The sequence below is a fragment of the Stenotrophomonas sp. TWI819 genome, from assembly GCF_039673075.1.
Classification (GTDB): Bacteria; Pseudomonadota; Gammaproteobacteria; order Xanthomonadales; family Xanthomonadaceae; genus Stenotrophomonas; species Stenotrophomonas rhizophila_B.
Window position 1 is genome coordinate 1 of record NZ_JBDJKY010000005.1, and the last position, 108,827, is coordinate 108,827.

General features: G+C 65.0%; 129 protein-coding genes and 5 tRNA genes (1 of these 134 running past the window's edge). 95 read left to right on the forward strand and 39 right to left on the reverse strand.

What is annotated here, in order from left to right; translation table 11 throughout:
* Positions 1-240: 240 nt before the first annotated feature.
* From tpiA to pnp, 26 genes are all read left to right on the forward strand, one after another.
* A complete protein-coding gene (gene tpiA, locus ABE463_RS08140) occupies positions 241-996 on the forward strand; it encodes a triose-phosphate isomerase (protein ID WP_346467811.1) in 756 nt (251 codons plus the stop codon).
* Positions 997-1,051: 55 nt separating this feature from the next.
* On the forward strand, positions 1,052-1,492 hold the full coding sequence (gene secG / locus ABE463_RS08145) for a preprotein translocase subunit SecG (RefSeq protein ID WP_026069698.1): 441 nt from the start codon (positions 1,052-1,054) through the stop codon (positions 1,490-1,492).
* A 49-nt stretch (positions 1,493-1,541) separates the two neighbouring features.
* Positions 1,542-1,626 (forward strand) — tRNA-Leu (locus tag ABE463_RS08150).
* Between the two features lie 112 nt (positions 1,627-1,738).
* Entirely contained in the window at positions 1,739-2,095 is a 357-nt protein-coding gene (locus tag ABE463_RS08155) for an NADH-quinone oxidoreductase subunit A (protein ID WP_026069699.1), read from the forward strand.
* Positions 2,086-2,640, forward strand: a complete 555-nt coding sequence (locus tag ABE463_RS08160; protein WP_019182677.1) for an NADH-quinone oxidoreductase subunit B — start codon at positions 2,086-2,088, stop codon at positions 2,638-2,640. Before ABE463_RS08155 ends, ABE463_RS08160 begins: the two co-directional genes overlap by 10 nt.
* A gap of 32 nt (positions 2,641-2,672) precedes the next feature.
* Positions 2,673-3,425, forward strand: coding sequence for an NADH-quinone oxidoreductase subunit C (locus ABE463_RS08165; protein WP_121038427.1), 753 nt, complete (start codon positions 2,673-2,675; stop codon positions 3,423-3,425).
* Positions 3,422-4,729, forward strand: a complete 1,308-nt coding sequence (locus ABE463_RS08170) for an NADH-quinone oxidoreductase subunit D (protein WP_121038424.1) — start codon at positions 3,422-3,424, stop codon at positions 4,727-4,729. The genes ABE463_RS08165 and ABE463_RS08170 overlap by 4 nt, the downstream gene beginning before the upstream one ends.
* A 94-nt stretch (positions 4,730-4,823) precedes the next feature.
* Positions 4,824-5,351: an NADH-quinone oxidoreductase subunit NuoE gene (nuoE, locus tag ABE463_RS08175; protein WP_121038421.1), complete on the forward strand. Its 528-nt coding sequence runs from the start codon at positions 4,824-4,826 to the stop codon at positions 5,349-5,351.
* Between the two features lie 3 nt (positions 5,352-5,354).
* Positions 5,355-6,695 carry an NADH-quinone oxidoreductase subunit NuoF gene (nuoF, locus tag ABE463_RS08180; protein WP_123730636.1) on the forward strand — a complete coding sequence of 447 codons (1,341 nt, stop codon included), beginning with the start codon at positions 5,355-5,357 and terminating at the stop codon, positions 6,693-6,695.
* The gene (gene nuoG, locus ABE463_RS08185; RefSeq protein WP_346467812.1) at positions 6,692-8,941 is read left to right on the forward strand and encodes an NADH-quinone oxidoreductase subunit NuoG; all 2,250 of its coding nucleotides are present in this window, start codon (positions 6,692-6,694) and stop codon (positions 8,939-8,941) included. The genes nuoF and nuoG overlap by 4 nt, the downstream gene beginning before the upstream one ends.
* Positions 8,938-10,029, forward strand: coding sequence for an NADH-quinone oxidoreductase subunit NuoH (gene nuoH, locus ABE463_RS08190; protein ID WP_102788058.1), 1,092 nt, complete (start codon positions 8,938-8,940; stop codon positions 10,027-10,029). Before nuoG ends, nuoH begins: the two co-directional genes overlap by 4 nt.
* Before the next feature lie 3 nt (positions 10,030-10,032).
* On the forward strand, positions 10,033-10,521 hold the full coding sequence (gene nuoI / locus ABE463_RS08195) for an NADH-quinone oxidoreductase subunit NuoI (RefSeq protein ID WP_121038409.1): 489 nt from the start codon (positions 10,033-10,035) through the stop codon (positions 10,519-10,521).
* Between the two features lie 9 nt (positions 10,522-10,530).
* Positions 10,531-11,187 carry an NADH-quinone oxidoreductase subunit J gene (locus ABE463_RS08200; RefSeq protein WP_121041162.1) on the forward strand — a complete coding sequence of 219 codons (657 nt, stop codon included), beginning with the start codon at positions 10,531-10,533 and terminating at the stop codon, positions 11,185-11,187.
* A complete protein-coding gene (nuoK, locus tag ABE463_RS08205; RefSeq protein WP_019182685.1) occupies positions 11,184-11,489 on the forward strand; it encodes an NADH-quinone oxidoreductase subunit NuoK in 306 nt (101 codons plus the stop codon). Before ABE463_RS08200 ends, nuoK begins: the two co-directional genes overlap by 4 nt.
* 7 nt (positions 11,490-11,496) lie before the next feature.
* On the forward strand, positions 11,497-13,695 hold the full coding sequence (nuoL, locus tag ABE463_RS08210) for an NADH-quinone oxidoreductase subunit L (RefSeq protein ID WP_346467813.1): 2,199 nt from the start codon (positions 11,497-11,499) through the stop codon (positions 13,693-13,695).
* A gap of 23 nt (positions 13,696-13,718) precedes the next feature.
* Positions 13,719-15,227: an NADH-quinone oxidoreductase subunit M gene (locus ABE463_RS08215; RefSeq protein ID WP_346467814.1), complete on the forward strand. Its 1,509-nt coding sequence runs from the start codon at positions 13,719-13,721 to the stop codon at positions 15,225-15,227.
* Positions 15,228-15,263: 36 nt separating this feature from the next.
* Positions 15,264-16,724 carry an NADH-quinone oxidoreductase subunit NuoN gene (gene nuoN / locus ABE463_RS08220; protein WP_259261441.1) on the forward strand — a complete coding sequence of 487 codons (1,461 nt, stop codon included), beginning with the start codon at positions 15,264-15,266 and terminating at the stop codon, positions 16,722-16,724.
* 121 nt (positions 16,725-16,845) lie between these two features.
* A tRNA-Met gene (locus tag ABE463_RS08225) sits at positions 16,846-16,922 on the forward strand.
* A gap of 153 nt (positions 16,923-17,075) precedes the next feature.
* Positions 17,076-17,152 (forward strand) — tRNA-Met (locus ABE463_RS08230).
* Positions 17,153-17,769: 617 nt separating this feature from the next.
* Positions 17,770-18,360, forward strand: coding sequence for a ribosome maturation factor RimP (gene rimP, locus ABE463_RS08235; protein ID WP_123730641.1), 591 nt, complete (start codon positions 17,770-17,772; stop codon positions 18,358-18,360).
* A 4-nt stretch (positions 18,361-18,364) separates the two neighbouring features.
* Positions 18,365-19,876 carry a transcription termination factor NusA gene (nusA, locus tag ABE463_RS08240; RefSeq protein WP_019182690.1) on the forward strand — a complete coding sequence of 504 codons (1,512 nt, stop codon included), beginning with the start codon at positions 18,365-18,367 and terminating at the stop codon, positions 19,874-19,876.
* Between the two features lie 95 nt (positions 19,877-19,971).
* Positions 19,972-22,614 (forward strand): translation initiation factor IF-2, encoded by a 2,643-nt coding sequence (gene infB / locus ABE463_RS08245; RefSeq protein WP_121038391.1) that lies wholly within the window; start codon positions 19,972-19,974, stop codon positions 22,612-22,614.
* 75 nt (positions 22,615-22,689) lie between these two features.
* The gene (gene rbfA, locus ABE463_RS08250; RefSeq protein ID WP_121038388.1) at positions 22,690-23,121 is read left to right on the forward strand and encodes a 30S ribosome-binding factor RbfA; all 432 of its coding nucleotides are present in this window, start codon (positions 22,690-22,692) and stop codon (positions 23,119-23,121) included.
* Between the two features lie 118 nt (positions 23,122-23,239).
* Positions 23,240-24,151 (forward strand): tRNA pseudouridine(55) synthase TruB, encoded by a 912-nt coding sequence (gene truB / locus ABE463_RS08255; protein ID WP_346467815.1) that lies wholly within the window; start codon positions 23,240-23,242, stop codon positions 24,149-24,151.
* A 172-nt stretch (positions 24,152-24,323) separates the two neighbouring features.
* Complete coding sequence (gene rpsO, locus ABE463_RS08260; RefSeq protein ID WP_038687260.1) at positions 24,324-24,584, forward strand: 30S ribosomal protein S15; 261 nt, start codon at positions 24,324-24,326, stop codon at positions 24,582-24,584.
* Between the two features lie 147 nt (positions 24,585-24,731).
* Positions 24,732-26,843 (forward strand): polyribonucleotide nucleotidyltransferase, encoded by a 2,112-nt coding sequence (gene pnp / locus ABE463_RS08265; RefSeq protein WP_121038382.1) that lies wholly within the window; start codon positions 24,732-24,734, stop codon positions 26,841-26,843.
* Positions 26,844-27,010: 167 nt separating this feature from the next.
* Here pnp and ABE463_RS08270 read toward each other — a convergent pair whose 3' ends face one another.
* Entirely contained in the window at positions 27,011-27,394 is a 384-nt protein-coding gene (locus tag ABE463_RS08270) for a VOC family protein (RefSeq protein WP_184997311.1), read from the reverse strand.
* Between the two features lie 148 nt (positions 27,395-27,542).
* Between ABE463_RS08270 and ABE463_RS08275 the strand changes: the two genes are divergently transcribed.
* On the forward strand, positions 27,543-29,141 hold the full coding sequence (locus ABE463_RS08275) for a winged helix-turn-helix domain-containing protein (protein ID WP_346467816.1): 1,599 nt from the start codon (positions 27,543-27,545) through the stop codon (positions 29,139-29,141).
* On the opposite strand, the gene ABE463_RS08280 is transcribed toward ABE463_RS08275, so the two are convergent.
* The 4 genes from ABE463_RS08280 to ABE463_RS08295 form a co-directional block, all read right to left on the reverse strand.
* Positions 29,110-30,186 (reverse strand): serine hydrolase, encoded by a 1,077-nt coding sequence (locus ABE463_RS08280; protein WP_346467817.1) that lies wholly within the window; start codon positions 30,184-30,186, stop codon positions 29,110-29,112. The genes ABE463_RS08275 and ABE463_RS08280 overlap by 32 nt on opposite strands.
* A 108-nt stretch (positions 30,187-30,294) precedes the next feature.
* On the reverse strand, positions 30,295-31,860 hold the full coding sequence (locus tag ABE463_RS08285) for a PepSY-associated TM helix domain-containing protein (protein ID WP_346467818.1): 1,566 nt from the start codon (positions 31,858-31,860) through the stop codon (positions 30,295-30,297).
* A gap of 10 nt (positions 31,861-31,870) precedes the next feature.
* Positions 31,871-32,134 (reverse strand): hypothetical protein, encoded by a 264-nt coding sequence (locus tag ABE463_RS08290; protein ID WP_346467819.1) that lies wholly within the window; start codon positions 32,132-32,134, stop codon positions 31,871-31,873.
* Positions 32,134-32,430 (reverse strand): hypothetical protein, encoded by a 297-nt coding sequence (locus ABE463_RS08295; RefSeq protein ID WP_123730650.1) that lies wholly within the window; start codon positions 32,428-32,430, stop codon positions 32,134-32,136. Before ABE463_RS08295 ends, ABE463_RS08290 begins: the two co-directional genes overlap by 1 nt.
* Before the next feature lie 344 nt (positions 32,431-32,774).
* On the opposite strand from ABE463_RS08295, the gene thrS reads away from it, so the two are divergent.
* The 9 genes from thrS to ABE463_RS08340 all read left to right on the forward strand — a co-directional run bounded on the left by thrS (position 32,775) and on the right by ABE463_RS08340 (position 40,741).
* Complete coding sequence (gene thrS / locus ABE463_RS08300; protein WP_346467820.1) at positions 32,775-34,679, forward strand: threonine--tRNA ligase; 1,905 nt, start codon at positions 32,775-32,777, stop codon at positions 34,677-34,679.
* Between the two features lie 48 nt (positions 34,680-34,727).
* Complete coding sequence (infC, locus tag ABE463_RS08305) at positions 34,728-35,267, forward strand: translation initiation factor IF-3 (RefSeq protein ID WP_172838068.1); 540 nt, start codon at positions 34,728-34,730, stop codon at positions 35,265-35,267.
* Positions 35,268-35,703: 436 nt separating this feature from the next.
* Positions 35,704-35,901, forward strand: a complete 198-nt coding sequence (gene rpmI, locus ABE463_RS08310) for a 50S ribosomal protein L35 (protein WP_017355265.1) — start codon at positions 35,704-35,706, stop codon at positions 35,899-35,901.
* A 10-nt stretch (positions 35,902-35,911) separates the two neighbouring features.
* Positions 35,912-36,271, forward strand: coding sequence for a 50S ribosomal protein L20 (rplT, locus tag ABE463_RS08315; RefSeq protein WP_017355264.1), 360 nt, complete (start codon positions 35,912-35,914; stop codon positions 36,269-36,271).
* Between the two features lie 195 nt (positions 36,272-36,466).
* The gene (locus ABE463_RS08320) at positions 36,467-37,462 is read left to right on the forward strand and encodes a phenylalanine--tRNA ligase subunit alpha (protein WP_070470901.1); all 996 of its coding nucleotides are present in this window, start codon (positions 36,467-36,469) and stop codon (positions 37,460-37,462) included.
* Between the two features lie 90 nt (positions 37,463-37,552).
* Entirely contained in the window at positions 37,553-39,934 is a 2,382-nt protein-coding gene (pheT, locus tag ABE463_RS08325; RefSeq protein WP_346467821.1) for a phenylalanine--tRNA ligase subunit beta, read from the forward strand.
* Positions 39,935-39,960: 26 nt separating this feature from the next.
* Entirely contained in the window at positions 39,961-40,260 is a 300-nt protein-coding gene (locus tag ABE463_RS08330) for an integration host factor subunit alpha (RefSeq protein WP_005410432.1), read from the forward strand.
* On the forward strand, positions 40,241-40,597 hold the full coding sequence (locus tag ABE463_RS08335) for a MerR family transcriptional regulator (RefSeq protein ID WP_019182707.1): 357 nt from the start codon (positions 40,241-40,243) through the stop codon (positions 40,595-40,597). The genes ABE463_RS08330 and ABE463_RS08335 overlap by 20 nt, the downstream gene beginning before the upstream one ends.
* 67 nt (positions 40,598-40,664) lie before the next feature.
* A tRNA-Pro gene (locus ABE463_RS08340) sits at positions 40,665-40,741 on the forward strand.
* A 187-nt stretch (positions 40,742-40,928) separates the two neighbouring features.
* Here ABE463_RS08340 and ABE463_RS08345 read toward each other — a convergent pair.
* Complete coding sequence (locus ABE463_RS08345) at positions 40,929-41,390, reverse strand: Lrp/AsnC family transcriptional regulator (RefSeq protein WP_346467822.1); 462 nt, start codon at positions 41,388-41,390, stop codon at positions 40,929-40,931.
* Between the two features lie 195 nt (positions 41,391-41,585).
* Between ABE463_RS08345 and ABE463_RS08350 the strand changes: the two genes are divergently transcribed.
* The 9 genes from ABE463_RS08350 (at position 41,586) to ABE463_RS08390 (ending at position 51,299) form a co-directional block, all read left to right on the forward strand.
* Positions 41,586-42,119 carry a LysE family transporter gene (locus ABE463_RS08350; RefSeq protein WP_346467823.1) on the forward strand — a complete coding sequence of 178 codons (534 nt, stop codon included), beginning with the start codon at positions 41,586-41,588 and terminating at the stop codon, positions 42,117-42,119.
* A gap of 31 nt (positions 42,120-42,150) precedes the next feature.
* The gene (gene panB, locus ABE463_RS08355; protein WP_346467824.1) at positions 42,151-42,996 is read left to right on the forward strand and encodes a 3-methyl-2-oxobutanoate hydroxymethyltransferase; all 846 of its coding nucleotides are present in this window, start codon (positions 42,151-42,153) and stop codon (positions 42,994-42,996) included.
* Between the two features lie 125 nt (positions 42,997-43,121).
* Positions 43,122-43,646, forward strand: a complete 525-nt coding sequence (locus ABE463_RS08360) for a sigma-70 family RNA polymerase sigma factor (protein WP_184997243.1) — start codon at positions 43,122-43,124, stop codon at positions 43,644-43,646.
* 5 nt (positions 43,647-43,651) lie between these two features.
* The gene (locus tag ABE463_RS08365) at positions 43,652-44,698 is read left to right on the forward strand and encodes a FecR domain-containing protein (RefSeq protein WP_346467825.1); all 1,047 of its coding nucleotides are present in this window, start codon (positions 43,652-43,654) and stop codon (positions 44,696-44,698) included.
* 160 nt (positions 44,699-44,858) lie between these two features.
* A complete protein-coding gene (locus ABE463_RS08370) occupies positions 44,859-47,906 on the forward strand; it encodes a TonB-dependent receptor (protein ID WP_346467826.1) in 3,048 nt (1,015 codons plus the stop codon).
* A gap of 73 nt (positions 47,907-47,979) precedes the next feature.
* Positions 47,980-49,362 carry a hypothetical protein gene (locus ABE463_RS08375; protein ID WP_346467827.1) on the forward strand — a complete coding sequence of 461 codons (1,383 nt, stop codon included), beginning with the start codon at positions 47,980-47,982 and terminating at the stop codon, positions 49,360-49,362.
* A 144-nt stretch (positions 49,363-49,506) separates the two neighbouring features.
* Positions 49,507-49,944, forward strand: a complete 438-nt coding sequence (locus tag ABE463_RS08380) for a GNAT family N-acetyltransferase (protein WP_346467828.1) — start codon at positions 49,507-49,509, stop codon at positions 49,942-49,944.
* Positions 49,945-50,004: 60 nt separating this feature from the next.
* Positions 50,005-50,178 (forward strand): DUF1328 family protein, encoded by a 174-nt coding sequence (locus tag ABE463_RS08385; protein WP_346467829.1) that lies wholly within the window; start codon positions 50,005-50,007, stop codon positions 50,176-50,178.
* Positions 50,179-50,294: 116 nt separating this feature from the next.
* The gene (locus tag ABE463_RS08390) at positions 50,295-51,299 is read left to right on the forward strand and encodes a hypothetical protein (RefSeq protein ID WP_346467830.1); all 1,005 of its coding nucleotides are present in this window, start codon (positions 50,295-50,297) and stop codon (positions 51,297-51,299) included.
* 27 nt (positions 51,300-51,326) lie between these two features.
* On the opposite strand, the gene ABE463_RS08395 is transcribed toward ABE463_RS08390, so the two are convergent.
* The 4 genes from ABE463_RS08395 to ABE463_RS08410 all read right to left on the reverse strand — a co-directional run bounded on the left by ABE463_RS08395 (position 51,327) and on the right by ABE463_RS08410 (position 53,631).
* Positions 51,327-52,097 (reverse strand): transporter, encoded by a 771-nt coding sequence (locus ABE463_RS08395; RefSeq protein WP_346467831.1) that lies wholly within the window; start codon positions 52,095-52,097, stop codon positions 51,327-51,329.
* Between the two features lie 140 nt (positions 52,098-52,237).
* A complete protein-coding gene (locus ABE463_RS08400; RefSeq protein ID WP_346467832.1) occupies positions 52,238-52,654 on the reverse strand; it encodes a hypothetical protein in 417 nt (138 codons plus the stop codon).
* Positions 52,655-52,693: 39 nt separating this feature from the next.
* Entirely contained in the window at positions 52,694-52,906 is a 213-nt protein-coding gene (locus ABE463_RS08405) for a hypothetical protein (RefSeq protein ID WP_123730673.1), read from the reverse strand.
* Between the two features lie 2 nt (positions 52,907-52,908).
* On the reverse strand, positions 52,909-53,631 hold the full coding sequence (locus tag ABE463_RS08410; protein WP_346467833.1) for a MipA/OmpV family protein: 723 nt from the start codon (positions 53,629-53,631) through the stop codon (positions 52,909-52,911).
* 179 nt (positions 53,632-53,810) lie between these two features.
* On the opposite strand from ABE463_RS08410, the gene ABE463_RS08415 reads away from it, so the two are divergent.
* Both ABE463_RS08415 and ABE463_RS08420 read left to right on the forward strand, forming a co-directional pair.
* Complete coding sequence (locus tag ABE463_RS08415) at positions 53,811-54,485, forward strand: response regulator transcription factor (protein WP_123730675.1); 675 nt, start codon at positions 53,811-53,813, stop codon at positions 54,483-54,485.
* The gene (locus ABE463_RS08420) at positions 54,482-55,846 is read left to right on the forward strand and encodes a HAMP domain-containing sensor histidine kinase (protein ID WP_346467834.1); all 1,365 of its coding nucleotides are present in this window, start codon (positions 54,482-54,484) and stop codon (positions 55,844-55,846) included. Before ABE463_RS08415 ends, ABE463_RS08420 begins: the two co-directional genes overlap by 4 nt.
* A gap of 14 nt (positions 55,847-55,860) precedes the next feature.
* Here ABE463_RS08420 and ABE463_RS08425 read toward each other — a convergent pair whose 3' ends face one another.
* Positions 55,861-56,145 (reverse strand): peptidase, encoded by a 285-nt coding sequence (locus ABE463_RS08425; protein WP_346467835.1) that lies wholly within the window; start codon positions 56,143-56,145, stop codon positions 55,861-55,863.
* A 220-nt stretch (positions 56,146-56,365) separates the two neighbouring features.
* Between ABE463_RS08425 and ABE463_RS08430 the strand changes: the two genes are divergently transcribed.
* The 4 genes from ABE463_RS08430 (at position 56,366) to ABE463_RS08445 (ending at position 58,909) form a co-directional block, all read left to right on the forward strand.
* Positions 56,366-56,725, forward strand: a complete 360-nt coding sequence (locus ABE463_RS08430) for a hypothetical protein (protein WP_346467836.1) — start codon at positions 56,366-56,368, stop codon at positions 56,723-56,725.
* Positions 56,726-56,748: 23 nt separating this feature from the next.
* Complete coding sequence (locus tag ABE463_RS08435; RefSeq protein WP_346467837.1) at positions 56,749-57,807, forward strand: linear amide C-N hydrolase; 1,059 nt, start codon at positions 56,749-56,751, stop codon at positions 57,805-57,807.
* Between the two features lie 166 nt (positions 57,808-57,973).
* Positions 57,974-58,177, forward strand: a complete 204-nt coding sequence (locus tag ABE463_RS08440; RefSeq protein ID WP_123730680.1) for a hypothetical protein — start codon at positions 57,974-57,976, stop codon at positions 58,175-58,177.
* A gap of 168 nt (positions 58,178-58,345) precedes the next feature.
* The gene (locus tag ABE463_RS08445) at positions 58,346-58,909 is read left to right on the forward strand and encodes a DUF3011 domain-containing protein (protein ID WP_346467838.1); all 564 of its coding nucleotides are present in this window, start codon (positions 58,346-58,348) and stop codon (positions 58,907-58,909) included.
* A 115-nt stretch (positions 58,910-59,024) separates the two neighbouring features.
* Here the strand turns inward: ABE463_RS08445 and dxs are convergent, their stop codons facing one another.
* The 9 genes from dxs to ABE463_RS08490 all read right to left on the reverse strand — a co-directional run bounded on the left by dxs (position 59,025) and on the right by ABE463_RS08490 (position 68,006).
* On the reverse strand, positions 59,025-60,935 hold the full coding sequence (dxs, locus tag ABE463_RS08450) for a 1-deoxy-D-xylulose-5-phosphate synthase (protein WP_346467839.1): 1,911 nt from the start codon (positions 60,933-60,935) through the stop codon (positions 59,025-59,027).
* Between the two features lie 116 nt (positions 60,936-61,051).
* The gene (locus ABE463_RS08455) at positions 61,052-61,711 is read right to left on the reverse strand and encodes an HNH endonuclease (protein WP_123730683.1); all 660 of its coding nucleotides are present in this window, start codon (positions 61,709-61,711) and stop codon (positions 61,052-61,054) included.
* Between the two features lie 230 nt (positions 61,712-61,941).
* The gene (locus tag ABE463_RS08460; protein ID WP_346467840.1) at positions 61,942-63,735 is read right to left on the reverse strand and encodes an acyl-CoA dehydrogenase C-terminal domain-containing protein; all 1,794 of its coding nucleotides are present in this window, start codon (positions 63,733-63,735) and stop codon (positions 61,942-61,944) included.
* Between the two features lie 47 nt (positions 63,736-63,782).
* Positions 63,783-64,268 carry an LEA type 2 family protein gene (locus ABE463_RS08465; protein ID WP_123730685.1) on the reverse strand — a complete coding sequence of 162 codons (486 nt, stop codon included), beginning with the start codon at positions 64,266-64,268 and terminating at the stop codon, positions 63,783-63,785.
* A gap of 167 nt (positions 64,269-64,435) precedes the next feature.
* Positions 64,436-64,975, reverse strand: coding sequence for a lipocalin family protein (locus ABE463_RS08470; protein WP_313208997.1), 540 nt, complete (start codon positions 64,973-64,975; stop codon positions 64,436-64,438).
* A gap of 123 nt (positions 64,976-65,098) precedes the next feature.
* Complete coding sequence (locus ABE463_RS08475; RefSeq protein WP_346467841.1) at positions 65,099-65,815, reverse strand: hypothetical protein; 717 nt, start codon at positions 65,813-65,815, stop codon at positions 65,099-65,101.
* 317 nt (positions 65,816-66,132) lie between these two features.
* Positions 66,133-66,208, reverse strand: a tRNA-Phe gene (locus ABE463_RS08480).
* 203 nt (positions 66,209-66,411) lie between these two features.
* On the reverse strand, positions 66,412-67,599 hold the full coding sequence (locus ABE463_RS08485) for a YbfB/YjiJ family MFS transporter (protein ID WP_346467842.1): 1,188 nt from the start codon (positions 67,597-67,599) through the stop codon (positions 66,412-66,414).
* Positions 67,600-67,616: 17 nt separating this feature from the next.
* On the reverse strand, positions 67,617-68,006 hold the full coding sequence (locus tag ABE463_RS08490; protein ID WP_346467843.1) for a hypothetical protein: 390 nt from the start codon (positions 68,004-68,006) through the stop codon (positions 67,617-67,619).
* Between the two features lie 222 nt (positions 68,007-68,228).
* Between ABE463_RS08490 and ABE463_RS08495 the strand changes: the two genes are divergently transcribed.
* Both ABE463_RS08495 and ABE463_RS08500 read left to right on the forward strand, forming a co-directional pair.
* Entirely contained in the window at positions 68,229-69,251 is a 1,023-nt protein-coding gene (locus ABE463_RS08495) for an NADP-dependent oxidoreductase (RefSeq protein WP_346467844.1), read from the forward strand.
* Positions 69,252-69,375: 124 nt separating this feature from the next.
* On the forward strand, positions 69,376-69,540 hold the full coding sequence (locus tag ABE463_RS08500; protein ID WP_259261475.1) for a hypothetical protein: 165 nt from the start codon (positions 69,376-69,378) through the stop codon (positions 69,538-69,540).
* Between the two features lie 101 nt (positions 69,541-69,641).
* Here ABE463_RS08500 and ABE463_RS08505 read toward each other — a convergent pair whose 3' ends face one another.
* The 9 genes from ABE463_RS08505 to ABE463_RS08545 all read right to left on the reverse strand — a co-directional run bounded on the left by ABE463_RS08505 (position 69,642) and on the right by ABE463_RS08545 (position 74,995).
* Complete coding sequence (locus ABE463_RS08505; RefSeq protein WP_346467845.1) at positions 69,642-71,204, reverse strand: hypothetical protein; 1,563 nt, start codon at positions 71,202-71,204, stop codon at positions 69,642-69,644.
* Positions 71,204-71,914: a hypothetical protein gene (locus ABE463_RS08510; protein WP_346467846.1), complete on the reverse strand. Its 711-nt coding sequence runs from the start codon at positions 71,912-71,914 to the stop codon at positions 71,204-71,206. The genes ABE463_RS08505 and ABE463_RS08510 overlap by 1 nt, the downstream gene beginning before the upstream one ends.
* A 278-nt stretch (positions 71,915-72,192) precedes the next feature.
* Entirely contained in the window at positions 72,193-72,483 is a 291-nt protein-coding gene (locus ABE463_RS08515) for an AlpA family transcriptional regulator (RefSeq protein WP_346467847.1), read from the reverse strand.
* The gene (locus tag ABE463_RS08520; RefSeq protein ID WP_346467848.1) at positions 72,480-72,761 is read right to left on the reverse strand and encodes a hypothetical protein; all 282 of its coding nucleotides are present in this window, start codon (positions 72,759-72,761) and stop codon (positions 72,480-72,482) included. Before ABE463_RS08520 ends, ABE463_RS08515 begins: the two co-directional genes overlap by 4 nt.
* Positions 72,758-73,003, reverse strand: coding sequence for a hypothetical protein (locus ABE463_RS08525; protein ID WP_346467849.1), 246 nt, complete (start codon positions 73,001-73,003; stop codon positions 72,758-72,760). Before ABE463_RS08525 ends, ABE463_RS08520 begins: the two co-directional genes overlap by 4 nt.
* Positions 73,000-73,455, reverse strand: a complete 456-nt coding sequence (locus ABE463_RS08530; RefSeq protein ID WP_346467850.1) for a hypothetical protein — start codon at positions 73,453-73,455, stop codon at positions 73,000-73,002. Before ABE463_RS08530 ends, ABE463_RS08525 begins: the two co-directional genes overlap by 4 nt.
* 53 nt (positions 73,456-73,508) lie before the next feature.
* Positions 73,509-73,763, reverse strand: a complete 255-nt coding sequence (locus tag ABE463_RS08535) for a hypothetical protein (protein WP_019184948.1) — start codon at positions 73,761-73,763, stop codon at positions 73,509-73,511.
* The gene (locus tag ABE463_RS08540; RefSeq protein WP_346467851.1) at positions 73,744-74,469 is read right to left on the reverse strand and encodes an HNH endonuclease signature motif containing protein; all 726 of its coding nucleotides are present in this window, start codon (positions 74,467-74,469) and stop codon (positions 73,744-73,746) included. Before ABE463_RS08540 ends, ABE463_RS08535 begins: the two co-directional genes overlap by 20 nt.
* Positions 74,462-74,995: a hypothetical protein gene (locus ABE463_RS08545; protein WP_346467852.1), complete on the reverse strand. Its 534-nt coding sequence runs from the start codon at positions 74,993-74,995 to the stop codon at positions 74,462-74,464. The genes ABE463_RS08540 and ABE463_RS08545 overlap by 8 nt, the downstream gene beginning before the upstream one ends.
* 125 nt (positions 74,996-75,120) lie before the next feature.
* On the opposite strand from ABE463_RS08545, the gene ABE463_RS08550 reads away from it, so the two are divergent.
* Positions 75,121-75,885: a hypothetical protein gene (locus tag ABE463_RS08550; protein WP_346467853.1), complete on the forward strand. Its 765-nt coding sequence runs from the start codon at positions 75,121-75,123 to the stop codon at positions 75,883-75,885.
* Positions 75,886-75,907: 22 nt separating this feature from the next.
* Here the strand turns inward: ABE463_RS08550 and ABE463_RS08555 are convergent, their stop codons facing one another.
* The 8 genes from ABE463_RS08555 to ABE463_RS08590 are packed head-to-tail and all read right to left on the reverse strand — an operon-like array spanning position 75,908 to position 78,229.
* Positions 75,908-76,363, reverse strand: a complete 456-nt coding sequence (locus tag ABE463_RS08555) for a hypothetical protein (protein WP_346467855.1) — start codon at positions 76,361-76,363, stop codon at positions 75,908-75,910.
* A complete protein-coding gene (locus ABE463_RS08560) occupies positions 76,356-76,592 on the reverse strand; it encodes a hypothetical protein (protein WP_346467856.1) in 237 nt (78 codons plus the stop codon). Before ABE463_RS08560 ends, ABE463_RS08555 begins: the two co-directional genes overlap by 8 nt.
* A gap of 2 nt (positions 76,593-76,594) precedes the next feature.
* Entirely contained in the window at positions 76,595-76,927 is a 333-nt protein-coding gene (locus tag ABE463_RS08565; protein WP_346467857.1) for a hypothetical protein, read from the reverse strand.
* Positions 76,924-77,463 (reverse strand): hypothetical protein, encoded by a 540-nt coding sequence (locus ABE463_RS08570; RefSeq protein ID WP_346467858.1) that lies wholly within the window; start codon positions 77,461-77,463, stop codon positions 76,924-76,926. Before ABE463_RS08570 ends, ABE463_RS08565 begins: the two co-directional genes overlap by 4 nt.
* Positions 77,456-77,638 (reverse strand): hypothetical protein, encoded by a 183-nt coding sequence (locus ABE463_RS08575; RefSeq protein WP_346467859.1) that lies wholly within the window; start codon positions 77,636-77,638, stop codon positions 77,456-77,458. The genes ABE463_RS08570 and ABE463_RS08575 overlap by 8 nt, the downstream gene beginning before the upstream one ends.
* Positions 77,626-77,760, reverse strand: coding sequence for a hypothetical protein (locus tag ABE463_RS08580; RefSeq protein WP_346467860.1), 135 nt, complete (start codon positions 77,758-77,760; stop codon positions 77,626-77,628). The genes ABE463_RS08575 and ABE463_RS08580 overlap by 13 nt, the downstream gene beginning before the upstream one ends.
* Positions 77,757-77,993, reverse strand: a complete 237-nt coding sequence (locus ABE463_RS08585; RefSeq protein WP_346467861.1) for a hypothetical protein — start codon at positions 77,991-77,993, stop codon at positions 77,757-77,759. Before ABE463_RS08585 ends, ABE463_RS08580 begins: the two co-directional genes overlap by 4 nt.
* On the reverse strand, positions 77,990-78,229 hold the full coding sequence (locus ABE463_RS08590) for a hypothetical protein (RefSeq protein WP_346467862.1): 240 nt from the start codon (positions 78,227-78,229) through the stop codon (positions 77,990-77,992). Before ABE463_RS08590 ends, ABE463_RS08585 begins: the two co-directional genes overlap by 4 nt.
* A gap of 219 nt (positions 78,230-78,448) precedes the next feature.
* Between ABE463_RS08590 and yecR the strand changes: the two genes are divergently transcribed.
* On the forward strand, positions 78,449-78,838 hold the full coding sequence (gene yecR, locus ABE463_RS08595) for a YecR family lipoprotein (protein WP_346467863.1): 390 nt from the start codon (positions 78,449-78,451) through the stop codon (positions 78,836-78,838).
* 50 nt (positions 78,839-78,888) lie between these two features.
* Here yecR and ABE463_RS08600 read toward each other — a convergent pair whose 3' ends face one another.
* Both ABE463_RS08600 and ABE463_RS08605 read right to left on the reverse strand, forming a co-directional pair.
* Complete coding sequence (locus ABE463_RS08600; protein WP_346467864.1) at positions 78,889-79,641, reverse strand: DUF1828 domain-containing protein; 753 nt, start codon at positions 79,639-79,641, stop codon at positions 78,889-78,891.
* Positions 79,642-80,165: 524 nt separating this feature from the next.
* A complete protein-coding gene (locus ABE463_RS08605; RefSeq protein WP_346467865.1) occupies positions 80,166-80,915 on the reverse strand; it encodes an XRE family transcriptional regulator in 750 nt (249 codons plus the stop codon).
* 56 nt (positions 80,916-80,971) lie between these two features.
* On the opposite strand from ABE463_RS08605, the gene ABE463_RS08610 reads away from it, so the two are divergent.
* The 40 genes from ABE463_RS08610 to ABE463_RS08805 all read left to right on the forward strand — a co-directional run.
* Positions 80,972-81,466 carry a YdaS family helix-turn-helix protein gene (locus tag ABE463_RS08610; RefSeq protein ID WP_346467866.1) on the forward strand — a complete coding sequence of 165 codons (495 nt, stop codon included), beginning with the start codon at positions 80,972-80,974 and terminating at the stop codon, positions 81,464-81,466.
* Between the two features lie 96 nt (positions 81,467-81,562).
* A complete protein-coding gene (locus ABE463_RS08615; RefSeq protein WP_346467867.1) occupies positions 81,563-82,006 on the forward strand; it encodes a phage regulatory CII family protein in 444 nt (147 codons plus the stop codon).
* A complete protein-coding gene (locus tag ABE463_RS08620; RefSeq protein ID WP_346467868.1) occupies positions 82,003-82,326 on the forward strand; it encodes a winged helix-turn-helix domain-containing protein in 324 nt (107 codons plus the stop codon). Before ABE463_RS08615 ends, ABE463_RS08620 begins: the two co-directional genes overlap by 4 nt.
* A gap of 3 nt (positions 82,327-82,329) precedes the next feature.
* Entirely contained in the window at positions 82,330-83,193 is an 864-nt protein-coding gene (locus tag ABE463_RS08625) for a helix-turn-helix domain-containing protein (protein WP_346467869.1), read from the forward strand.
* Complete coding sequence (locus tag ABE463_RS08630; protein WP_346467870.1) at positions 83,186-83,737, forward strand: hypothetical protein; 552 nt, start codon at positions 83,186-83,188, stop codon at positions 83,735-83,737. The genes ABE463_RS08625 and ABE463_RS08630 overlap by 8 nt, the downstream gene beginning before the upstream one ends.
* Positions 83,737-83,979, forward strand: a complete 243-nt coding sequence (locus tag ABE463_RS08635; RefSeq protein ID WP_346467871.1) for a hypothetical protein — start codon at positions 83,737-83,739, stop codon at positions 83,977-83,979. Before ABE463_RS08630 ends, ABE463_RS08635 begins: the two co-directional genes overlap by 1 nt.
* Positions 83,976-84,905: a DHHA1 domain-containing protein gene (locus ABE463_RS08640; RefSeq protein ID WP_346467872.1), complete on the forward strand. Its 930-nt coding sequence runs from the start codon at positions 83,976-83,978 to the stop codon at positions 84,903-84,905. Before ABE463_RS08635 ends, ABE463_RS08640 begins: the two co-directional genes overlap by 4 nt.
* The gene (locus tag ABE463_RS08645) at positions 84,902-85,138 is read left to right on the forward strand and encodes a hypothetical protein (RefSeq protein WP_346467873.1); all 237 of its coding nucleotides are present in this window, start codon (positions 84,902-84,904) and stop codon (positions 85,136-85,138) included. The genes ABE463_RS08640 and ABE463_RS08645 overlap by 4 nt, the downstream gene beginning before the upstream one ends.
* The gene (locus ABE463_RS08650) at positions 85,138-85,506 is read left to right on the forward strand and encodes a Ref family recombination enhancement nuclease (RefSeq protein WP_346467874.1); all 369 of its coding nucleotides are present in this window, start codon (positions 85,138-85,140) and stop codon (positions 85,504-85,506) included. The genes ABE463_RS08645 and ABE463_RS08650 overlap by 1 nt, the downstream gene beginning before the upstream one ends.
* Positions 85,503-85,991: a hypothetical protein gene (locus tag ABE463_RS08655; RefSeq protein WP_346467875.1), complete on the forward strand. Its 489-nt coding sequence runs from the start codon at positions 85,503-85,505 to the stop codon at positions 85,989-85,991. Before ABE463_RS08650 ends, ABE463_RS08655 begins: the two co-directional genes overlap by 4 nt.
* Positions 85,988-86,419 (forward strand): phosphohydrolase, encoded by a 432-nt coding sequence (locus ABE463_RS08660; RefSeq protein ID WP_346467876.1) that lies wholly within the window; start codon positions 85,988-85,990, stop codon positions 86,417-86,419. Before ABE463_RS08655 ends, ABE463_RS08660 begins: the two co-directional genes overlap by 4 nt.
* A complete protein-coding gene (locus ABE463_RS08665; protein WP_346467877.1) occupies positions 86,416-86,820 on the forward strand; it encodes a hypothetical protein in 405 nt (134 codons plus the stop codon). Before ABE463_RS08660 ends, ABE463_RS08665 begins: the two co-directional genes overlap by 4 nt.
* A complete protein-coding gene (locus ABE463_RS08670; protein ID WP_346467878.1) occupies positions 86,804-87,511 on the forward strand; it encodes a hypothetical protein in 708 nt (235 codons plus the stop codon). Before ABE463_RS08665 ends, ABE463_RS08670 begins: the two co-directional genes overlap by 17 nt.
* Positions 87,512-87,596: 85 nt before the next feature.
* Positions 87,597-88,349 (forward strand): hypothetical protein, encoded by a 753-nt coding sequence (locus ABE463_RS08675; protein WP_346467879.1) that lies wholly within the window; start codon positions 87,597-87,599, stop codon positions 88,347-88,349.
* 163 nt (positions 88,350-88,512) lie between these two features.
* Complete coding sequence (locus tag ABE463_RS08680; RefSeq protein WP_346467880.1) at positions 88,513-88,995, forward strand: glycosyl hydrolase 108 family protein; 483 nt, start codon at positions 88,513-88,515, stop codon at positions 88,993-88,995.
* A complete protein-coding gene (locus ABE463_RS08685) occupies positions 88,995-89,321 on the forward strand; it encodes a hypothetical protein (protein ID WP_346467881.1) in 327 nt (108 codons plus the stop codon). The genes ABE463_RS08680 and ABE463_RS08685 overlap by 1 nt, the downstream gene beginning before the upstream one ends.
* Positions 89,318-89,533 (forward strand): hypothetical protein, encoded by a 216-nt coding sequence (locus ABE463_RS08690; RefSeq protein ID WP_121042010.1) that lies wholly within the window; start codon positions 89,318-89,320, stop codon positions 89,531-89,533. The genes ABE463_RS08685 and ABE463_RS08690 overlap by 4 nt, the downstream gene beginning before the upstream one ends.
* A gap of 52 nt (positions 89,534-89,585) precedes the next feature.
* Complete coding sequence (locus ABE463_RS08695) at positions 89,586-89,996, forward strand: lysis system i-spanin subunit Rz (protein ID WP_346468015.1); 411 nt, start codon at positions 89,586-89,588, stop codon at positions 89,994-89,996.
* Between the two features lie 47 nt (positions 89,997-90,043).
* Positions 90,044-90,340 carry an HNH endonuclease signature motif containing protein gene (locus ABE463_RS08700; RefSeq protein ID WP_346467882.1) on the forward strand — a complete coding sequence of 99 codons (297 nt, stop codon included), beginning with the start codon at positions 90,044-90,046 and terminating at the stop codon, positions 90,338-90,340.
* 171 nt (positions 90,341-90,511) lie between these two features.
* Positions 90,512-90,940 carry a hypothetical protein gene (locus ABE463_RS08705; protein ID WP_070427050.1) on the forward strand — a complete coding sequence of 143 codons (429 nt, stop codon included), beginning with the start codon at positions 90,512-90,514 and terminating at the stop codon, positions 90,938-90,940.
* Entirely contained in the window at positions 90,933-92,624 is a 1,692-nt protein-coding gene (locus tag ABE463_RS08710) for a terminase TerL endonuclease subunit (protein ID WP_346467883.1), read from the forward strand. The genes ABE463_RS08705 and ABE463_RS08710 overlap by 8 nt, the downstream gene beginning before the upstream one ends.
* Positions 92,621-93,913, forward strand: coding sequence for a phage portal protein (locus tag ABE463_RS08715; RefSeq protein ID WP_346467884.1), 1,293 nt, complete (start codon positions 92,621-92,623; stop codon positions 93,911-93,913). Before ABE463_RS08710 ends, ABE463_RS08715 begins: the two co-directional genes overlap by 4 nt.
* Positions 93,914-93,916: 3 nt before the next feature.
* Positions 93,917-94,783: a head maturation protease, ClpP-related gene (locus ABE463_RS08720; protein ID WP_346467885.1), complete on the forward strand. Its 867-nt coding sequence runs from the start codon at positions 93,917-93,919 to the stop codon at positions 94,781-94,783.
* 11 nt (positions 94,784-94,794) lie between these two features.
* On the forward strand, positions 94,795-96,006 hold the full coding sequence (locus ABE463_RS08725; protein WP_346467886.1) for a phage major capsid protein: 1,212 nt from the start codon (positions 94,795-94,797) through the stop codon (positions 96,004-96,006).
* Positions 96,007-96,060: 54 nt separating this feature from the next.
* Positions 96,061-96,420 carry a hypothetical protein gene (locus ABE463_RS08730; protein ID WP_346467887.1) on the forward strand — a complete coding sequence of 120 codons (360 nt, stop codon included), beginning with the start codon at positions 96,061-96,063 and terminating at the stop codon, positions 96,418-96,420.
* A 3-nt stretch (positions 96,421-96,423) separates the two neighbouring features.
* Entirely contained in the window at positions 96,424-96,765 is a 342-nt protein-coding gene (locus ABE463_RS08735; RefSeq protein WP_346467888.1) for a head-tail connector protein, read from the forward strand.
* Between the two features lies 1 nt (position 96,766).
* Positions 96,767-97,105, forward strand: coding sequence for a head-tail adaptor protein (locus ABE463_RS08740; protein WP_346467889.1), 339 nt, complete (start codon positions 96,767-96,769; stop codon positions 97,103-97,105).
* Between the two features lie 4 nt (positions 97,106-97,109).
* Complete coding sequence (locus ABE463_RS08745; protein WP_346467890.1) at positions 97,110-97,532, forward strand: HK97-gp10 family putative phage morphogenesis protein; 423 nt, start codon at positions 97,110-97,112, stop codon at positions 97,530-97,532.
* Positions 97,529-97,888, forward strand: a complete 360-nt coding sequence (locus tag ABE463_RS08750; RefSeq protein WP_346467891.1) for a DUF3168 domain-containing protein — start codon at positions 97,529-97,531, stop codon at positions 97,886-97,888. Before ABE463_RS08745 ends, ABE463_RS08750 begins: the two co-directional genes overlap by 4 nt.
* Before the next feature lie 9 nt (positions 97,889-97,897).
* Entirely contained in the window at positions 97,898-98,362 is a 465-nt protein-coding gene (locus ABE463_RS08755; RefSeq protein ID WP_346467892.1) for a hypothetical protein, read from the forward strand.
* A 9-nt stretch (positions 98,363-98,371) separates the two neighbouring features.
* The gene (locus ABE463_RS08760; protein WP_346467893.1) at positions 98,372-98,776 is read left to right on the forward strand and encodes a phage tail assembly chaperone; all 405 of its coding nucleotides are present in this window, start codon (positions 98,372-98,374) and stop codon (positions 98,774-98,776) included.
* 23 nt (positions 98,777-98,799) lie between these two features.
* Positions 98,800-99,048, forward strand: a complete 249-nt coding sequence (locus ABE463_RS08765) for a DUF4035 domain-containing protein (RefSeq protein WP_346467894.1) — start codon at positions 98,800-98,802, stop codon at positions 99,046-99,048.
* Between the two features lie 36 nt (positions 99,049-99,084).
* Positions 99,085-102,219: a tape measure protein gene (locus ABE463_RS08770; RefSeq protein ID WP_346467895.1), complete on the forward strand. Its 3,135-nt coding sequence runs from the start codon at positions 99,085-99,087 to the stop codon at positions 102,217-102,219.
* 13 nt (positions 102,220-102,232) lie between these two features.
* The gene (locus tag ABE463_RS08775; protein WP_346467896.1) at positions 102,233-102,568 is read left to right on the forward strand and encodes a phage tail protein; all 336 of its coding nucleotides are present in this window, start codon (positions 102,233-102,235) and stop codon (positions 102,566-102,568) included.
* A gap of 9 nt (positions 102,569-102,577) precedes the next feature.
* Positions 102,578-103,405, forward strand: coding sequence for a hypothetical protein (locus ABE463_RS08780; protein WP_346467897.1), 828 nt, complete (start codon positions 102,578-102,580; stop codon positions 103,403-103,405).
* Positions 103,406-103,407: 2 nt separating this feature from the next.
* Entirely contained in the window at positions 103,408-103,878 is a 471-nt protein-coding gene (locus ABE463_RS08785) for a hypothetical protein (protein WP_346467898.1), read from the forward strand.
* The gene (locus tag ABE463_RS08790; RefSeq protein ID WP_346467899.1) at positions 103,875-104,570 is read left to right on the forward strand and encodes a phage minor tail protein L; all 696 of its coding nucleotides are present in this window, start codon (positions 103,875-103,877) and stop codon (positions 104,568-104,570) included. The genes ABE463_RS08785 and ABE463_RS08790 overlap by 4 nt, the downstream gene beginning before the upstream one ends.
* Positions 104,571-104,639: 69 nt before the next feature.
* Complete coding sequence (locus tag ABE463_RS08795; protein ID WP_346467900.1) at positions 104,640-105,401, forward strand: C40 family peptidase; 762 nt, start codon at positions 104,640-104,642, stop codon at positions 105,399-105,401.
* Positions 105,394-105,996, forward strand: a complete 603-nt coding sequence (locus tag ABE463_RS08800; RefSeq protein ID WP_346467901.1) for a tail assembly protein — start codon at positions 105,394-105,396, stop codon at positions 105,994-105,996. The genes ABE463_RS08795 and ABE463_RS08800 overlap by 8 nt, the downstream gene beginning before the upstream one ends.
* A protein-coding gene (locus ABE463_RS08805) for a DUF1983 domain-containing protein (RefSeq protein ID WP_346467902.1) crosses the window boundary here: on the forward strand, positions 105,993-108,827 show its 5' portion. The gene runs 678 nt beyond the window's last position; 2,835 of the gene's 3,513 nt are visible here — the first part of the coding sequence; the start codon lies at positions 105,993-105,995; the stop codon falls past the right edge of the window. The genes ABE463_RS08800 and ABE463_RS08805 overlap by 4 nt, the downstream gene beginning before the upstream one ends.

Below are 108,827 nucleotides of genomic sequence, written 5' to 3' on the forward strand. Positions count from 1 at the left end.
GGGACCGTTATGCGCCATGGATGGCGCATATCGAGCCCCCATGGACGGGTTTACGGCGTGTGCCGCCAACCCACCCACGCCCGCCCAGTCCGGGCACGTCCACCGGCCCCGTCGCCTTTGCTTTTGACTTGGGGCCGCAACGAAAAATAAATATCCAATTGAAATGTAAGCGTTTTCCCGCCAACGCCATTTCGTTGCATCCGTTATCATGGCCGGCTGATACCCAAAGGAGCCCCCGCCATGCGCCGCAAGATCGTCGCCGGTAACTGGAAGCTGCACGGCAGCCGCCAATTCGCCACCGACCTGGTCAGTGACCTGGTTGCCGACCTCCCACTGCAGGGCGTCGAAGTCGTGGTCCTGCCGCCGCTCCCGTACCTGGGCGAACTGGTCGAAGCCTTCGAAGGCCGCGCCGTCACCTTCGGCTCCCAGGATGTCAGCAGCAACGAAAAGGGCGCCTACACCGGCGAAGTCTCGGCCACCATGCTGGCTGAAGTCGGTGCCCGCTATGGCCTGGTCGGCCACTCCGAACGCCGCCAGTACCACGCCGAAAGCAGCGAACTGGTCGCCCGCAAGTTCGCCGCCGCCCTGCATGCCGGCCTGACCCCGATCCTGTGCGTGGGCGAAACCCTCGAGCAGCGTGAGGCCGATCAGACCGAGGCGGTCATCGCCGCCCAGCTCGCCCCGGTGCTGGAGCTGGTCGGCGCCGCCGGCTTCGCCCAGGCCGTGGTCGCCTATGAGCCGGTCTGGGCCATCGGTACCGGCCGGACTGCCTCCAAGGAGCAGGCCCAGCAGGTCCACGCGTTCATCCGTGGCGAAGTGGCCAAGCTCGATGCTAGAATTGCGGATTCACTGTCGATCCTCTATGGCGGCAGCGTGAAGCCCGACAACGCCGCGGAACTGTTCGCACAGCCCGATGTCGATGGCGGGCTGGTGGGCGGCGCCTCCCTGGTGGCCGCGGACTTCCTTGCCATCGCTGCCGCGGCGGCGGGGCGCTAATTAGTTACGTTGTCGGCCCAACCGCCGGCACGACATGTCCGAGGACGGATTCGAAATGCTGATGTTGATCCTCAATGTGGTCTACGTGCTGGTCGCAGTGGCCATGATCGCGCTCATCCTGATGCAGCGTGGTTCCGGCGCGGCCGCAGGGTCGGGTTTCGGTGCCGGCGCCTCGGGCACTGTGTTCGGCGCGCGTGGCGCGTCCAACTTCCTGTCCAAGTCGACCAAGTGGCTGGCCGTGGTGTTCTTCGGCATCAGCCTCTTCATGGCCTGGTACGCCAGCCATGGCTCGCGCCCGGCGGCGCAGCAGGATCTGGGTCTGATGTCGGCGCCGGCCGCCACTGCGCCGGCCGCACCGGCAGGCGAGCTTCCGGCCGTGCCGAAGGCCCCGGAAACCCCGGCGCAGCAGCCTGTTCCGTCGGCCACTGTGCCGGCTCAGGCGGAAACGCCGAAATCTGGTGAAGAAAAGCCTTCGGAAGGCACCCAGACTCGCTGAAGACGGTTACAATATGCGGCGCACTGGAGAACAACCGGTGCGATCGTAAGCCCAGGTGGCGGAATTGGTAGACGCACTACCTTGAGGTGGTAGCGACGAGAGTCGTAGGGGTTCGAGTCCCCTCTTGGGCACCATTTGTTTGTAAGCGGGTTCGTCTGGCGCGCAAAGCGCCAGGTAGCGGTATCCGTCCACTCCCCCATGCCAAAGCGCCTGCAGGCGCAGCGGCAGAGGCAAGAGAGAATCGCTGTGCTGGCCGAATATTTGCCGTCTCTGCTGTTTCTGATCGTTGCCACCGGTATCGGCGTTGCGCTGATGCTGGTTGGCCGATTCCTCGGTCCCCGACGTCCTGATCTTAAAAAGCTCTCGCCGTACGAATGCGGCTTCGAGGCTTTCGAGGACGCGCGCATGAAGTTCGATGTGCGCTACTACCTGATCGCGATTCAGTTCATCGTATTTGATCTGGAAATCATCTTCATCGTGCCGTGGACCCAGGTCTTCATGGAACTGGGCGCACGTTCGCTGGTCACGATGGGCCTCTTCGTAGGCATGCTTTTCCTCGGTTTCATTTACGTCTGGAAGAAGGGAGCGCTGGAATGGGAGTAATTCAGACGCTCGACGGCCTGATGAACAACCCGGTCCCGGAAGGGCGGGTCGATGACATCCTGCGCCCCGAAGGCGACAACCCCCTGCTCGAAAAGGGTTACGTGACCACCAGCGTCGATGCGCTGTTGAATTGGGCGCGTACCGGTTCGATGTGGCCGATGACCTTTGGTCTGGCCTGCTGCGCAGTGGAAATGATGCACGCCGGTGCGGCGCGTCTGGATCTTGACCGTTACGGTGTGGTGTTCCGCCCGTCGCCGCGTCAGTCCGACGTGATGATCGTGGCCGGCACCCTGGTCAACAAGATGGCTCCGGCCCTGCGCAAGGTCTATGACCAGATGCCGGACCCGAAGTGGGTCATCTCGATGGGCAGCTGCGCCAACGGTGGCGGCTACTACCACTACTCGTATGCAGTAGTGCGTGGCTGTGACCGCGTGGTGCCGGTGGACATCTATGTCCCCGGCTGCCCACCTACCGCCGAAGCGCTGGTGTACGGGATCCTGCAGTTGCAGAAGAAGATCTGGCGTACGCAGACCATCGCCCGCTGACATCCCTCCTGACAAGAGCACGCCAAGCCCCCATGGCAGAGCAAGCACATTCCTTCATCGACCGACTTTCCGCACGTTTCGCAGGTGCGCAGGTCTTCGTGGTCGAACCCCGCGGCGAAGTGACGCTGGAAGTGCCCGCCGCTGACTGGCATGCCACCGCTCTGGCGCTGCGCGACGAATTCGGTTTCGAGCAGGCGGTTGACCTGTGCGGCCTGGACTACCTCGGCTATGGCAGCGACGAATGGGATACGGCCGATGTGTCGTCCCAGGGCTTCAGCCGTGGCGTGGAGGGCAAGTCCGTCGGTCGTTTCGCCTGGGGTGAATTCCCCACCCGCGAAACCAGCGATGGCGCCCAGCCGCAGCCGATCCCGCTGCAGCGTTTTGCCGTGGTTACCCAGCTGCGTTCCTACCAGCACAACCTCACGATGCGCATCCGTTGCTTTGCGCCGAACGAGGAGCTGCCGGTGGTCGCGTCGCTGACCAACATCTGGCCGGGCCTGAACTGGTTCGAGCGCGAAGCGTTCGATCTGTTCGGCGTGATCTTCGAAGGTCACCCGGACCTGCGCCGGATCCTGACCGACTACGGTTTCGTCGGGCACCCGTTCCGCAAGGATTTCCCGCTGATCGGCAACGTCGAAGTGCGCTACGACGAAGAGAAGCAGCGCGTGATCTACGAGCCGGTGACCTCGGTCGAGCCGCGCGTCGGCGTGCCGCGTGTCATCCGTGACGACGCCCGTTTCCAGACCGCTGCCGGCGAAAGCGCGCAGACGGAGGCAAGCAAGTGAGTGAATTCCACCAGGCCAGCCAGGCCTTTGCGAGCAATCCGGCCGAACTCCGGCAGGAGATCCGCAACTACACGATGAACTTCGGTCCGCAGCATCCGGCCGCGCACGGTGTGCTGCGCCTGATCCTGGAAATGGACGGCGAAACCATCATGCGCGCGGACCCCCACGTGGGCCTGCTGCACCGTGGTACCGAAAAGCTGGCCGAGTCCAAGCCGTTCAACCAGTCGATCGGCTACATGGATCGCCTGGATTACGTGTCGATGATGTGCAACGAGCACGCCTACGTGCGCGCGATCGAGACCCTGATGGGAATCGAGGCGCCCGAGCGTGCCCAGTACATCCGCACCATGTTCGACGAAATCACCCGCATCCTGAATCACCTGATGTGGCTGGGTTCCAACGCGCTCGATCTGGGCGCGATGGCGGTCATGCTGTACGCCTTCCGCGAACGTGAAGAGCTGATGGACTGCTATGAAGCGGTCTCCGGCGCGCGCATGCACGCGGCGTACTACCGTCCGGGCGGCGTCTACCGCGACCTGCCGGACCACATGCCCAAGTACAAGGAATCGCGCTGGCACAAGGGCAAGGCCCTGAAGAACCTCAACGCCTCGCGCGAAGGTTCGCTGCTGGATTTCCTGGAGAACTTCACCGTTGAGTTCCCCAAGCGCGTCGACGAATACGAAACCCTGCTGACCGACAACCGTATCTGGAAGCAGCGTACGGTCGGCATCGGCGTGGTCACCCCGGAACTGGCCCACGCCTGGGGCATGACCGGCGTGATGCTGCGCGGCTCGGGCATTGCCTGGGATCTGCGCAAGAAGCAGCCGTATGCCAAGTACGACGCGGTCGAGTTCGACATCCCGCTCGGCAAGGAAGGTGACTGCTACGACCGTTACCTGTGCCGCGTGGCCGAGATGCGCGAATCCAACCGCATCATCAAGCAGTGCGTGACCTGGCTGAAGGCCAACCCGGGTCCGGTCATGGTCAAGAACTTCAAGGTCGCGCCGCCCAGCCGCGAAGACATGAAGGACGACATGGAAGCGCTGATCCATCACTTCAAGCTGTTCAGTGAAGGCTACTGCGTCCCCGCCGGCGAAACCTACGCCGCCGTCGAAGCGCCCAAGGGCGAGTTCGGCTGCTACCTGATGTCCGATGGTGCCAACAAGCCGTTCCGCGTGCATCTGCGCGCGCCGGGCTTCGCCCATCTGTCCTCGATCGACTCGATCGTGCGCGGGCACATGCTCGCCGACGTGGTGGCCATGATCGGCACCTATGATCTGGTGTTCGGTGAGGTGGACCGGTGATCGCATCCGCTTGCACGACGCCTGACACCCGCCGGCTGCTGCCGGCGCTGCAGGTTCTGGTTTTTAACGATTTCGTATTCGCTGAGGTCGGCCGATGAAGGCGACAGGTAATTTCGAGGCGGCGCGCGACGTCGACCCGATGGTGGTCTTGAATGACAAGACCCGTGCGCACATCGATCACTGGCTGGCCAAGTTCCCGCCGGATCGCAAGCGCTCGGCTGTCCTGCAGGGCCTGCACGCCGCACAGGAACAGAATGCGGGCTGGCTGACCGACGAACTGATCGCCGGCGTCGCCAAGTACCTGGATCTGCCGCCGGTGTGGGCCTACGAGGTCGCCAGCTTCTACTCGATGTTCGAACTGGAGAAGGTCGGCCGCCACAACGTCGCCTTCTGCACCAACATCAGCTGCTGGTTGAACGGTGCCGAAGACCTGGTCGCGCACGCCGAGAAGAAGCTCGGCTGCAAGACCGGTCAGTCCACCGCCGATGGCCGCATCTACCTCAAGCGCGAAGAAGAATGCCTGGCTGGTTGCGCCGGTGCGCCGATGATGGTCATCAATGGCCATTACCACGAGCGCCTGACCGTCGAGAAAGTCGACGAGCTGCTGGACGGGTTGGAGTAAGACATGGCACATCATCACGCACCCAGTGGTCCGGTCGGTCCCGCACCGTTGCCGCACCAGGTGGTCTATACCACCCTGCATTACGACACCCCGTGGTCGTATGAAAGCTACCTCAAGACCGGTGGCTACGCCGCCCTGCGCAAGATCCTCGAAGAGAAGATCTCGCCGGAGCAGGTCATCGAGATGGTCAAGCAGTCCAACCTGCGCGGCCGTGGCGGCGCGGGTTTCCCGACCGGCCTGAAGTGGTCCTTCATGCCCAAGGGCACCATGCAGAAGTACATCCTGTGCAACTCGGATGAATCCGAGCCGGGGACCTGCAAGGACCGCGACATCCTGCGTTACAACCCGCATTCGGTCGTGGAAGGCATGGCGATCGCCTGCTACGCCACCGGCTCGACCGTGGGCTACAACTACCTGCGTGGTGAGTTCCACCACGAGCCGTTCGAGAACTTCGAGCAGGCCCTGGCCGACGCATACGCGAACGGCTGGCTGGGCAAGGACATCCTCGGCAGCGGCGTGGACATCGACATCTACGGTGCGCTGGGTGCCGGCGCCTACATCTGCGGCGAAGAAACCGCGCTGATGGAATCGCTGGAAGGCAAGAAGGGCCAGCCGCGCTACAAGCCACCGTTCCCGGCCAACTTCGGCCTGTACGGCAAGCCGTCGACGATCAATAACACCGAGACCTATGCCTCGGTGCCGGCGATCATCCGCAACGGCCCGGAATGGTTCGCAGGCCTGAGCCTGACCAAGAACGGCGGTCCGAAGATCTTCTCGGTTTCCGGTTGCGTGCAGAAGGGCGGCAACTTCGAAGTGCCGCTGGGCACCACCTTCGACGACCTGCTGGAAATGGCCGGTGGTCTGAAGCCGGGCCGCACGCTCAAGGGCGCGGTCCCGGGCGGCGTCTCGATGCCGGTGCTGAAGGCTGAAGAGCTCAAGGGCCTGCAGATGGACTACGACACCCTGCGTGCCCTGGGCACCGGTCTGGGGTCGGGCGCAATCGTGGTGCTGGACGACAGCGTCTGCTGCGTCAAGTTCGCCTGCCGTATCTCGCAGTTCTTCCACAAGGAATCCTGTGGGCAGTGCACCCCGTGCCGTGAAGGCACCGGCTGGATGCACCGCGTGCTGGAGCGCATCGTCGCCGGCAAGGCCACGATGGAAGACCTGCATCAGTTGAAGACGGTGGCCGGCCAGATTGAAGGTCACACCATCTGCGCGTTCGGTGAAGCGGCGGCATGGCCCATCCAGGGCTTCCTGCGCCAGTTCTGGGACGAATTCGAGTACTACATCGTCAACGGTCATTCGATGGTTGACGGCAAGAAGGTGGAGGCAGCCGCCGCATGAGCGCGCAACCCAACAACCCGGGCGTGACGCCGGCCGTGGTGCCCGAGGGACATGTCACCGTCGAAATCGACGGCCAGTCCCTGGTCGTGCCCAAGGGCTCGATGATCATCCAGGCCGCCGACAAGGCGGGCATTCCGATCCCGCGCTTCTGCTACCACGAGAAGCTGCCGATCGCCGCCAACTGCCGCATGTGCCTGGTCGACGTGGAAAAGTCGCCCAAGCCGGCACCGGCCTGCGCGACGCCTGTCATGGATGGCATGAAGGTCGCCACCCGCAGTGAAAAGGCGCTGAAGTTCCAGCGCTCGGTGATGGAATTCCTGCTGATCAACCATCCGCTGGACTGCCCGATCTGCGATCAGGGCGGCGAGTGCGAACTGCAGGACGTATCGCTGGGCTATGGCCGTTCGGTCAGCCGCTTCAACGAGCGCAAGCGCGTGGTGCCCGACGAGGACATCGGTCCGCTGGTCGCCACCGAAATGACCCGCTGCATCCAGTGCACCCGCTGCGTCCGCTTCACCGCCGACGTTGCCGGTACCTATGAACTGGGTGGCATGTACCGCGGTGAAAGCCTGCAGATCGGCACCTACGACGGCAAGCCGCTGACCACCGAGCTGTCCGGCAACGTCGTCGACGTCTGCCCGGTCGGTGCGCTGACCAACAAGGTGTTCCAGTTCCGCGCCCGTCCGTGGGAACTGACCGCGCGCGAGTCGCTGGGTTACCACGATGCGATGGGCTCGAACCTGTTCCTGCACGTGCGCCGCGGCGAAGTGCTGCGCGCCGTGCCGCGCGACAACGAGTCGGTCAACGAATGCTGGCTGTCCGATCGTGACCGCTATTCGCACCAGGGCCTGTACAGCGATGACCGTGCGGTCAAGCCGCTGCGCAAGCTCAATGGCGAGTGGAAGGAAGTGAGCTGGGCTGAAGGCCTGGCCGCTGCCAAGGAAATTTTCGCCGCCAACCAGGGCGACGACCTCGGCGTGCTGGTGCACCCGTCGGCCTCGAACGAGGAGGGCGCACTGCTGGCCCGTCTCGCCGCCGGCCTGGGCACCACGAACATCGATCACCGCATCAACAACCGCGACTTCTCCGACGCCGCCACCGCCGAAGTGTTCGGCCTGCCGCTGGCCGAGATCGAAGGCGCGGACAGCATCGTCGTGCTCGGCAGCAACATCCGCCACGAGCTGCCGCTGCTGCATGCCCGCCTGCGCAAGGCGCAGACCACGCGCAACGCGAAGATCCACGCCGTCAATCCGGTGGACTTCGATTTCGCGTTCAAGCTGGCCAGCAAGCAGATCGTCGCCCCGTCGGCCTTCATCGACGCACTGGGCAATGCCGAGCTGCGGGATGCCGTCAAGGGCGCCAGCAACGCCGTGCTGATCGTCGGTGGCATCGCCGAAAACCACCCGCAGGCTGCCGCGATCCGCGCCGCCGCGCGTGATTTCGCCGCTGCAACCGGTGCCAAGCTGTGCCGTATCCCGCAGGGCGCCAATGCCGTGGGTCTGACCCGCGCCGGCGTGCTGCCGGCCGGCAAGGACGTCAACGCCATGCTGGCCCAGCCGCGCAAGGCCTATGCGATCTACGGCATCGAGCCGGGCCTGGACTTCGCCGACGCCGCCGCTGCCCGCAAGGCACTGGCCGGTGCCCAGGTGGTGGCTTTCAGCCAGTTCGCCTGTGCCTCGACCCGCGATGTCGCCGACGTGATCCTGCCGATCGGTGCACTGCCGGAAGTGGATGCCACCCTGACCAACCTCGATGGTCGCGAGCAGTCGGCCCGTGCCGGCGGCAAGCTGCCGGGCGAGGCGCGTGAAGGCTGGCGCGTGCTGCGTGCACTGGGCGGCGAACTGTCGCTGGCCGGTTTCGAGTTCACCGATCTGGCCGGCCTGCGCGCCAGCCTGGCACCGGTCAGCGTCACCGTCTCTTCCTCGGCGGCAACGCCGGTGGCAGGCGAGGGCCTGGAAGTGACCTCGACCGCCGCGATCTACCGCACCGATGCGGTGGTCCGTCGCGCCCAGGCACTGCAGTCGCATCCGCTCAACACCGCGCCGCGCATCGTGCTCAACACCGCCGATGCCGCCCGCCTGCAGTTGGTCGAAGGGCAGATGGCCAAGGTCGGCACCGATGCCGGTCGCGCCACCCTGCCGGTGGTGGTGGACGCCCGCGTCGCCGCGGGTTCGGTCTGGATTGAATCGGGCCACGGTGCAACCGCACCGCTGGGTGCCGCACGCGTAACGGTGGTGGCTGCATGAACGAATTGCTGTTGAACGCGGTCGACCCGCTGCACCAGTGGCTGCTGTCACTGGGCGACATCGGCGCGCTGCTCTGGATCATCCTGAAGATCCTGGTGATCGCCATGCCGGTGATCATTTCGGTGGCCTTCTACGTGGTCTGGGAGCGCAAGCTGATCGGCTGGATGCACGTGCGTCATGGCCCGATGTATGTCGGCATGGGCATCTTCCAGGCCTTCGCCGACGTCTTCAAACTGCTGTTCAAGGAAATCATCCAGCCGAGCAGCTCGCACAAGGCGATGTTCATCCTTGCGCCGCTGATCACGCTGGGCCCGGCCTTCGCAGCCTGGTCGGTGATTCCCTTCGACGCACAGATCGTGCTGTCCAACGCCAACGCCGGCCTGCTGTATCTGCTGGCGATGACCTCGCTGGGCGTGTACGGCATCATCCTGGCCGGTTGGGCGTCCAACTCGAAGTACGCGTTCCTGGGTGCCATGCGCGCCTCGGCGCAGATGATCAGCTACGAAATCGCGATGGGCTTCGCCCTGGTCGGCGTGATGATCGCCTCGGGCAGCCTCAACCTGAGCAACATCGTGATGGCGCAGGCGGGCAACTCCGGTCTGTTCGACTGGTTCCTGCTGCCGCTGTTCCCGTTGTTCATCGTGTACTGGGTGTCCGGCGTCGCCGAAACCAACCGCGCGCCGTTCGACGTCGTGGAAGGTGAATCGGAAATCGTGGCCGGCCACATGGTCGAATACTCCGGTGGTGCGTTCGCGCTGTTCTTCCTGGCCGAATACGCCAACATGATCCTGATCAGCTTCCTGATCTCGATCTTCTTCCTCGGTGGTTGGCTGAGCCCGCTCCAGGGGTGGATCACGGCAGACATCTCGCCGTGGATCGACTGGATCTGGAAGGGCGGCTGGCCGTGGCTGCTGCTGAAGGTCTTCTTCTTCGCCAGCTCCTACATCTGGTTCCGTGCCAGCTTCCCGCGCTTCCGTTACGACCAGATCATGCGTCTGGGCTGGAAGGTCTTCATCCCGCTCACCATCTTCTGGATTGCAGTGACGGCGTTGATGGTGTTTTACGGCGTGATCCAGAAGGGCGTCTAAGCGATGAACCGAATTACCCATTACTTCAAAAGCCTGCTGCTCCTTGAGCTGCTCGGTGGTCTGTGGCTGACCCTGAAGTACGCCTTCAAGCCGAAGTACACGATGATGTACCCGATGGAGAAGTTCCCGCAGTCGCCGCGTTTCCGCGGTCTGCATGCACTTCGCCGCTACCCCAACGGTGAGGAACGCTGCATCGCATGCAAATTGTGCGAAGCGGTGTGCCCGGCGCTGGCGATCACCATCGATTCGGCCAAGCGCGAGGACGGCACCCGCCGTACCACCCGTTACGACATCGATCTGTTCAAGTGCATCTTCTGCGGCTTCTGTGAAGAAAGCTGCCCGGTGGACTCGATCGTCGAGACCCACATTCTCGAGTACCACTTCGAGAACCGTGGCGAGAACATCGTTACCAAGCCGCAGCTGCTGGCCATCGGTGATCGGCTTGAAGCCGAGATCGCCGAGCGTCGCGCCGCCGATGCCGCTTTCCGCTGAGGTCGAATGATGGATTGGGTAAATATCAGTTTCTGGGTCTTCTCCATCGTGGCGGGCATTTCCGCTGCGGCGGTGATCAGCGTGCGCAATCCGGTCTACGCCGTGTTGTGCCTGATCCTGACCTTCTTCTCCGTGGCCTGCATCTGGATCCTGGTCGGGGCCGAGTTCCTCGGTGTCGCGCTGGTGCTGGTCTACGTCGGCGCGGTCATGGTGCTGTTCCTGTTCGTGGTGATGATGCTGGACATCGATCCCTCCAACCTGCGTGAGGGCTGGGTACGTTACCTGCCGCTCGGCCTGGTGGTGGCGGTGACGATGCTCGTGCAGATGCTGGTGCTGATCGGCGTGAAGGGCAGGGCGGTCAATCCGTTCCCCGCCGACAACGCTGCCGCGCTGGCGGCTGACACCTCCAACATCACCTGGCTGGCGCGCAGCCTGTTCACCGAGTACCTGCTGCCGTTCGAGTTCGCCGCCGTCATCCTGACCGTGGCCGTGGTTGCCGCCGTGATGCTGACCCTGCGTCGCCGCACAGGCCTGAAGACCCAGAACCCGTCCGAGCAGACCATGGTCAAGGGCAGCGATCGCCTGCGCATCGTCAAGATGGATGTGGAGAAGCCGGTCGTGCACACCAACATCAAGCCGTCCAGCAACGAGGAGGCGCAGCCATGATCACGCTTGGCCACATTCTGGCGCTGGGTGCGGTGCTGTTCTGCATCAGCCTTGCCGGCATCTTCCTCAACCGCAAGAACATCATCGTGCTGTTGATGTCCATCGAGTTGATGCTGCTGTCGGTCAACATCAATTTCGTCGGGTTCTCGCGTGAGATGGGTGATACGGCCGGACAGCTGTTCGTCTTCTTCATCCTGACCGTGGCCGCGGCCGAGGCCGCCATCGGCCTCGCGATCCTGGTAACCCTGTTCCGTACTCGCCGCACCATCAATGTCGGCGAAGTCGATTCGCTGAAGGGCTGATCCGTAGATGGAAATCACTCTCTCCAAGAGTCTGTTGATCGCAGTGGTGCTCGCACCGCTGTTCGGCAGCATCATCGCCGGCCTGTTCGGTCGTCAGGTCGGTCGCGCTGGCGCGCAGGCGGTCACCATCCTCGGCGTGGCGGTCAGCTGCGTGCTGTCCAGCTATGTGCTGTACATGCTGCTGTGGGGCGGCGCCCAGCCGTTCAACCAGAACCTCTATACGTTCTTCGATGTTGGCCAGTACTCGGCGCACGTCGGCTTCATGGTCGACAAACTCACCGCGATGATGATGGTCGTGGTGACCTTCGTGTCCTTCCTGGTGCACGTGTACACCATCGGCTACATGCAGGATGACCCGGGTTACCAGCGGTTCTTCAGCTACATCTCGCTGTTCACCTTCTCGATGCTCACCCTGGTGATGAGCAACAACTTCCTGCAGCTGTTCTTCGGCTGGGAAGCGGTGGGCCTCGTTTCGTACCTGCTGATCGGCTTCTGGTTCAAGCGCCCGACCGCCATCTTCGCCAACATGAAGGCCTTCCTGGTCAACCGTGTCGGTGACTTCGGCTTCATCCTCGGCATCGCCGGTGTGCTGTGGGTGTTCGGCTCGCTGGATTACGCCACCGTGTTCGCCAATGCCCAGGTGCTGGGCCATCCGGATGCGCTGATCCAGATCTGGTCGGGCACGATCAACCTGTTCGGCACCTCCATCCCGGTGATGAGCGAGCCGGTGATCTGGTCGGTCGCCACCGTGATCTGCATCTGCCTGTTCATCGGTGCGATGGGCAAGTCGGCCCAGGTGCCGCTGCATGTCTGGCTGCCGGACTCGATGGAAGGCCCGACCCCGATCTCGGCCCTGATCCACGCCGCGACCATGGTCACCGCGGGTATCTTCATGGTCACCCGCATGTCGCCGCTGTTCGAGCTGTCGCAGACCGCGCTGAACTTCGTGCTGTTCATCGGTGCCACCACCGCGTTCTTCACCGGCCTGATCGGCATCGTGCAGAACGACATCAAGCGCGTCGTCGCGTACTCCACGCTGTCCCAGCTGGGTTACATGACCGTCGCCCTGGGTGTGTCGGCCTACTCGGCGGCCGTGTTCCACCTGATGACCCACGCCTTCTTCAAGGCGCTGCTGTTCCTCGGCGCGGGCTCGGTGATCATCGCCATGCACCACGAGCAGGACATGCGCAAGATGGGCGGCCTGCGCAAGTACATGCCGATCACCTTTGTCACCATGTGGATCGGTACGCTGGCCCTGGTCGGTACCCCGTTCTTCTCCGGCTTCTACTCCAAGGACACCATCATCGAGGCCGCGCAGCACCACGCGCATGTGTCCTCGAGCTGGGTGGCGACCTACGGGTACTGGGCGGTGCTGGGTGGCGTGGTCGTCACCAGCTTCTACAGCTTCCGCCTGCTGTTCCTGACCTTCCATGGCAAGGAGCGCTTCCGCGATGCGCATGACGATCATGGCCATGGTCACGGCCATGACGATCACCACGCCGCTGACGCGCATGCCGCCGATGCCCACCATGGCGACGCGCATCATGACGATCATGGCCACGGCCATGGCGCGCATGAGCCGCACGAAACCCCGTGGGTGGTGACGCTGCCGCTGATCCTGCTGGCGATTCCCTCGATGGTCATCGGTTTCTTCAGCATCGGTCCGATGCTGTATGGCACCGACTGGGCCGGCCACCACGCCGAGACCGCCATCCCGGGCCAGACGCATTCGTTCTTCACCGGCATCGTTGATTTCTACGACCCGGCGCGCAACACCATCGGTGCGCTGGCCGAAGAGTTCCACGGCCCGGTGGCCTTCGCGATCCACGGCATGATGGCCCCGGCCTTCATCCTGACGGTGGTCGGCTTCCTGCTGGCGGCGCTGTTCTACCTGTGGAAGCCGGAACTGGCCGGCAAGGCCCGCAAGACCTTCGCGCCGATCGTGTCGGTGCTGGAGAACAAGTACGGCTTCGACAAGCTCTGGATCGGCGGTTTCGCCGGCGGCGGTATCAAGCTCAGCAAGGTTTCGCGCGCGATCGACACGAATGTGGTCGATGGTGTGGTGGTCAACGGTTCGGCGCGCCTGATCGATCTGGCGGCCAACCTGCTGCGTCGCACCCAATCCGGTTTCCTCTATCACTACGCCTTCGCGATGATCATCGGCCTGATTGCCCTTCTGGGCGTCCTGATGCATTACCTGCGTTGATGACCTGTACGGAATAAGAAGACGTGTCGAACTGGCCCCTACTTAGTGTTCTCATCTGGCTGCCGATCATCGGCGGTGCCTTGATCCTTGCCATCCGTGATGCCCAAACCGCCCGGTGGGCGTCCCTGGGCGTCGCGGTGCTGACCTTCGTGGCCAGCCTGTCGCTGCTCAGCGGCTACGACGTGGGGAACGACGCGCTGCAGTTCGTCGAGACCCGCGCCTGGATTCCCGCCTACGACATCGGCTACAACCTGGGCGTCGACGGCATCGCGATCGCGCTGATCCTGCTGACCACGCTGGTCTCGGTGCTGGCCCTGATCGGTGCCTGGAGCGCGATCGACAAGCGCGTGAACCAGTACGTGGCCGCCTTCCTGATCCTGGAAGGCGTCACGGTCGGCATCTTTGCTGCGACGGACGCGATGCTGTTCTACGTGTTCTTCGAAGCGATGCTGATCCCGATGTTCCTGATCATCGGTGTCTGGGGTGGCCCGCGCCGCATCTACGCCGCGCTGAAGTTCTTCCTGTACACCTTCCTCGGCTCGGTGCTGATGCTGGTGGCCTTGATCTACCTGTACCTGAAGGGCGGCAGCTTCCAGCTGGCCGACCTGTACCAGCTGCAGCTGTCGGGCAAGGAACAGACCTGGATATTCTTCGCGTTCCTGATCGCGTTTGCGGTCAAGGTGCCGATGTTCCCGGTCCACACCTGGCTGCCGGACGCCCACGTCGAAGCGCCCACCGCCGGTTCGGTGATCCTGGCCGCGATCGCGCTGAAGATCGGTGGCTACGGCTTCCTGCGCTTCAACCTGCCGATCGTCCCGGACGCCTCGCAGGAATGGGCATGGCTGGTGATCACGCTGTCGCTGATCGCGGTGATCTACGTCGGCCTGGTCGCCCTGGTGCAGGACGACATGAAGAAGCTGATCGCCTATTCGTCGATCGCGCACATGGGCTTCGTGACCCTGGGTACCTTCATCGCCCTGTGGCTGGTGCGTGACGCCGGCAATCCGGATGCGGCCCGCCTGGGCCTGCAGGGTGCAATGGTGCAGATGGTCTCGCACGGCTTCGTGTCCGGCGCGATGTTCTCCTGCGTCGGCGTGCTGTACGACCGCATGCACAGCCGCCGCATCGCCGATTACGGCGGCGTGGTCAACGTCATGCCCTGGTTCGCCACCTTCGCCATGCTCTTCTTCATGGCCAATGCCGGTCTGCCGGGTACCAGCGGTTTCGTCGGTGAATTCATGATCATCATGGCCAGCTTCCAGCGCAATCCGTGGCTGGCACTCGGCGCGGCGAGCACCTTGGTGATCACCGCGGCGTATACGCTGTGGCTGTACAAGCGCGTGTTCTTCGGTGAGGTGGCCAACGCCCATGTCGCCGAACTGAAGGACATCAACGGTCGCGAGTGGCTGGTGTTGGGTGTATTCGCCGTGGGCACCCTTGCCCTGGGCCTGTACCCCAAGCCGCTGACCGACCTGATGGAGCCCTCGATCGCGAAGCTGGCGATGCAGATCGCATCCAGCAAGCTGCTGTAATCGGGCCGTCGAGAGTATTGATTCCAGGATTTGATGATGACCACCTCGCCGCTGTTGCCACTGACCGCCGCTGACCTCCCGCCGCTCGCTCCCGAGCTGGTGCTGGTCGGCAGTGCGTTCGCCCTGTTGATGCTTGATCTTTTCATCAGTGAAAAGAACAAGATCTGGACCCACCTGTTCTCGGTCGCCGCGCTGGCGGTCGTGTTCTTCATGCTCGCCACCGGAGTGGGCGGGCAGGGCGAGGTCTTCCACGGCATGTTCGTCCGCGACACCGCGGCCGACGTGATGAAGACCGTGATCGTGCTGTGCAGCGGCCTGACCCTGATCTACGGCTGGAGCTACCTGCGCGAGCGCAAGCTCTACCAGGGCGAAATCCCGGTGCTGATTCTGTTCGCCACCGCGGGCATGATGATCCTGGTCTCGGCCGGCAGCCTGCTGATGGTCTATCTCGGCCTGGAACTGCTGGCGCTGTGCTCCTACGCGCTGGTCGCCAGCAACCGTGAAAACGGCCTGGCTTCGGAAGCGGCGATGAAGTACATCGTGCTCGGCTCGCTCGCCTCGGGCCTGCTGCTGTACGGCATGTCGCTGATCTACGGCGCCACCGGCTCGCTGCACCTGGACGCCATCAACGCGGCCATTCCGCATACCGAAGAGAAGATGCTGCTGCTGACCGGCGCGGTGTTCATGATCGCCGGCGTGGCCTTCAAGCTGGGTGCGGCACCGTTCCACATGTGGCTGCCCGACGTGTACCAGGGTGCCCCGGCACCGGTCGCGCTGTTCATCAGCTCGGCCCCGAAGCTGGCGGCGTTCGGCATGGCCTACCGCCTGCTGGAAATGGGCGTGGGTCCGCTGGCCGACGAGTGGAAGTACCTGATCGGTGGCCTGGCCGCACTGTCGCTGGTGATCGGCAACCTGATGGCGATCGCGCAGACCAACCTCAAGCGCATGCTCGCGTTCTCGACCGTCTCGCACATCGGCTTCCTGCTGATGGGCATGGCCGGTGGTGGCGAGCGGGGTTACTCGGCGGCGCTGTTCTACGCCCTGAGCTACGCGATCATGTCCACTGCCGCGTTCGGCGCGATCATCGCCTTGTCGCGCAATGGCTTTGAAGCCGAGAAGATCGAAGACTTCAAGGGTCTGAATGCCCGCAACCCGTGGATGGCCGGCCTGGTGCTGTGCATCATGGCGTCGCTGGCAGGCATCCCGCCGTTCCTGGGCTTCTGGACCAAACTGGCCGTGCTCGGTGCCGCGATCCAGGGCGACATGCTGTGGCTGGCCATGGTCGGCGTGATCTGCGCCGTGATCGGCTGCTTCTACTACCTGCGCGTGATCAAGGTCATGTACTTCGATGAGCCGGTGGGTGAGCCGCTGCCGGCCAACAACGACCGCGTGCTGGGCGTGGTGCTGGGCGTGAATGCCCTGGCGCTGCTGGCCCTGGGTGTGGCGTGGAACCCGATCATGGTGTGGTGCCAGCAGGCATTTGCACATATTTCGTAAAAAACGATACAAACGTGCGCAACTCGTGTAATATTCATCTCCTGAGTTGTTGATGCAGCGGTTTCGCCAGAACATCGTTGCTAGGAAGTCCCTCGGGTCTTCCGCACTCATCCGCTTCTGCTGCGGGGTGGAGCAGTCTGGCAGCTCGTCGGGCTCATAACCCGAAGGTCGCAGGTTCAAATCCTGCCCCCGCTACCATATAGCTCCGGTGCAAACCGGAGGCAGTGGACGAATCAAGCGATACCGGAAACGGTGTCGCTTTTTTCGTTCCAGGGTCTGGCTCGCTTTGCACAGCCGATGTTTCAAAGGGGTTGCACGGGAACTCAAACTCCCTTACAATTCCGCTTCTGCTGCGGGGTGGAGCAGTCTGGCAGCTCGTCGGGCTCATAACCCGAAGGTCGCAGGTTCAAATCCTGCCCCCGCTACCACAGAAAATCTGCAGTGCAGATGCAGTAGACGAAAAGGCGATCTCGGCAACGAGGTCGCTTTTTTCGTTATGGCATCGCCTTCGCTGTTGCTTTGCCTTTGCACGTGACCTCGATGACTGACCTGCCATGTGTGCAGGCAGCGGTGGGGGCAGGTTGGCGGGACCATTGGGGCGACATGGATGTCGCCCATGAGCCCCCATGGACGGGTTCACGGCGCGTCCCGCGGACCTGCCTGCACCAATGCCCTGGACGAAAGCCCAAACAGCCCGCTTCGGCCGTTCAGCTTTCCGAATACAGGCACCACAAACCACCCCAGCCATTGCACCAGCGCGGTGCAACGGCTATCATCAGTGGCTTAGCGGACTGTCTACTCATCTCCTCTCAACGGATATGAACAGGCCCCGCAACCGGCTTCCAGGAACGGCAACCTGTACCCAGGCCGCCGTGACCCCCCGGAACGCTGGGCTCGCAGGAACGCACCACGTGCGCATCTGCACCGGAATCCAGCATGACCGGAGTTGTACCGGACAGGGGCCCAACGGGCCCTTTGTTGTTTCCGGAAGGTGGTCCATGCAACGGACCAGACCCGTATCTCTTTCAACGAATCAAGGCCGACTGTGAGCGACAAGGCAACCGAAATCGCGAATCTGCTCGCCCCCACCGTTCAGTCGCTGGGTCTCGAGCTGCTGGGCGTGGAATATCTGACCGCCCCGGGTGGCGCCACGCTGCGTTTGTACATCGACGTGCCGCTGGCCGAACAGCCCGAGCGCATCGTCAACATCGACGACTGCGAACGCGTCAGCCGCGAAGTGTCCGCCCAGCTGGACGTCGAAGACCCGATCACGGCGAACTACACGCTGGAAGTGTCTTCGCCGGGCGTGGACCGCCCGCTGTTCACCGGCGACCAGTTCGAGCGCGCCATCGGCGAATCCGCCAAGGTGACGCTGAGCCTGCCGCAGGACGGTCGCCGCCGTCTGCAGGGCGAGATCCTCGCCGTGGATATCGAACAAGGCACGGTCACCTTCAAGGTCGACAATGCCCCGTTTACCGCCGACATCGACAACATCGACAAGGCACGCATCATGCCGGACTGGGCCGCCCTCGGCCTGGCTCCGACCAAACCGACTGGCCCGGCACCCAAACAGGGTGGCAAGGCGAACAAGAAACCATCCAACGAGCAGGCGGCCAAAAAGCCGCGGGCGGAGTGAGCCAATGAGCAAGGAACTTTTGCTGGTAGTGGATGCGGTCGCCAACGAAAAAGGCGTCCCGCGCGAAGTCATCTTCGATGCCATCGAGGCAGCGTTGGCTTCGGCTGCCAAAAAGCGTTACCCGGAAGAAGAAGTGCTGGCCCGTGTGTCGATCGACCACAAGGACGGCAACTACGAAACCTTCCGCCGCTGGGAAGTGGTGGCCGATGACGTGGTCATGGAGTCCCCGGACCGCCAGATCCGTCTGATGGACGCCATCGATGAAGCCGACGGCGTGGAAGTCGGCGATTTCATCGAAGAGCAGATCGAAAACCCGGACTTCGGCCGTATCGCCGCACAGGCCGCCAAGCAGGTGATCGTCCAGCGCGTGCGCGAGGCCGAGCGTCAGCAGGTGGTCGATGCGTGGAAGGATCGCGTCGGCGAACTGGTCACCGGTGTGGTCAAGCGCGCCGAGCGCGGCAACATCTATGTGGACCTGGGCGGCAACGCCGAGGCCTTCATTCCGAAGGACAAGGGCATTCCGCGCGACGTGCTGCGCGCTGGCGACCGCGTGCGCGGTTACCTGGCCGAAGTCCGTTCGGAACCGCGTGGCCCGCAGCTGTTCATCAGCCGCGCCGCCCCGGAATTCATGATCGAACTGTTCAAGCTCGAAGTGCCGGAAGTCGGCCAGGGCCTGGTCGAGATCAAGGCCTGTGCACGTGATCCGGGCGACCGCGCCAAGATCGCCGTGCTGGCCCACGATTCGCGTACCGATCCGATCGGTGCCTGCATCGGCATGCGCGGTTCGCGCGTGCAGGCCGTGTCCAACGAGCTCAATGGCGAGCGCGTGGACATCGTGCTGTGGAACGAGAACCCCGCCAACTTCGTCATCAACGCGATGGCGCCGGCGGAAGTGCAGTCGATCATCGTCGATGAAGAAAAGCACTCGATGGACCTGGCCGTGGCGGAAGAGCGCCTGGCCCAGGCGATCGGCAAGGGCGGCCAGAACGTCCGCCTTGCCAGCCGCCTGACCGGTTGGCAGCTCAATGTGATGACCCAGGACCAGGTGACCGCCAAGTCCGAGGCAGAGCAGGGCGTTGCCCGTCAGCTGTTCATGGACAAGCTGGAAGTGGATGAAGAAATCGCCGCCATCCTGGTGACCGAGGGCTTCAACACCGTGGAAGAAATCGCCTACGTCCCGGTCGGCGAACTGCTGGCCGTGGAAGGCTTCGACGAAGACATCGTCGAAGAGCTGCGTGCCCGTGCCCGCGATGCGCTGCTCAACGAAGCGCTCGCGGTGGAAGAAGGTCTGGAAGACGGCTCGCCGTCGGAAGACCTGCTCGCCCTGGAAGGCATGGACGAGGCAACTGCCTACGCCCTGGCCGGTCACGGCGTGCGTACCAGTGAGGACCTGTCGGACCTGGCCGCCGACGAGATCCTCGAGTTCGGCATCGAGGACATGGACCAGGAGCGCGCCGCCGCCCTGATCCTTGCCGCCCGAGCCGAGGAGATCGCCCGCCTGGAGCGCGGCGAATGAGCCAGCGATGAACAGTGCCCTGACCCGCTCAGGGCTTAGACTCCGCGCTGCCTTCGCACGTTTCGAGGGAGCGCCAACCAGATCATAGGATCCGAATGTCGCAGCAAACCACCATCCGCAAGCTTGCCGAACTGGTCAACACCCCGGTCGATAAACTGCTCGTACAACTTGCCGAAGCCGGCATGAAGTTCAGCGGTCCCGACCAGGTCGTGACCAGTACCGAAAAGGTGAAGCTCCTGGGCTTCCTTCGTCGCTCGCACGGCAAGACCGAGCAGCCCGTCGAGAGCACCGACGAAGCCGCCAAGAAGATCACCCTGAACCGTCGCAAGTTGCAGGAAGTGACCGTCAGCGCCGGCCGCAGCAAGACCACCGTCAACGTGGAAGTGCGCCAGAAGCGTACCTACATGAAGGACGCCAGCGGCAAGCCGATGACCGCGGATGAGGAGCGCGCCGACATCCTGCGCAAGCTGGAGGAATCCCGCCAGCGCAATCTGGACGAGCAGCGCGCACTGGCCGAGAAGGACCGTGCGCGCGACGAAGAAATCGCCCGCAAGCGTCAGGAAGAAATCGACGCCAAGGAACGTGCCGAAGCCGAGCGCAAGGCGGCCGAAGCCGCTGCTGAAGCGGCCAAGAACGCACCGCCGGCCCCGGCCCCGGCTGCGGCCAAGCCGGCTGCTGCCGATGCACCGGCCCGCAACGCGCGCCCGGCTGCACCGTCGGCTGCCCGTCCGGCACCGCGTTCGGACGATCGCAACTCGAACAACAACAACAACCGTCCGGGCGCCAAGCGCGACGACGATGGTGGCAACCGTTTCGCCGGTCAGCTGCATCTGTCGGCCGCCGATCGTGCCCGCCGCGGCAACAACAGCAACTCGCGCGGTCGTCCGACCGGGCGCGTGCAGCACGGCAGCCGCCGTGACAGCAACCAGTCGCGCAGCGGCGGTGGTGCCCATGGGTTCGAACGTCCGGTCGCGCCGATCGTGCGTGACGTCACCATCGGCGACACCATCACCGTCGCCGATCTGGCCCAGAAGCTGGCCGTCAAGGGCGGCGATGTGGTCAAGGCGCTGTTCAAGATGGGCGTCATGGCGACCATCACCCAGACCATCGACCATGACACTGCCGCGCTGGTGACCGAAGAACTCGGCCACAACGTGATCCGTGCCAACACCAACGACGCCGAAGACGCGCTGCTGGCGCTGGCCGGTGGCAACCAGGGCGAGCCGGTGGCACGTCCGCCGGTGGTCACCATCATGGGCCACGTCGACCACGGCAAGACCTCGCTGCTGGATTACATCCGCCGCACCAAGGTCGCCACGGGCGAAGCCGGTGGCATCACCCAGCACATCGGTGCGTACCACGTTGAAACGCCGAAGGGCGTGATCAGCTTCCTGGATACCCCGGGCCACGCGGCGTTTACGTCCATGCGTGCCCGCGGTGCCAAGCTGACCGACATCGTGGTGCTGGTGGTGGCGGCCGATGACGGCGTCATGCCGCAGACCAAGGAAGCCATCCAGCACGCCCGTTCGGCGGGTGTGCCGCTGATCGTGGCGATCAACAAGATCGACAAGTCCGGTGCCGATCCGATGCGCGTCAAGAACGAGCTGCTCACCGAGCAGGTCGTCTCCGAAGATTTCGGTGGTGACGTGCAGATGGTCGAGATCTCGGCCAAGGCTGGGCTGGGCATCGACGACCTGCTGGACGCGATCTCGATCCAGGCCGAACTGCTGGAACTGAAGGCCGTGGCCGACGGTCGCGCCACCGGCGTGGTCATCGAGTCCTCGCTGGACAAGGGCCGTGGCCCGATCGCCACCGTGCTGGTGCAGCAGGGTTCGCTGAAGAAGGGCGATTACCTGGTCTGCGGTATCCAGTACGGCCGCGTGCGCGCCCTGTTCGACGAAACCGGCGCACAGCCTGACCAGGCTGGCCCGTCGATTCCGGTGCAGGTGCTGGGTCTGTCCGGCGTGCCGGATGCCGGTGATGACTTCGTCGTGGTGGAAGACGAGCGTCTGGCCAAGGACGTTGCGCAGCAGCGCGAAACCAAGCGCCGTGAATCGCGCCTGGTGCAGTCCGCGGGCAGCCGCATGGAAGACATCATGGCGACCCTGGGCAAGGGCGATGGCCAGCAGGTGCTGAACCTGGTGATCAAGGCCGACGTGCAGGGTTCGGTGCAGGCGCTGAGCCAGGCACTGGTCGCGCTGTCCAACGACGACATCCGCATCAACGTGATCCACTCCGGCGTGGGCGGCATCACCGAATCGGACGCCAACTCGGCGGTTGCCTCCAAGGCCACCGTGATCGGCTTCAACGTGCGTGCCGACGCCTCCGCGCGTCGCATCATCGAGTCCAACGGTGTGGATCTGCGTTACTTCTCGATCATCTATGACGTGATCGATCAGGTAAAGCAGGTGGCCTCCGGTCTGCTCGGCGTGGAAATCCGCGAAGAGATCATCGGTATCGCCCAGGTCCGCGATGTGTTCCGCAGCTCGAAGTTCGGTGCGGTCGCAGGCTGCATGATCATCGAAGGCACGGTGAAGCGCAGCAAGCCGATCCGCGTCCTGCGCGACAGCGTCGTGGTCTTCGAAGGCGAGCTGGAATCGCTGCGTCGCTTCAAGGAGAACGTCGAAGAAGTCCGCAACGGTACCGAATGCGGTATCGGCGTGAAGGCTTACAACGACGTCAAGCCGGGTGATCAGATCGAGTGCTTCGAGCGTATCGAAGTGCCGCGCACCCTGTAATGTTCCAGGCCGGACCGCATCGCGCGGTCCGGCTTTTTCGCTTACGCATCACCCTTCAAGACGAGTCCGCCTACCGTGCCAAAGACCTTCCATCGAACCGACCGTGTTTCCGCCCAGATCCGCCGCGAACTGGGGACGCTCGTGCACAACGCCGTGCGTGTACACGGCCTGCCTTCGGTGAGCGTCTCCGACGTGGAAATCACCCGTGACATGGCGCATGCCAAGATCTTCGTCACCGCGCTGATGCCCGAACGTTCGGTGGAGGCCATGAAAGGCCTGAAGGAATTGGCCTGGGAGCTGCGGATGGAGCTGGCGCGGGCGATGAAGCTGCGCCATGTGCCCGAGCTGCACTTCCACTACGATGATTCGGTGGATCGCGGCGAGCGCATCGACAACATCCTGCGCGATCTGCCCGATACGTTGGCGGCAGAGAAGAGCCGGCAGGGTGATGACGGCGGCGAAGACGACGAAGGCGAAGACGCCGACGAAGGCGAAAAGAAAGCCTGATGGACCAACAGCCCGAAAGGGCTGTTGTCTTATGGGGCGGGGCCTGTCGCAGTGCGACCGCTCCGCCGGAGGCCGGATTGACCGGCAGCGCCACACGGCGCCGTTTTGAATTGAATGCATGGCACCCCGAATTTCATTCCGCCGCCTGGATGGCATCCTGCTGCTCGACAAGCCGACCGGCATGAGCTCCAACGCGGCCCTGCAGGTGGCCCGCCGCCTGTACCGCGCCGAGAAGGGCGGCCACACCGGCAGCCTGGATCCGCTGGCCACCGGTCTGCTGCCACTGTGCTTCGGTGAAGCGACCAAGATCGCGGGCCTGCTGCTCGGCTCGGCCAAGGCCTATGACGCCGAGGTGGTGCTGGGCCAGACCACCGATACCGACGATTCCGATGGCACCGTGCTGCGCGAGCGCCCGGTCCCGGCCATCAGTGCGGCCGAACTGGAGGCGGCGCTGGCACCGCTGCGCGGTCGCATCCGCCAGCGCGCCCCGATCTACTCCGCGCTCAAGCAGGGCGGCGAGCCGCTGTACCTGAAGGCCCGCCGTGGCGAGGCGATCGAAGCGCCGGAGCGCGATGTGGAGGTCCACGCCCTGGAGGTGCTGGCGCAGCAGCCGACCCGGCTGTCGCTGCGGGTGACCTGCGGTTCAGGCACCTACATCCGCAGCCTGGCCCGCGATCTTGGCGAGACGCTGGGCTGCGGCGCCCATATCGCCGGCCTGCGCCGGCTGTGGGTGGATCCCTTCCGTGAGGCGCCGATGGTCACCCTGGACACCCTGCGCGCTTTGGCCGAGCAGGGCGATGAGGCCGGCATGGAGGCCCTGCTGCTGCCGCTGGACGCGGGGCTGGCCCATTACCCCCGGGTCACGCTGGACGATGAGCAGACCCGTCGCTTCCGCGTGGGGCAGCGGATCCGGGACGCCAGCTGGCCGCAGGGTGGGGTGGTGGTCTTCGGTCCCGAGGAGGCAATCCAGGGCCTGGGCCAGGTCGACGAGACCGGTCTGCTGGCCCCGCAGCGCCTGTTCAACCTCTGAGCGAGCGGGCCGGACACCACCCCGGTCCTTGTTCCGGACGCCCGCGGACGTTACAATTCCGCGGCCTTTTCAGGCTTCCCGCGTTCTGCGGGTTCATCCTTTCGTTAACGGCGAGTCGCGCGGTACGTCAATGGGACGTTTCTGCGGGCCACGCATCCAAGAGAAAACAGATATGTCGATCGACACCCAGAAAGTCATTGAAGACAACAAGCGCAGCGCGGCTGACACCGGCTCCCCGGAAGTCCAGGTCGCTCTGCTGACCGCCCGCATCGAACTGCTGACCGGCCACTTCAAGACCCACAAGAAGGATCACCACAGCCGTCGTGGTCTGCTGCAGATGGTCAACCGCCGCCGCAGCCTGCTCGACTACCTGAAGAAGAAAGACGCTCCGCGTTACAAGGCCCTGATCGAAAAGCTCGGCCTGCGTCGCTAAGCACGAACCCCCACCGCGGCGCAGGAATGCGCCGCGGTTTTGTTTTGGCAGTACCGCATCAAACGTATGGGCCGGACAACCGGTCACCCGTCGGCGGCAAGGGTCGCCCGCGGTCCATTGAAGAAAGCATCATCCAAGGAAACCCCCGTGGCAAAAATCACCAAAACCTTCCAGTACGGCAAGCACACCGTCACGCTTGAAACCGGCGAAATCGCCCGTCAGGCCGGCGGTGCCGTCATCGTCAAGTTCGACGACACCGTGCTGCTGGTCTCCGCCGTTGCCGCCAAGAGCGCGCGTGAGGGCCAGGACTTCTTCCCCCTGACCTGCGACTATCAGGAGAAGTTCTACGCAGGTGGCCGTATCCCGGGCGGTTTCTTCAAGCGCGAAGGCCGCGCGACCGAAAAAGAGACGCTGATTTCGCGCCTGATCGATCGCCCGATCCGTCCGCTGTTCCCGGAAGACTACAAGAACGAAGTTCAGATCATCGCCACGGTGATGTCGCTGAACCCGGACATCGATGGCGACATCGCTGCCCTGATCGGCGCCTCGGCTGCGCTGTCGCTGGCCGGCACCCCGTTCAAGGGTCCGATCGCCGCCGCCAAGGTGGGTTACAAGAACGGTGAGTACATCCTCAACCCGACCGTGACCGAACTGAAGGATTCGGAGCTGGAGCTGGTTGTCGCCGGTACCGCCAACGCCGTGCTGATGGTGGAATCCGAAGCCGCGCTGCTGTCCGAAGACGTGATGCTGGGCGCTGTGACCTTCGGTCACCGCGAAATGCAGAAGGTCATCAACGCGATCAACGAGCTGACCGTGGAAGCCGGCACCAAGCCGTCGACCTGGGAAGCCCCGGCCAAGAACGACGTGCTGATCAGCGCCCTGCAGGAAGCCATCGGCCCGCGCCTGGGCGAAGCCTTCCAGGTGCGCGACAAGCTGCAGCGCCGTGACGCCATCTCGGCGATCAAGAAGGACGTGGTCGAGTCGCTGGCTGGCCGTGTGGCCGCCGAAGGCTGGAACCCGGCCGAGCTGTCGAAGGAATTCGGCGAGCTGGAATACAGCACCATGCGCAACTCGGTGCTCGACACCAAGGTCCGCATCGACGGCCGTGCGCTGGACACCGTCCGCCCGATCTCGGTGAAGACCGGCATCCTGCCGCGTACCCACGGCTCCTCGCTGTTCACCCGCGGTGAAACGCAGGCCATCGTGACCATCACCCTAGGCACCGCCCGTGATGGCCAGGTCATCGATGCCGTCGCCGGTGAGTACAAGGAAAACTTCCTCTTCCATTACAACTTCCCCCCCTACTCGGTGGGTGAGACCGGCCGCATGATGGGCCCGAAGCGTCGCGAAATCGGCCACGGCCGTCTCGCCAAGCGCGGCGTGCTGGCAGTGATGCCGTCGCTGGAAGCCTTCCCGTACACCATCCGCGTGGTCTCGGAAATCACCGAATCCAACGGCTCCTCGTCGATGGCCTCGGTCTGCGGTTCCTCGCTGGCCCTGATGGACGCCGGCGTGCCGGTGAAGTCGCCGGTGGCCGGTATCGCCATGGGTCTGGTCAAGGAAGGCGAGCGCTTCGTCGTCCTGTCCGACATCCTGGGTGACGAAGATCACCTGGGCGACATGGACTTCAAGGTCGCCGGTACCGCTGAGGGCATCTCCGCCCTGCAGATGGACATCAAGATCGAAGGCATCACCGAAGAGATCATGAAGCAGGCACTGCAGCAGGCCAAGGCTGGCCGTCTGCACATCCTGGGTGAAATGGCCCACGGCCTGACCGCTCCGCGCGAAGAGCTGTCGGACTACGCGCCGCGCCTGCTGACCATCAAGATCCACCCGGACAAGATCCGCGAAGTGATCGGCAAGGGTGGTTCCACCATCCAGGCCATCACCAAGGAAACCGGCACCCAGATCGACATCCAGGATGACGGCACCATCGTCATCGCGTCGGTCAACGCCATCGCTGCGCAGGCTGCCAAGGCCCGCATCGAGCAGATCACCTCGGACGTCGAGCCGGGCCGTATCTACGAAGGCAAGGTCGCCAAGATCATGGACTTCGGTGCGTTCGTCACGATCCTGCCGGGCAAGGACGGTCTGGTCCACGTGTCGCAGATCTCCAGCGACCGCGTCGAGAAGGTCGGCGATGTGCTGAAGGAAGGCGATGTGGTCAAGGTCAAGGTGCTGGAAGTCGACAAGCAGGGCCGTATCCGCCTGTCGATGAAGGCCGTCGAAGAAGGCGAGGGCGCCCCGGCCGCCGAGTAATCGGCCCACGCCGATCTCGCGGTAGGTGAGGACCGTTGGTCCTCACGCCTACGCAGACAGGGAAAAGCGGGCTTCGGCCCGCTTTTTTTGTGCCCGCGTTTCGAGCCAACCGAACCAGTCCGCCCTGCAGCGCCACGCCATGCAGGGCTGCCGCTGGTGCGGGTGCGCTATGCCAGGTAGCGCGACACCTCGATCAGATTCCGGTCCAGATCGCGGAAATACACCGACAGGATCGGTCCGGTCGCACCAGTCCGCTGCACCGGCCCTTCTTCCACAGTCACGCCCTGCGCCTGCAGATGCGCCAGGATTTCGTCCATGGTTGCGTAGGTGATCAGGCACAGGTCCGCCGAGCCCGGTGTGGGCCGCTCGGCCTTGGGCTCGAACTCGCGCCCGTGCGCATGCAGGTTGATCTTCTGCAGCCCGAAGCGCAGCGCCTTGCGGCCTTCGCCGAAGGTCTCCACCTCCATGCCCAGCACACGCTGGTAGAACGCGCAGGTCGCGGCGACATCCGCCACGGTCAGGACCAGATGGTCCAATCGGTCGATATGCAGGTCGGTCATCGGTGTCACACAGCAGTGAGGGAATGCGTTGGAACTGTAAGGCCGCGCACGCAAGCCGCAGGTGAATGCCTTGCGCTGTCAGGCCTCCTCATCGAGCGCTTCCTGCCGCGGCTGCAGGCAGTGCCCTATGCTGGGCGGCATGGGGACTTGCACACTGCTGGATCTGCACATCGACCGCACCGCACAGCAGGTGCGGCGCGGCGATGAGGTGTTGCCGGTCAACGGGCTGAGTTGGCGGCTGTTGGAGTGTCTGCTGGCGCATGGCGACGCCGTCGTCGATTTCGACACGCTGGCCGATCAGGTGTGGGCACCGGCGGTGGTCGGCGAGGATGCGATCAGCCAGCGGGTGAAGTTGCTCAGGCAGGCCTTGGGCGATGACAGCCGTCGGCCACGGTATGTGCGCTCGGTGCGCGGCCGTGGCTACCAGCTGTGCGCGCCGCCGCAGCCGGTGATGCACGACACCGTTGCCACAGTCACCGCTGAGGATGCTCGCGCGCCACGCAGACGCGGACGCGCACACTGGATCTGGCTGGCGGCGGGCGTCACCGTCGCCGCTGTCGCTGTCGCGGTGATCGTGGCCCGTCCCGATCCCGCACCGGTGTCGCCTGCCGATCCGGTGCTGCAGCGCGCTGCGTATTACGCGGGCATCGGCCAGGCCAGCAACAATGAGCGTGCCATCGGACTGTATCGCCAGGCGCTGCAGATAGATCCGGAATCGTTGACGGCCAGGCGCGGGCTCGCACGGGCGCTGGCTGCGGATGCCTGCCTGTTCAATGGCGCCCGCGAGCGCGCGCAGGAAGCATTGGTGCTGGCCGGCCAGGTGGTCCGCATGGCGCCCGACGATGCGGCCGGATGGGCGGCGCGGGGCTACGCCTACGATTGCCTCGGCGCGATGCCGCAGGCCATGGCCGACTACCAGCAGGCCCTGCAGCGCGACCCGGATGACGAGCGCACCCGCGCCTCGCTGGCCTATCTGCATCAGGAGCGCGGGCACCTCGCGCAGGCGCTGCAGGACAACCTGTCGCTGCGTGCCCCGGAGCGTGTCCGCTTCCGCGAAGTGCAGGTCGCGCGCGAACTGGAGCTGCTCGGTTTCACCGATGCCGCCGCGCGCCGCCATGCACACAACTTCCAGCTATATCCGGACAACGTGTTCGCCAACATCGCCTGGCCGCGCAGCCTGCTGGCGATGGGCGAGCCGGGCAAGGCGCAGCAGGCGCTCGATCAGGCGCTGGCGCGTGGGACCCCGCATCCGCAACTGCTGCGTCTGCAGGGCGAACTGCGGCTGTTGAACGGAAATCGTAAGGGGGCTGCTGATGCCTTCGAGCAGAGCCGGGCACTGCGCCCACAGCAGTCGATGGGGCAGACCCTGGCCGGTCTGTACGGCGATCCAGCGCCTACGCCGGCATGGATTGCCGAGCGTCTGCAACTGCTGAAAGGGCAGGGCGACGATGGCTGGTCCGACACCTCGCTGGAGCGTGCACTGTTGCTGCAGGCCCAAGGCGAAGAGGCTGCTGCGCTGGTGGCCCTGCACCACGCGGTGAGCGCCGGCTTCCGCGATGCGGCGTGGTTGCGCGCCACCCCCTTGTTTGCACCGCTGCACGGTGCGGCGGGCTGGCAGGGACTGCTCGACATGATCGAGGCGGACGTATCTGCCCAGCGCGCCCAGGTGTTGGCCGCCCCGTGGCGGCCAACAGACCTCCAGGGCCTCAGCGCAGCGCGGGCAGCAGGAACTCGGTAAGGATGCGGCGCGACTGCGGGTGGGCGTAGCTGCGGTTGTAGGCCTGGCTGGTGATCACCGCCACCAGCTTTTTCTCCGGCATCACGAACACGTAGTTGCCACCGTTGCCGGACATCGTCCACACGGTGCTGTCGTGCCCATCGACCGGAAGCTTCAGCCCCCACCACTGGTAGCCGTAGTCGCTGCCATCACCGGCGGTGGCCTGCGCGCTGACCATTGCCCGTACATAGCCGGCGGGGATCAGCTGCCTGCCTTGCCAGCGTCCCTCGGCCAGCACCAGTTCGCCCAACCGTGCCAGGTCCCGGCTGCGGTAACGCGTTCCGCCGCCGCCCATGCCGATGCCTTCCGGTGAGCGGTTCCACCGGCTGGCGGTGATGCCCAGCGGACGCTCCAGCACCTGCGCGGCGTAGTCGGCCAAGGGCCGCTTCGTGGCCTGCTCCAGCACCGCGCCGAGCACGAAAGAATTGGCCGTGCAGTAGGCGTGCGCGCGGCCGTGCGGGCTGTCTTCCGGTCGGGTCATCCACGGTGCGAAGCCTTTGACCGGCAGCGACAGCGCGAAGTCCAGCCAGTGCTCGGTCACGTACATGCGCTCTTCGTTGCCGGCCGAGAACGCATTCTCGTCATCGCACTCCCACAGCGTGCTCATGGTGAGCAGGTCTTCCACCGTCATCGCGCGCAGCCGGGGATCGACGGAATGACCGGCGGTGAACGCGGGAAAGTAGTCGTACACACGCGCCTGCACGCCGGGCAGGGACCCATCGCCGATGGCCGCGCCGACCAGCATCGCGGTCACGCTTTTGCTGGCCGAGCGCACGTCATTGAGGGTCTCCGCCGTACCACCGTTGAAGTAGCCCTCGTAGGCCACCTGGCCGTCCACCAGCAGCAGCACGCTGGTGATCTGTTTGATGTCCTGACTGGCGATCGCCGACTCCAGTGCGGTGATCCGGGCGCTGTCCAGCGCCGCAGGTGCGGCGGGAGCTGTCAGTGGCAGGGCGGCCGCCAAGGCGAAGACCAGGGCGGCAAGTCGGTGTCGGTAGTGGTGCATGGGCAAGGCTCCTCGAGATGAGGGCCGACTACGCCATGACGCGGTCTGAAGTGCTGGAAACGTGGCTGAAGAATTCTGAAAGCCCGCCGGGGCAGGCTCTCGAGGCGATCAGCGCGGCGCGCTCCAGACGCTGTTCGGGTCGCCATGCCGCGCGCGGCGCAGGCTCGCCCGTGCCAGCGTGGCAAATCCGAATGCCAGTGCGAGTGCCACCGCATCCACCCAGAACAGCGGCCAGTAGCCACGTGCCGCGCTCGCCCACGGCCAGTAGCCGGTCAGGCCGCCGTGCGCCACCGCCACCAGTGCGGTGCTGATGGCGGCCGCCCAGAGCAGTTCACGGGCGGCTTGGTCGGGGCGACGCAGTGCCGACCACAGCGCACACGCGGCCCAGGTGGCGAAACAGATCCAGCGGATGCCGTGATCCACGGCCTGCGGCGCGACCTGTTCCAGGATCTGTGCCCCCACGAAGCTCGCCGAGACCGCCACGCACAGCCCGATGCAAACCCCCACCGTGGCCCGGGCCATATTGATCTGCGCGCGGCCCTGTTCCACCTGGCGCCGCTTGCGCCGCGATTCGATCCACAGCAGGTTGCCCGAGTAGAACAGGAAGGCGCCGCCCAGGCCGAGCAGGAAGTACAACCAGACCACCACGCCATTGCCGAACTCGCCGAAGTGCAGCGCGTAGGCCGCACTGAGGGTGGCGTGGTTGGCATCGCGCTGGCCGGGCAGCTGGCTGCTCAGCAGGCGGCCGGTGGCCGCATCCAGGCCAACCGCGCCGAGCGGCCCCAGGGTGCCGCCGGATTCGCCGGTGATCTCGATCGTCGCGTTGGCATCGCCGGCATGGGCCAGCTTCAGGAAGGCCGGTTCGAAATCGGCCACGCCCTGCGCGCGCGCCACCTCGATGGCGCGTGCATGCAGCATGCGCAGCTGGGTTCCATCGCCGGGCTGGCCGCGGGGCTCGCGTACCGGGGCGGTGTCCATCGCCGCCGGCACCGCCTGCAGCAGCTTGCCGTCGAAGATCAGCGGATTCAGCGCCGCCATCTGCAGGAAGATCAGGCAGAGCAGCGCGCCGGTGACCGCGAACATCAGGTGGAAGGGCAGGCTGAGCACGCCGATCACGTTGTGTGCGTCCTGCCACATCTGCTTGAGGTTGCGGCCCGGGCGCAGCGCGAACAGATCGCCCAGCAGTTTGGGCAGGTGGATGACCAGGCCACTGAGCAGGGCTACGCCATACAGCAGGCTGACGATGCCCATCAGGTAGGTGCCCGCGACCGGCAGGCCCAGGCTGTAATGCAGCTCGTTGACCAGCTCGGCCAGCCCGGTCTGTGGCGGGGTCACGCTGCCGTCGTAGTGATCCAGCCAGGCGTACAGCCAGGTGCCCTTGGCATCCTGCCAATAGGCGATGGGCTGCGGATGATCCGCCCCCGGGAAGGTCATGCCCACGTGGGCGCGTGCGGCCGGGTGGCGCTCGAGCACGCCGTCGAGCAGCCGCTGCGCGTCGTCCAGGCTCGCGGCCGGGGTATCCACGGCGTGCGGGGTCTGCCAGAGCGGCAGATCGTGATGGAACAGGGTCAGCGCACCGGCGTAGAACGCCACGAACAGCGCGAAACCGGCCACCAGGCCGACCCACGTATGCAGCGTGGTGAAGGTACGCAGGGTCTGGGAACTGAACTTCATCGTATCGCTCTCATTGCACCGCGCCGGTCAGGCGCAGCAGCCACAACAGGCCAAATCCGGCCAGGGAGGTCGCGCTCATCACGGCCCACGCCCGCAGCCCGGTGCGGAAGCTGAAGGCCCAGATCGCCGCCAGCATCCACAGCGGAATGAAGGCGATCAGGCTGGGTACCAGCGCGCTCTGCCACGGCCCCGGCGGCAGCCGGGCGACCAGGCCGGTGGCCGCGGCCGCGACGAAGAACCCCGCCAGGAGGCCGGCGCCCGCGCGGGCCCACATCAGCGCATCACCTGGGCCGGGCGGTGCCAGGCAGCAAGCAGGGGCAGCAGGACCGCCGCCAGCATCCAACTGCACAGCATCACCACCACGCCGGTGGCGATGCCCAGATTGGCGATCCACAGCCACAGCGCCGCCACCGCCGCCACCAGGCTGATCTGCCGGCCAAGGCGACCGGCACGGCGCAGGCGCGGCCAGCGGCAGTGCGGTGAGGCGGCATACAGCGCCAGCGCGGAAAACGCGGAGCCGACCAGTGCCAGGCTGCAGAAGCCGAGCGAGGTCAGGGCAACAGTGATCATCGGCAATCCAATCGGCAAACCTGTCCTGGGCAGGACAGTAATCCGCGCATGGTAATCATTGCGGTTTGTGGGCGCCACACGGGCGCATTCAGGCGGTCCCGTCCGTTGGCCGCAGCCGCAGCGGCGCATTCATCGGCGGATTGGTTTAAGATCAGGGCATCTCTATCGAGGCAACAAGGTGGCCCGCGCCCTGCGCCGGTCTAGCGTGTGACATGAGCACTACCACCGCCCACCGCTGAACGCCCCCGACGGCCCCTGACGCAGGCGCCTTCGTGGCGCTTTTTTATTGCCTCGCCCCCGGATTCTCCAGGCCCCCTTGCGGGCCACCAGACCAAAGCACTCTCATGATCGCGATCACGCTCCCCGACGGCAGCCGCCGTGAATTCGAAAACCCCGTCAGTGTCATGGACGTCGCCCAGTCCATCGGTGCCGGCCTGGCCAAGGCCACCATCGCCGGTGCCGTGGATGGCGTGCTGGTCGATGCCAGTGACGTTATCGACCACGATGCCAGCCTGCGCATCATCACCGCCAAGGACGAGGAGGGCGTGGAGATCATCCGCCACTCCGCCGCCCATCTGGTCGGTCATGCGGTCAAGCAGCTGTACCCGGACGTCAAGATGGTGATCGGCCCGGTCATCGCCGAAGGCTTCTATTACGACATCTACTCCGAGCGCCCGTTCACGCCCGAGGACATGGCCGCCATCGAAAAGCGCATGGCCGAGCTGATCGCGCAGGACTACGACGTCATCAAGAAGGTCACCCCGCGTGCGGAGGTCATCGAGATCTTCAAGGCGCGTGGCGAAGACTACAAGCTGCGCCTGATCGACGACATGTCGCCGGAGATCCAGGCCATGGGCATGTACTACCACCAGGAATACGTGGACATGTGCCGCGGCCCGCACGTGCCCAACACGCGCTTCCTGAAGGCCTTCAAGCTGACCCGCATTTCCGGTGCCTACTGGCGCGGCGATGCCAAGAACGAGCAGCTGCAGCGCATCTACGGCACCGCCTGGGCCGACAAGAAGCAGCTTGAGGCCTACATCAAGCGCATCGAAGAAGCCGAAATGCGCGACCACCGCCGCATCGGCAAGCAGCAGGAACTGTTCCACCTGCAGGAAGAGGCCCCGGGCCTGGTGTTCTGGCACCCCAAGGGCTGGGCGCTGTGGCAGGTGGTGGAGCAGCACATGCGCCGTGTGTACCGCGACAGCGGCTACGGCGAAGTGCGCTGCCCGCAGATCCTGGATGTGTCGCTGTGGCAGAAGTCCGGCCACTGGGACAACTACCAGGAAAACATGTTCTTCACCGAATCGGAGAAGCGCACCTACGCGGTCAAGCCGATGAACTGCCCGGGCCACATCCAGGTGTTCAACCAGGGCCTGCACAGCTACCGCGATCTGCCGATCCGCTACGGTGAGTTCGGCTCGTGCCACCGCAACGAGCCCTCCGGCGCGCTGCACGGCATCCTGCGCGTGCGTGGTTTCACCCAGGACGACGGCCACGTGTTCTGCACCGAGTCGCAGATCGAAGCCGAAGTGACGGCCTTCCACCAGCAGGCGCTGGCGGTCTACACGACCTTCGGTTTCGACGAGATCCAGATCAAGATCGCGCTGCGCCCGGAAAAGCGCCTCGGCGATGACGCCACCTGGGACAAGGCCGAAGCCGCGCTGCGTTCGGCCCTGGGCAACTGTGGCGTGGAGTGGCAGGAGCTGCCGGGCGAGGGCGCCTTCTACGGCCCGAAGATCGAGTACCACCTCAAGGACGCCATCGGCCGTACCTGGCAGCTGGGCACGATGCAGGTCGATTTCATGATGCCCGGCCGCCTCGGCGCCGAGTACGTGGACGAAAACAGCCAGAAAAAGCACCCGGTCATGCTGCACCGGGCGATCGTCGGCTCGATGGAGCGGTTCATCGGCATCCTGATCGAGCACCACGCCGGGTCCTTCCCGTCCTGGCTGGCTCCGACCCAGGTCGTGGTGGCCAATATCACCGATGCGCAGGCTGAATACGTCAGCGAAGTACGGAAAACCCTTGCAGATCAAGGCTTCCGCGTGAACGCCGATTTGCGCAACGAGAAGATCGGATATAAGATTCGCGAGCATACGCTGCAGCGGGTCCCGTACCTGCTGGTGGTTGGCGACCGTGAGAAGGAAAATGGCGCCGTGGCCGTGCGTACGCGCTCTGGCGAAGATCTGGGCAGCATGTCCGTCCAGGCCTTCATCGAGCGGTTGCAGGCAGAACAGTCCGTGTAAGAAAGTCCCGGCCCTGCGGATGCTCCGCGATGGGCCGGTTTGATTCCTCTGGGAGATTGCAATATCAGTACCCCTGACAACAAACAGAACCGCAAGAATCAGGAAATCCGGGTGCCGCGCGTCCGCGTGATCGGCAGCGACGGAGAAATGATTGGTGTGTTGACGCGTGACGAAGCGCTGTCGATGGCCGAAGACGAAGGTCTGGACCTGGTCGAGATTCAGCCGCAGGCTGATCCGCCGGTGTGCAAGATCATGGACTTCGGCAAGTTCAAGTTCGAAGCGCAGAAGAAGGCCAACGAGGCCAAGAAGAAGACCAAGCAGGTCGAGATCAAGGAAGTGAAGTTCCGCCCGGTCACCGATGAAGGTGATTACCAGATCAAGCTGCGCAAGATGCGCGGTTTCCTGGAAGAGGGCGACAAGATCAAGGTCAACATCCGCTTCCGTGGCCGTGAAATGAGCCATCAGGAACTGGGTCGCGAAATGGCCAGCCGGATCGAAGGTGATCTGGGCGAGGACATCGTGATCGAGTCCCGTCCGCGCCTTGAAGGCCGGCAGATGGTGATGATGATCGCGCCGAAGAAGAAGTAACCGGCCATCGGCCCCAGCCCGGACGGGCGGGGCGTAGCGCCGGGCCATGCCCGGCCGCCGGCGCCGCCGGTGTCGAGTGCTTCAGATTCGCGTTACAAGGCACGGGCGCCTTTTCAGGCGCCTGCTGCCGTTTGCCGTGGCCGCAGCCTCTGCGGCCCGGCCGGTAGGCGTTCCACGCCTGCCGGCACCGGTAAATACCCGCCCAATCAATCGTTTGCAACTGCCTGGATTCACGGGCATAATGGGCGGCCCCGTTTTGCGGGGGTGCTGTTTTGAACGGTTTCCCGCCCCATAAAGGCACGCTGTTTCAACGGCAAACAGGACCGGCCTGGTTCCCATAGGGGATCCCGGGCTTACAAGCAGGCAAGGGCACGGACGGAAAGTGTGGCAATGCCACCGCCCTGGTCAGTGACAAAACATCATCAAGGACATAGCAATGCCCAAGATCAAGACCAACCGGGCGGCGGCCAAGCGCTTCCGCAAGACCGCGTCCGGCAAGTTCAAGGCTGGCCACGCCAACCGTAGCCACATCCTCACGAAGAAGTCGACCAAGCGGAAGCGCAATCTGCGTCAGACGAACCATGTTCGTGCAGAAGACGCAGGCCGTTTGAACCGTATGCTTCCCTACCTCTGAGGACTGACCCATGGCACGAGTAAAGCGTGGCGTACAGGCGCGTCGCCGCCACAAGAAAATTCTGACCCTGGCGAAGGGTTACTACAACGCTCGCCGCAAGGTCTTCCGCGTTGCCAAGCAGGCCGTGATCAAGGCACAGCAGTACGCCTACATCGGTCGTAAGCAGAAGAAGCGCAACTTCCGTTCGCTGTGGATCACCCGCATCAACGCGGCTGCCCGCATCAACGGCCTGAGCTACAGCCGTTTCATGAACGGCCTGCTCAAGTCCGGCATCACCCTGGACCGTAAGGTTCTGGCTGACATCGCCGTGCACGACGCAGCTGGTTTTGCTGCACTGGCCGAAAAGGCCAAGGGCGCACTGGCGGCATAAGTCCATTCCCCTGCCGTTGCCGTTCACGCGCAACGGCTGTGGGTAAGGCAAATGCATGGGGAAGGGCGCAAGTCCTTCCCCATTCTTTTTTGTGTTGGCGGTGGCCCTCCCGGTGCCATCGATCGACAGCGGTGGCGACGGGGGTCGGCCCGACGCGCATCGCGATGGCATACCGACGCGAGGCTCCGGCTATCCATGAGTGACATCCAATCCCTGACCACGCAGGCACTGGCCGACGTGGCCGCTGCCCAGAGCCCCGATGCGCTGGAAGCCCTGCGCGTGGCCCTGCTGGGCAAGAACGGCAGCATCACCGCCCAGCTCAAGCAGCTCGGTGGCCTGCCAGCCGATGAGCGCAAAGCCGCCGGCGAAGCCATCAACCGTGCCCGTGACGCGCTGACCAGCGCGCTGGGTGATCGCAAGACCGTGCTGGAAGACGCTGCGCTGGACGCGCGCCTGGCCGCGGAAGCGATCGACATCACCCTGCCAGGCCGTCGCGATGAGCGCGGTGGCCTGCACCCGGTGACCCGTACCCTGGAGCGCATCACCGAGATCTTCGGCCGCCTTGGTTACGAGCTCTCCGAAGGCCCGGAAATCGAAGACGATTGGCACAACTTCGAAGCGCTGAACTTCCCGCCGCACCACCCGGCGCGCGCGATGCACGACACCTTCTATTTCGGCGATGGCCGCCTGCTGCGCACGCATACCTCCGGTGTGCAGGTGCGCTACATGGGCGAGCACGCCCCGCCGCTGCGCATGATCGCGGCCGGCAAGGTGTACCGCAGCGACAGCGACCAGACCCATTCGCCGATGTTCCACCAGGTGGAAGGTCTGCTGGTCGATGAGCACTCCACGTTTGCCGATCTCAAGGGCACGCTGTCCGAGTTCGTGCGCGCGTTCTTCGAGCGCGATTTCGAGATGCGTTTCCGTCCCAGCTACTTCCCCTTCGTGGAACCCGGCGCGGAAGTGGACATTGCCTGGCAGCAGCCCGATGGCAGCACCCGCTGGCTGGAAGTACTCGGCTGCGGCATGGTCCACCCCAACGTGCTGCGCAGCGTCGGCATCGATCCGGAGCGCTATACCGGCTTCGCCTTCGGCCTGGGCGTGGAGCGCTTTGCGATGCTGCGTTACGGCGTCAACGACCTGCGCGCATTCTTCGAAAACGACGTGCGGTTCCTGAAGCAGTTTGCGTAACAGCGGAACCGCCGGGCCGACCCCGGCGCGACGTCGCACCACCATTCATCACGGCCCAGGCGCCTGCGCCGGGTCCACCAGGGTGACACCATGAAATTCTCTGAAAACTGGCTGCGCAGCCACGTCCCGACCACCGTCTCGCGCGATGAACTCAGCGCGGTGCTGACCGCGATCGGTCTGGAAGTGGAAGCGGTCGATGCGCTGGGCGATGGCCTGCAGCATGTGGTCGTGGCGAAGATCATTTCCGCCGAACGCCACCCCGAAGCCGACCGCCTGCAGATCTGCCAGGTCGATGCGGGGCAGGGCGAGCACCTGCAGATCGTCTGTGGCGCGCCGAACGCGCGCCCGGGTCTGGTCGCACCGCTGGCGATGGTCGGCGCGCAGATCGGCGATCTGAAGATCAAGCCGGCCAAGCTGCGTGGTGTGGACTCCAACGGCATGCTGTGCTCGGCCAAGGAACTGGGCCTGGACACCGATGCCTCCGGGCTGTTCGAACTGCCGGATGATGCACCCGTCGGCCAGACCCTGGTGGAGTACCTCGGCCTGCCCGACGCCAGCATCGAGATCAAGCTGACCCCCAACCGCGCCGATTGCTTCAGCATCCGCGGCATCGCCTTCGACGTGGCCGCCGCGTGCGCCAGTGAAGTGGTGCCGTTCGACGCCGCGCCGGTCGCCGCCGTAGGCACGCGTGAACTGACGATCCAGCTGGACGCCGGCGCCGAAGCGCCGCGTTACGTCGGCCGCGTGATCGAGGGCGTGAACGCCCGCGCCGCGACCCCGCTGTGGATGGCCGAGCGCCTGCGCCGCAGCGGCGTGCGCCCGGTCTCGCTGCTGGTGGACGTCACCCAGTACGTGATGCTCGAGCTCGGCCAGCCGATGCATGCCTTCGATCTGGGCGCCCTGCAGGGCAGCATCGGCGTGCGCCGTTCGCGCGCGGGTGAAACCCTGAAGCTGCTCGACGGCCGCGATGCCGCGCTGGACGACAGCTTCCTGCTCGTCACCGATGCCGATCGCCCGATCGCGCTGGCCGGCCTGATGGGCGGCTTCGATACGCGCGTCACCGACGACACCACCAACGTATTCCTGGAGGCCGCGCACTTCGCGCCCGCCGCGATCATGGGCCGTGGCCGCAAGCTCGGCCTGCACACCGATGCCGGCCACCGCTTCGAACGCGGCGTCGACCCGGTGCTGCCGCGCGCGGCGATCGAGTACGCCACCCGCCTGATTCTGGACCTGGCCGGCGGCACCCCCGCGCCGGTCACCGAGGCCGTGCGCGAAGCGGACCTGCCGGCGACCGCCACCATCGGTCTGCGCCGCGCCCGTATCGCGCGCGTGCTGGGCATCCAGATCGCCGATGCTGATGTGGAGCGCATCCTGCGCGCGCTGGGCATGGAGGTGGCCGCGACCGCCGATGGCTGGCAGGTCACCGCGCCGAGCCGTCGCTTCGATATCGCCATCGAAGAAGACCTGATCGAAGAGCTGGCCCGTATCCACGGGTACGAGCAGATTCCGACCACGCTGCCGGGCGGTGCCTCGCGCGTGGCGATGCCGACCGAGACCTGCCTGGACGACCTGAGCGTCCGGCGCCAGCTGGTCGCCCGCGATCTGCTGGAAACCATCAACTACGCCTTCGTCGATGCCGCGCTGCTTGCGCAGTGGCAGCTGGGCGAGGGCTTGGTCGCGCTGGCCAACCCGCTGTCGGCCGAACTGGCGGTGATGCGTCCGTCGCTGCTGCCGGGCCTGGTCGCCACCCTGGGCCGCAATGCCGCCCGCCAGCTGGGCCGCGTGCGCCTGTTCGAACTGGGCCGCGTATTCCATCAGCAGGCCGGCGAAGGCCAGCCCGCGCCGCTGGAAACCCAGCGCGTGGCCGCCGCGATCTGTGGCGATGCCGACACCCAGCAGTGGGGTCTGCCGACCCGCAAGGTCGATTTCCATGACCTCAAGGGCGACCTGGAATCGCTGGCTGCGGCCAGTGGCGCCGAGCTGGTGTTCACGCCGTCGCAGCGTCCGTATGGCCACCCGGCACGGTCGGCCGAGGTCTCCCGTGACGGCGTCAGCCTGGGCTGGATCGGCCAGATCCATCCGCGCCTGGCCAAGGCCATGGATATCGACGTGGACGTGTTCGCCTTCGAGCTGGACCTGGCCCCGTTGGCCGCCCGCGCGCTGCCCCGCGCGACCGAGCTGTCGCGCTTCCCGTCGATGCGCCGCGATCTGGCCTTCCTGGTCCCCGAGGCCGCGGCTTGGGCCGCCCTGGAAGCCACCCTGCGCCGCGCCGTCGGGCCGCTGCTGCGGGAGGTCACCTTGTTCGACCGATACGTCGGCCAGGGGGTCGAGCCGGGGTTCAAGAGTCTCGCTATGGGCTTGATTTTGCAGGACAAGTCGCGCACTCTGACGGACCGCGACGTGGATGCGGTGGTGGCCGAGGCGGTCTCTGCCATGGAGCGTGAACATCACGCCCGGATCCGCGGCTGAGCGGGAAGCATGGGGGATAGCAGGCAATGGCATTGACCAAGGCGGAGATGGCCGAAAAGCTGTTCGACGAAGTCGGTCTGAACAAGCGCGAAGCCAAGGAATTTGTCGACGCGTTCTTCGATGTGCTGCGTGAAGCATTGGAACAGGGACGTCAGGTGAAGCTGTCCGGCTTCGGGAATTTCGACCTGCGGCGCAAGAACCAGCGCCCGGGTCGCAACCCCAAGACCGGTGAGGAAATTCCGATTTCCGCCCGTACGGTGGTCACCTTCCGTCCGGGCCAGAAGCTCAAGGAAAGGGTAGAGGCATATGCTGGATCCGGGCAGTAACCGAGAACTTCCGCCGATACCGGCCAAGCGCTACTTCACCATCGGTGAGGTCAGCGAATTGTGCGACGTCAAGCCGCACGTGCTGCGTTACTGGGAAACCGAGTTCCCCAGTCTCGAGCCGGCCAAGCGCCGCGGCAACCGCCGGTACTACCAGCGCCACGACGTGCTGATGGTCCGCCAGATCCGCGGCCTGCTCTATGAGCAGGGCTACACCATCGGCGGCGCGCGCCTGCGCCTGGAAGGTGCCGATGCGCGCGAGGAATCGGCGCTGAGCAACCAGATCATCAAGCAGACGCGGATGGAACTGGAAGAAGTGCTGCAATTGCTGCGCCGCTGAACCATTTTTCACGCAAACCCGTTATACTCGTCGGCCCGCTGAGAGGCGGGGACATTGCCAGCATCATCGGGGCGTAGCGCAGCCTGGTAGCGCATCTGCCTGGGGGGCAGAGGGTCGTCGGTTCAAATCCGGCCGTCCCGACCAAACTGGTAATAAAAACAAAGGCCTACGCAGCGATGCGCAGGCCTTTTTTCTTTTTGGGCGGCGATTGCCTTGGCTTTGTCCGGTTGTTCGAGTGCCGCCGGTGCGTAGTACGCCGGTCGCACATTGCTTCCGGCGGGTCATTCACCGTTGGATGCAGGCCGCGGTAGGAAGGTCTAACGCCTTTGCCTCAATGCCCGTGCAACGGCAGCGGCCGGTCGATCACCACATCTTTCATCACCAGGGTCGAGGTCAGCCGTTGCACGCCGGGCAGGGCAGAGAGGTGTTCGTCGTAGAGCTGCCGGAACGCGGCCAGGTCGCGGGTGATGACGTGCAGCAGATAGTCCGGATCGCCGAACAGGCGCTGCGCCTGCAGCACCTGCGGCACGTCGGCGACGGCATGCTCGAAGGCGTCCACCGCGCGGCGGTCGCCGCCGCGCAAGGTGATGAACACCAGGGCCGAGAACTTCAGGCCCAAGGTGGCGGGATCCAGCTCGGCGCGGTAGCCGCGGATCGCGCCGGACTGCTCCAAGGCACGTACCCGGCGGTGGCAGGGCGAGACGCTCAGGCCGATGCGCTCGGCCAGTTCGGTTACGGTGAGGCGCCCGTCTTTCTGCAGCTCGGCAAGAATCCGCTGATCGGTGATGTCCATGCGCAAGAGTTTCCTCCTGATGCGCGGCGCAGGGCAAGTATTTGGAAGCACATTCCAGAGTCGCGGGAATATTCTTCTGTCTGGCACGCAGATCGCGGCAAGACCGCCCTTTGGACCCCATGCAACCCAGCGTCATCATCGCCTTCTGGGCGGTTTCGATCCTCTTCGTGCTCACCCCCGGTGCGGATTGGGCGCATGCGATCGCTGCCGGCCTGCGCGGGCGGGCGGTGGTGCCTGCCGTGGCCGGGCTGTTGTCTGGCCATCTGCTGGCGATCACGCTGGTCGCCGCGGGCGTCGTTCGCCCGTGCGCCTGCCGCGCTGCACGTACTGACCGTGCTTGGCGCGCTGTATCTGCTGTGGCTGGGCATTGAGCTGCTGCGCCATCCGCCGGTGGCCGCAGCGGAAGATGCGGGAGCGGTGACGGGATGGCGCCACTGGGCAATCAAGGGCGCCTGCGTCAGTGGGCTCAATCCCAAGGTGCTGTTGTTGTTTCTGGCGCTGCTGCCCCAGTTCATTTCCGCCAGCGCGGCATGGGCGATGCCTGTGCAGATCATCGCGCTGGGCATGGTGCACCTGGTCAGCTGCGCGGCGGTCTATCTGGCAGTCGGGTATGGCGCCGGTGCCGTGCTGCGCACGCGCCCGCGTGCATCACGCGTGGTCGGCCGCGTCTCGGGCGCCGCGATGATCCTGATCGCGATGCTGTTGCTGAGCGGAACCGGCACACTCTGACCCCCACGTTGTCCGCACGAGGATTCTCGGCATGACCGAACAGCTCCATCCCTACGCGACGCCGGGTAGCGCCCCGGTCCCGGCACCGCGCGTGCGCATTCCGCATCTGCAGCAGATGAAGGAGCGCGGCGAGAAGTGGGCCATGCTCACCGCCTACGACATGTACACCGCGGCGATCTTCGAAGATGCCGGCATTCCGGTGCTGCTGATCGGCGATTCGGCCTCCAACAACGTGTTCGGCAACGACTCGCTGCTGCCCGTCACGGTTGATGAGCTGATGCCGCTGGTGCGGGCGGTGAGCCGTTGCACGCGCCGTCCGCTGGTGATTGCCGATCTGCCGTTCGGGTCCTACCAGGCCTCGCCGGAGCAGTGCTTCCATACGGCGGTGCGTTTCATGAAGGAAGGCGGGGCCCACGCGGTCAAGCTGGAGGGCGGCATCGAGATGGTGCCGCAGGTCCGCAAGCTGGTCAGCTGCGGCATTCCGGTGATGGCGCATATCGGCTTCACGCCGCAGTCCGAGCATCAGCTCGGCGGCTTTCGGGTGCAGGGTCGTGGCGAGGATGGCGCACGCCTGATCGAGGAAGCGCGCGCGCTGGAGGCCGCAGGTGCCTTCGCGGTGCTGATGGAGATGGTGCCGGGCGCGGTCGCCGCACAGATCACCGCCGCGCTGAGGATTCCGACGGTCGGCATCGGGGCCGGCAGCGACTGCGATGCACAGGTACTGGTCTGGCAGGACATGGCCGGGCTGCGCACCGGCAAGCTGCCGCGCTTCGTGAAGCAGTACGCGGATATGCACGGCTTGCTTCAGAAGGCCGCGCGTGAGTTCGCGGAAGAGGTGGGGGCAGGCACGTTCCCCGGCCCGGAACACACGTTCTGATCGACGCACGTACCGCCTGAGGCGCGTGTCCACGGTATCGCCGCGCGGCGGTGCCGTGTCGCCTGCGTCATCGCATCGTCATACACGCCACGTACCTTCGCCGCACCTGGGGGTGAGGTGGGATCGTGGCCGAACACGCAAAACGGCGTTTGGCGCGCATGTTTCAGGAACAGGGGCCGGTGTTGAGGGGATTCTTCACCCGCCGCGGTGCGCGTCAGGATGCCGAAGACATGGTGCAGGAGACCTATCTGCGCCTGCTGCGCGCACATGAGGATCAAGGCGAGGCGATCGCCAATCCGGAGGCATACCTGTTCACCGTCGCGCAGAATCTCGCACGCGAGCAGGCCGCGCGCCGGCGCTGGTCGATGCTGCCCATCGATGATCTTGAGAACCTCACCACGCTGTTGACCGGCGAGGAAACCGTGGAAGACGCCGCCGAGCGTGAGCAGCGCCGCACGCACCTGCAGACGCTGCTGGGCACCTTGCCCGAGCACACCCGCGCTGTGCTGGTGATGCAGTATCGCGATGGGCTCAGCTACAAGGAGATCGCCGAGCGGCTCGGCGTGTCCTCGCACATGGTCAAGAAGCATGTGGTGCGCGGGCTGTCCGTGTGTCGCCGTGCGCTGGCCGGTCATGCGGAGGCGTGGTGAGCGAAATGCCTGCCCCACGCCCGTCCCTCGCCAACGAGGCCGCGCACTGGCATGCGCTGCAGCGCCAGGGCGGGGTGACCCCCGAGCAGCAACGCCAGTTCATGAAGTGGCTGGTGACCTCACCGGCGCATCTGCGCGAGTACATCACGGTCAGCCGGGTTGCCAGCGAGCTCAGCGATGCGCTGCGCGGCATGGCGGTGGACCTGGATGCGCTGATCGCTGCAGGGCCACCGGCAGCCGACGACAACGTGGTGGCGCTGCCGGTGCGGCGGCGACCTCCGCCGCCCGTGGCATTGCGCGCATCACGCCGCCACCTGCCGGGTATCGCCGCCGCGGCCGCGTTGCTGCTGGGTGTCGTGTTCGTCGGCCACATGGCCTGGCCACAGACACGGCACTACGTGGCGGCGCACGGTGCGCCGCGCAGCTTCGCGCTGCCTGATCACACCGTGGTACATCTGAATGCAGAGAGCGAGCTGTCGATCCGCTTCACCTTGTTGAGCCGACGCGTGGAGCTGTCGCGCGGGCAGGCCAGCTTTGTGGTGGCCGAGGAACGCCGTCCCTTTGCCGTGCATGCGGCAGGGCTGGAGGTGCGCGATATCGGCACGACGTTCGACGTGTCGCTGCGGCGCGAGCAGGCGCGGATCGAGGTGGCCGAGGGCAGCGTGCAGATCCGCGGCGACTCGGGCCAGGGCCGGCTGCTCGCCGATCTTCGCGCAGGCCAGAGTGCCCACATCGACTACCGCGATCAGACCGTCAGCCTCCGCCAGCAGCACACCGACACGATGACCGCGTGGTGGCGACGACGCGTCGTGTTCCAGGACGAACCGCTGCGCGAGGTGGCCGAGCAGTTCAATCGCCTCAACCGCGTGCGCCTGCAGGTGGACGATGACGTCGCCGGGGCACTGCGACTGACCGGCAACCTGCGTGGCGACGATCTTGCATCGCTTCGCACCTTCCTCGATCAACAGCCATCGCTGCACACGCGCGTGGTCGACCAGCGGATCCACGTGAGCAGCCGATCGGCGGCGGAAACCAGCGAGAAACAGCGGTAAACAAGCTATCCACGCGTCATCGCGCAGTGCGCGCCGAGCGGCTGTCAAAAAAAATTCATCGAAATACCGGTGCCCGATCCTCGCCCTGCGCCCTCGTAGTCCAGGCAAGCGCGAACGATTCCGTCTCGCGACGCTCATACCACCCCACTGGACTTCTACGATGCGCCGCATTCTTTTCCTTTCGATCGCTCTTGCCCTGCAGAGCGCCGCCGTCACCGCCACCGCGCAGGAGACCCGCGTGGCCAGCGAGGCGATTCCCGCCCAGCCGCTCGACCGCGCACTCAACGATCTCTCGCGCCAGACCGGCCTGCAGTTCGTCTACAACGCGCAGCAGGCCGGCAACCCGCGCACCCGCGCGATGCCGGCGGGGCTTGCCCCGCAGCAGGCGCTGGAGCAGCTGCTGGACGGCACCGGCCTGCGCTATCGCTATCTCAACGACACCACGGTGACCATCGAAGCGCGCAGTGATAGCGCACCGTCGGGCACGTCTGCCGTGCCCGTCGCCACATCGGCCGTGGCATTTGAAGCGGCCCCCGCAGCGGAAGGCGCGGGCCTGCAGCAGCTGGAGCGCATCGACGTGGTGGGCAGCTACAGCCGCAGCCTGGAGCAGGCAGTGGACATCAAGCGCGCCACCATCGGTTTCTCCGACTCGATCGTGGCCACCGACGTGGCCGACTTTCCCGAGCAGAACCTGGCCGAAGCCCTGCAGCGCATGCCGGGCGTGACCATCGAGCGTGACAAGGGGCTGGGCAGCCGCGTCAACGTGCGTGGCCTGCCGTCGGAGTACACGCATGTCTCGATCAACAACCTGGCCACAGCATCCGGCAGCGGTGGTCGCGATATCGAGTTCGACATCTTCGCCTCGGAGATCATCCAGCAGGTAACGGTGCTGAAGTCGCCGACTGCGGCGGATGAGGAGGGCGGCATCGCCGGCTCGGTGCAGATTTCCACCGCGCGCCCGTTCGATTACACCGGCCGTAAGCTGGTGGCGTCGGTGGAAGGGGCGCACAACTCGATCTCGGAAGAGGTCGACCCGAAATTCTCCTTCCTGGCCAGTGACACCTGGGGCGACTGGGGCGGCCTGGTGTCCTTTGCCACCGCCAAGCGCAGCAACCGCACAGATGCCACCTCGGGCATCAACTTCCGCCCGATGTCACGCTTCCTTGGCGCCTCGGGCACGCGCGGCACGCAGGCCGCCGCGGTGCTGGCACGCGATGCGGGCGTGGTGGTGAAGAACCGCAACAACACCGATGAAAGCAACCTGATCGTGTTCCAGGACAAGGTGGGCGACCGCGTGTTCGTCAACGACCAGGACAAATGGGGTGCCACCGCCTCGCTGCAGTACAAGCCGAGCAGCCGCTTCAGCCTGACTTTCGATGCGATGCGCGGCGGCTACGACACCACCGAAGACGAGTACGACGCGGCGGCATATTCGGCGTCCAGCCGAAGCACATTGGAGACCATCCACGATTACGACGCCAGCACGCTGTCGCAGTACGGCATCGTGGTCCTGCGCGATGTGTCCTACACCGCCACCCAGCACGAAATGCTGAGCAAGGAGCGGATCAACAAGACCGATTTCAGCCAGTACAGCGTGGCGATGGATTGGCAGGGCGACACCTGGGGCGTGGATGCGATGGTCGGTTACTCCGGCGCCGACAAGACGTTGGATGCCAGCAACCTCAAACATGTGGCCTACGCGCCCTCGCGGACCCGCTGGACCGGCAAGAGCGGGGAGACGATTCCCAGCGCCAACCCGGCCAGCATCGACATGTACAACGCCTCGGACAAGTACCTGTTCGAAGCGTATGAGACGACGCTGGAGAAGGTCAGCGATGACAAGTATGCCGCCCAGGTGGATGTGACCAAGGCGCTGGAACTGGCCTTCCTGCCGGCGCTGCGCAGCGTGCAGTTCGGCGCGCGCTACACTGACAAGTCCAAGCAGCGCGAGTATGGCGAAGCCAAGATCTACGGGCCGGCTGCGGGTGACAACAGCTGGGTGAACAAACGCACCCTGGCCGACAGTCCGCTGCAGTCGATCGGCGATATCGTGCCGGGCGGTGGCTATTCGGTGAAAGACCTGGACTGGAAGATGGTCTCCAACGACTACGCACGCAGTGCGTTTCGCTATCCGGGCTTCGCAACGCCGTTCGATCCGGGTCAGTATTACCGGGTCGATGAGAACGTGACCAGCCTGTACGCCATGAGCGACATCGGCTTCGATGTGGGCCGCGTGCCAGTCTCGATCAACGCCGGCGTGCGCTATGTGGACACCTCGGTGCAGTCCTCCGGTTTCCACCCGATCCAGCGGGCAGACGGTACCACCGGTTATACCGACACACCGGTCTCGCGCAAGGGCAGCTACAACGATCTGCTGCCGAGCCTGAATGCCACTGCCGAACTGGCCGAGGGCCTGGTGCTGCGGGGCGCCGCCTCCAAGACGTTTATCCGCCCGGCGTTGACCGACATCGCCTACAAGCGCACCGCCAGCTGGAGTTCGTTCCGCTTCACCGATGGCAACCCGGACCTGCAGCCCACCTATGCCAAGCAGTGGGAGCTGGGGCTGGAGAAGTACCTGGACAACGGCGGCCTGCTGGCGGCCTCGTACTTCCACAAGAAGATCGACGGCGTGGTGATCAATGCGCTGACCGGTGTGGTACCGGATGTGGCGGTCTACAACGCCAACGGCTCGCTCAACGGCACCTATGATTTCGACGTGTACCAGCCGATCAACGCTGATGGCACCTACGTGGTGAAAGGCGTCGAGTTGATCGCGCAGCTGCCGCTGAGCATGCTGCACCGTTCGCTGGAAGGCTTCGGCATCAACGCCAACTACACGATGCTGGACAGCTCGCTGGCCGGCGAATCCGATCTGGGCGTGAGCACGCCGATGCCGGGGCTCTCGGAGAAGTCATACAACATGACCGTGTATTACGAGAACGACCGATTCGACGCGCGCGTGTCGTACAACCACAAGGGTGAGTACGTCGAATCGATCGGCTACAACATGTACCCCATCTGGCGCGATGACTACGGCCAGGTGGATGTGTCGATCGGCTACCGCCTCACCGACAGCATCAAGCTCAGCCTGAAGGGCATCAACCTGACCAACCAGGCGACCACCGGCTACACGATGGATCCCGCGTTCCCGACGATGTACGAGCGCTCCGGCCGACGGATCAGCCTCGGCCTGCGCGCGGACTTCTGAGCCACCTTCGCGGTGCATCCGGAGGCACGTGCGCGTGCCCCGGATGCGGCTGCCCGTTTGTGAGGAACATACGATGCGACATGTTTTCTTCCTGCCGCTTGTGGCGGTGCTGGCGTGGCCGGCGGTCTCGCACGCTGCCGATGACGATGCCGGCCGTAGCTGGCAGGCTGGCGACCACCATGTCCACAGCGAGTGGAGCGTGGATTGGGATCGCAGCACCGCGCCGCCCACGCCGATCCGTGGTGGTGACTCGTCCTACACCCGCACCCATAACGCCCAGCAGGCGCTCGCCAATGGGCTGAGCTGGATGGTGCATACCGATCATGGCGGGCCGGGGCATTCGGCGGTCACCCGGGACCATGCGTGGCCGGCGCTGCTGGATGCCCGGCGCGAGGTGCCCGGGCTGATCCAGTTCAATGGCATGGAATTCGACGTGCCGGCTGGCGAGCACGCTTCGCTGATCATCGCCCCAGGCCCGGATGAGCGCGACCAGCTGGTCGCAATCGAACGCGATTACGGCCGCAGCGAGCCGCTGCAGGGAAGCCGCGATGACGGGCAGACCATGCTCGATGCACTGGCCCACATGCGGTCGCTGCCGGCACCGCCGCTGATGTTCATCAATCACCCCGCGCGCACTGCCACCGCCATGGGCCGGTGGGGCGACGTCGAGCCCGATGAGCTGCTTGCCTGGCATGCGGCCGCACCGCAGGTGCTGGTCGGCATGGAAGGTGCCCCCGGCCACCAGGCCACGCGCGTCCATCGCGGTCTTTATCGCAATGCGGACGCACCCACGATGGGCGGCTTTGACCAGATGACCGCAACGGTCGGCGGTATCTGGGACACGCTGCTCTCGGAAGGCCACCGCTTCTGGATCACGGCCAGCTCCGATTCGCACGTCAATCAGCGCGATGGCGGCAGTGACTTCGATCCCGGCCAGTACAGCAAGACCCATGTCTGGGCGCGGCGGGACGCCGAGGACATCCTCGATGGCCTTCGCCACGGGCGCATGTTCGCGGTGACCGGCGATCTGATCGATGCGCTTGAGCTGCGGGTGAGTGCGGATGGTGATGATGCACGCATTGCAACGATGGGCGGCACGCTGTCGCTGTCCACCGCGGCACCCATGCGCGTGACGCTGCGGGTGCGCGTGCCGGCTTCAGCCAATCACGCTGGCCAGCACCCGGTGCTGGATCACGTCGAGTTGATCGTGGGCAGCCCCGGCAATGGCAGTACCCCTGTCATGCAGACGCGTGTGTTCGGCGCCAGCGACTGGCAGCTGGACGGCGCATGGCGCTCGGTGTCCTGGGTGTTGCCGGTTCCCGCCCGGGGCGGGTTCGTCCGTGCACGCGGCAGCAGCACCCGTGAGGTGGCGCCGCTGTCCGATGTGCCGGGCGAAGATCCCTGGCAGGACCTGTGGTTCTATTCCAACCCGGTGTTTATCCAGGTCGCGCGCTGAGTTGGCGTTGATCCGGAGGTGAGCTGTGCGCGGCGGCGCGACATCAAGGTAGAGTGATCGCTTACCTCATGGACGTGGAAGGAAGTGCAGATGACGGTACGGACCTTGGTGGCAGCGGATCTCGAACAGGCCAGCCGTGTGTGCATGGCTGCCTTCATGGGCGCGGTGGCGGATTCACTGACCCCCCTTGGCATCGAGACGTTCTCCCGCATCGCATCGGTGGAGGGGTTCCGTGCGCGCATGGCCCAGGACAATCTGATGTTGGCCTGCGAGCAGGAGGGCCGGATCGTCGGTATCGCCGAACTCAAGGAAGGTCGCCATGTCGCCATGCTGTTCGTCGATCCGGCCGCCCAGCAGCGGGGCATCGGCAAGGCACTGATGGCGGCCATGATCGAGCAGGCGCGTGTGGAGGTGCTGACTGTCAGTGCGTCGCTGTCGTCGGTGCCTGCGTATGAGCGTTACGGCTTTGTCTGCACCGCCGATCGCGCGGAATCCTCCGGGCTGCGCTACCAGCCGATGGAGATGCGCCTCACCGCGCCGGTCTTACTTCACGCCGTTCAGGCAACGCGTTCACGAAGGTGAGACAGCCGGCTGGCTACCGTGGAGGCCTGTCATTCAACCCGATTCGGGGAAAGGATCATCATGATCAAGTGGGCCATCATTTTTGCAGTCATCGGCCTGATCGCCGGCGCCCTCGGTTTCGCTGGCATCGGTGGCGCTGCCATCGGGATCGCCAAGTTCCTGTTCTGGGCCGGCATCATCATCGCCGTGGTGCTGTTCGTGCTGGGCATGACCATCGCCAGGAAGGTGACCTGACCCTGGGGGTTGAGGTCAGCACAACGACGCAGTCCATCCATCGCCCCTGGATCCTATGATCCGGGGGCGATTTCATTGGGTCTGGCCCTCGGAGCGGGCGACATGTCATCCTCTTGATGAACGGAAGTATGGTGTGTCGCTGCGTTCGCCTGCGGCGCATCTTCGTCACGACAGGAAGCGATGACATGTCTTTGCGTTGGATTGCCTTAGCAGTTGTTCTGATAGGCGGATTGACGGCGGCAGGATGGGGATATCTGAGAAGCAGCTCCGCGGAGGCGCAGAATGGGTCGTTCAACGGCTCGCTTGATCCCTCCATGGCGGATGCGGAACAGCTTATTCCAAAGGTCAAAGGGGGCGAACGATCGCAGCCGATCTTGCCCATCTCCGCACGGTCGCTTCCGTTCGATCTGGGACGTGATCAGACGATTCCCGACGGAACAGGTGCGGCCTTGTTGGCGACGTTGACCCCAAAGGCCAACGCAGGCGATGAAGTTGCCGCGCGCCAAGTGTATCTGGTGCTGCACCGTTGCCTCAGCGCCTACGCGGAGGATGTCTCGCCGCGGACTTACAGGCATGTCGATCCGAAGATGTACGAAGGCACCGGGTTGACTCGGGAAGCGTTTATCGCGCGCTTCGAGGCATCGCGCTTGTCCAGCATTGAAAAAACGATGGCATGGTGCGAAGGCGTCAGCGAGGCACAGATCGGACAACGCGGACATTGGCTGCGCATGGCGGCAGAAGGCGGCGACCTCACTGCACGGCTGATCTACGCAAATGATTCCACCCTCATCATCGGCGATGCGAGAGCCATGCTCTCCAATCCAGCAGCGGTGCAGGCCTACCGCGAGGACGCTGTGCGATACGTCCGTTCGGTTGCAGATCTGGGGATTCCCGAAGGTCTACAGCGGATGGCAGGTATTTACGAGAGCGGCGTGCTTATCGAAAAGAATCCGGTGCTCGCCTACGCGTATAACGACGTTCTCAGCAGCGTCATGCCCACGCCTTATGATGCCGAAACCAGGGAGCGCTTGGCGAGAGGCATGACACCCCGGCAAAGGGATCAGGCGCAGCAAGAAGCGGGCCGGATACGTGAAGCACTTCGTGACGCAGCGGCTCGTTGATCTTGGCTGAGCGCGGCTGGTGCACGGTCAGTCGAAGTACATGGAAATCCCAATACCGGCCTGCGTATCCGGGCTGTCATCGTCCAATCCCACATCGAATGAGGCGTCCAGCTGCACGGTCGGGGCCACCATCCAGGTGACGCCGGCACCAGCAATCCGGGTCGATGGCTCGCCGTGGGTATCGGTGAAACCGACCTCCAGATAGGTGCTGACGGTATCGGTGGCGGCGAAGCTGACGCTGGGCGCCCACGTGATGCTGTCCTCGCTGCCACCGCGGGTCACATTGGCGTACAGCGCGCCGGTCCAGCGATCATTGAAATCGTACTCATAGCTCGCACCCAGCGCGTACTGTGTCGCGCCCTCGCTGAAGTCGCGCGAGCCAGTCGCGAACGTAGTGCTGGCCAGCAGCGCGACGGCGTGCTTTTCCGATGACAAGGGCAGGGCGACCTTCAGCCCGACGCCCACATCGCCAGCACCGTGGCTGCGCTCGGCTGGCGCATCACGCGGCGCCACCCGCAGGTGGTTCCAGGGCGAGGTGAAGGCCTGCAGTTCGAGATGTTCGGCCAATCCGATCCGCAGATTGATGTCGGTGCTGTACTGCGTGCTCAGCACACCCGCGTCGTCGCGGTCGCGGCTGAAGCTGGGCAGTCCCGCCTCCAGCGCGACGCCACCGCGGGGCAGTGTGGAGGCGGCGAAACCGATGCCGGGGCGGTCGAAGGCGATGTCCGGCGGCCCGTCCTGTTGGGCGTGCACACCACCGGAGCACAGCAGCAACAACAGCAGGGCCGAACACCGCATGAAACGCTCCAGGCCGGCTGATACCGGCATCACGAGCAGCACACCTGCTCCGTGGCCGGAATGTAGCACGCCGATTTCAGGGGCGATGTGGAGCGGCGATCCCTGTCGACGCCGCGTTGACCAGTGAGCCGACGTGCGCCTCAGTGCGCCGGACGGGTCATCGCAATCAACGCATCGCGCAGGCGCGCGCCCGCTGCCTCCTGCATCGCATCGCGGCCCAGTCGGCAGGCGTCGAGTACGACGCCATCGGCCGCGTGGCGTGCGGCCGTCAGCCGCGCGTCGCGACGCTCGTCGGCATGGTCGTCCAGCACGGCATCCAGCCATGCCCGTCGTGCGGCGATCCACTCCGCGTCTGCCTGGTAGGGACGGCAGTCGGTGCCGATGGTGCGCGCGACTTCGAACATCTCGGCAATGTAGGCCCGCGAGAAGCAGCCATGTGTCTGGCCGTCGCGGTCCATGCGGTGCTGGATAGCGCGGTGGAGGTTGGCCACGATCGCGTGTACGGCGAGGTCATCATTGGCTGCTTGCAGCAGGCAGGTATTGGTTGCGTTGTTCATGCGCGCCTCCAGAACACCGGTGGGGAAAACAAGGGAACTTCAGATGCGGGGCAGGGCCGGATCACCCTGCCGCAGCAGGCTGCCCAACAGCGCCACCACGCGTTCGCCCTGGCCATCACAGGCCAGTTCGAACGTGGTCTGCCCGTCGAGCGCGGGCAGTGGGGAATGCAGAATCCATTCAAGAACGGCGGCGCGGTCCGGCTCGATCTGCAGGGCCAGATCCGCGACACGACGTACGATTCCCTGACGCATGATCAGAATCCGTAACTGAGGGAGAGGGCGGCGGTATCCATGTGGTTGCCGCGGGTCATCGGGCTGTCGCGCACCGCATCGGCCAGCGAGGTGCGGCGGATCAACGCAGTGGCGGTCCAACGCGGTCCCAGCGGCATGACCGCAGCAATGTCCATGTAGGGGGAAACACCGCTGCCGGCCGAGTACTGCGCCAGGCCGCTGCGGGCGGCTTCGCGGCCGCTGACCCCGAAGTAGTAGTCGTTCAGATCGGCGCTGGCGTAGTTCACGCCAACGGCGGGCATGAAGGTCACACGGCCGGCGGGGATCGGGTAGGCGTAGTTGGCATCGGCGGAGAACCCGCCCCCGTGGCCGGTGACTTCGGCTTGCGCGTTGGCCTGCAGCACGCCCCAATCGGCCTGGTGCCGCCAGGACACGCCGAGCATGCCGGACAGGCTGCGGTTGTCGAGCTGGCGCAGTTGCGGATCGTGACTGTCGCGGCGCTTGAAGCGCATGACGTACGGCGAGGCGGTCAGGGCGAGCTCGGACTGCGCGGTCTGGTGCAGGCGATACCCCACGCTGCCGCCACGGAAGAAGAACGAACGGCCTTCCCAGCTGACGATCGGGGCGGCCAGGCGATCGGTGTCATAGCCGGCATAGGGAGCTTTGAGGGCGACGACGGCGATGCCGACGCTCCCCTTTTTGCCGGGCTGGGGGGCATCGGCGGCCTGGGCAGTGGCGGCAGTCATTGCGCTGGCCAGCGCCAGGGCAGACAGAGCAGGAAGCGGACGCGGAGAACGGAAACGGACGTGCATGGACCTGCCGAGGGGGAACAACCGGAGTGTCATGGTGGGCGCACTACATTGTCGGAACGTTACGTTTGGCGGCGCGGTACCATCGCCTCTTTCGTACCCGCAGGCACCACTTCATGCGCCTTCTTCTCCTGGAAGATGATCCGGAAATGGCCAGCGCGATCCAGGTCAGCCTGGCGCGCCACGGCATGGTGGTCGACGTGGTCGGCACGATGGCGCAGGCCGATGAAGCGCTGAAAGCCGGTGTCCATCAGATCCTGCTGCTGGACCGGCAGCTGCCGGATGGCGATGGCGCCAGCTTCGTCAAGGTGGCGCGCGAACACGTGCCCAACCTGCCAGTGATCATGCTGACCGCGCGCGCTTCGGTGGCCGACCGGGTCACCGGGCTGGACGTGGGTGCGGACGACTATCTGACCAAGCCCTTCGCCGTCGAAGAACTGCTCGCCCGGATCCGCGCGATCTCGCGGCGGCCGTCGCAGATCGCGTTGCCGCTGCTGTCACTGGGCCGCCTGCAATTCGATTTCGTCGCGCGCGAGGCACGCGTGTCCGAGGTACTGCTCGCGCTGCCACGACGCCAGTTGCTGGTGCTTGAGGCACTGGCCCTGCGGCAGGGGCGCACGGTCGGGCGTGCCTCGCTGCTGGAGGCCGTGTACGGCTTCGACGATGCTATCCAGTCCAACGCGCTGGATGCGCATGTCTCCAAGCTGCGTAAAGCGCTGCTGGAAGCTGATGCAGGCGTGGAAATCCACGTCATGCGCGGGATCGGCTATCTGCTCAAGGATGCGCCGTGAGATTGCTCAAACCCGGCTCGCTCGCATTCAATCTGGCCTGGAAGGTCGGCCTGATCCAGGTGGCCACGATCGCGCTCGCCTTGAGTGCGATGGTCCTGACCTACGGCAACGGTCGCTCGGCCTATATCGACTGGAGGACCGGTGACCAGATTGCAGCGGCCATCGCATTCAGTGGCCAAGGGCTGGAGGTGGATCGGGCGAAGCTGGCCGTCGCCGTGCCCCGTCCGCCAAGCACCTTCTGGTTCGCCGCTGCCGATGAGCGCGGTCGCCGCTTGGTGCACGGTGAGGTCCCGGCGCAGTACGGCCCGTTGGTGGCGCAGCTTGAACATATTGAGCAGACCGACATCCGCACCCGTTTGCATGCAGATGCACTTGCCGCACGCGTGGTGGTCGTCGATCGGCCGCAAGGACGGCTGCATGTTGCGATGGGCGGCATTCCCGAACGCAGCATTGTGCGTCAGCTGCTGTTGATCGTCCGGTACCTTGGCGGCTGGATCGCGCTGCCGGTGCTGGTGATCACGTTGGTGGTGTCGCCGTGGGTCATCCACCGGGCACTACGCGGTGTCAACCGTGTGGCCGCGCAGGCGGCGGCGATCCAGGTCAACGAGCGTGGCAGCGGCCTGGACACGCATGCGGTGCCGCTGGAGATCTATCCGCTGGTGGATGCCTTCAATGCCGCGGTGCGGCGTATCGGCGAAAGCTACGACGCGCAGGATCGCTTCCTCGCCGGTGCGGCGCACGAGCTGCGGATGCCGATCGCTATTCTGGCCACGCGCCTGGCCGATCTGCCGCCCGGCGATGCACGTTCACGCCTGCAGCTGGACCTCAGTCGCCTGAGCAACATCGCCGAGCAGTTGCTCGATCTGCAGCGGCTGGATCGACATGGCAGCCAGTCCCAGCGGATCGATCTGTCCGCGCTGACCCGCGAAGTGGCCGCGGATGTAGCGCCGCTGGTAGTGGATGCGGGTTACGGCTTTTCGGTGGACGCACCGGATCAGCCGATCTGGGTGCGCGGCGATCCGCATGCGCTGCACCGGGTCATCGCCAGCCTGCTGCAGAACGCCATCGCCCATGGCGGCGGCCGCGGCATGATCGCGGTGGCGCTGTGCGATGACGGGGGCCTGTCGGTGAGCGATGAAGGGCCTGGGGTGCCGGAGGCCGAGCGACTGTCCGTGTTCGAGCCGTTCCACCGGTTGCGGCCCAGTGGCAGTGGCAGCGGGCTGGGCCTGCATCTGGCGCGCGAAATCGTGTTGCGCCATGCGGGCACCATCGCGGTGGACAGTGCCCCCGGCGGCGGCGCGCGGTTCCTGGTGGTGTTGCCGGTGGACCCGCGTCCGTTACCCGGTACGGCCCTGGCATGACCAGGAGTGGCTGATCAGCCCGGCGGCGGCGCGTCCGCCGGTGCCGCGCAGTACGTGTCGATCGCCTTGGCGGTGTTCTCCACGCCCTTGGCGCTGGCCAGCTCCCAAGGCCGTTCGCAGCGCTGGGTGCGGCCGCACCATCGGTAGCCGGCAGAGCCGATGCAGCCGTGCTCATCGCGGTCGGCACCCGGGATGCGGGAGGTGGTGGAGGCGGCGGGCGGCGCATGGGGCGCGCAGGCCGTGAGAGTGATCACCGCAAGCGCGGCACTCAGGGAAAACAGCACAGATCGGGTGGACATGCAGGCCCAGGACCGCGGATGCAATGAGCGACAGTCTCGCGCTGGCCCCGTCGATGATGCGTGCACGCCGGTGCCTGCCAGCAAGCGCCGCACGGGCCGTTCAATCGGAGAGTTTTCACCCCTCCATCACCGTGCGTGGGCTGTGATGAAGCTCTGCACGCCCTGCGTTGTTGTAGGGCGTGGCCACCATCAGCAGGGAACGATGATGCGTTGGAAAGGGATGCTCTTGCTCGGCGTGTGTGGGGTCTCACCGGCCGTGGCGGCGGAGTCAGCCTGGCAGGGCAGTGCCGTGGACGCGCTGTCGCAACGGGCGCACCTGGCGCGCGATTGGGTGGATCCGGTACTCGGCATACGGCTTGGCTGGGCGCTGGCCGAGCGCCACGCAATGACGGTGTGGATGATGGGCAGCGACAGCGACGATGTCACCGTCGATGCGATGACGAGCTATGGGTACCGCGTTACCGAGCATGCGTGGCTGCGAGTGGGCTACCGCTACATGACATTGCGCCAGGTCGGGCGCCGTTTCGACGTGGATATCGCCGTCTCCGGCCCGGGCATCGGGCTGGAAGCACGGTTCTGATCGACACCGCCAGGAGGCACTGCATGAAGACCTTGTTGTCGTTGCGTCACGTTGCGCTCGCCGTTGCATTGACCTGTGTCTCCGCCCAGGCCGATGCCTGCACGCGTGTGGTGTACCTGGGCGACAACCAGGATGTGATCACCGCGCGTTCGATGGACTGGAAGACCGATGTGGCCACCAACCTCTGGGTACTGCCCAAAGGCATTGCACGCGACGGCCTGGCCGGGCCGCGTTCGATCCGCTGGACCTCGCGGTACGGCAGCGTCGTCGCCACCGGCTACGACATCTCCACTACCGATGGTCTCAACGAGGCGGGACTGTCGGCCAACCTGCTCTGGCTGGCCGAATCGAAGTATCCGCATCAGCGCGGCTCCAGGCCGGGACTCTCGATGTCGCTGTGGGCGCAGTATGTGCTCGACAATTTCGCGACCGTCGCCGAGGCGGTGGCCGCGCTGGAACGTGAGCCGTTTACCATCGTGACCGACAAGGTTCCTGGTGAGTCGCGGCTGGCCACCTTGCACCTGTCGATGTCCGATGCGACCGGCGACAGCGCGATCGTGGAGTACATCAACGGCAAGCAGGTGATCCATCACGATCGCGCCTACCAGGTGATGACCAACTCGCCGGTGTTCGATCAGCAGCTGGCGCTCAACACCTACTGGCAGGACATCGGCGGCACGGTGATGCTGCCGGGGACGAACCGTTCGGCCGATCGCTTCGCGCGCGCGAAGTTCTACATCAATGCGATTCCCAAAAGCGAAGATCCGGTGGTGGCACTGGCCAGTGTGTTCAGCGTGATCCGCAATGTGTCCGTGCCGTATGGCATCACCACGCCGGGCGAGCCGAACATCTCCTCCACGCGCTGGCGGACCGTGGCGGACCACAAGCGGAAACTGTACTTCTTCGAATCGGCGATGACGCCCAACACCTTCTGGGTGGACCTCAACAAGGCCGACTTCACGCGCGGTGCGCCGGTGCTCAAGCTCGACCTGGGGCCGGATCAGCGCAATGTGTTCGCCGGCGATGCGCTGCCCCGGTTCCAGCCGGCCGAGCCGTTCCGTTTCCTGGGGATCGAAGGGTAAGCCGCCCGCAAAATCAGACTAATCCGATATCAAAGGGCTGTGGCCTGCTCTATCGTTCCTGCCGAGGGATGGATCCCTCCCGTCGTGAGCTTCGCCTCGACGCGCCTGCGCCTGCAGTCGCGCCGTTCGTCATCTCGCCCAGGCATGCCGCAAAGGAACGATCCGCATGGTGATCAAACTGCAACACATCGAACGCCGCTGGCACGTCGTGCACCCGGCCAAATCCGCACCGATTGCGTTCCGCAGCGGCGCGACCGCCTTCGATTTCGCCGATGCCCTGGCGCGCGAGCACTTCGCCGAAACCGGTGACAGCAGCGCGGTGCGGGTCCAGGTGCTGGAGACCTACGTGGACGCCGTCCGCTACGGCTGAGCGTGCTCTGATCCGGTTGTCCGCCTCGATGTGACCACGCATCAGTGACTCAGTCAGCTTCGCGTCGGGTACCTAAATAGGGGATGAAATCAGCGACTTATGGCCTATGTCGCCCGGAAGGGGGATCACCGATCCTGTGCGCCTCCCCCAACACGTAACGAGGACCCCATGTCGAACAACAGCCCCTCCCAGACAGCCAGACGATTGCGCTGGGCCGTGGTGCCCGCGCTGATGGCGCTGGCCGGCGCCGCCCAGGCGCAGAACTACGACCGCTATTACGACGACGGTTACAACGGTGGCCCGGTGCGCTGCGAATCGATCAAGAACCGCACGCAGCAGTGCGCGCTGCCGGGTCGCGCCCGTCTGGTGCGGCAGATCTCCGGCTCGCCGTGCGTTGAAGGTCAGACCTGGGGCCAGGCACGCGGCGGCGTGTGGGTGACGCAGGGCTGCCGTGCCGAGTTCGTTGCCGAAGGTGGTCGCGGTGGCGGTCGCTGGAACGGCGGCGGCAACGGCTGGGGGCACAACGGCGGCGGCAACAGCGGCCGGGGGCAGATCCTGACCTGCGATTCCAATGACCATCGCCGTCAGCGCTGCGTCGCCAATGTCCGCCGCGAGGCGCGGCTGATCCGCCAGACCTCGCGCAACGCCTGTATCGAAGGTCGCACCTGGGGCTGGGACCGCACGGGCGTCTGGGTGGACGGCGGCTGCCGCGCCCAGTTCCAGATCTACTGAGTACCGGCGCACGGCGCCTGGGCGCTTCCTGAGCGCTCAAACGAACGAGGCCGCGTCAATGGGACGCGGCCTCGGTGCTTTTCCTGAGCGCTGACCCAGTGGGGCGGGCCGTGATTCAGCCCGCAGCGCTGAGCGGCTGGCCGCTCTTGACCAGCATGGGCCAGCGCTTGAGCACGGCCTGGCGGATGCCATCAGCGTCGATGCCGGCTTCGGCCAGCAGGTCTTCGCGGCTGGCGTGGTGCTGGAAGCTGTCCGGCAGGCCCAGATGCAGGAACGGCTTGAGCACGTTCTCGGCATTGAGCAGCTCGGCCACGCCGGAGCCGGCACCGCCGGCGACCACGTTGTCTTCGATGGTGACGAAGCCTTCGTGGCGCTGCGCGAGTTCCAGCAGCAGGGCACGATCCAGCGGCTTGATGAAGCGCATGTTGACCACGGTCAGCCCCAGTTCGCGGCCCACCTGTTCGGCGGCGGTCACGGTGCTGCCGAAGGCGAGCAGGGCGATGCGGCTGCCCTGCAGGCGCAGCTCGGCCTTGCCGATCTCCAGCGTGGCCAGATCCGTGCCGGCGGCGATGCCGGTGCCGCTGCCGCGCGGGTAGCGCACCGCGGCCGGGCCGGCATAGCGCAGGCCGGTGGTCAGCATCTGGCGGCACTCGGCCTCATCGGACGGTGCCATCACCACCATGTGCGGCACGCAGCGCAGGAAGCTCAGGTCCAGGTTGCCGGCATGGGTCGCGCCGTCCGGGCCGACCACGCCAGCGCGGTCGATCGCGAACAGCACGTCCAGCTCCTGCACGGCCACGTCGTGGACCAGCTGGTCGTACGCGCGCTGCAGGAACGTCGAGTAGATCGCCACGACCGGCTTGGCGCCCTGGGTAGCCATGCCGGCCGCCAGGGTCACCGCGTGCTGCTCGGCGATGGCCACATCGAAGTAGCGCTCCGGGTATTCCTTGCTGAAGCGCACCAGGCCGGAGCCTTCGCGCATCGCCGGGGTGATGCCCATCAGCTTCGGTTCGGCCGCGGCGGCATCGCACAGCCAGTCGCTGAAGACGTCGGTGTAGGTCGGCTTCTTGGCCCCACCCTTGGCGATCAGGCCCTTGTCCGGATCGAACGGGCCGACCGCGTGATACCCGATCTGATCACCTTCGGCGCGCTCGTAGCCCTTGCCCTTGGTGGTCATCACGTGCAGCAGCTTCAGGCCCTTCAGGCTCTTGAGCGTCTTCAGCGTGGCGACCAGCGCCGGCACGTCGTGGCCGTCGATCGGGCCGGTGTAATGGAAGCCCATTTCCTCGAAGAACGTGGACGGCACGAACATGCCCTTCCAGTGCTCTTCCCAGCGCTTCACGAAGCGCGCGGTGGGGTTGTGCTTCTTGTCGCCGAGGATCTTCTTGCCGCCTTCGCGCAGCGCATTGAGCGTGCGGCTGCCGGTGGCGCGGCCGAGCATCTTGGTCAGCCCACCCACGGCCTCGGAGATCGACATGTTGTTGTCGTTGAGGATCACCAGCAGGTTCGGTTCCTGCTCCATGCCGCCGGCGTGGTTCAAGGCTTCATAGGCCATGCCGGCGGTCATCGCGCCATCGCCGATCACGGCCACGACCTTGCGGTCATCGCCTTCGGCCTGGCGTGCGATGGCCATGCCCAGCGCCGCCGAGATGGAGGTGGAGGAATGGCCGACGCCGAAGGTGTCGTACTCGCTTTCCTCGCGCTTGGGGAACGGCGCCACGCCGTCCTTCTGCTTGACCGTGTGGATCTCGTCGCGGCGGCCGGTCAGGATCTTGTGCGGGTAGGTCTGATGACCCACATCCCAGACCAGCTGATCGACGGGCGTCTGATACAGGTAGTGCAGGGCGACGGTCAGTTCGATCACGCCCAGGCCGGCGCCGAAATGGCCGCCGCTCTTGCCCACCGACTCAATCAGGTAGGCACGCAGTTCATCCGCGATCGCGGGCAGTTCGGATTCTTCGAACCTGCGCAGGTCATCCGGTGACTGGATGCGCGCAAGGCGGGGATAGCGGGCGGAATCGATCATGTTTATCGCGCTTCTTCTGAGCGCCTATTTTCCCCCCCAAATGAGGGTGGGGCAAGCAAACCGCCTTTTCAGTGAGTAAACGGTGAGGGTGGCTGCGACAGAACGTCGCAGCGCGCTCACGCGCAGAGCTTGGAACGCTTCGGCAACTGCGCTTTCAGGAATGCCATCTGATCGGCCAGGATGTTGCGGTTGGACAGGATCATGTGCTCGATCCAGCTCGGCCGGTACGGCACCGCCAGCAGCGGCATGCCGGCCTGCTGCGGGGTGCGGTTGCTCTTGCGCGAGTTGCAGTGGAAGCAGGCGCTCACCACGTTCTCCCACACATCCAGGCCGCCCTTGGAGATCGGCATGACGTGGTCGCGGGTCAGTTGGGGGCGGTTGAACTGTTGCCCGCAGTACAGGCACAGGTGCGAATCGCGCGCGAACAGCGCGGGATTGGACAGATTCGGGGTCGGGTCGATCGCGCGGGAGCGGGCGTGGCCGCGGGCGGCGATGATCGGGTGCAGGTCCAGACCGCTCTGCAGGCCGGTGGTACGGCAGATGCCGCCGTGGATGTGCAGGCAGGGGTCGCCCAGGGTCCAGGCCACTGCGCCACGCGCGTAGAGGCAGGAGGCGTCCTGCCAATTGATCCAGTCGAGTACGCGCCCGTGAGCGTCCAGGGCCAATAACCGCACCGAACCGGGCCGATGCAGCGTAACGATCGGCGACACCTCGGCGACCGGGGCGGACGAGGCTCCGGTATCGATCAGACCCAAGCGTGTAGTGTCTGTCTCCATCGGGAAAACAGCTTATACCCGAATCGTTACCAAATGGGTATAGGCGTCAAGCGCCTACCCATTTGGTAACGATTCGGACAGGCATTCCACCTTAGCCCCGCGCCTTCGGCGCGCCCCCTTGAACATCAAGGGGGCTTTTCTCCAGAAGGTTTATCGGGGTGCCGACCAACGGTCGGCACCTACCGACGATCAGGTAGCCACCGACCGTTGGTCGGTGGTCTGGCGACCGATCAACCTTCGCCGAAATGCGCGTCGGTCATGGCCATCAGCGGCTCGGCGCCGGACTGGATCGCGGCGGCGTGGCTGAGCGTGCGCGGCAGCACGCGGGCGAAGTAGAAGCGGGCCGTCTCGCGCTTGGCCTGCTTGAACGCGTCGCTCTGCGCCGAAGCATCGGCGGCGGCGACGCTGCGGGCCCACCAGTAGGCCAGCACCACATAGCCCGAGTAGAACAGGTAATCGAAGCTGGCTGCGCCCAGTTCGTCCGGGTTGGTGGCCGCGCGCTGCAAGGTCGCCATGGTCAGCGTGGCCCACTCGCCGGCCTTGGCGCGCAGCGGGGCAATGAACTCGGCCAGCGCTTCGTTGCCTTCATTGGCCTTGGCGAAGGCCTCGATCTCGGCCAGCATCAGCTTCAGCCCCGCGCCCTGGCTGGAGGCGGTCTTGCGGCCGATCAGGTCCAGCGCCTGGATGCCGGTGGTGCCTTCATACAACGTGGTGATGCGCGCATCGCGGGCCAGCTGCTCCATGCCGTGCTCGCGGATGTAGCCATGGCCACCGAAGCACTGCAGCGCGTTGTAGGTGTTCTCGATGCCCCATTCGGTCTGGCAGGCCTTGGAGATCGGGGTCAGGAAGCTCACCAGCGTGTCCGCGCGTTCGCGCTCGCCGGCATCCTCGGCGTGGTGGGTGACGTCGATCAGGGTCGCCGCGTGCAGGGCCAGCAGGCGGCTGCCTTCGACCAGCGATTTGATGGTCAGCAGCATGCGCCGCACATCCGGGTGCACCAGGATCGGGTCGGCCGGCTTTTCCGGGTTCTTCGGGCCGCTCAGCGAACGCGACTGCAGGCGCTCGCGGGCGTACTTCAGTGCGTTCTGGTAGGCCCGCTCGGACAGGCCGATGCCCTGCAGGCCGACGCCCAGGCGCGCGGTGTTCATCATGGTGAACATCGCCTGCAGGCCCTTGTGCGGCTGGCCGACCAGATAGCCTTCGGCACCGTCGAAGTTCATCACGCAGGTGACCGAGCCCTTGATGCCCATCTTGTGTTCGATCGAGCCGCAGCGCAGCGCATTGCGCTCGCCCACCTTGCCCTCGCGATCGACCTTGAACTTCGGGGTGACGAACAGCGAAATGCCCTTGGCCCCGGCCGGTGCGTCGGGCAGCTTGGCCAGCACCAGGTGCACGATGTTGTCGGTGAGGTCGTGCTCGCCGGCGGTGATGAAGATCTTGGTGCCGGTGATCGCATAGCTGCCATCCGCGTTCGGCTCGGCCTTGGTCTTGAGCAGGCCAAGATCGGTGCCGCAATGCGGTTCGGTCAGGCACATGGTGCCGGTCCAGCGGCCGTCGATCAGCGGCTTGAGGAAGGCGTCCTGCTGCCAGGCCTCGCCATGCTGCTTGAGCGCTTCGATCGCACCGTGCGAGAGCAGCGGGAAGTTGCCCCATGCCAGGTTGGCGGCATTGATCATTTCATTGAGCGGCACGCCCAACGTATGCGGCAGGCCTTGGCCACCCAGTTCCGGTGCAGCGGTCAGACCGGTCCAGCCGCCGTCCACGAACTGGGCGTAGGCCTGCTTGAAGCCCGGCGGGGTGGTGACCTCGCCGGTGGCCTGGTCGAGGACGCAGCCGATCTCATCGCCCACGCTGTTCAACGGCGCCAGCACGCTGGCACTGAAACGGCCGGCTTCTTCCAGCACGGCATCCACCACATCGGCGGTGGCATCGGTCAGGCCAAGGCGCGCGAACAGCGGCTCGACCTTGAGCACGTCATGCAGGGCGAAACGGATATCGGAAAGCGGGGCGGTGTAGCTGCTCATCGGGGACAGTCTCGATCAGTGGCGAAGGGTGGCGGAAAGCCCGCCGGTCAGCGCAGGACGCCGGGCAGGCCAGGGGCCTGGTTGAGCGTGCTGCGGCTTTCAATCTCGAAGGTGCGTTGCTTTTTTTCCTGCGGGGTGGCGCTTACCGTGCCCTTGAGCGAATAGCCCAGGGTGCGGTTGCCGGCCAGTGCATCGGCCATCACCAGGCGGGCGCCCGAGCTCGGCTTGATGTCCACGTTGACCACATCGGCCGAGACCCCGCCAATGGACAGTGCGGGCTTCAGCTGCAGCTGGCCGGCATCCTCATCGCTCACCTTCAACTGCAGCGCGACGTTGTCGAAGGTCATGGGCATGGAGCTGAAGTTCTGCAGGCGCAGCGCAACCGTCCAGCTGCCATCGGCACGCACCGTCAACTCCTGCACGCTGGCGGCCGGCTCGGAAACGCGTTTGACCGTCTTGTTGCAGGCGGTCAGGGCCAGCGAGGCGATGACGATCAGGGCAAAGGCGAGGCGGGGACGGAAGCGGTGGGACATGGCGCAATCCTCAGGCGGGTGTTGCATGGGTGTGAGCATACTACGGCGTATGGTGTTCGCGCTGCCTGCGGCAGCGAGATGCAAGGGTAGGGCACCGGGATGACGGGGCCACGTGCTTTTAGTCGTGGGGCAGGCCGGCCCGGCGCGCGGGGTGTGGCCGGGCCGGGTCAGTCCAGCGGCGCCATCACCCGCAGCGGGGCGAGGTCATAGCCCATTGCTTCGGCACGGGCTTTGAGCTGCTCGAACAGGGCGGTATCCATGCTCGGTGAGCGCGACAGGATCCACAGGTACTTGCGGTCCGGCTCGCCGACCACTGCCCACTGGTAGCCGGGGTCCAGCGCGATCACCCAGTAATCGGCCCACACCAGCGGCACCCAGGACAGCCAGTCCGGCACGAAACGTACCTGCAGGCGGCCGGGATGGCCCTCGACCGGGCGCGCCACGCCATCTGCTGCCACGCGATCCCCGTCAGCCTCGCGGCAGGCGTTGTGCACGCTGATCCGTCCATCGGCACGCAGGCTGTAGGTGGCGGTGATGTCGCCCACGCATTTCTTCTGGAACGACACCGGCAGGTGCGCGATCTCATGCCACTGGCCGGCATAGCGGCCCATGTCCAGCGCCTCCACCGAGGTCACCGGCGCGGCCGCCCAGGCCGACCCGGTGGCGGCAAGGGCGAGCAGGGCACTGATCAGATAGCGGCTGCGCATTGTCGACACTCCACACAAGACGCAGCGAGCTTAGGCATAGGCTGAGCGGAAATTGTGAATATTCCGTCATGCAGTGGCCGTCCCACGTCGCTGACGTGCGCGTGGCAGCGTGCGGCACCCGCGCTACCGACTGTCAGCGGAGAGTTCCCGCGTGGCGTTGCCGCTCTCGTCCAGGAAGCGCACCTTGGCATCTCCCGAGGGCGTCACCACCAACTCAAGCCGCGGCTTTCCTTGACCATCGCGCAGGGTCAGCATGGCATCGCGCGCATCAGACTTGCCAAGGAACACGCGCTCGGTGATCGCAGGAATGCCCTTCCGATGAAGTGCTTCGTCCCGCTCGGAGAAGAACGGGCGGGACAGGCCATCGGCAACGTCATTGAAGGTCAGCCCTGCGTAGTGTGTCCCCGCATCATCCACGCCCAGCAGTTGCATCTGCTGATCCTGCTGATAGCGATCAAAGGTCAGGCTCATGCCGCTGGAGGGTTTGCCGCTCTTGTCGAGCGAACCGTTGTAGATCAGCCCGCCGTTTTCCGTTCCTTCATCGTTGAAGAACAGCATGCCTGCCATCGGGCGCGGATGAGGTTGCTCCTTGTTGTGAATGACCACCCCAGGAAACAGCGTGCGATTGGAGATCGCCAGCCGCAACGTTCCGTCAGGCTCCTTGATGTTGATGCGTTGCGCATCAATGACATCAAAGCTGGCGCTGCGCTGTGAGGTCGCACCCATCGTCAACGCCGCCATGGTCAGCAGGCCGGCAGCTGCGCATCCCAGCGTCAGTCGCCGTTGGTTTCGCTTGAGCTGCGCGATCTGCGCCTGCAGTGCTTCGATGGCGTCCGACATTCACCTCTCCCTGTGTGCGCGGCCTTGGGGACGAACAGGCGTGGCCGCAGACGATCCTGTCCGCCGGACAAGCATGCCAGCGCGTGGCGATGAACGGCAAGGAACGGTGCCGCGCGACGGATCACCGTTTCGATGTTCGCTTCATCATCGCGTGCGTGCGTGCGTGCGTCGCCGTCGGCGCGAATGCACTGCCGATGAAGTACGTCATGGAGCACGAACCAGCTGCGGAAATGCCTTCGTTGAACACGGTGCGATGTGGGGCGACCGAACAACAGACAAAAAAAATGACCTGCATTTCTGCAGGTCATCTGAAATTGTGGTGGCCGGGGACGGAATCGAACCGCCGACACGGGGATTTTCAATCCCCTGCTCTACCAACTGAGCTACCCGGCCACTTCATCGCTGCGTTGCCGCTGGCGAGGACGCGAATAATACGGAGGTATGAGGGGTTCGGCAAGCGTTTCGCGAAAAAAATTTCACATTTGTTTCCGTACCCCTGTCCGCAGACACGCAAGTGCTTGATACAGCGGGTTCGCAGGCAGCAGCGGAACGCATGAATCCCGGTTCAGACGCGGGCCCGGCGCAGCGGTCACTGCTCACGCACCGCGGGCGTGGTCCTCATCCGGCATGCACCACAGCAGCGCGATGCCGATGGCCATCATGACCGCCGCCAGTGCCAGGGCGCCTTGGTAGGAGCCGCTGTCGCGCGCCAGCGTGCCGGCGATCGCGGGGGCGATGATCTGGGCGACGCCATAACTCAGCGTCAGCGTCGCCATCGCCTTGGCAGGATTGTGCGGGTAGTGGCGACCGACCACGGTCAGGGTCAGGCTGACGATGCCGGCGAAGGTCAGGCCGAACAGCACGGCGCTGGTGGCGCCGGCCCACACGCCGTCGTCCAGGAGCGGCAGCACGAATGACACGGTCTGCAACGCATAGGCGAACATCAACGCGCGGATCAGGCCCAGCCGCGCCGCGATACGGTCCCAGGCGAACGTGGAGGGGATGGCGGTGATCCCGACCAGCACCCACACCCAACTCCCGCGACCGGCGAAGGCAGGGGTCTGCACGAGAATGGCGACGATGAACGTCGCGCTGACCACGAAGCCGAACCCCGCACAGAAGTAGGACGCGATCAGCAGCCAGCGCCAACGTTGCCCAGGGGGCGCGGGCGCTGCGGTACCGCTCGGGCTGGAGATCGGCACCGGTGCGGGCATCCACGCCCAGGCAGGTATCAAAAAAACGAGCGCAAGCGCACCGAGTGCGAGCCATTGCTGCGAGGACAGCAGATGATCGGCCATCGCCGCCGCAGCCAGGCCGGAGACCGCGATGCCCATCCCGAGCCCGGCAAAATGCAGGCCGAGCCGGGGGCGGCGCTGATGCGCGAGCAGCCAGTTGAGCACCAGCCCCGAGGCCAGCAACAGGCCGGCCGTGCTGGACAGGCCGGCCACGAAGCGCAGCACGCTCCATGCCGTCATGTCTGCGGTGGCACCCATGAGGGCGGTAGAGATCACCGCCAACACCAGCCCGACGCGGTAAAAACGGAATTTCAACTGCATCTCGCCGACCCGGGCAACCAACAGCGTGCCGGTGAGATAGCCGAGGTAATTGAAGGTCGCCAGCCATCCGCCGTTGGCCGCTGACAGTCCGGCATCCTCCCGCATGAGCGGCAGCAACGGGGTATAAGCAAAGCGGGCCAGGCCCACGGTCAGCACCAGGGCGCAGATGCCGGCAGTGATGACCTGCCAGGGGGCGCGGGAAGGCGGCGCAGTCGATGAGGACAGCATGGTGGCTCGCGCCTGCGTCAACGCGCGTCGGGACATTGCAGGCGGGTCAGGCGCTCGCCATCGAAGTCGGCCACGATGCTGCCAGCGCTTGCCTTGTGCGCCGGCCAGCGCGCCTGCTCCGCAGCGCCCGGCAGCGGATTGCCGAGGTGGAAGTACACCTTCCCGCGGGAATCGCCGGGTTGCAGCCCGGCGCAGCCCGCGATCGGCGCGGCGCGCTCACCGCAGTCGCCCTGCAGCAGGCACAGCCGCGTATGGCACTGGCCGTTCCCGGACGACCAATGGCCCTGTGCGGCGAGGCATCCTGGTTCGGTAGCAAGGATCGCCCAGCACGCCAGGCCGAACACGGTCGTGGCCGACATCAGCACAGGCAGCAGGTAGCGGCGTGGACGCGAGGGGAAGTTGCTCATGGCACGATCATGCGCCTGGCATCGCTGCCGGGGCAATCCGTCCACCGCGCGAGGCACGGATGGAACGCTGTGGCGCCATGGGACGCGGCGGTCGCCGCCGCACAAGGCCTGCCGGGCCTGGCAGCGTGCTGCACCAATGGAACGCTGTTTTACCCACCGCCCGTGCACATGTGGAACCCGTAGTGTCGGGATTCCTTTCTGTTCGCTTGGAGTCACGCCACGATGAATGCCCTGACCAACACCCGCATCGTGCTTGCATCGCGTCCCCACGGTGAGCCGGTAGCCGCCAATTTCCGCCTTGAGCAGGTGCCGGTTCCCACGCCGGGTCCCGGTGAGGTGCTGCTGCGTAATCGCTACCTGTCGCTGGATCCCTACATGCGCGGTCGCATGGAAGAGGGGCCGTCCTATGCCGCGCCGGTTGCGCTGGATGCGGTGATGGAAGGCCGCACGGTAGCCGAGGTGGTGGCCTCCAACCATCCGGACATCGCGGTGGGCACGCAGGTGGTGGCCTCGGGCAACTGGCAGACGCATGCGGTGGTGCCCGGCGACTCGCTGACCCGCACGCTGGAGGACAACGGGCTGCCGCTCAGTACTGCCCTGGGTGTGTATGGCATGCCCGGATTCACCGCTTACGTGGGTCTTCAGGAGATCGGCAAGCCGCAGCCGGGCGAGACGGTGGTGGTGGCTGCCGCCAGTGGTCCGGTCGGGGCGACCGTGGGCCAGATCGCCCAGCTGCAGGGCGCGCGCACGGTGGGAATCGCCGGCGGCGAGCAGAAGCGCCGCTACCTTGAAACCCTGGGGTTCGATGTGGCGCTGGATCATCGTGCCGACGATTTCGCCGAACAGTTGCGCGCGGCGGTGCCCAACGGGATCGATGTCTACTTCGAAAACGTGGGCGGGCATGTGTTCGACGCCGTAGCGCCGTTGCTCAACGATTTCGCGCGCATCCCGGTGTGCGGCACGATCGCGACCTACAACGCACGTGGCGCGGTGCTGCCCGGCCCGGACCGTCTGCCCGGCTTCATGAGCCAGGTGCTGCGTCAGCGGCTGACCGTGCGTGGCTTCATCCAGTCCGATCTGCATGCCTTCTTTCCGGCGTTCCTGCGCGACATGGGCCAGTGGCTGAAGGACGGCAAGGTGCAGTATCGCGAAGACATCGTCGACGGGCTCGAGCAGGCGCCGGAGGCCTTCTTCGGGCTGCTCAAGGGCCGCAACTTCGGCAAGCTGGTGGTCAAGCTCGACTGAGCACTGGGCCACGTGTGAGTGCGCCGTGTGCAAGGCCGTGCCGATCGTGATTCGTGCATCACGATCGGCCGGTTAGCCTGCGGGTGAAGGCCCCGTACCGGGAACCGCACAAGTGAGTAGACCCATGGCAGACACCAAGCCCAGCGAACACGGCAAGCAGGAAGGCATCGAAGAAAGCCAGCAGGACCGCAAGCAGGATGAGACCGCCAAGCAGCGGCCGGCGCAGACCGATCAGGCGATCCATGACGCGGGGACGCGCCGGCCGGAGCGCAAGGATAATCCTGACTGACGCCGCACCGGGCTGAACCATCCCGGAGACGAGACGAACCTGCCCGGTGTGCCAGGTTCGTCTCCTTCGGCGTCGTTCTCCCGCGCATGGGGGCGAAAAAGCTAGGGCGTATCGCCCTGATAGCCGAAGTCAACACCGCGCAGGACATGCACGCGCACCGCCTCGGACAGTGGATAGCCCAGCGTCTGTCCGTGGATGGTGCCACGCACCACCCATGTTGACGGAAGGCGCATGCTGGATTCGAGCGTGGCGTACAGCGGCGTACGTGTCGTCGGACTGATCGGCAGCCAACTGCACACCACGATGGTAACGACGGGAAAGACGAGGGCGGTCGCGGCGAAGATGCCCCGGCGCTTGAACAAGGGGTATCCACGGAACAGGCTTGCCGTCAGCATCGTGAATTTTGCCATGTGCGCCAACGCGCCAAACAGCGACAGGCTCAACGCGATGAAGGGGACCAGCAAGGCGCGTCGTGCCTCTCGCCCGGGATCCAATTCCCCTACCTCGGCCAGTTGCCTGTCCACTTGGCATTGCAGTTCCGGGAGATGGATGTGGCGGTTGAAGGCAGCCGCATCGGGAATGTCGGCAGTGAATGACTGCACGCACGTGTAGCCCAGTGCTGCCAGGATTCTCGGCTGAACCCCTGGATCCGTCAAAAATCCGCGAAGAGAGTCGGGCGCTGACACCCCGCGGAATGCGGGTACCTGATTGCCCAATGCCTCGTTGAACTGTCGTGAGGCATCAGCACGCGCACTGCGCGTAGCGGCCTCGATGAACCGCCTGCGGTCGCCCGGTCGCCAATCCGACGGTACTGGTACTCCGTCCCGCTGCACTTGGCTGCGGACCCTGCCGTGGTGACGTCGCGGCACGCCATCCGGCGAAAAGCCGCGCTGGCGGAGTTTGCGAACGTAGCGCGACCAGGCATCCGCGCCAGATGCGTCGATCCTGCTCAGCGCCTTCCGATAGTCGCCATAGCTGATCTGCAACTCCCGCAGCATCGCGGCGTAGGCGTTCAGACGCACATTCGGATCGCCCAATGCCCCGGCGACGAGATGATGGGTTACGGTGCGACGTTGCTCAGGCCCGAACTGCTCGCCAATGACGTCACCCAACCCCGACGCCATCATCGGAAACATCGCCTGAAACGCTTTCCCGTCCGGCGCGTCGAGTTCGCGGGTCGTCAAGGGCAGGCCGGTCAGCTCGACAGCGCCTGCATGAAGTCCGCTGCGCAGGAGCACCAGATGCTGTGCCTGGCGCAGTTGCTCTGTGCTCGAGTGATGCACCAGCACCCGCAGCAGGGCTTCCTGTCCGAGGTACATGCAGAGCATCGCCAGGAGGGAGCGCGCGGCCAGTGACCGCGCCCGCCGAAGCCGGCCAGGGTAGCGCTCGATCGCACGCTGGATCCAGCTCGGCCAGAACACGAGCGCAAGCGCAAATCCGGAGATCATGCGGCCCCACAGTTCGATCCGGTCGATTTCGTGCAGGGTGGCGCTGCCGCCCACCACATCGAGCAAGCGGGCATTGAACGACAGTTCGACAACGAGATAGAGCGCGGTGGCTGCACAAACCGGCAACAGCCAGCGCGGTCGGGTCGGGACATGGTGACGCACCGATGCGACGGCCGGTGGCTGGGTGTCTGGAAGCGCGGGGGGCAGGGTCGACACTAGTCCCCCTTCTCAAGGGTGACCCGAGTCGGTGGCAGCTTGACCACATCGATGCTGCCACTCGGAATGGCGACTGCGTCGCTGACGCGGGCCGGTGGTGACGTGGGGCGGGGGGAAGGTGCGCTCGGCCGGGGCCGGGGCTGCACGGGAGGTGCAGGGGTGGACCGCTGCGGCGCCGGGCTGGCGGTACGGGGTGCGGGCGCCTGAGGGGGAGCTTGCAGGCGGCCTCGTTTCAGGCCCTCAGGCGACCACGCCCAGACCATCGGGCGCTGCTCAACGGTACGCAGAACAAGCTGGTCGTTCTCCACGTTGACGGACACCGGCTGACCGCAGCCAGGCTGGATCAGGTTGCGCGCGACGTTGCCGCGGGTGATGGTCAGCAGTTCAAAGTCGACACATTGGCGATTGCGGCGCTCGAACAAAGCGGCCGTGGTGCCGCCCACCGTAAGGGTCCGCACGAGGGAAACCTGGTCATGTCGTCCCATGCGGTACACGCTGAGAGTGTCGGGGAAGCGTACCCCCCATGTGCCATCCATGTGCCTGCGCAGCCGTGCTTTTCCATTCGCCGTCTGAAACTCGGCCACGGAGGTGCCAGGATCGATGAAGCCAAACTGATAGCTGCCATTGCGGGTCTGGCTGACCACGCAGCCGGACAACATTGCCGCGGTGACCAGTGCACACAGCATCCAACGCCAGGAATGTCTCGACACTGCCACTGCTCCTTCAAGTCGGCCTGAAACTCCATGGAAGATGCGATGCGGCTGGCCGCATCACTCCAGTGGGCGATATCGGCAGCGGGCCGGCAAACTTGAGTGACGATGCGGCGGTTCTCGGGCCGGCTAAACAAAAAGCCCCGAAAACCGTGTTTTCGGGGCTTTTTGTTGAATAGTGGTGGAGCCAAGGGGAATCCCGTTCGCCGATAAGACCCTTGCGGCAGTAGAGGAGGGCGGTCCAGCAACTTGCGGATGCCCCCACATATGCCCCCGCGTCATGCGGCTTTCGGCAATCCGTCCTCATTGACCTGACGGGCATCCATTTTTGCCTGAATCCACCGGTCGATCTCGTCCTCCGACCAGGCCACGCAGTTGCCCCCGAGGTCGATTTGCGCAGGAAACTCCTTTTTCCGGATCCGGTCGTAGATGGTGTTCTTAGACAGCCCGGTCTTGGTGATGACCTCTTTCAGGCGCAGCAGGTTGGGGGCTCGGCGTTCGGTGGTGCTGGTCATCTGGTCTCCTTCGCCGCGGCGTGCGGCTGATTCGTTTTGGTAGGTGGCGGTCACGCGGCGTTGCCAGTGGCCAGGCCGGGCAGCCGCATCTGCACCACGTTGTCGACTACGGCGGGCTCCGCCGCCCGGCGAACACGGGCGGGCCGGTTGACCCGCCTCCATTCCGCGATCGCGGTATCCGCGTCGGCGTGCTTCCGGGTCGCCCGGCACCGGCACTCAACGAAGTGGCCGCCGCCAGCGGCGATGCTGCGCAGGTCGTGGATGTGGCGCGCGCTGTGACCGGCGGCGCAGGCCGGCAGCGGATCGGGGTGGCTGATATGTCGCTGGGTCATGCGAACAGCTCCAGTTGTGCGGGAAAAGACGGTGCCTCTGCGAGCACCGAACGCTCGATTGAAATCAAATTCAGCAGCCTGCGGCGGTTGGCCGCGGCGAGGTCCATCAAATGCCAGAACGGCGGATCCAGCAGGCCGCCGCTGCCCGGGCCATGCAGGCGCACGCGGCGTGCAATCAGCAGGTGCTCCCGCATGAAGCACAGCAGCCTGTACCGGGCGAGGGGGAAGCCGGCGGCGATCATGCGAACATCTCCAGTTGATGCGGCACGATCGAGCGACGGGCTGAGAGGGGGCTTGGCTCTCGCTCGTTGAGCAGCTCCCTGGTGATGTGGAAGTGGTAGCCCCGGCCGTTCATGTCGGTGATGCAGGCCATTGGGAAGTAGCAAACAGCAAGCACGCCTGAGCAAAAGAGGTAGTAGCCACGTCCACACGGCGCCTTGCCGCTCTCGGTGCTGCTGATGAGCATGTCCCGGGTCCAGCCGGCTGCCAAGCGAAGCGTTACTGCGGCAGCCGCTATATCCCACGCCTCGTCGCGTTCCATGCTCCGCGAGGACACCATCCCCATCACCCGCAGCGCGGCGTCCATGTCGCCGGCAGCGAGAGACTGGAGAGCTTGCCCCCTGGCTTCCCACAGGCGTGCATCTTCCGGGGTGATCGAGTCGAGATCGATCTCCGATAGGTTGGCCAACTCCATGCCTGTGCCAAAGTGACTACCGCCATCAGAGGCGGCCGGGCAGGCGGTTGTCATTAGGCGCGCCCCTGTTGGATCGCCGGGGCCTGCTGCGGCAGCCCAACGGCGGTGGCAAGCTTGCCGGTTTCATCCATCAAGCGGATCGCATCGAGCTCAACTTTCACCGCGCCGATGTAGGTGGTCGCAACCATCGTCGAAGTTTTGGCGCGCTCGATCACCAGGCCCATATCCTCGGCGCTCAGATTGTCGTCGCCCAAACGCTCCAGCATGGCCACCAGGTGGTCGCGGACGTCACTGACCTTGTTCTTCATGCTTTTGCTCCTTCGTACGTTTGTTGATTCGGCGGGTAATCCGCGCCTTCAGGTGGATGAGCTCTTTGACTTCTGGCGGGTAGCGGTTGTGGAAGGTATTGCGCCGCATGTTCTCGGCCAGGGTCACAAGCTCTAAACGGTCGGCGGTGATATCGGCCGCGACGAACGTCTTCATGCCGGGCCGGAAAATGACGATGTGTCCCTCTGGCACCGGCCCGTGTGCCGCCTCCCAGACGATCACGTGCACCGGGCGCCACCGCTTGACCGGGAAGATTGACGGGTCATCGGTCACCTTGCGTATCAGTGACTTTCGCTTTGGGTCTACCTTCTCCGTGCCGATCGGCACGTAGTTGCGAGACTCGCTCGCAGGGCGCCCCTTCTTGAACTGGGTTGCTGCCATGCGGCCCGGCGCCCAGCCTGGGCGCCGGAGCCCCTTGTTCGCCGGCGTGCCGCCCGGCTTGAACCTTTTGGCGATTGAGGCCGGATCCTGCGTGCCGTTCCAAAGCTTGGCCAGCTGCTGCGTTTCGAAGTCGGGTGCCTTCTCCAAGCCCAACTGCGCCACCCGGCGATACACCGAAGGCCGCCCACGTCCCAGGACGTACGCGATCAAGAACGCCGGGAACCGCGGCCAGTTGATTCGGAGAGTTTCATCCTCGTCTTCCGACCAAGGCTTTCGTTGCCTGGGCGCATTCACTGCCTCAGCCACCGGCCACCTCCGGTTCTGCCAGGTGAGCCGCCCACGCTTCGAAATGGATCCCTGGGCGGAGCCTTGCGCCACGGCGCGGCACAAACTCAGGCCGGTGGATTGCGGAGACCAGCAGCTGGGTTTCGGCGCGCTTGTTCGACGTGTCGCGGAACGGCGCGCCATGCAAGTTGCAGTTGCCGAGCGGCACGCCATGCGAAGGCTTCAGGCAGCGCCCATCCCACTCCAGCAATCCCCATCCGGCCTGCAGGTCCTCGACTTTGACCACCCCGGCCGGCGCCGCATAGAAGCGCCAGTCGCCGACGGCGTCTGCCGGATCGATGCGGTGCGGCTTTTTGGCGTCGGCGAGGAAGTCAGAGCGACTGGCCTTCACCTCCACGACCAGCGATATCCCATCACGCCAGCCGATGGCATCGGGCTGTTCACGGGGACCGGCCTTGAATGGGTCGCACAGGATCGCGGCGCACCCGTTGCGGCGGAGCCACCGGACGGATGCTGCCACGATCTCGTCATGCAGCGGACCGGCCATTACACGTCCTCCCGCAGCCTGGTGCGCCGGTCACGCGGCGGCTTGACGGTGGCCAGGGTGGTGCGTTGGGTGGCGGTGCCGCCGCCCGTGGCAGAATGCCGATCACTCCACAGGGGGATCAGCAGATGGTTCGCAACAGGTGGTTGGCCGCCTTTTCCGCTATTCGTAATCCGATCGGCTTTTTGCTGGTCGGCGGCGCTGTTGGCATCGCCGGCACCGTTGCCTTCGTGGGCTTTCCAATGGATCGTTCGGCAGAGGCTGCTGCATGGGCTTCCGCTGTTGCTACGATTGCCGCTGTTCTTGCAGCGCTCCACGTCGCCAAGGGCCAGATCAATGTCGCCAGGGAAGCCGCCGACGGTGAGCAAAAAAATGCCCGAGAGCTGCAAGCTAACGACCGCGAGCATTCGAGACAGTTGCAGAGGACCAAGGCCGTTAGGATGGCTCACGCTTTCAGCAGGGAGCTCGTATTTGCCCGGCGCGACCTGATGATCCTGCTGGCGAACGTCCGCCCGGCTGTTATGCAGAACCCGAGTGACGAGATTCTTGCGGTCTTCGTTAACTCTAGGCCGTTGCCGGAATTGTCCCTGATAGAGCGTTTTGCGGATCAACTCGACGGCTTCGAGGATGCCGATGCTTTTTCCATCCTCACGCTTCTTTCGGCATGGCAGAACTTCAACCGTGGGCCAGGCATGAGCGCAAATGCCATTAGCCTTCTTCCCATGGAAAGGCGAGCGAAGATGGCGGAGAACCGGTTCACGCACGGGCGCGCCGTTCTTGCGGCGATAGACCGGCTGGTTAACCAGCTGGCCAACTACTACGAAAACCACGAGGCGATGGAAGGAATGGTGGTGCAAGAGCTCCCGCCCGAACTGGCGCAGCTTTTCAGGTGAACCTTGGACGCTCGTGTGCAGGTCAGCCATTGGTGCATTTCTTCAGTTCAGCGACGGGGCGGATCTTCGTCCGCAGGTCACCCGGCGGCTTAACGGTGGCCAGGGTGGCGAACTTCGGGCAGTAGGGAGAACGCAGCCAGTCGATGAAAGACAAGTTGCTGTCGGTACGCAGGTACTCGCGATAGCGCTGCTGACTGCGGCTGAGCTTCGGTGGCGTGCCCGCAGCGGCAAGTCGACCCGCGTTGGTCGCGCCGAACACGTCACTGCCGCCCGTCAGGGCGTTGCCGCTGTGCCTGGTCATCAATCCAGCGGTCACGAGCGCCATGCATAGCGCGTGATCGCGGCCGCCTTCGCCGGTGACAAAGTGATTGCGGTAGCTGGGGGCGCAGCCATCCTCGCCGACGCCCAGAGTGTGGCGCAGGACGCTCAGCTGGTCAGCCGGGACGTCGGCGGCAGAGTGCTGTTCGATATCAGCCATTGGTCGTGGCCTCCGTGTTGGTGGTGATCGCCTTGATCGACGCGACACCCACGATTCGGATGCCATCGTTCACCAACAAGCGCCGCAGCTTGCCGGTCGCCCCTTCCGCTGCTTGGCGGTATACCTGCGACAGTTCGCAGCCGGTGCCCCAAGAGCCGCAAGGCACTTCGACGGTGACCTGCACGAGCGCACGAGTGGTGGTGCGGATGGTTGGCTTCGCGGTCGACATACTCAGAACTCCGTCGTGGCGAAGAGGGAGGGTGCTTCTGCGGCCTCTCCATTGGCGATCGCGCGCTCCAGCGCCGTGCGGAACGTGGCCTGCTCGGTGGGCAGCTCGTCCTCATCGGTGTACGTGTAGGTCATGCTGTCCAGCTCGGCGTCAGTGAGCAGGCGTGGGTACTGGCCGTTCGAGGTGGCTTCGTCTTCGTCCAGTCGCGTGTGGTCCATGTAGGCGGCCAAGATGGCGGCGGCATCGCCAGCCCCGGCGAACCATTCGCAGTCGCTGACCTCCCAGATGCGGATCTCGGCAGGGGTCGGGGTGTCGTTGCACTTGTCGGTCGTCATGGCTGGCTTCCCTTCTCGTGGTCTCTGATGCGGTCGATGAGGTAGGTGGTTTCGTTGCGCCACTTGGCGCGGTCGGTCGGGCCGAGGTGCTTCGTCAGGTACTGGAGCTTTTCGAGCGGTTCGATCAGCCAGGTGATGCGGAAGGGCATGGATGAGCGGTGGTCGCGGAGCGGGGCGTGCGGCCGGCAGTCCGGCCCTGCGAGCCACTCGGCTTCGTCGCAGTCCAGGCACCTGCCGTCACCGTTGCTTCCGGGCGGCCAGCGGTGCTGCTGCTTTCCGACCGGCGGGTGCAGGTAGAGCGCGCGGATGATCAGATTCCGGCGCCGCGGGTTGATCACGTCCTCGGGCTCGGCCTCTTCCCAGAGATCTCTGCTGCCGCGCAGCCGGCATTCGTAGCGGACCGGCTTCTGCGAGCCATAAAGCTGCTCCATGAAGACCTTTGCCCAGGCAGCGGCGACCGCTGCCGGCACTGGCTCGCCGGCGGCGCCTGCACGGCGCATGGCGCGCACGGTGGAGGCGACGGTTGGATCAGCCATCGCGGCCGCGCCTCCACGCATCGGGCACGAAGCTGGCGCACAGCAGGGCACCCATCAGCAGGTACACGCCGGTGTCGTAGATGCGGACCCATGCCATGCCGAACGAGACGAGCGCGAGCAGCGCGGTGATCAGCGCCAGCAGGGCGGCGCGCCAGTGTCGGCTCAGCCAGCGCATCGGATCTGCTCCATGAGCTTGGCGAAGTGCTCTTCCTGGCGTCGCTGCACCCAGGTCGTTGCGATGATGGCGCCGGCGGCGAAGCCGACGATCAGGCCGAAGGCGAAGTCGATGCCGCTCATGCTGCACCCGGCGTGTGGCTGCGGGCGCCGTGCGCCAGATCGCGCGTCATGTCGGCGACGGCGCGGGCCGCGCTCTTGTGGCCGTCCAGCACCTCGCGACGGGCGAGGGCGGCGGCACGGGCGATGTGGTGCGGGCGGTAGCCCATGCGCTTGGCAGCGATCGCCACGGCCAGGCCGGCGCCGTTGGCGCGCTGGGCGGTGTTGGTGGGGAACGAGAGGATGACGGCGCTCATGCCTGTGCCTCGACCAGGTCGGCGTTGCCGAGCTGCAGGGGGCCGATGCGCATGCCGGTGCGGATGTGGTTGGCGCGCAGTTCGAGCGCGGCGCTGGAGCCCTTCATGGCGAGCTCGGCCCATTCGGCGGGCGAGAGGTTGATCTCGACGGTGCCGAAGGAGATGGCGACGGTATCGGTGGCGTGCACGGCTTTGACCGTGACGGGACCGGAAGCGGTGAAGGCAGCGAAAGCCATGGAGGACTCCGAGCCCCGGCCCGGATGGGCTGTTACTGGGGCGACAGAGAAAGATTAGTGGCGCTAATTCTATTCGTCAATAGGGGCGCTTATATTTGGCGTTGGATTTTTTCTGAACATGGTCAGCGAGTAGCTTGCTGAGCCGATCGCGTGGCGAAAACCCCGCTGGGGCTACGTTGATTGCTAAGATTGCGTGATCGTATGGATACAGGGGGTTTCATGAAGAAGCTGATAGCTGTTGCTGCAACGTTGCTCGCGCTCTCGGGCTGCTCCACGACGAAGGAGTGGGCCGCCACTGGGGGCAGTCGTTCCGATGGCGTCGTGCGTTTGTCCTATGTGCACGGTGGCTTTGAGAAGCCAGTGCTTAGCGAGGCTCAGGCCGTGGCGCTGGCGACTAAGCGCTGTTCAACGTGGGGCTATACGGGAGCCGAGGCTTTCGGCGGCACGACATCTCAGTGCAACCAGCCAGGTGGTCTTGGCGGGTGTGTTCAATTCGTAGTAACGAAGGAATACCAGTGCCTTGGCCAGGGTAACGGCCAGCCCATGGGTACACACGTTGAGAGTGTGCCCGCTGGTGCGACGGTGCCCAGCCCGAAGAAGTGGTTCTAACGTTCAAGCCCCGCTGAGAAGCGGGGCTTTTTCTTAGGCCGCTCAGCACTCTAGGCCGCGAGTGCGAAGTCCAGGTCCAGTAAACCGCCTTCATACACAACGACTGCCGCCGTGTCCGCGAAGAAGCGGCTAGCGCGATCTGCGTCGCGCGAGCCCTCAAGGATAGCGATCAACGGTGCGTCGGGCCTGGCAGCTCTAACATCCTTGAATTTCCCCCCGGCTTCGTAGACTGCTTTCCAATGGATGACGTCTGTGTCAGCTGCGACTGTCTGGATGTACGCCGGGCGGCCAGCGGCCGTCGTAATTGCAAAGGGGAACCTAAGCTGGTGACCACTTAGACCGATGGCCTCTGCTCGACGTGTGACGCGGTCGCCGTACCTCGCGAGCAACAAGCTGTGCACTACCTTCTCAAATCGCTCATCATCGCGAGGCCTGTGCCGCAGCCCTTTGTGCGCAACAGCTGAGGCTGCTTGCATGTACCTCGCCAAGACGTCGATCAGTTCTTCTTCACGGCAGGTGACGGCAATCGCTCCATCGTCTCCGAGTAAAAGTCCGAAGCTCTCGGTAATAGAACGATAGGTCTTCATCCTGGCAGCGTTGATCGCCGCGCCGGCAACGGCAACGTGGAAGGCGATGTCACCGTCATCCGTTACGTGCACTCGCCCATTGCCTGCGTCGACCACATAAGCGCCAATGAGCGTCCCGTCGTGAGGAAACGCCAGCGGCGACTCGAGGTAACCCGATCGATCACTTAGCCGCGTGTAGTTGCCGCAGAGCGCGTGTGCGATAGCATCATGGTTCATGGCAGTAGCAGCTCGCGCTGGGCAGGGGGCAGGCTGAATCTCGGGCCTCCCTCAATGGAAGCCATTTCGAGGAACTGAGACCAGAAGGCATCAAAAGTGCTCTCTGGCAGGGGTTCAGCATATCCATCGATCGAATCGTCGGACACAGTATGCAAGTGAGGATGGTTAATTGTGTGTTGGTAGAAAGGCCGACCTACACCGACAACGTTGCGATGTCGGCTCGCACCGTCGTCGTCGATCCCAAGGATTCGTGAATTCTTATAGAACAAGCAAAGGCTGAGCTTGTCTCGAGACCCCTCGATTGTCGACGACTTGAAGTATCCATCGACGAAGAGCGTTGCGGGCTGAAGACCACCCTCTAGCGCCAGGTGTTCTCGGAACGTGAAGCCTTTAGGCTTACCCCCAGCATCCACCCATGGCATCTCACCAGCTGAGAGCCAGCGTTTTGGCAGGGTTATGATCTGCCGCAGTTCTCGGATCTGGTCCACAGTGGGTGGGGCGTTCCTTGCCATGATCATGAACCCTTAGTCAGCCCAGCCGCCAATCCAGTGGACACGTCCGATCACCGTGATCGGGTGTCGCTTAGAGACCATCGGCTTTGGCTTGCGCCACTGATGGTCGCCGTGCGGGTTGTCGCTTTGGAAGTAGACGCCGGTGTCGAGCACCATGGCGCGCTTCACAAAATACTCCGGCCGTGCCATGCCATCCACCTGGATCACGTACAGCAGGCCATCCGCCACGCGGGTGTCTGAGGTGTCGAACAGGATTGCGTCGCCGTCCTTGATGGTCGGCTCCATGCTGTCGCCCTTGCCGTAATAGACAGCCAAGTCGCGGCCGTAGATCCCGCGGCGGCGCAGGCTGGTCTTCTTGAACTTGAGGCTATGCGTCTCCGCGTATTCGGCGGCTTCCGCGCCAGCCCCCAACCCTGCAGCCTGAGAGTACCCGACGATGTCATCCCAAGCGTCGTCGGAGGGAGCGGGGGAGCTGTACTGCTGCTCGGGCAAATCGTTCCTGATATCGGTGTCCTGAATTCCTAGAGCTGCCGCGAACACCTTGAGAGTCCGGTAGTTCATCGGGATCTTGCCGTTGAGGTACTGGCTGACCGCGCCCTGGGTGATGCCCAGTTCGTGTGCCAGCTTCTCTTGGGTGATACCGAGTGAACGAGCCTTGTCAGCCCACGCCGCTTTCAGCCGCGCTGCGGCGGCGATATCGGCTGGTGTCGGCTTCGCTTTGCGTGATGCTTCCATATGAGGAACGCTAATTAATGCGTTCATGATTTGCCAATAGCGGCACTATTGACCGTGATATCAGCGGCACTCATAATCGAGCAATGGACATCCCCACCTACCGAAAAGAGAAGGGCCTGTCGCAGGCGGCATTCGCTGCTTTGCTGACGGAAACGGGCACGCCCGCCACCCAAGGTCTCGTCTCCCAGTGGGAGAAGGGCACTACGGCCATCAAGGCGGAGCGAGCAATCCAGATTGATCTCGCTACCGGGGGAGCGGTTAGCCGGTTTGAGCTTCTGCCCGCGGTGTTCGGCCCGATGCCGGTGCAAACCGACCGGCAGGCCATCTCGGCCAAGGTCGACAGCCGGATGAGCAAGCGCGCGCTGCGGGCCACGTTCGGTTTCAAGACCGACGCGCCTCTGGCGAAGCTGCTGCAGCTGCCCGTTGAGCAGGTTGAGGCCTGGCCAGAAGAGCAGGGCGTCCCAGCGCTGCCGCAGGTGCTGAAGCTGCTCGGTGTGCAGGAACAGGCGCCGCCGGCCGCTTCGGCGCCGGACGACCCGGACGCTGACCGTATCGACCTCGGCGTCCACGCCGCCTGACTGGCCGTCCCTGGCCACCGTCCCTGATTTGAATTGGTCCATGGCGCTCATGTTGCGCCGCAGAAGTTCCCACGTATCCATTCGAGTACGCCTCCGATGAATGTCACCGACGCCGCATACGACACCGTCCACCAGCACGCAGGCGGCTCCGTCGCCCTGGCACCGCGCATGGGAATGTCCGATGCAACCCTGCGTGGGAAGGTCAACCCGAACAACGACCGCAACCTGCTGAGCTTGCAGGAGGCGGACACGCTGATGGCGCGCACCGGTGACTTCCGGATCCTGCACGCGCTGTGCGCGGAGCATGGCTTCGTGGCCCAGCGTGTCGAGGCTCCGGAGTCGGGCTCGCTGATCGGCTCGCTTCTGACCGCTGCTGCGGCGAAGGGCGGCCTGGCCGAACTGATCTCAAACGCGATGGCCGACAGCCGGATCTCGCCGAACGAGGCCGACGCCATCAGCCGTGCGTGCGCACAGGTCATGGCCGCCATCGTCCAGGTCAGCCAGCACGCAGAGGCTGCAGCAAGGGGGGACGCGAAATGAGCAGCACCAATCACTCGGCCCGGGCGACCGATCCCAGCACCAGCCATGAGGCGGCGGGCTACGTCGTCAGCAGCGGCTTGCAGACCCAGCAGCAAGCCTGTGCCCTTGCGGCAGTGCGCCAGCACCCGGGGCTGACCAGCGCCGAGCTGTCGCAGGCCAGTGGCCTCGATCGCTTCATGCTCGCTCGCCGTCTTCCGGAGCTGCTGGAAGCAGAGCTGGTTTGCCATGGCGAAGCGAGGAAGTGCGCGGTCAGCGGCCGGCGCGCCATGACGTGGGACCTGGTTTCGGCCGGCGACCCCAACGAAGCGGCGGCGGCCTGACCCATGAGCATCAGCCTGATGACCGCCGCATGGCGCCTTGACCTTGCCGCTGCGCCGAAGCTCGTGCTTCTGGCGATGTGCGACTGGGCCAACGATGACGGTGCGAGCCTGCATCCGTCGGTGCGGCTGGTGTCGATCCGTGCCTCGATGAGCGAGCGCAACGCGAAGCGCGTCCTGCACAACCTGATCGATGCCGGCTGGCTGTCGGTGGTGGGCAATTCTCTGGGCGGCAAGCCGGGAATGACCCGGCAGTACCAGCTCAACGTCGCAGCGATCATGCGCGGCTCGATCGACCCGACGGGTGACAACTTGTCACGGGTGACAAATCAGGTGGAGACGGGTGACACCACGGGTAAGAGACGGGTGACAAATGGAGCAGAGACGGGTGACACGGGTGTCACCCTAACCACCATAGAACCATCAGTAGAACCACCAAAAGCAAAGAAGCGCGCAAGCGCGCCGACCGTCCACCCGGCGGATCTGGATTTCTCGACCTGGCCGACCCCGCCGTCCGCCCAGGTCCTGGCCGACTGGCTGCAGCTTCGCCGCCAGCGCCGCGCCCCGGTGACACCGACCGTGCTCGCCAGCTTCGGCCACGAACTGCACCAGGCCGCTGCCCTCGGCTTCACCGTCGATGACTGCCTCCGCAAGTGCTGCAACCGCAACTGGCAGGGCTTCGAAGCTGCCTGGCTCGAACGCGAGCTGACCACCACCAACCGTCCCACTGGAGGCACCCATGCAATCCGTCGCGAATCTCCTGCCGAGCGTGTCCTCCGCCATGCCATCGATGGCGAGCGTGCCGACGCAGACGCCGCGCGCAGCCCTGTCCTCGACGGTGACGCGCACCCTGTGGGTTCGGATGGCTGAGATCTACGGCGGCCGCTGGACGGGCAGCTACGGCGACAACCCGAACGAGGGCGCTGCGCTGACCTGGGCGAAGGGTCTGGCCGGCCTGACGGGCGAGCAACTGGCCGCCGGCATCAGCGCCTGCATCAGCTGCGCCGATCCCTGGCCGCCGACGCTGCCCGAGTTCCGCCTGCGCTGTCTGGGCGTGCCGGCCTTCGCCGCGGTGCGCGCCGATGTGGGCAAGCAGGATGGGTTCACCCGGCTGGTGTGGCAGTACCTCGATGGCCACCGTTACCGGATGGCCAGCGCCGACATGGCCGACCGCCTGCTGCGCGAAGCGTACGACCAGGCCCGCGAGCACGTCATGCGCGGCGGGGCGCTGCCCGAGGCGCCGGTGGCCGAGATTGAGCACGAAGTCCGCGAGCAGGTGCCGGCCAGCCGCGAGCAGGTGCAGCAGCACATGGCGGAGATCGCCCGCGAACTGCACCTGTCGGAATCGGAGGTCGAGGCGATGGGCGTGGCCGGGCTGATGGATGCCGACGCCGGCGCAGCGGAGGCGGCCTGATGCGCGCGCTGCGGACCCAGCTGGACATCTTCGAACACGACCCGGCGCGGCTGGCCAAGGCCAACCGTGTGGCGGCCGAGACGGCGCTGATCGACGTGCAGTTCACCGCGACCGAGCGCCAAGAGCGCCACGACTACTACCTGGGCGAGGCGCTGCGGTTGGAAGCGCTGGCCCGCCAATGCCATCGCGCGCCGGCCCGCCGCCGCCGCACCGCCACACAGACAGGAGCAACAGCCCGATGAAACCACTGGTCATCTACCACGCCAACTGCGCCGACGGCTTCACCGCGGCATGGGCCGTGCGCCAGGCGATGGAATGCGACTTCCACGCGGCCGTCCACGGTGCGCCGCCGCCGCCGGCCGAAGGCCGCGATCTTGTGTTGGTGGACTTCTGCTATCCGCCGCACGTGATGCTGGACCTTCAACTGGTCTCCCGGTCGATCTTGGTGCTGGACCACCACAAGAGCGCCGAGGCCGATATGCCAGCCAATCCCTTGACCGCTGACGACCAGCTGACCGTTGTTCGCATTGAAGGCTTCGACGTCGATGCCGACCCGACCTGGCGTCACTTCCAAGGGTGGGTTGAGCAGGACAAGTGCGAGGGCATCCGCAAGGCGATGATCTACGCGCTGTTCGACATGGACCGCAGCGGCGCGGGCATCGCGTGGGACTTCTTCCACCCCGGCGCACCCCGGCCTGAGCTGATCGACCACGTGGAAGACCGGGACCTGTGGCGCTTCGCGCTGCCGGGCACGCGCGAGATCCAGGCGGCGGTCTTCAGCTACCCCTACGAGTTCGACGTGTGGGACCTGCTGATGGAGACGCCGATGGAGACGCTGCGTGCCCAGGGCGTGGCGATCGAGCGCAAGCACCACAAGGACGTAGCCGAGCTGGTGAAGGTGGCGAAGCGCCAGATGGTGATCGGTCACTACGAGGTGCCGGTGGCGAGCCTGCCGTACACCCTGGCCAGCGACGCCGGGCACCTGATGGCGCAGGGCCAGCCGTTCGCGGCGTGCTACTACGATAAGGACGGCGGCCGGGTGTTCAGCCTGCGCTCGACCGATCAGGGCGTGGACGTGAGCGAGGTCGCCAAGCTGTACGGCGGCGGCGGGCATGCGCGCGCTGCAGGGTTCACGGTCCCGCGCAACCACGAACTGGCGAGGGCGTGATGGACTTCACCGCCTTCAGCTCCCGCAGCAAGTACGCCGCCCAGATCAACGCCGGGTACTCGGCCCGGTTGGACGGCGCCGGACTTAGCACCAACCCGCACATGGTGTGGGTGGACACCCAGGACGAGCTGGAGCCGCGGAAGGTGCAGCCGTTGGGCGAGAAGGCGCTGGCCTGGCAGCACGGGTGGCGCCTCGCCGACCGCGACGAGAAGCGCCGGGCGGGCGCGCGCTGATGTGGTCCAGCGCGCCGCCGCCGACCGCTGCCGAGGACGCCCGCATCGAGGCATCCAAGGTGGGCCCGTGCATGGCGTGCCTGTCGTTGGTGCTGCAGGGGCTCCTGGACATCGAGCAGGTGTTTGTTGGCGGCGACTACCAGCACACCAAGTCCGGAAACATCCGGCGTGGCCACTGGTTCGGCTTCTGCCTGTGCGTGTGGCACCACCGCCGGCACCCATTCGGAAACAACACATTCGCGCAGATGCGCGAGAAATGGGGCCCGAGCCTGATGGATGGCTCGCGGACCTTCCACGAGACCTACGGGACCGACGACGAGCTGATCGAGCAGCAGACGGTGGTCAACCAACTGAGGGAAGCAGCATGAGCAAGAAGTATGGTGAACTGACGCAGGAGCTGAGGCAGGTGTTCAACGCCTCCCCGGACCAGTACCTGACCTCCCAGATGCTCTACGAGCGCATGGGCGCGGCCGGCCCGGCTCAGCGGCAGGAACTCGAGAGCATCCGCGACACCTTGCCGTGGCTGGTGCGCTGCGGGTTCTTGGTGAAGCAGGGGCGCGGAATGAAGGCCAGCTTCAAGGCCAGCGGGCAGGGCATGAAGCGCCAGCGCCTCACCGAGGAACAACTGCAGGAGCGCCGCCGCGAGCGCGCTGCCCTGCGATCCCAACGTGACCGCGCGGCCCGGCTGCAGCGTACGCGGGCATCACGCGTCGGTCTCCGGGCGGCGAACACGCCAGCACCAGCCACCGTGAAGGCGGACGGACCGGCCGAGACGGTGGAGCAGTTCCTGGCACGGGGCGGCCGGGTGCAGCGCCTGACGGCGCACTGGGAGCAGATGGAGCGGGCGGCATGAGCGACTGTCCCTTCGTCAACGAGGCTCGCTGGCTCGCGCAGGAAGCGCACGCTGGGCAGGTGGACAAGGCTGGCCGGCCTTACATCGAGCACGTCGCACGGGTTGCGGCGGCAGTCGAGGGCGACGACCAGGCTGAGGCGGTCGCTTGGCTACACGACGTGCTGGAGGACTGCCCCGCGTATGCGCACTCGGTGCTTCTGTTCCCGCCGATCATCGCGGAAGCGGTTGCCGACCTGAGCCGAACGCCGGACCGCGGCGACGCGTTCTACTACTGGAACATTCGCCAGAATTCCCTCGCGCTGAAGGTGAAGCTTGCCGATATCGCCGACAACAGTGACGAGGCACGCTTGGCGCTGCTGGATCCGGCGACGGCCGATCGGCTGCGCACGAAGTATGCAAAGGCGCGCGCTGCACTGGGGTCCGCATGATCGAGCTGGTCCTGCCGTGGCCGAGCAAGGACCTGTCGCCGAACGCGCGGGTTCACTGGCGGGTGAAGGCCAAGGCCACAAAGGCGGCACGTCAGGCTGCCGTGGTGCTGGCCTTCGAGGCCGGCCTGCGCGACGCCTGGCTGCCGGAGGGGCGCCTGGACCTGTGGTTCGACTTCTACCAGGCGCCGGGCAAGAAGCTGCCGGACGACGACAACATGCTCGGCCGCTGCAAGGCGTACCGGGACGGGATCGCCCAGGTGCTGGGCATCGACGACAAGCGGTTTAAGAGCCACCCGGACGTGAAGAACGAGCGCCGCCCGGGCGGGCAGGTGGTGGTGCGTATCACCGGCGCAGGACAAACCAACGATCAACTGGGGAAAGAAGATGGCAAACGTCCGTGAGCTGATGGCCCGTCTGGGTCCGTCCACCGTCAAATTCGACACCGGCCGCGGCGGGACGCCCGACCTGACCAATCAGGACATTGCGGCTGCGCTGGGCATGGTGCCTGCCGGGCTGGGCCGGGAGCTGCTGGAGGCGTGCTGGTGGCCGGACGGCGCTGCGCTGCGCCGGCACAAGCTGCGGGACGCGGTGATCGCCCTGGTGACCCCCGAGCTGCGCCGACAGCAGCGTCGCCTTGCGGACGCGCGCACGGAGCTGGGGTTGGCCGAGGTGTGCATGGGATGGGCCGGTGCGGTGACGGCTGAGCAGCGGGCCGAGCGCGACCGGGCCGCCCTCCGCCTTGGTCAGATCAAGGCGCAGTGCTGGCCGATCAGCACCTTGGAGTCGCTGCCGAGCCTGGCCGGCGCCGTGATCGACGAGATCGCCACCAGGCCGCATTGCCCTTCCTGCGAGGGGCGCGGCGAAACGATGGCCGGGGATCTTCGAGTGGTCTGCAAGGTTTGCAGCGGGTCAGGACTGGGCGCGGTGAGCGACCGACGGCGCGCCGCTGCCATCGGGCGCGACGAGTCTACCTATCGGGCCAAATGGCGCGGGGTGTACGAGTGGCTGATAAGCCAGATGCAAGAGGCTGAACAGGAGGCGTCCTGGGCGCTTATGATGGCCCTGGGCAAAGGGGAATCTTCGGCGGCTTGATATGGACACACCTGTGAAAAGGCGAATGCTCCTGTTGGGCTCATTCCCCTTACTTCTTTGGATCGCTTTGAGGCGTCCAGCGGTCATGCTGCTGATTCTCGCCCTGATCTACGTCAACGCGGAACGATGGATCGGGGTGACTCCGCTGACCCTGCCGCAGCTCTTGGAAATCTTGGCAACGAAGATAGAGGCAAGTATCGCTTTTGGTGCCCTACTGATTGCGATCGCGGCGCGACGAGGCTTCATAGAAGCCAAGCAACTGGATATCAAACTGGCACTCGAAGCGGAGATCACCAACATCCAGGCGGATGCCGCTAGCCTTATCAACGAGTGCACGCATATTGCCGAGAGGATGGCAAAAGTCGAAAGTGATGGGAGAGAGGCACTCGCGAGTGCCCAAATCGGAGTTCCGGCTTGTATCACGGCCGCTCTACAGCGCGATTTCAAAGAAATGTTGGGAGCTTCGCGATCATTGCCATCTGCACAGCGGGGGTTTGGCACCATCTCGCGAAGATTCTTTGACATCGAGCGCAAGTTCGGCCCGGTGATCAGGACCAGCATCCTGACGACGATTGCCCTACGGCAAGCCAGAAAGGCCCTAGATGCTATTGATAATGCCGCCACTTTGATTGAGCCGCTCGATCATTGGCGGATTGAGGAATTTCTACTCAGGCAGCATATTCACGCCGGATCCAGTGCCAATCATTTCCTGCGGGTCGTGGCGGAGCGCAGCGGGTGGTTCTATGGATGGATAGGTGCTGCTTCCGCTATAGGATCACCATCCATCTTTAAGCCCTCCGTGTTCAATGTCGTCGGGATGGCTAAGAAGCTGTGGTGAGTGGTGCGGGATTGATGCTCCCGCAGTTTTGAGGGTAGATTCACTACCATCGCGCACGACCCAGCCCCGGCCAACCACCGGGGCTTTTTCTTTGCCCGCTTCCCAGACCGGATCAACCCTCGCGCCTAGCCGGCAGCGGGGCGGGCGCCATTCCGAGGTAGACATGAGCCAGTTCGATGAGGTCATCAATCGCGTGCTGGCCCATGAGGGTGGGTACGTAAACGATCCCCGGGACCCCGGCGGTGAGACTCAGTGGGGCATCAGCAAGCGCTCTTATCCCCACCTCAACATCCGCGCTCTGACCCGCGCTGATGCAGTTGAGATCTATCGCAAGGACTTCTGGTTGCGGGTTCAGGGCGAAAAGCTGCCCCGGGCATTCGCGTTCCAGGCACTGGATGCTGCCGTGAACCACGGTATCGGCAATGCCGCGCGCTGGATCCAGAGAGCTGCGGGTGTTGCCGACGATGGTGTTATCGGGCCGCGCACCATGGCCGCAGTGGCAAGCAAGGATCCCGCCGATCTGGTGCTGTTGTTCAACGCCGAGCGGCTGGAGTTCTACGCCAAGCTGAGCACGTTCGATACGTTCGGGAAGGGCTGGACGCGTCGCGTCGCCGGGAATCTGCGGTACGCCGCACAGGACAACTGATGACGGCGGCAGCAAAAAAGAAGGCCCGGCTGTCGCCGGTCAGCCAGCTACAGGGTGTGTTGCTCGTTCTGGACGGTAAGGCGAAGGTGCCGACCGCTGAGCTGATGGTGACCATCCGGGGCATGGTGAGCGACGCTCTGGCAGTAATGCAGGAGCCTGATGCCACCAAACAACGTATCGCTTTCGTGCTGCTGGCCATTCAGCAGTCCACCGATGTCGCAGTGCGCGTGGTGCGGGGCAAGGAGCTGACACGGGTCACCGTGGTCGACCAGCCGCTGTACCACTGGGCGCTGCGCGAGATTCACGCACTGGCAGGTGCCGCATGACCTTCGCGACCCGAAACGTCGGCGCGGCCCGCGTGGGCATCGCCGTGCTGGTGCTGTTCCTGGTCGGCATGGCCATGGCCGCGCTGGTGTCTATCGCCATCCCGCCCGAGAACAAGGATTCGTTCGGCATGCTGATTGGCGGCTTGAACAACGCCACCGGCATGGTGATCGGTTACTTCTTCGGCATGACCCGCAGGGGCAATGGGGCCTGATATGAATCGCACGCTGATCGCAGTGCTCGCGTTCGTTGCGTGGTCGGCCGGGATGTTTGGCACTGGTTGGGCTTGGCGTGGCGACCGAGCCGAGGGAGCGGAAGCGCGACAGGAGGCAAGCACCAGCGCCGCGGCGGCTGACCAGGTAAACCAAGCCCGCACGACTGAGCACACCCAGGCCGACACCATGGCCACCATCGGAGCGAAGCATGAAGAAGACCGCGCTGCGGCCGAGGCCGTCCCTGCTGCTGTTGTGGCTGAGCTGCATGCTGGCACTGTCCGGCTGCGCCACGACCTCGCGACCTGCCACACCGGTCGCCTGTCCGAAGCTGCCGCCGGCGCCGCCCAACGTGATGCGCCCGCCGACCTCGGAGTCACGGTTGCGGGCCCTGCTATTGGAATCGGTCGAGACGCCGACGACCAACTTCGCGCCTGCCAAGCCGTGATCCGGGCAGATAGATAGTGCCGGCGCGTGCTCCTAAGCATCGGCCCCGCAAGGTCGAGGCAGCGGTGCATGTCCCAGCGGAGGCTGTCCGCCTCACCACTGCACAGCGCGGCTACGGCGGGCGATGGCAGAAGGCACGCGAGACGTTCCTCAAGCGTGACCCGCTCTGCGCGGAGTGTCAGCGAAATGGGCGAGTGACCCTTGCTCGCATCGTCGATCACGTCATTCCCCATCGCGGTGACCAGGAGCTCTTCTGGGACACCAGCAACTGGCAGCCGCTGTGCAAGCGCTGCCACGACGTGAAGACAGCAGGCGAGGACGGTGGCTTCGGCAACCGGCCGCGGCCCAATGCGCGAAGCTGAACGGATCCATCTGAAGCTGAACGAAAATCAGCATCACGAACCTGAACGGGGGAGGGGCGGGTCGAAAGTTCAGCGCGTCCGCACGCCTGACCGTGCGCCCAGGCGTTTATATGCACCGTCAGTTGAGAAAAACCATTTTTTCGCGGTCACCCGGCCGCCCTCGGAACGAACATGGCGAATCCCCGCAAACCGACATCGCTGAAAGTGGTGGCCGGAACGGATCGCCCCGACCGCGCGCCGCCGGCGCCGGCCGCCGAGCTGCCCCTGGTATCCGACGTACCGCCGGCGCCGGATTGGCTACCGAATGCCCACGCCATCAAGGAATGGGACCGGCTGGCACCGATCCTGCACGCAAACAAGCTGCTCACCGAGGCAGGCCTGTCCGCGTTCGGCCAGCTGTGCGCGCTGCATGGAAATACCGTGCAGCTCTACGCCGCCGGCCTGGCCCCGGTGGCGTCGATGGTCTCGCAGCTGCGCGGCCTGATGAACGACTTCGGGTTGACGCCCGTTGCCCAGGGCAAGGTCCGGCCGTCAGGCGATGTCGAGAAGACCGGGAACGCCTTCGCCAACAACGGTGCGAAGCGGAAGACCCGTGCGTGATTACGTTGGTATCGCCACGGCATATGCCGAAGAGGCGGTAGCCGACAAGAAGGGAAAGAAGTTCGGCAAGTGGATTCGGCTGGCAGGCAAGCGGTTCCTCGCGGACCTCAAGCGCGCCAAGCGGAAGCGGCCGCCGTTCCTGTTCGATGAGTGGCACGCATGCGATCCATGCGACTTCATCGAGAAGCTGCCCCACGTTGAAGGGAAGTGGGCACGACCGGAGATCGAGCTGCACCGGTCCCACGTGTTCTTCGTGGTGCAGCTGTTCGGCTTCCGCAACCTCGATGGCAGCCGGCGCTTCACCTCGGCGCTGTTCGCAGTTGCCCGCAAGAACGCCAAGTCCACGTTGGCCGCGGCGATCCTGCTGTACTGCCAGTGCTGTGAAGAGGAAGAGGGCGCCCAGATCATCTCGGCGGCCACGACCGGCAGCCAGGCACGGATCATCTTCAACGTCGCCAAGCGGATGACGGAGAAGACGCCCGACCTGCAGGAGGCGTTCGGGCTTGCGTGCTGGGCCAACGCGATCAGTCGCGTGGAGACGGGGGCAACCTTCAAGCCCATCAACTCCAAGGCGAGCACGCAGGACGGCCTGAATCCGTCGCACGTAGGCCTGGATGAAATCCACGCTCACAAGTCGGCGGACCTGTTGAATGTGCTGACGTCAGCGGCGGGCGCACGCAGCAACCCGCTGTGGCTTTACACCACGACCGAGGGGTATACCAACCCGGGGCCGTGGGGGGAAATAAGGCAGTTCGCCAAGCAGGTGCTGCAAGGCATCCTGGGCGACTCGGCCGACCACTTCCTGGTGGTGTTCTTCGCCGTTGACGATGACGACGACGAGTTCGACGAATCGGCTTGGCCCAAGGCCAACCCGCTGATGGACGCTAACCCGCACCTGCTGAAGGCGATCCGCAAGGAGGCCGTCGAGGCGCGGCAGATGCCCTCGAAGCTGGCCGAATTCAAGATCAAGCGGCTCAACCGGCCGGCTTCCTCCGCCACCGGCTGGGTGGACCTGACGAAGTGGCAGAAGTGCGGCGGCGCCGTCGATCTGGACTGGCTCGCCGGGCAGCCGTGCTGGGGCGCATTCGATCTGGCCAGCACGCTGGATATGACGTCTTGGCGCCTGGTGTGGAAGGTGGACGACGTCTATTACACCTGGGGCCGTCGATTCGTTCCGGCGGACGCGGTGCGGGCACGCACTGAGCGCGGCGTGGTTCCGTATGCGGGTTGGGTGGCTGCCGGGTTGATTGAGGCTACCGAAGGCGAGGTCACCGACTACAGCGTGGTGGAGGCGCGGATTCGTGAAGACATCGCCCGGTTCGCACCTCTGGCGATCGGCTACGACCGCTGGAACGCTGCTGAAATTGCACAGCGGCTCTTGGCCGATGGGCACCCGCTGGTCGAGTTCAACCAGACCACGAAGAACTACCACCCAGCCATGCAGGAGCTGGAACGGGCGTACATCGGAAAAAAGGTGTGCCACGGGAACGACCAGGTCCTGAACTGGTGTGCGTCCAACCTCATCGCTGTGAAAGACGGAAACCTGAATATGAAGCCTGACAAGAAGCGATCGCCGGACAAGATCGATGACATGGCGGCACTGCTGATGGCTATTGGTCTCAGCATGCCTACCGCTGGCCAGGACGACGCCAGCGACTTCATTTCCAACCCGGTGATCGGATGAAGACCAAGGCAGCCAAGCCGGGCCGCTTGCGTTCGGCGGCGCTGAAATGGCTGGGTGTGCCTGTTCACCTGACCGATGGCGAGTTCTGGACCAAGTACTTCGGCGCTCACTCGGCTGCCGGCGTGCCGATAAACGACGAGACGGTGTTGAAGCTGTCGGCAGTATGGTCGTGCGTTCGGCTCATCTCAGAGACCATATCGACGCTACCGCTTTCGATGTACGAGAAGACGAGCGGCGGCAAAAGGGTGGCGAGCCACCATCCGCTCCAGTTCATCCTGCACGATCAGCCCAACGCTGACACGACAGCCGCAGTGCATTGGGAGGCGAGCGTGGCTGCGATGCTGCTGCGCGGGAATGCTCGCTGCGAGAAGCTGATGATTGGCGGCCGTGTGGTAGGCCTTCATTTCCTGCACCCGGACCGGCTCACCTCGTTCCGACGGGATGGGGTCAAGGTCTGGCGGTACACCGATGAAAATGGACTCCAGCGGGAAATACCGAACGAGCGGGTGTGGGGGATCCCGGGCTTCTCCCTCGACGGAAAAGAGGGTGTTTCCGTCATCGGCTACGGGGCTGAGGTGTTTGGTGCAGCCATTGGCGCTGACATGGCTGCTAGCTCCACGTTCGCGAAGGGGCTGATGCCGACCACGGCGATCACGTATCCGAATACATTGAAGCCCGGTCAACGCGATGAGGCGCGCGAGACCCTGGAGGCCTTGAGCGGTGCGGTCAATGCCGGCCGTCCCGTCATCCTCGAGGCCGGTTCAGAAATCAAGACGATCGGCATCAACCCATCCGATGCGCAGCTGCTCGAATCTCGCGCCTTCTCGGTAGAGGAAATCTGCCGATGGTTCCGCGTACCGCCCTTCATGGTGGGTCACAGCGAGAAATCCACCAGCTGGGGAACGGGCATCGAGCAGCAGATGATCGGCTTCCTCACCTTCACCCTGGGGCCGTGGCTTCGACGAATCGAGCAGGCGATCAGCAAGGATCTTCTGACGCCGGCGGAACGACTGAGGTACTACCCGAAGTTTGCGGTGGAAGGGCTGCTCCGTGCTGATAGCGCCGGCCGCGCTTCCTTTTACGCCGCTATGGTCAACAACGGCATCCTGACGCGTGACGAAGTCCGCGAGCTGGAAGACCGGGAGCCCATGGGCGGAAACGCCGCTGTGCTCACGGTCCAGACGGCGTTGGCGCCACTGGACAAGCTCGGCCAGGCCGAAGACGGAAACGCAGCCCGCGCGTCAATGCGCGCTTTCCTCGGCGTGCCTGACGCCACCAGCAAGGAATAAGAGATGACCATCCGTGCAACCCCGGGCGTCCCCAGCGGACGGCCGCAGATGGACGTGCGCAGCTACATCGCGCCGACTGCATTTGATCGCTGGGACTCCAGCATTCGCGCGGCTGCCGAAAGTGAGGAAGACCGCACTATCGGCATCTACGACGTCATCGGCGAAGACTGGTGGACGGGCGGCGGCTTTACTGCCAAGCGCATGTCAGCTGCCCTGAGATCGCTCGGCAAGGGTCCTGTGACCGTGGCGATCAACTCGCCCGGCGGGGACATGTTCGAAGGCCTGGCGATGTACTCGATGCTGAGAGAGCACCCCGGCGAGGTGACCGTGAAGGTCATGGGAATCGCCGCCTCTGCCGCTTCGATCATTGCAATGGCCGGGGATCAGGTCCAGGTGGCGCGCGCCGGTTTCCTGATGATCCACAACTGCTGGCTGCTCGCTGCGGGCAACCGACACGAGCTGCGCGAGATCGCCGACCAGCTGGAGCCTTTCGACCAGGCCATGGCCGACGTCTATGCGGCCCGGACCGGTGAGGACGTCAAGGCGATGCAGAAGCTGATGGATCGCGAGTCCTACATCGGCGGAAGCGCTGCTGTATCGCAAGGCTTCGCTGATTCGCTGCTCGACTCCGATGAGATCAGCAAGACCGACGACGGCAAAAACGCGTCAGCCGTTCGCCGTATGGAGGCAGCGCTCCGGGCATCGGGGATGCCCAAGTCCGAGGCAATGCGTCTTATCAGCCAATTCAAGTCCAGCGCGGGTGATCCCGCTGGCAGCGGTGAGGGCGAGCCCACCGAACACGGCCAGCGTGACGCTGCCGGCTTCACGACCACCGCGGCGCTGGCCGCGAACCTCACCAACATCCTGTAAGGAGAGCCTCAATGGCCCAGATCGACGACGACATCAAGAACATCAACGCCAGCCTCGGGCAGGTGAATGAACAGCTGAAGAAGCACGCGGAGCAGGCCAAGGCCGACATCAGCGCGCATGCACAGCTGTCCGAAGAAACCAAGGGCAAGGTCGACCAGCTGTTGGTCGCCCAGGGCGAGCTGCAGGCCAACCTGCAGGCAGCCCAGCAGGTGATCGCCAAGCTCGAGCAGGGCGGCGGGGTGCCGGCCAAGGCACGCACCATCGGCGAGATCGTGGCGACCTCCGACGTGTGCAAGAACTTCAACCCCGGCATGCAGGGCAGTTTCACGGTCAAGGCCGCGATCACGCGCGAGGACGCATCGGCGGGCAGCCTTATCGAGCCGCACCGTATCCCGGGAATCGTGGCCACCCCGAACCAGCGCCTGTTTCTTCGCGATCTGCTCACCTGGGGCACGACCACGTCGGATAGCCTGGAGTACGTGCGGGAAACGGGATTCACCAACAATTCCGAAGTCGTGGCCGAGAATCCGACCAACCCGAAGCCTGAGTCTGACTTGGCCTTCGAGCTGGACTCGGCGAAGGTCGCAACCATTGCGCACTGGATTCGCGCCTCCAAGCAGGTCCTGCGCGACGCCGGCATGCTGCAGGCCTACATCAACGGCCGCCTGATGTACGGCCTGAAGCTGAAGGAAGAAGCCCAGCTGTTGAAGGGCTCGGGCGTTGGCCTGAATATCAACGGCCTGTACACCCAGGCGACGACCTACGCGAACCCGGGTGTGGTGGTGCAGAACGAGACCGCCATCGACCGTCTGCGCATTGCCATGCTGCAAGTCACCCTGGCCGAGTACGAGGCCGACGGCATCGTGCTGAACCCGATCGACTGGACCACCATCGAGCTGTCGAAGACCACCGAGAACGCCTACCTCTTCGCCACGCCGCGTGGCCTCGCCGTTCCCGGCCTGTGGGCACGTCCGGTCGTGGCCACCAAGGCCATGGACCTGGGCGACTTCCTGACCGGTGCCTTCAAGATGGGCGCTCAGGGCTGGGACCGCGAGCAGGCGAACATCACCGTCTCCAACCAGGACCGCGACAACTTCGTCAAGAACATGGTCACCATCCTCTGCGAAGAGGACGTGGGCTTGACCGTCTTCCGCCCCGAGGCCTTCGTGAAGGGCGGCTTCGACGGCCTGCCGGTCACCGATGGCGCGGGCGCCGGCGGCTGATCCCCTGAGGCGCCCGGTAGCCCCGGGCGCTTCCCCTGACGAAGGAACCGAATCATGGCCAAGGTCATTGCACTCACCTCGTTCGAACACCACGGAAGCCGCAGCCGCGGCGCACAGTTCGACGTATCCGCCCAGCACGCAGACTTGCTGGCCAAGCGCGGCCTCGTGAAGCTGACTGGGCAGTCCGCCCCGGCCGGCGGCTCCCCCGCGGCGCCGACCAGCGAGACCAACGATGGCGCTCAGCTGGTCCGCCAGAAGGCTTCCGACGCGATCGCGGCGATTGCGGCGGTGACCGACCTCGCACGGCTTGACGCAGCGCTGAAGGCGGAGACTGCCAAGGGCGATAAAGCTCGCGCCACGGTGGTTGAAGCGATTGAAACCGCCATCAAGGCCGCAACGCAGGCCCAGGCCTGAGCCATGCGCCTGGTGACCATCGAACAGGCCCGGCAGCATTGTCGGGCCGATAGCGACGACGACCAGATGCTGACCCTCTACGGAGGCGCGGCTGAAGACGCAGCCCAGGACTTCCTGAATCGTCGCGTCTACGAGGACGAGGATGCGCTCGCGGCAGCGGTTCTGGCCGGCGCCGCGGGCTGTGACCCGATCATCGTCAACGACGCGATCCGGGCGGCGGTGCTGCTCACCCTCGGGCACTTGTACGCCAACCGCGAAAACGTGATCACCGGGACCATCGTGTCGGAGATGAAGGAAGGAACGCGCAGCCTGCTCTGGCCCTACCGGGTCGGGCTGGGGGTTTGACGTGGGAATTCCGGCCGGCCAGCGGCGCCATCTGATTCGCTTCGAGCGGAAGGTTTCCGTCAGCAACGACCTCGGAGAGGCTGTGGGTGTTGAGTGGGTCCGCGTCGTAGAGGTCTGGGCGAGGCTCACCAACCAGTTGAGTGCGACGGCTGAGGCAGTCGCCTCAGGCGCGGACTCTTACCGCGAGCAGGTCCGCTGGGACATTTTGCCGCGAGAGATCGACCCCAGCTGGCGCATCATCGACCGCATGGGCCGCATCTACGACATCAAGTCTGCCGGCACCAGCAACGACGGCAGTGAGACGGCGATCATCGCTGTCGCAGGCCTCAATCAAGGCTGATCTCATGAGTATCAACGTCGATATCCGCGGCCTCTCCGGGCTCGCGGAAGACTTCGCGTCGCTGAAGAAGGGGGCCCAGCAGCGTGTGCTACGGCAGGCGACCATGGCCGGCGCCCGGGTGGGCCGTGACGCGGTGCGCGATGCCGCACCAATCGACGAGGGAGCCACACGCAGGGGTGTCGTGGCTGCGGCGAAGAGAGACAACGATCCTGGCACTTTCACTTCTGGTGTGAGAGTCCGCTCGGTAGAACGCCACGACCGCCGCTCCAGCCCCGCCTACACCTGGCGCTTCTCCGAACTCGGCACGAGCAAGGAACCGGCTCGGCCATGGATTCGCCCGAGCTGGGACAGCCATGAGGGTGAAATCGCCGACGCAGTACGGGAGCGATTGGCATCCGCTATAGACGAGGCGTTGGGGCGGCGATGATTGAGAAAACCATCCAACAGCGGCTTTCCGCACTTGCTGGGGGCAGGGTCTACGGCGGCGTGGCACCCACGCCCGTGGTGCGTCCTTACATCACCCATTTCCATGTCGGCGGCGAGCTCGGCATGACCTTCTCTGGTGCCGATGGCAGTGATGCTGGCGCCGTGCAGATCGACTGCTGGGCTGATAGCCGCGGCGAAGCCACGGCCCTGGCATGGGAGGTGAAGCGCCTCTTGGAAGTCCAGGACGCAGATTTTGCCGCCAGCAGCATCCGTCGCCTCCCCGGTGACTACGAGTCCGACACAAAGCTCTTCCGCGTGTCCTGGGAAGTCGCAGCAACCACTGAAACTCCAACCTGAGGAACCATCATGACCTCCAAGTACACCCGATCGCAGGGCACGCGCCTGATGATCTCCATCGAATCGGCCGAGGCTCTGCCGGTCGGAACCCCGGATGACGAGGACTACATCGAACTGGGTTGCACGCTCAAGGGCTACAACCGCGCCGGCGGCCAGCGGACCGAGATCGATGTGTCGACGTTCTGCAGCGAAGTGGTCGAGAAAGATTTCGGCCTGAAGGACAACGGCACGGCAACGTTCAACGGCAACTACTTCGATGGCGACGAGGCGCAGGATCAGCTCCGCGACGCCGAGGAAACCGGCGATCGCTACATCTTCCGGGTCATCGACAGCCGAAACCGCGAAGCGCGCTTCGTGGGTGTGGTCACCCAGACCAGCGAAGAATCCAGCGTCAACGGCGCCTGGTCTGCCACCTTCACGGTCGCGATCGTGAGCCGCATTGTCCGGGTGGCCTACGTGCCGCCGGTCCCGTAAGGAGATCTCATGGCGAAGCAGAGCAACCTGCGCGCCCTCGCCACGGCCCCGCTCACGCCCTTCAAGCATGAGCGGCTCACCGTCGACGAATGGGAAGGCGCAAAGCTGATCGTGCGGCAGCTCACCGCCGGCGATTGGATCGACTACCGGGCCTCGATCGCGCGTGCACGCGAGGCCGCCGGGCTGGAGCCAGGCGAGCCGTCCGAGCGTCCGGTCAACGTGATTCCGGCAACTGCGCTGGTGTTGGTGCGCACGCTCTTCGGAGAGGACGGCAAGCGCGTGCTCAGCGACCGCGATGCGGACGATGTGGCCGCCTCTTTCTCTGAGGTGCATGGCCGCTTGGTCGACAAGGCGTTCTCGTTGTCGGGGATCACTACCACCTCTGATCCGGTGGCCGACGCGGGAAACGTCTGACGCAGGAGCCGGACCTGCGGTTTATGTGTGACCTCGCGCTCCGGATGGGGCGAACGCTTCGGGAGCTGCGCGAGACGATGGAGCCGGACGAGCTGGCGATATGGCTCGCGCGTAACCGTGAATCCCCGATCGGCATGGACCGGGAAGACTTCCACGCTGCGCAAGTCGCGGCGGCGATGGGGGGCGGCAAGATCGGCGATCTCATGCCTCGCTGGGGCGAAGCGGCAGGGGATGACCCCGACTCGGCGATGGATCGCCTGATGGGCGGCTGACAACAGCCGCCATTTCCTTTTCTTCTGGAGTGCTTCGTGTCGACGAGCCTGCGAGAGTTGATCGTGTCCGTTACTGCGGACACGACCAAATACCAGCGCGAGATGGATCGTGCCGGACGTATGGGGGCACAGTACTTCCGCTCTGTGCGACAGGAGGGCGCTCAGGCCTCCCAGTCGTGGAATGCCCAGACGGCGGCGGCCCGCACCCACGCAAATGCGGTGGAGGCCAGTTCCCAAGCTATCGGCCGGTATGCGGCGGTGGCCGCCGCGGCGTTCAGTGTCGGCAACCTCATCTCCATGGCCGACGACTGGGGGCAGATCTCTGCCCGGATCCGGCTTGCGACTCAGAGCCAGGATGAGTTCGCCCTGGCGCAGACGCGCCTTCTGGAGATTGCGAACCGGACGTACCGCGACTTCAACGAAGCCGCCGATCAGTTCGCAGGCACCGCGCAGTCCATGAGGGAGATGGGGTTCGCTGCGTCAGACACGCTTGATGCGGCTGAGGCCCTCGGCTTGGCTTTGGTCGCTGGTGGCAGCAACGCTCAGCGTGGCGCATCGGCGAACGACGCCTGGGCCAAGTCGATGGTGCAGGGTGCGATCGCGACTGACCAGTTCCAGACCTTGCTTCTGCAGACCCCGCGCGTCGTGCAGGCCTTGGGCGAAGGCCTCGGTAAAACTACCCAGCAGTTGCAGCAGATGGCCAAGGATGGCCAGCTCACGGCCCAAGTCGTCGTTCCGGCGATCACATCCCAGATGGGGAAGCTGCGTGCCGAAGTGGAGGCAATGCCTACGACGGTGCAGGATGCCGGTGTCCGGTTCCGCAACGAGCTTCGCGCTTGGGTGGGAAGCCAGAACGATGCGTACGGCGCCACGCAGGTGCTGGTGGGCGGGCTGGAGCTGGTAACCGAGAATCTCGAAGCGCTCATCACCGTCGGCGGCGCCGCGGCGCTGGGCGGCCTGGCCGGGCGCATGGTCCAGATCGGGGCCGCCACTGCCCAGGCAGCGGTGAGCTTCGTGCAGAATCGCGTCGCGGTTGTAGCCGAGGCGGTCGCCATCAGGGACGCGACGGCCGTTGGGCTGGCCAAGGCGCAGTCGGATCTGCGGCGGGCCCAGGCGGCGGTCACTGCCGCACGCGGAACTGCAGAGAGCGCAAGGCAGTCCCGGAATCTCGCGGCGGCTCTGCTCGCCGAGCGTCAGGCCTCGATCGCCGCCGCTGAGGCACAGGTCGCCTATGGTCGAGCAACGAGCCTCGCCGGCAATCTGGGGCGTGGCCTTCTGGGCGTCCTCGGAGGGCCTGCCGGCCTGGCGATCACTCTTGGCACCGTGGCCGCCGGATGGCTACTGTTCCGAGACAGTTCCTCCGAGGCGACAGCGGCCCTTCGGGAGATGACTGGCCCGTTGGACGAAGTGCTCGGTAAGTTCCAGGCGCTCGGCGCTGCACAGCAGATGCAGGCCATTCGCGAGGCCGAGAAGCAGGTCACGGAAGCAACCGGCGAGATGCGTCGCAGCATGGAGCAGCTGCGCACGGGGATGGACAACTGGAACCTCCGCCCCATGCTCGACGCTATCAAGCGCGACATGGACGCTGGCACGCTGACTGTAGAGGATGGCTCGCGCCGGATCGCGGCTGTTCTGGAAAGGTATTCGAAGACCGGCTACTACAGCGACTCGGCCCGAGATCATCTGATCGCCACTGGCGCGGCGTGGGAAGAGAATGCCCGCAAGGTGCAGGAGGCAACCCAGCGCCTCGACGGCTTCCGCGCAGCTCAGGAAGCGACAAAGTCGCCGACGGATGCCGCCGCCGACTCGGCGCGTAAGCAGGCCGAGGCACTGCGCCAGGTGGGTGGCGCCGCCGCCGACGCGAATCAGCAGTTGCAGGGCCTGCAGAGCGGGCTGAACTCGCAGATCGTCAACCTCGTGCGCGTGCGGGACGGCGCGATCGCCGCGATGAAGGTGGAGATCGGGCAGCAGATCAATGCAGCGGGTGGTGTCGGCGCCCTTACTGCTGAGCAGCGCGCCGAGTTCAACCGACAGATTGAGATGCGCTCGCGGCTCATCCAGCAAACTGAGGCGGCGCAGGAGGCCTCCAAGCGTAGTGCCGCCTCCAGCCGTTCCGGGGCCAAGGGCGGAGAGCAGTGGGCGGAGTACAGCGCTCAGCTGCAGCGATCCATTGCTCAACAGGACGAGCTTTCTGCGGCCTATGGTCGCGGTGAGTCGGCCGTCGCGGCAGCCAATCGCCAGCATGAGATCGAGGTCCAGGTCCTTCGCCTTGGCGAGGCGCATCGGGCGGAGATTACCCGGCTGATCGATGCGGAGAATGAAGCAAGGTCGCGCGCCTATGGCGCCGAGCAGATCGCCAATCTGGAGCGGCAGATCGCCACCTACGGCCTTGTCGGCAACGCAGCGAAGATGGCTTACGAGACGGCGGCCGGATCGCTGTCCATGCTGAGTCAGGAGCAGAAGTCCGCGCTGGAGGATGGCGCGCGCTGGCTGGACTGGCTTGATGAGATGGCCGACATCGAGAAGGTGTGGGACCAGCAGGCTGCCGGAGCGGCCAAGTTCGCCAGCGAGGCCGAGAGCAAGTTTGGTGGGCTCTCAGTACAAGCCGACCAGGCCGCCCGCAACATGCAGAGCAGCTTCGCCGACTTCCTGTTCGACCCATTCGAAGACGGCTTGGGCGGGATGGTCGAGGGGTTCAGTAAAGCGATCCAGCGCATGCTGGCTGAGGCAGCAGCCGCCGAGATATTCCAGATGGTGGGCAACTGGGCGTCTGGTTACAGCGGTGCTGGTTCTGGGTGGGTGAACGCTGTGGGCGGTGCTATCTCGCAGGGCGCCGGCAAGGCTGCCGGCGGACCGGTGAGCGCGCGATCCATGCAGCCGGTCGCTGAGTACGGACCGGAGCTGCTCCAAGTCGGTGGCCAGACGATGTTGATGATGGGCGCGCAGCCCGGCCTCGTCTCGCCATTGATGAATGGCCGAGCTGGTGGAGGCGCTTCCTCCAACGCCGCACCAATTCAGGTGATCACCAACGTGACCGTCACCGATGGCGGCACCCAGACGACCAGCAGCGGCACCAACGACCAGCTGGGCCAGAAGCTGGGGACGCTGGTCAGCAACCTGGTCAAGTCCGAGCTGATCCAGCAGAAGCGCCCCGGCGGCATTCTCGCCTGACCAAGGAACAGCAATGGCTGATGAATTCACCTGGTGCGTGCGCACCGACAGCACAGGCTCTGGCTCGTTTGACGTCAAGGAGGCGCGGTTCGGTGACGGCTACCGGCAGACCTCCGCCGACGGCCTCAACAATGAGGAGCAGCAATGGCCGATCTCCATTGTCGGCCGCGAGGCGAAGGTGCGAGCCGCGCGTGATTTTCTCCGCGCTCGAAAGGGCGGCATCTCGTTTTTGTGGACGCCGCCTCTCGGCGAGCAGGGCTTCTACCTGTGCAAGTCCTACAGCCTCACACCGCATGGCGGCGGCGTATTCACGCTCAGCGCCACGTTCGAACAGACGTTCCAGCCGTAAGGGATACCCATGGCACGCCAAGTAATCGACACAACCACCCAGAACCCTGGCTGGATCGGCGATATCGCCAAGATCGCATTTACCAAAGCCAATGAGAACTTCGCTGAGCTTTATGCTGCGATGGCTGGAGCGAACATGCTTATCAGCTGCGGCTCGCCAGTCAATCAAAGTGGATTCAGCGGCGGAGCGGTAGCTGCAGGTTCCTATGGTTATGACATGTGGAAGGCCGGCGCCGGTGGTTGCAATGTAACCATCAACGCGACAACGGGCGTGTTCAACCACACCAGCGGACCACTGCAGCAGGTCGTAGAGGCACCGCTGCTGGCATGGGGCTCACCTCTTACTTTCAGTGTCGAAAACCCAAGTGGAAGCATTGCGGTGAGTGTCGGCGGTGCCACCGGGACGATTACCGCAGGTCCTGGTCGCCGAGGTGTGACCTTGTCCCCTTCGGGTAGCGGGGACATGGTGTTGCAGATAACTGCCGCAGGCGTCACATACAGCAGGCCCAAGCTCGAGCGGGGAAGCTTAGCGACAGCGTTTATCCCAGTCCCAGCTGCGGTGGATCTTGCGATGGTCCAGCGTTATTACGAGCGCGGTTGGCTATACCTGTATGGGTGTGTAAGCGCGATTGGGGGCCATGCCGGCACCCAGAGCGCCTTCAAGGTGGCCAAAAGGGCTACGCCGGCGATGGTGTATGCGGCGCCGGTTGTACGGACCAACCTGGCATCAAATTCGCCTACGGTCGACCGCACATTTGTTGGCATCATTGGTGTACCAACCAACATAAACCAGAACTTTGTTTATCTCGGCGAGTACTTCGCCGACGCGAGGCTTTGACTATGTATCGATCGACCGATAGTCCAGACGAGATCGAGTGCCTTGCCACCGGCGCGTTCATTCCAAAGGGTCATCGTCTGTGGGATGAATTTCAGGCATGGGTGGATGCCGGTAATAGGCCGCTGCCAGTGGCGCTCCCATATGTGCTACATAGTCCGCAGCACTACCAATCAATCCGAAGTAACGCATGGAACTGGATGAATGCGTGGATCAACGAGCGGCGCTACGACAGCATCGAAACGTGCGTTGGGTACTTCAACAGCGGTGTGCCGCGCTACCGCGATGAAGCACGGGCAATGGTGGCGTGGCGCGATGCGGTGAATCAGAAGCTTGAGGAACTGGTTGCGAACGCGCCTGCCGGTATTGAAACCTGGGACCAGGTCCGCCCTCTGCTGCCGCAGCCAGAGGCTTTTGGTTGGCCGAGCGAGGTGTCGCTGCCATTACGCAGCGGTGAATCGTCGGAGATGGAATGATTACCGCCGACGCGCAGCAGCTGGAACCAGGCGGCCGGGTGACTGTCTACGAGCTCGACGCAAGCAGCTTCGGCGCCGATCAGCTGTTCTTCCACCAGCACCTTCAGACGGGGGTGATCTGGTGGCAGGGGCAGGAGTACGGCGCCTGGCCGATCGAGGCCACCGGCTTTGCCAGGACCAGCGACCAGCCGCCGAACCCGCGCCTGCGCGTGAGCAACATCGATGGCCGCATCGGTGCCCTGTGCCTGATGTTCGACGACATGGTTGGAGCGCGCATCATTCGCCGGCAGACGCTGGTGAAGTACCTGGACGCGGCGAACTTCCCTGACGGCAATCCGACCGCCGACCCCAACGAACACTTCCTGGACGAGATTTGGTTCATCGAGCGCAAGGTCTCGGAGGACTTCGAAACGGTCGAGTTCGAGCTGGCCACCGCGATCGACCTCAACGGGGAGCAGCTGCCCGGCCGGCAGATCATCGCCGGCACCTGCGGCTGGCTGATCCGCGGCGGCTACCGGGGGCCGTACTGCACCTACAACGGCTCGGCCTACTTCGACATCAACGACAACCCCGTCTCCGACCCCGCGCGCGACGTGTGCGCCGGCCTGGTGCGCAGCTGCAAGAAGCGCTTCGGCGAGAACAACCCGTTGCCCTATGGCGGGTTCCCGGCCGCTGGCCTGCTGCGCACCTGACAGCGCGCCACCACGACACAGATCAACACCCCGGCCCGCCACGTGCGGGCTTTTTCTATGGGCGAGGCAATGGAACAGACGACCCTTCAGGCGATCCAGGCGCACGCCGTGGCTGAGTACCCGCGCGAGTGCTGCGGGCTGGTGGTGGCCGCTGCCGCCGGCGAGCTATACATCCCGTGCCGCAACACGGCCGAGACGCCCAACGAGCACTTCCGGCTGCCCAAGGAGGACTATGCGGCGGCCGAGGATTGCGGCGAGATTCTGGCTGTTGTGCACAGCCACCCGAATGCAGCGGCGATAGCCTCGGACGCGGACCGGGTCATGTGCGAACTACCTGAGCAGTTGTGCCCAGGCTCGGGCGTCCCGTGGCACATCGTCAGCGTTGGCCAGGTCATCGGCGAGCCGGCGGAGTGCGTCGACCTCCAGACCATCGAGCCCTGCGGCTACGAAGCACCTCTGATCGGCCGTGAGTTCGCCCATGGCGTGCTGGACTGCTACAGCCTGGTGCGGGACTTCTACGCGCGCGAGCTGGGCATCGCCCTGAGCCAGTACGACCGCGAGGACGACTGGTGGGAGAAAGGGCAGGAGCTCTACAGCATGGACCGCCTGCAGGCCGAGGGCTTCCAGCCCATCGCCGGCGAGCTGCAGCGCGGGGACATGATCCTGATGCAGATCCGCTCGCCCGTGCCGAACCACGCCGGCGTCTACCTGGGCGATGGCCAAATGCTGCACCACCTGCATGGCCGGCTGTCCGAGCGCGTGCCCTACGGCGGCATGTGGGCGGAGCGCACCTGCTACATCGTCCGCCACCGGGAGGCCCGCCATGACTGAGCGCGTCCGCACCGTCCGGCTTTACGGGGTCCTGGGCGCGCGCTTCGGGCGTGAGTTCAAGCTGGCCGTGAACAGCCCGCGCGAGGCCGCCCATGCCTTGAGCATGATGATCCCGGGCTTCCGTGAGTTCATGCGCGATGCCAAGTCCAAAGGCATGGAGTTCGCCGTGTTCCTGGGCAAGCAGAACCTGCGGCGCGACCAGATCGACGACCCGCCCGGCAGCGACGATATCCGTATCGCCCCGGTGCTGGTCGGCTCGAAGCGCGGCGGCGTGCTGCAAACGATCGTCGGCGCCGTGCTGATCGTCGTTGGCGTCGTGCTCAACGCCTACACCGGATTCAGCGGCACCCCCTTCATCAACCTCGGCATCAGCATGGTCGTCGGCGGGGTGGTCCAGATGCTATCGCCGCAGCCCAAGGGGCTAGGTGCCAAGGACAGCGCGGAGAACGCGCCGAGCTACAGCATGAACGGCACTGTCAATACGCAGGCCCAAGGTAACCCGGTGCCATACGCATTCGGTGGCCACGACACGAAGGGCATGTTTGTAGGCTCGGCCGTGATCAGCGGCGGCATTCTCGCAGAGGACCAGCAATGAACCTGCCCGTTCCCGTACGCGTGCCGGGCAAAGAACTGGCGCTGGCCAAGGCCTGCCGAGAGCTGGTTGGTGCGAAGAAGGGAGGCAGCAATGCCCGGACCCCCGTGGAGACGCCGGACAGCCTTCGCTCGATCGCGCGCGCGCGCATCCTGGACTTGATTGCCGAAGGGGAGCTGCGTGGCTTGGTCGCCGGCAACCAGTCGATCTACCTCGATCAGGTTCCGATCCAGAACGCCGACGGTACGCTGAATTTTCAAGGCGTGCGCGTGGAAACCCGGTCTGGCACGCAGGACCAGGAGCACATCGCTGGCTTTCCCTCGGTCGAGAACGAGATCGCGGTGAACGTCGAGCTGCGGAGCGACAGCCCGGTTGTACGCACAGCGGCCGGTTCCGACCTGTCGGCTGTGCGCGTCCGCCTGGCTGTTCCTGCGCTGCAGAAGGTAGACACCAGCAACGGCGACACTGTCGGCTACAGCATCAGCTACGCCATCGACCTTTCGACAAACGGTGGGCCGTACGCCACTGTTCTGACCAGCGCTTTCACCGACAAGACCACCACCCAGTACGAGCGCAGCCACCGTATCGACCTGCCGGCTGGCACCCAGTGGCAGGTTCGCATCCGCCGCCTGACTCCGAACGCCAACAGCTCAACCATTTCGGACATCGTAAACGTGCTGTCCTTGACCGAGGTCATCGACGCAAAGCTGCGCTATCCGAATTGCGCACTCGCTGCGGTGGAGGTCGACGCCAGTCAGTTCCAGAACATCCCGACGCGGTCATATCGAACCTGGGGGCGCATCGTCCGCATCCCGAGCAATTACGACCCGCTGACCCGCTCCTACAGCGGCGTATGGGACGGCACCTTCAAGACCGGCTGGACCAACAACCCGGCGTGGGGCTTTTTCGACATGGTCAGCAATGACCGGTTTGCCCTCGGCCATCGAATCCCGCTGGACTGGGTAGATAAGTGGCGCCTGTACCAGATCGCCCAGTACTGCGATCAACTGGTCAGCGATGGCCAAGGCAACATGGAACCGCGGTTCACCTGCAGCCTGTACATGCAGACCCGTGCTGACGCCTACCGCGTGCTGCAGGATATGGCGTCCATCTTCCGGGGCATCAGCTTCTATGCGGCCGGCCAGGTGATGGCCTCGGCCGACATGCCTTCGGATCCGGTGTTCACCTACACACAGGCGAACGTCATCGATGGCCGATTCACCTACGAAGGCACCGGCCGCAAGGCCCGGCATACTGTCGCGCTGGTCTCCTGGACCGACCCTGACGACTTCGGCCGGCAGAAAGTGGAGCCGGTGCAGTACCGGCAGGGCGTGCAGCGATACGGCATCCAGCAGACCGAGGTGACCGCCGTCGGCTGCCACTCGCGGTCGCAGGCCCAGCGGATCGGCAACCACATCCTCTACACCGAGAACCTCGAGACCGAGACGGTCAGCTTCGGCGTTGGGCTGGACGTGCTCAACTGCCTCCCCGGCGACGTGATCCAGGTCGCGGATCCGGCGCGCGCAGGGCGCCGCAACGGGGGGCGCATCAAGATCGCTACGGCCGACACCTTGGTGCTGGACAAGTTGCCCGAGGTGATCGGGCCGGGCGACACGCTGCGTGCAACGCTGCCCTCGGGCAAGACGCAGGCCCGCACGGTGCAGTCGATCACTGGCAACGCGGTCAAGGTCACCGCCCCGTGGTCGGCCGTACCGGTGGCGCAGTCGGTCTGGTCGCTGGAAAGCACCGAGTTGGCCCTGCAGCAGTTCCGGGTTCTGGCGATCACCGAGAATCCCATCACGGAAGAGCAGGGCATCACCTACCGGGTGACAGCGCTAAAGCACGTGCCGGGCAAGTACGCAGCGATCGATGACGGCACCCGCCTGGAGCTGCCTCCCATCAGCATCATCCCGCCCAGCGTCCAGCCAGCGCCAACCAACGTGCAACTGTCGTCGCACTCGGTCATCGACCAGGGCATCGCTACGCATGTCCTGACCATCGCCTGGGACGCAGCTGACAAGGCCATCGCCTATGACGTCGAGTGGCGCCGGGACGACATGAGCTGGGTCAGGGCGGGCCGTGTGTCGACGGCGAGCGTCGAGGTGCGGGGCATCTACTCCGGCAACTATCTCGCCCGCGTGCGTGCGGTGAACGCCCTCAATGCCGTCTCCCAGCCGACGATGAGCGCCCTCACGGCCATCACTGGCAAGACCGAGCCGCCGCCGGCCCTGACCTCCCTGACGACGTCCAGCGACGTGTTCTCGATTGGGCTGGCTTGGGCATTCCCGAACGGCGCCACCGACACCCAGCGGACGGAGATCTGGTACGGACCCTCCCCCGATCGGGAGACCGCCATCAAGCTGGGCGACTTCTCCTATCCGCAGGCGCGCCACCAGATCAACGGCCTGGCCGCCGGCGCCCGGTTCTACTTCTGGGGCCGGCTGGTGGATCGGAGCGGGAACATCGGGCCGTGGTATCCGGCGACGACGGGCATCATGGGTGAGGCGAGCACCGATCAGAGCAAGTACGACGAGTATTTCTCTGGCCGGATCAGCGAGAGTGCACTGGGCCAGGACCTGCTCTCGAAGATCGAATCGATCGATCAGATTGTGCCGCTGGTCTGGGATGCAGCAGCGACTTACGAGCCTGGCCAGACCGTGATCTACAACGGGAAGATCTGGGCATGGCAGGCAGCTGAGCCTGGCAACGAAGAGCCGCCGGGCAACGACTGGCAGGACGTTGGTGACGCCATCGCGCAGTCTGGGGCGGTGGTCGGTCGGGTCAACACCCTTGAGCTGCAGGTCAACGACCCGGAGACCGGTCTGCAGGCGATC

Bases quoted from the DNA above. Each gene is read 5' to 3' on its own strand.
- nuoH (WP_102788058.1), top strand. From the start codon at position 8,938: ATGAACGAATTGCTGTTGAACGCGGTCGACCCGCTGCACCAGTGGCTG.
- ABE463_RS08735 (WP_346467888.1), top strand. From the start codon at position 96,424: ATGCGCCTGGTGACCATCGAACAGGCCCGGCAGCATTGTCGGGCCGAT.
- ABE463_RS08670 (WP_346467878.1), top strand. From the start codon at position 86,804: ATGGCAAACGTCCGTGAGCTGATGGCCCGTCTGGGTCCGTCCACCGTC.
- ABE463_RS08530 (WP_346467850.1), bottom strand. From the start codon at position 73,455: ATGGAGTTGGCCAACCTATCGGAGATCGATCTCGACTCGATCACCCCG.
- nuoN (WP_259261441.1), top strand. From the start codon at position 15,264: ATGACCACCTCGCCGCTGTTGCCACTGACCGCCGCTGACCTCCCGCCG.
- rpmI (WP_017355265.1), top strand. From the start codon at position 35,704: ATGCCCAAGATCAAGACCAACCGGGCGGCGGCCAAGCGCTTCCGCAAG.
- ABE463_RS08690 (WP_121042010.1), top strand. From the start codon at position 89,318: ATGACCTTCGCGACCCGAAACGTCGGCGCGGCCCGCGTGGGCATCGCC.
- ABE463_RS08395 (WP_346467831.1), bottom strand. From the start codon at position 52,097: ATGCGGTGTTCGGCCCTGCTGTTGTTGCTGCTGTGCTCCGGTGGTGTG.
- ABE463_RS08630 (WP_346467870.1), top strand. From the start codon at position 83,186: ATGGCTGAGATCTACGGCGGCCGCTGGACGGGCAGCTACGGCGACAAC.
- ABE463_RS08605 (WP_346467865.1), bottom strand. From the start codon at position 80,915: ATGAACGCATTAATTAGCGTTCCTCATATGGAAGCATCACGCAAAGCG.
- ABE463_RS08335 (WP_019182707.1), top strand. From the start codon at position 40,241: ATGCTGGATCCGGGCAGTAACCGAGAACTTCCGCCGATACCGGCCAAG.
- nuoL (WP_346467813.1), top strand. From the start codon at position 11,497: ATGGAAATCACTCTCTCCAAGAGTCTGTTGATCGCAGTGGTGCTCGCA.
- ABE463_RS08390 (WP_346467830.1), top strand. From the start codon at position 50,295: ATGAACGGAAGTATGGTGTGTCGCTGCGTTCGCCTGCGGCGCATCTTC.
- ABE463_RS08585 (WP_346467861.1), bottom strand. From the start codon at position 77,993: ATGAGCGCCGTCATCCTCTCGTTCCCCACCAACACCGCCCAGCGCGCC.
- ABE463_RS08435 (WP_346467837.1), top strand. From the start codon at position 56,749: ATGAAGACCTTGTTGTCGTTGCGTCACGTTGCGCTCGCCGTTGCATTG.
- ABE463_RS08295 (WP_123730650.1), bottom strand. From the start codon at position 32,430: ATGATCACTGTTGCCCTGACCTCGCTCGGCTTCTGCAGCCTGGCACTG.
- ABE463_RS08715 (WP_346467884.1), top strand. From the start codon at position 92,621: ATGAAGACCAAGGCAGCCAAGCCGGGCCGCTTGCGTTCGGCGGCGCTG.
- ABE463_RS08720 (WP_346467885.1), top strand. From the start codon at position 93,917: ATGACCATCCGTGCAACCCCGGGCGTCCCCAGCGGACGGCCGCAGATG.
- ABE463_RS08570 (WP_346467858.1), bottom strand. From the start codon at position 77,463: ATGGCTGATCCAACCGTCGCCTCCACCGTGCGCGCCATGCGCCGTGCA.
- ABE463_RS08165 (WP_121038427.1), top strand. From the start codon at position 2,673: ATGGCAGAGCAAGCACATTCCTTCATCGACCGACTTTCCGCACGTTTC.
- ABE463_RS08160 (WP_019182677.1), top strand. From the start codon at position 2,086: ATGGGAGTAATTCAGACGCTCGACGGCCTGATGAACAACCCGGTCCCG.
- ABE463_RS08620 (WP_346467868.1), top strand. From the start codon at position 82,003: ATGAGCAGCACCAATCACTCGGCCCGGGCGACCGATCCCAGCACCAGC.
- ABE463_RS08320 (WP_070470901.1), top strand. From the start codon at position 36,467: ATGAGTGACATCCAATCCCTGACCACGCAGGCACTGGCCGACGTGGCC.
- rpsO (WP_038687260.1), top strand. From the start codon at position 24,324: ATGTCGATCGACACCCAGAAAGTCATTGAAGACAACAAGCGCAGCGCG.
- ABE463_RS08590 (WP_346467862.1), bottom strand. From the start codon at position 78,229: ATGGCTTTCGCTGCCTTCACCGCTTCCGGTCCCGTCACGGTCAAAGCC.
- nuoF (WP_123730636.1), top strand. From the start codon at position 5,355: ATGGCACATCATCACGCACCCAGTGGTCCGGTCGGTCCCGCACCGTTG.
- ABE463_RS08675 (WP_346467879.1), top strand. From the start codon at position 87,597: ATGCTGCTGATTCTCGCCCTGATCTACGTCAACGCGGAACGATGGATC.
- infB (WP_121038391.1), top strand. From the start codon at position 19,972: ATGTCGCAGCAAACCACCATCCGCAAGCTTGCCGAACTGGTCAACACC.
- ABE463_RS08625 (WP_346467869.1), top strand. From the start codon at position 82,330: ATGAGCATCAGCCTGATGACCGCCGCATGGCGCCTTGACCTTGCCGCT.
- ABE463_RS08725 (WP_346467886.1), top strand. From the start codon at position 94,795: ATGGCCCAGATCGACGACGACATCAAGAACATCAACGCCAGCCTCGGG.
- ABE463_RS08765 (WP_346467894.1), top strand. From the start codon at position 98,800: ATGTGTGACCTCGCGCTCCGGATGGGGCGAACGCTTCGGGAGCTGCGC.
- yecR (WP_346467863.1), top strand. From the start codon at position 78,449: ATGAAGAAGCTGATAGCTGTTGCTGCAACGTTGCTCGCGCTCTCGGGC.
- ABE463_RS08575 (WP_346467859.1), bottom strand. From the start codon at position 77,638: ATGCGCTGGCTGAGCCGACACTGGCGCGCCGCCCTGCTGGCGCTGATC.
- thrS (WP_346467820.1), top strand. From the start codon at position 32,775: ATGATCGCGATCACGCTCCCCGACGGCAGCCGCCGTGAATTCGAAAAC.
- ABE463_RS08800 (WP_346467901.1), top strand. From the start codon at position 105,394: ATGACTGAGCGCGTCCGCACCGTCCGGCTTTACGGGGTCCTGGGCGCG.
- nusA (WP_019182690.1), top strand. From the start codon at position 18,365: ATGAGCAAGGAACTTTTGCTGGTAGTGGATGCGGTCGCCAACGAAAAA.
- truB (WP_346467815.1), top strand. From the start codon at position 23,240: ATGGCACCCCGAATTTCATTCCGCCGCCTGGATGGCATCCTGCTGCTC.
- ABE463_RS08425 (WP_346467835.1), bottom strand. From the start codon at position 56,145: ATGTCCACCCGATCTGTGCTGTTTTCCCTGAGTGCCGCGCTTGCGGTG.
- ABE463_RS08535 (WP_019184948.1), bottom strand. From the start codon at position 73,763: ATGAAGAACAAGGTCAGTGACGTCCGCGACCACCTGGTGGCCATGCTG.
- ABE463_RS08275 (WP_346467816.1), top strand. From the start codon at position 27,543: ATGGGGACTTGCACACTGCTGGATCTGCACATCGACCGCACCGCACAG.
- ABE463_RS08430 (WP_346467836.1), top strand. From the start codon at position 56,366: ATGCTCTTGCTCGGCGTGTGTGGGGTCTCACCGGCCGTGGCGGCGGAG.
- nuoK (WP_019182685.1), top strand. From the start codon at position 11,184: ATGATCACGCTTGGCCACATTCTGGCGCTGGGTGCGGTGCTGTTCTGC.
- ABE463_RS08385 (WP_346467829.1), top strand. From the start codon at position 50,005: ATGATCAAGTGGGCCATCATTTTTGCAGTCATCGGCCTGATCGCCGGC.
- ABE463_RS08545 (WP_346467852.1), bottom strand. From the start codon at position 74,995: ATGGCCGGTCCGCTGCATGACGAGATCGTGGCAGCATCCGTCCGGTGG.
- ABE463_RS08525 (WP_346467849.1), bottom strand. From the start codon at position 73,003: ATGATCGCCGCCGGCTTCCCCCTCGCCCGGTACAGGCTGCTGTGCTTC.
- ABE463_RS08405 (WP_123730673.1), bottom strand. From the start codon at position 52,906: ATGCGTCAGGGAATCGTACGTCGTGTCGCGGATCTGGCCCTGCAGATC.
- ABE463_RS08560 (WP_346467856.1), bottom strand. From the start codon at position 76,592: ATGTCGACCGCGAAGCCAACCATCCGCACCACCACTCGTGCGCTCGTG.
- ABE463_RS08330 (WP_005410432.1), top strand. From the start codon at position 39,961: ATGGCATTGACCAAGGCGGAGATGGCCGAAAAGCTGTTCGACGAAGTC.
- ABE463_RS08565 (WP_346467857.1), bottom strand. From the start codon at position 76,927: ATGACGACCGACAAGTGCAACGACACCCCGACCCCTGCCGAGATCCGC.
- ABE463_RS08285 (WP_346467818.1), bottom strand. From the start codon at position 31,860: ATGAAGTTCAGTTCCCAGACCCTGCGTACCTTCACCACGCTGCATACG.
- ABE463_RS08760 (WP_346467893.1), top strand. From the start codon at position 98,372: ATGGCGAAGCAGAGCAACCTGCGCGCCCTCGCCACGGCCCCGCTCACG.
- ABE463_RS08475 (WP_346467841.1), bottom strand. From the start codon at position 65,815: ATGTCGGACGCCATCGAAGCACTGCAGGCGCAGATCGCGCAGCTCAAG.
- ABE463_RS08780 (WP_346467897.1), top strand. From the start codon at position 102,578: ATGGCACGCCAAGTAATCGACACAACCACCCAGAACCCTGGCTGGATC.
- tpiA (WP_346467811.1), top strand. From the start codon at position 241: ATGCGCCGCAAGATCGTCGCCGGTAACTGGAAGCTGCACGGCAGCCGC.
- ABE463_RS08785 (WP_346467898.1), top strand. From the start codon at position 103,408: ATGTATCGATCGACCGATAGTCCAGACGAGATCGAGTGCCTTGCCACC.
- ABE463_RS08520 (WP_346467848.1), bottom strand. From the start codon at position 72,761: ATGACCCAGCGACATATCAGCCACCCCGATCCGCTGCCGGCCTGCGCC.
- ABE463_RS08455 (WP_123730683.1), bottom strand. From the start codon at position 61,711: ATGGAGACAGACACTACACGCTTGGGTCTGATCGATACCGGAGCCTCG.
- secG (WP_026069698.1), top strand. From the start codon at position 1,052: ATGCTGATGTTGATCCTCAATGTGGTCTACGTGCTGGTCGCAGTGGCC.
- ABE463_RS08380 (WP_346467828.1), top strand. From the start codon at position 49,507: ATGGCTGCCTTCATGGGCGCGGTGGCGGATTCACTGACCCCCCTTGGC.
- ABE463_RS08500 (WP_259261475.1), top strand. From the start codon at position 69,376: ATGGCAGACACCAAGCCCAGCGAACACGGCAAGCAGGAAGGCATCGAA.
- ABE463_RS08795 (WP_346467900.1), top strand. From the start codon at position 104,640: ATGGAACAGACGACCCTTCAGGCGATCCAGGCGCACGCCGTGGCTGAG.
- ABE463_RS08460 (WP_346467840.1), bottom strand. From the start codon at position 63,735: ATGAGCAGCTACACCGCCCCGCTTTCCGATATCCGTTTCGCCCTGCAT.
- ABE463_RS08705 (WP_070427050.1), top strand. From the start codon at position 90,512: ATGGCGAATCCCCGCAAACCGACATCGCTGAAAGTGGTGGCCGGAACG.
- ABE463_RS08660 (WP_346467876.1), top strand. From the start codon at position 85,988: ATGAGCGACTGTCCCTTCGTCAACGAGGCTCGCTGGCTCGCGCAGGAA.
- ABE463_RS08415 (WP_123730675.1), top strand. From the start codon at position 53,811: ATGCGCCTTCTTCTCCTGGAAGATGATCCGGAAATGGCCAGCGCGATC.
- ABE463_RS08635 (WP_346467871.1), top strand. From the start codon at position 83,737: ATGCGCGCGCTGCGGACCCAGCTGGACATCTTCGAACACGACCCGGCG.
- ABE463_RS08400 (WP_346467832.1), bottom strand. From the start codon at position 52,654: ATGAACAACGCAACCAATACCTGCCTGCTGCAAGCAGCCAATGATGAC.
- ABE463_RS08750 (WP_346467891.1), top strand. From the start codon at position 97,529: ATGATTGAGAAAACCATCCAACAGCGGCTTTCCGCACTTGCTGGGGGC.
- ABE463_RS08445 (WP_346467838.1), top strand. From the start codon at position 58,346: ATGTCGAACAACAGCCCCTCCCAGACAGCCAGACGATTGCGCTGGGCC.
- ABE463_RS08550 (WP_346467853.1), top strand. From the start codon at position 75,121: ATGGTTCGCAACAGGTGGTTGGCCGCCTTTTCCGCTATTCGTAATCCG.
- ABE463_RS08375 (WP_346467827.1), top strand. From the start codon at position 47,980: ATGCGACATGTTTTCTTCCTGCCGCTTGTGGCGGTGCTGGCGTGGCCG.
- panB (WP_346467824.1), top strand. From the start codon at position 42,151: ATGACCGAACAGCTCCATCCCTACGCGACGCCGGGTAGCGCCCCGGTC.
- rplT (WP_017355264.1), top strand. From the start codon at position 35,912: ATGGCACGAGTAAAGCGTGGCGTACAGGCGCGTCGCCGCCACAAGAAA.
- ABE463_RS08580 (WP_346467860.1), bottom strand. From the start codon at position 77,760: ATGAGCGGCATCGACTTCGCCTTCGGCCTGATCGTCGGCTTCGCCGCC.
- nuoG (WP_346467812.1), top strand. From the start codon at position 6,692: ATGAGCGCGCAACCCAACAACCCGGGCGTGACGCCGGCCGTGGTGCCC.
- ABE463_RS08790 (WP_346467899.1), top strand. From the start codon at position 103,875: ATGATTACCGCCGACGCGCAGCAGCTGGAACCAGGCGGCCGGGTGACT.
- ABE463_RS08345 (WP_346467822.1), bottom strand. From the start codon at position 41,390: ATGGACATCACCGATCAGCGGATTCTTGCCGAGCTGCAGAAAGACGGG.
- nuoI (WP_121038409.1), top strand. From the start codon at position 10,033: ATGAACCGAATTACCCATTACTTCAAAAGCCTGCTGCTCCTTGAGCTG.
- ABE463_RS08755 (WP_346467892.1), top strand. From the start codon at position 97,898: ATGACCTCCAAGTACACCCGATCGCAGGGCACGCGCCTGATGATCTCC.
- ABE463_RS08410 (WP_346467833.1), bottom strand. From the start codon at position 53,631: ATGACTGCCGCCACTGCCCAGGCCGCCGATGCCCCCCAGCCCGGCAAA.
- ABE463_RS08465 (WP_123730685.1), bottom strand. From the start codon at position 64,268: ATGTCCCACCGCTTCCGTCCCCGCCTCGCCTTTGCCCTGATCGTCATC.
- nuoE (WP_121038421.1), top strand. From the start codon at position 4,824: ATGAAGGCGACAGGTAATTTCGAGGCGGCGCGCGACGTCGACCCGATG.
- ABE463_RS08485 (WP_346467842.1), bottom strand. From the start codon at position 67,599: ATGCTGTCCTCATCGACTGCGCCGCCTTCCCGCGCCCCCTGGCAGGTC.
- dxs (WP_346467839.1), bottom strand. From the start codon at position 60,935: ATGATCGATTCCGCCCGCTATCCCCGCCTTGCGCGCATCCAGTCACCG.
- ABE463_RS08745 (WP_346467890.1), top strand. From the start codon at position 97,110: ATGAGTATCAACGTCGATATCCGCGGCCTCTCCGGGCTCGCGGAAGAC.
- ABE463_RS08200 (WP_121041162.1), top strand. From the start codon at position 10,531: ATGGATTGGGTAAATATCAGTTTCTGGGTCTTCTCCATCGTGGCGGGC.
- ABE463_RS08555 (WP_346467855.1), bottom strand. From the start codon at position 76,363: ATGGCTGATATCGAACAGCACTCTGCCGCCGACGTCCCGGCTGACCAG.
- ABE463_RS08615 (WP_346467867.1), top strand. From the start codon at position 81,563: ATGAATGTCACCGACGCCGCATACGACACCGTCCACCAGCACGCAGGC.
- ABE463_RS08280 (WP_346467817.1), bottom strand. From the start codon at position 30,186: ATGCACCACTACCGACACCGACTTGCCGCCCTGGTCTTCGCCTTGGCG.
- ABE463_RS08665 (WP_346467877.1), top strand. From the start codon at position 86,416: ATGATCGAGCTGGTCCTGCCGTGGCCGAGCAAGGACCTGTCGCCGAAC.
- ABE463_RS08650 (WP_346467874.1), top strand. From the start codon at position 85,138: ATGTGGTCCAGCGCGCCGCCGCCGACCGCTGCCGAGGACGCCCGCATC.
- ABE463_RS08775 (WP_346467896.1), top strand. From the start codon at position 102,233: ATGGCTGATGAATTCACCTGGTGCGTGCGCACCGACAGCACAGGCTCT.
- ABE463_RS08600 (WP_346467864.1), bottom strand. From the start codon at position 79,641: ATGAACCATGATGCTATCGCACACGCGCTCTGCGGCAACTACACGCGG.
- ABE463_RS08290 (WP_346467819.1), bottom strand. From the start codon at position 32,134: ATGTGGGCCCGCGCGGGCGCCGGCCTCCTGGCGGGGTTCTTCGTCGCG.
- ABE463_RS08495 (WP_346467844.1), top strand. From the start codon at position 68,229: ATGAATGCCCTGACCAACACCCGCATCGTGCTTGCATCGCGTCCCCAC.
- ABE463_RS08695 (WP_346468015.1), top strand. From the start codon at position 89,586: ATGTTTGGCACTGGTTGGGCTTGGCGTGGCGACCGAGCCGAGGGAGCG.
- ABE463_RS08680 (WP_346467880.1), top strand. From the start codon at position 88,513: ATGAGCCAGTTCGATGAGGTCATCAATCGCGTGCTGGCCCATGAGGGT.
- ABE463_RS08685 (WP_346467881.1), top strand. From the start codon at position 88,995: ATGACGGCGGCAGCAAAAAAGAAGGCCCGGCTGTCGCCGGTCAGCCAG.
- ABE463_RS08640 (WP_346467872.1), top strand. From the start codon at position 83,976: ATGAAACCACTGGTCATCTACCACGCCAACTGCGCCGACGGCTTCACC.
- ABE463_RS08730 (WP_346467887.1), top strand. From the start codon at position 96,061: ATGGCCAAGGTCATTGCACTCACCTCGTTCGAACACCACGGAAGCCGC.
- ABE463_RS08490 (WP_346467843.1), bottom strand. From the start codon at position 68,006: ATGAGCAACTTCCCCTCGCGTCCACGCCGCTACCTGCTGCCTGTGCTG.
- ABE463_RS08370 (WP_346467826.1), top strand. From the start codon at position 44,859: ATGCGCCGCATTCTTTTCCTTTCGATCGCTCTTGCCCTGCAGAGCGCC.
- ABE463_RS08610 (WP_346467866.1), top strand. From the start codon at position 80,972: ATGGACATCCCCACCTACCGAAAAGAGAAGGGCCTGTCGCAGGCGGCA.
- pheT (WP_346467821.1), top strand. From the start codon at position 37,553: ATGAAATTCTCTGAAAACTGGCTGCGCAGCCACGTCCCGACCACCGTC.
- ABE463_RS08440 (WP_123730680.1), top strand. From the start codon at position 57,974: ATGGTGATCAAACTGCAACACATCGAACGCCGCTGGCACGTCGTGCAC.
- ABE463_RS08350 (WP_346467823.1), top strand. From the start codon at position 41,586: ATGCGATCGCTGCCGGCCTGCGCGGGCGGGCGGTGGTGCCTGCCGTGG.
- ABE463_RS08470 (WP_313208997.1), bottom strand. From the start codon at position 64,975: ATGCGCAGCCGCTATCTGATCAGTGCCCTGCTCGCCCTTGCCGCCACC.
- ABE463_RS08655 (WP_346467875.1), top strand. From the start codon at position 85,503: ATGAGCAAGAAGTATGGTGAACTGACGCAGGAGCTGAGGCAGGTGTTC.
- ABE463_RS08365 (WP_346467825.1), top strand. From the start codon at position 43,652: ATGCCTGCCCCACGCCCGTCCCTCGCCAACGAGGCCGCGCACTGGCAT.